At 67.1% G+C, this 111,569-nt stretch carries 103 protein-coding genes and 3 tRNA genes (2 of these 106 running past the window's edge); 38 read left to right on the plus strand and 68 right to left on the minus strand.

Translation table 11 applies throughout. The features are described 5' to 3' along the window. The 3 genes from AZOLI_RS00770 to ppdK form a co-directional block, all read left to right on the plus strand. Window positions 1-962 carry the final stretch of a vitamin B12-dependent ribonucleotide reductase gene (locus AZOLI_RS00770; RefSeq protein ID WP_014246658.1) on the plus strand. It extends 2,779 nt beyond the left edge of the window, so only the last 962 of its 3,741 coding nucleotides appear in the window; the start codon falls outside the window, past its left edge; the stop codon is at window positions 960-962. A 261-nt stretch (window positions 963-1,223) separates the two neighbouring features. Continuing rightward, window positions 1,224-3,485: a putative bifunctional diguanylate cyclase/phosphodiesterase gene (locus tag AZOLI_RS00775; RefSeq protein ID WP_014246659.1), complete on the plus strand. Its 2,262-nt coding sequence runs from the start codon at window positions 1,224-1,226 to the stop codon at window positions 3,483-3,485. A 355-nt stretch (window positions 3,486-3,840) separates the two neighbouring features. Further along, window positions 3,841-6,534 carry a pyruvate, phosphate dikinase gene (ppdK, locus tag AZOLI_RS00780; protein WP_014246660.1) on the plus strand — a complete coding sequence of 898 codons (2,694 nt, stop codon included), beginning with the start codon at window positions 3,841-3,843 and terminating at the stop codon, window positions 6,532-6,534. 148 nt (window positions 6,535-6,682) lie between these two features. On the opposite strand, the gene AZOLI_RS00785 is transcribed toward ppdK, so the two are convergent. From AZOLI_RS00785 to AZOLI_RS30890, 3 genes are all read right to left on the minus strand, one after another. Continuing rightward, window positions 6,683-7,003: an XRE family transcriptional regulator gene (locus tag AZOLI_RS00785; RefSeq protein ID WP_014246661.1), complete on the minus strand. Its 321-nt coding sequence runs from the start codon at window positions 7,001-7,003 to the stop codon at window positions 6,683-6,685. A gap of 360 nt (window positions 7,004-7,363) precedes the next feature. Then, the gene (locus tag AZOLI_RS33090; RefSeq protein ID WP_343206307.1) at window positions 7,364-7,459 is read right to left on the minus strand and encodes a type II toxin-antitoxin system RelE/ParE family toxin; all 96 of its coding nucleotides are present in this window, start codon (window positions 7,457-7,459) and stop codon (window positions 7,364-7,366) included. Window positions 7,460-7,624: 165 nt separating this feature from the next. Continuing rightward, window positions 7,625-7,798, minus strand: coding sequence for an antitoxin (locus tag AZOLI_RS30890; RefSeq protein WP_085938465.1), 174 nt, complete (start codon window positions 7,796-7,798; stop codon window positions 7,625-7,627). 560 nt (window positions 7,799-8,358) lie between these two features. On the opposite strand from AZOLI_RS30890, the gene AZOLI_RS30895 reads away from it, so the two are divergent. Next, a complete protein-coding gene (locus AZOLI_RS30895) occupies window positions 8,359-10,113 on the plus strand; it encodes a GIY-YIG nuclease family protein (RefSeq protein WP_081505945.1) in 1,755 nt (584 codons plus the stop codon). 180 nt (window positions 10,114-10,293) lie between these two features. Here AZOLI_RS30895 and AZOLI_RS33790 read toward each other — a convergent pair whose 3' ends face one another. The 3 genes from AZOLI_RS33790 to hrpB form a co-directional block, all read right to left on the minus strand. Continuing rightward, complete coding sequence (locus AZOLI_RS33790; RefSeq protein WP_162487933.1) at window positions 10,294-10,386, minus strand: ATP-dependent helicase C-terminal domain-containing protein; 93 nt, start codon at window positions 10,384-10,386, stop codon at window positions 10,294-10,296. A 62-nt stretch (window positions 10,387-10,448) separates the two neighbouring features. After that, window positions 10,449-10,814: an HVO_A0114 family putative DNA-binding protein gene (locus AZOLI_RS00790; RefSeq protein WP_014246666.1), complete on the minus strand. Its 366-nt coding sequence runs from the start codon at window positions 10,812-10,814 to the stop codon at window positions 10,449-10,451. Between the two features lie 638 nt (window positions 10,815-11,452). Further along, entirely contained in the window at window positions 11,453-14,017 is a 2,565-nt protein-coding gene (gene hrpB / locus AZOLI_RS00795; protein WP_014246667.1) for an ATP-dependent helicase HrpB, read from the minus strand. Between the two features lie 178 nt (window positions 14,018-14,195). Here hrpB and AZOLI_RS00800 point away from each other — a divergent pair, with 178 nt between their 5' ends. Next, a complete protein-coding gene (locus AZOLI_RS00800; protein WP_014246668.1) occupies window positions 14,196-14,669 on the plus strand; it encodes a ferritin-like domain-containing protein in 474 nt (157 codons plus the stop codon). A gap of 175 nt (window positions 14,670-14,844) precedes the next feature. Here the strand turns inward: AZOLI_RS00800 and AZOLI_RS00805 are convergent, their stop codons facing one another. The 4 genes from AZOLI_RS00805 to AZOLI_RS00820 form a co-directional block, all read right to left on the minus strand. After that, complete coding sequence (locus AZOLI_RS00805) at window positions 14,845-15,057, minus strand: hypothetical protein (RefSeq protein ID WP_014246669.1); 213 nt, start codon at window positions 15,055-15,057, stop codon at window positions 14,845-14,847. Between the two features lie 55 nt (window positions 15,058-15,112). Then, window positions 15,113-16,336: a PP2C family protein-serine/threonine phosphatase gene (locus tag AZOLI_RS00810; protein WP_014246670.1), complete on the minus strand. Its 1,224-nt coding sequence runs from the start codon at window positions 16,334-16,336 to the stop codon at window positions 15,113-15,115. A 22-nt stretch (window positions 16,337-16,358) separates the two neighbouring features. Then, a complete protein-coding gene (locus AZOLI_RS00815; RefSeq protein WP_014246671.1) occupies window positions 16,359-16,664 on the minus strand; it encodes an STAS domain-containing protein in 306 nt (101 codons plus the stop codon). Between the two features lie 187 nt (window positions 16,665-16,851). After that, window positions 16,852-17,898, minus strand: coding sequence for a hypothetical protein (locus AZOLI_RS00820; protein WP_014246672.1), 1,047 nt, complete (start codon window positions 17,896-17,898; stop codon window positions 16,852-16,854). A 298-nt stretch (window positions 17,899-18,196) separates the two neighbouring features. On the opposite strand from AZOLI_RS00820, the gene AZOLI_RS00825 reads away from it, so the two are divergent. Beyond that, window positions 18,197-18,616, plus strand: a complete 420-nt coding sequence (locus tag AZOLI_RS00825; RefSeq protein WP_014246674.1) for an HRDC domain-containing protein — start codon at window positions 18,197-18,199, stop codon at window positions 18,614-18,616. Between the two features lie 535 nt (window positions 18,617-19,151). On the opposite strand, the gene frc is transcribed toward AZOLI_RS00825, so the two are convergent. The 7 genes from frc to mdh all read right to left on the minus strand — a co-directional run bounded on the left by frc (window position 19,152) and on the right by mdh (window position 29,229). Next, window positions 19,152-20,402, minus strand: coding sequence for a formyl-CoA transferase (gene frc, locus AZOLI_RS00835; protein ID WP_014246676.1), 1,251 nt, complete (start codon window positions 20,400-20,402; stop codon window positions 19,152-19,154). Window positions 20,403-20,473: 71 nt separating this feature from the next. Then, on the minus strand, window positions 20,474-20,947 hold the full coding sequence (locus AZOLI_RS00840) for a PAS domain-containing protein (protein WP_014246677.1): 474 nt from the start codon (window positions 20,945-20,947) through the stop codon (window positions 20,474-20,476). Window positions 20,948-21,522: 575 nt separating this feature from the next. Then, complete coding sequence (gene odhB, locus AZOLI_RS00845) at window positions 21,523-22,767, minus strand: 2-oxoglutarate dehydrogenase complex dihydrolipoyllysine-residue succinyltransferase (RefSeq protein WP_014246678.1); 1,245 nt, start codon at window positions 22,765-22,767, stop codon at window positions 21,523-21,525. Between the two features lie 40 nt (window positions 22,768-22,807). Next, complete coding sequence (locus AZOLI_RS00850) at window positions 22,808-25,762, minus strand: 2-oxoglutarate dehydrogenase E1 component (RefSeq protein WP_014246679.1); 2,955 nt, start codon at window positions 25,760-25,762, stop codon at window positions 22,808-22,810. A gap of 291 nt (window positions 25,763-26,053) precedes the next feature. Beyond that, window positions 26,054-26,929 carry a succinate--CoA ligase subunit alpha gene (gene sucD / locus AZOLI_RS00855; protein WP_014246680.1) on the minus strand — a complete coding sequence of 292 codons (876 nt, stop codon included), beginning with the start codon at window positions 26,927-26,929 and terminating at the stop codon, window positions 26,054-26,056. Window position 26,930: 1 nt separating this feature from the next. Then, entirely contained in the window at window positions 26,931-28,127 is a 1,197-nt protein-coding gene (gene sucC / locus AZOLI_RS00860; protein ID WP_014246681.1) for an ADP-forming succinate--CoA ligase subunit beta, read from the minus strand. Window positions 28,128-28,260: 133 nt separating this feature from the next. Continuing rightward, entirely contained in the window at window positions 28,261-29,229 is a 969-nt protein-coding gene (gene mdh / locus AZOLI_RS00865; RefSeq protein WP_012975134.1) for a malate dehydrogenase, read from the minus strand. A 270-nt stretch (window positions 29,230-29,499) separates the two neighbouring features. Between mdh and AZOLI_RS00870 the strand changes: the two genes are divergently transcribed. Beyond that, window positions 29,500-29,994: a hypothetical protein gene (locus AZOLI_RS00870; RefSeq protein WP_014246682.1), complete on the plus strand. Its 495-nt coding sequence runs from the start codon at window positions 29,500-29,502 to the stop codon at window positions 29,992-29,994. A 161-nt stretch (window positions 29,995-30,155) separates the two neighbouring features. On the opposite strand, the gene AZOLI_RS00875 is transcribed toward AZOLI_RS00870, so the two are convergent. The 3 genes from AZOLI_RS00875 to AZOLI_RS00885 form a co-directional block, all read right to left on the minus strand. Beyond that, window positions 30,156-31,310, minus strand: a complete 1,155-nt coding sequence (locus tag AZOLI_RS00875) for a DUF2336 domain-containing protein (protein WP_014246683.1) — start codon at window positions 31,308-31,310, stop codon at window positions 30,156-30,158. A 191-nt stretch (window positions 31,311-31,501) separates the two neighbouring features. After that, window positions 31,502-32,413 carry a hypothetical protein gene (locus tag AZOLI_RS00880; RefSeq protein ID WP_014246684.1) on the minus strand — a complete coding sequence of 304 codons (912 nt, stop codon included), beginning with the start codon at window positions 32,411-32,413 and terminating at the stop codon, window positions 31,502-31,504. 501 nt (window positions 32,414-32,914) lie between these two features. After that, window positions 32,915-34,483: a lysine--tRNA ligase gene (locus AZOLI_RS00885; protein WP_014246686.1), complete on the minus strand. Its 1,569-nt coding sequence runs from the start codon at window positions 34,481-34,483 to the stop codon at window positions 32,915-32,917. A gap of 197 nt (window positions 34,484-34,680) precedes the next feature. Here AZOLI_RS00885 and AZOLI_RS00890 point away from each other — a divergent pair, with 197 nt between their 5' ends. The 3 genes from AZOLI_RS00890 to AZOLI_RS00900 are packed head-to-tail and all read left to right on the plus strand — an operon-like array spanning window position 34,681 to window position 35,873. Beyond that, window positions 34,681-35,004, plus strand: a complete 324-nt coding sequence (locus tag AZOLI_RS00890) for a DMT family transporter (protein WP_014246687.1) — start codon at window positions 34,681-34,683, stop codon at window positions 35,002-35,004. Between the two features lie 51 nt (window positions 35,005-35,055). After that, window positions 35,056-35,394, plus strand: a complete 339-nt coding sequence (locus tag AZOLI_RS00895) for an ArsR/SmtB family transcription factor (RefSeq protein WP_014246688.1) — start codon at window positions 35,056-35,058, stop codon at window positions 35,392-35,394. Continuing rightward, window positions 35,391-35,873, plus strand: coding sequence for an SRPBCC family protein (locus tag AZOLI_RS00900; protein WP_014246689.1), 483 nt, complete (start codon window positions 35,391-35,393; stop codon window positions 35,871-35,873). The genes AZOLI_RS00895 and AZOLI_RS00900 overlap by 4 nt, the downstream gene beginning before the upstream one ends. Before the next feature lie 13 nt (window positions 35,874-35,886). Here AZOLI_RS00900 and AZOLI_RS00905 read toward each other — a convergent pair whose 3' ends face one another. The 3 genes from AZOLI_RS00905 to secA all read right to left on the minus strand — a co-directional run bounded on the left by AZOLI_RS00905 (window position 35,887) and on the right by secA (window position 42,284). Further along, the gene (locus AZOLI_RS00905; protein ID WP_014246690.1) at window positions 35,887-38,610 is read right to left on the minus strand and encodes an EAL domain-containing protein; all 2,724 of its coding nucleotides are present in this window, start codon (window positions 38,608-38,610) and stop codon (window positions 35,887-35,889) included. Between the two features lie 246 nt (window positions 38,611-38,856). Continuing rightward, window positions 38,857-39,309, minus strand: a complete 453-nt coding sequence (gene mscL / locus AZOLI_RS00910) for a large conductance mechanosensitive channel protein MscL (protein ID WP_014246691.1) — start codon at window positions 39,307-39,309, stop codon at window positions 38,857-38,859. 239 nt (window positions 39,310-39,548) lie between these two features. Further along, window positions 39,549-42,284, minus strand: coding sequence for a preprotein translocase subunit SecA (secA, locus tag AZOLI_RS00915; RefSeq protein ID WP_014246692.1), 2,736 nt, complete (start codon window positions 42,282-42,284; stop codon window positions 39,549-39,551). 498 nt (window positions 42,285-42,782) lie between these two features. Between secA and AZOLI_RS00920 the strand changes: the two genes are divergently transcribed. From AZOLI_RS00920 to AZOLI_RS32220, 7 genes are all read left to right on the plus strand, one after another. Next, a complete protein-coding gene (locus AZOLI_RS00920) occupies window positions 42,783-43,751 on the plus strand; it encodes a peptidylprolyl isomerase (RefSeq protein ID WP_014246693.1) in 969 nt (322 codons plus the stop codon). A 209-nt stretch (window positions 43,752-43,960) separates the two neighbouring features. Continuing rightward, complete coding sequence (gene argJ, locus AZOLI_RS00925; protein WP_014246694.1) at window positions 43,961-45,199, plus strand: bifunctional glutamate N-acetyltransferase/amino-acid acetyltransferase ArgJ; 1,239 nt, start codon at window positions 43,961-43,963, stop codon at window positions 45,197-45,199. A 6-nt stretch (window positions 45,200-45,205) separates the two neighbouring features. Further along, the gene (locus tag AZOLI_RS00930) at window positions 45,206-45,649 is read left to right on the plus strand and encodes a (deoxy)nucleoside triphosphate pyrophosphohydrolase (RefSeq protein ID WP_014246695.1); all 444 of its coding nucleotides are present in this window, start codon (window positions 45,206-45,208) and stop codon (window positions 45,647-45,649) included. A gap of 411 nt (window positions 45,650-46,060) precedes the next feature. Then, window positions 46,061-47,989, plus strand: a complete 1,929-nt coding sequence (recQ, locus tag AZOLI_RS00935; protein WP_014246696.1) for a DNA helicase RecQ — start codon at window positions 46,061-46,063, stop codon at window positions 47,987-47,989. A 103-nt stretch (window positions 47,990-48,092) separates the two neighbouring features. Further along, window positions 48,093-48,167 (plus strand) — tRNA-Thr (locus AZOLI_RS00940). A 295-nt stretch (window positions 48,168-48,462) separates the two neighbouring features. Then, a complete protein-coding gene (locus AZOLI_RS32215) occupies window positions 48,463-48,762 on the plus strand; it encodes a hypothetical protein (RefSeq protein WP_162487934.1) in 300 nt (99 codons plus the stop codon). 14 nt (window positions 48,763-48,776) lie between these two features. After that, window positions 48,777-50,165 carry a hypothetical protein gene (locus tag AZOLI_RS32220; RefSeq protein WP_162487935.1) on the plus strand — a complete coding sequence of 463 codons (1,389 nt, stop codon included), beginning with the start codon at window positions 48,777-48,779 and terminating at the stop codon, window positions 50,163-50,165. Here AZOLI_RS32220 and AZOLI_RS00945 read toward each other — a convergent pair. The 3 genes from AZOLI_RS00945 to sfsA form a co-directional block, all read right to left on the minus strand. Beyond that, window positions 50,139-50,645: a tyrosine-type recombinase/integrase gene (locus tag AZOLI_RS00945; RefSeq protein ID WP_081505892.1), complete on the minus strand. Its 507-nt coding sequence runs from the start codon at window positions 50,643-50,645 to the stop codon at window positions 50,139-50,141. The genes AZOLI_RS32220 and AZOLI_RS00945 overlap by 27 nt on opposite strands. 131 nt (window positions 50,646-50,776) lie before the next feature. Beyond that, entirely contained in the window at window positions 50,777-51,523 is a 747-nt protein-coding gene (gene map / locus AZOLI_RS00950; RefSeq protein WP_429725872.1) for a type I methionyl aminopeptidase, read from the minus strand. A 119-nt stretch (window positions 51,524-51,642) separates the two neighbouring features. Continuing rightward, window positions 51,643-52,380 carry a DNA/RNA nuclease SfsA gene (sfsA, locus tag AZOLI_RS00955; RefSeq protein ID WP_014246701.1) on the minus strand — a complete coding sequence of 246 codons (738 nt, stop codon included), beginning with the start codon at window positions 52,378-52,380 and terminating at the stop codon, window positions 51,643-51,645. Between the two features lie 65 nt (window positions 52,381-52,445). On the opposite strand from sfsA, the gene AZOLI_RS00960 reads away from it, so the two are divergent. Together AZOLI_RS00960 and AZOLI_RS00965 are read left to right on the plus strand one after the other, a co-directional pair. After that, entirely contained in the window at window positions 52,446-53,246 is an 801-nt protein-coding gene (locus tag AZOLI_RS00960) for a competence/damage-inducible protein A (protein ID WP_014246702.1), read from the plus strand. A gap of 106 nt (window positions 53,247-53,352) precedes the next feature. Beyond that, the gene (locus AZOLI_RS00965) at window positions 53,353-53,598 is read left to right on the plus strand and encodes a hypothetical protein (RefSeq protein ID WP_014246703.1); all 246 of its coding nucleotides are present in this window, start codon (window positions 53,353-53,355) and stop codon (window positions 53,596-53,598) included. A gap of 63 nt (window positions 53,599-53,661) precedes the next feature. Here the strand turns inward: AZOLI_RS00965 and AZOLI_RS00970 are convergent, their stop codons facing one another. Then, window positions 53,662-53,841 (minus strand): hypothetical protein, encoded by a 180-nt coding sequence (locus AZOLI_RS00970; protein WP_014246704.1) that lies wholly within the window; start codon window positions 53,839-53,841, stop codon window positions 53,662-53,664. A gap of 254 nt (window positions 53,842-54,095) precedes the next feature. On the opposite strand from AZOLI_RS00970, the gene AZOLI_RS00975 reads away from it, so the two are divergent. Beyond that, window positions 54,096-54,180, plus strand: a tRNA-Leu gene (locus tag AZOLI_RS00975). A gap of 49 nt (window positions 54,181-54,229) precedes the next feature. Here the strand turns inward: AZOLI_RS00975 and AZOLI_RS00980 are convergent. After that, window positions 54,230-54,613, minus strand: a complete 384-nt coding sequence (locus AZOLI_RS00980; protein ID WP_014246705.1) for a rhodanese-like domain-containing protein — start codon at window positions 54,611-54,613, stop codon at window positions 54,230-54,232. A gap of 94 nt (window positions 54,614-54,707) precedes the next feature. On the opposite strand from AZOLI_RS00980, the gene AZOLI_RS00985 reads away from it, so the two are divergent. Then, window positions 54,708-55,148 carry an ArsR/SmtB family transcription factor gene (locus AZOLI_RS00985; RefSeq protein WP_014246706.1) on the plus strand — a complete coding sequence of 147 codons (441 nt, stop codon included), beginning with the start codon at window positions 54,708-54,710 and terminating at the stop codon, window positions 55,146-55,148. 2 nt (window positions 55,149-55,150) lie between these two features. Here AZOLI_RS00985 and AZOLI_RS00990 read toward each other — a convergent pair. Next, a tRNA-Leu gene (locus tag AZOLI_RS00990) sits at window positions 55,151-55,235 on the minus strand. A gap of 236 nt (window positions 55,236-55,471) precedes the next feature. Here AZOLI_RS00990 and AZOLI_RS00995 point away from each other — a divergent pair. Both AZOLI_RS00995 and AZOLI_RS01000 read left to right on the plus strand, forming a co-directional pair. Continuing rightward, entirely contained in the window at window positions 55,472-55,990 is a 519-nt protein-coding gene (locus AZOLI_RS00995; RefSeq protein WP_014246707.1) for a disulfide bond formation protein B, read from the plus strand. Beyond that, a complete protein-coding gene (locus tag AZOLI_RS01000) occupies window positions 55,987-56,586 on the plus strand; it encodes a demethoxyubiquinone hydroxylase family protein (RefSeq protein ID WP_014246708.1) in 600 nt (199 codons plus the stop codon). The genes AZOLI_RS00995 and AZOLI_RS01000 overlap by 4 nt, the downstream gene beginning before the upstream one ends. A 50-nt stretch (window positions 56,587-56,636) precedes the next feature. Here the strand turns inward: AZOLI_RS01000 and aceB are convergent, their stop codons facing one another. After that, the gene (gene aceB, locus AZOLI_RS01005; protein WP_014246709.1) at window positions 56,637-58,241 is read right to left on the minus strand and encodes a malate synthase A; all 1,605 of its coding nucleotides are present in this window, start codon (window positions 58,239-58,241) and stop codon (window positions 56,637-56,639) included. A gap of 91 nt (window positions 58,242-58,332) precedes the next feature. Continuing rightward, window positions 58,333-59,370, minus strand: coding sequence for a phage shock protein operon transcriptional activator (gene pspF, locus AZOLI_RS01010; RefSeq protein ID WP_014246710.1), 1,038 nt, complete (start codon window positions 59,368-59,370; stop codon window positions 58,333-58,335). Window positions 59,371-59,549: 179 nt separating this feature from the next. On the opposite strand from pspF, the gene AZOLI_RS32835 reads away from it, so the two are divergent. From AZOLI_RS32835 to AZOLI_RS01030, 5 genes are all read left to right on the plus strand, one after another. Further along, window positions 59,550-59,714, plus strand: a complete 165-nt coding sequence (locus tag AZOLI_RS32835) for a hypothetical protein (protein WP_014246712.1) — start codon at window positions 59,550-59,552, stop codon at window positions 59,712-59,714. A 17-nt stretch (window positions 59,715-59,731) separates the two neighbouring features. Then, window positions 59,732-60,403, plus strand: a complete 672-nt coding sequence (gene pspA, locus AZOLI_RS01015; RefSeq protein WP_014246713.1) for a phage shock protein PspA — start codon at window positions 59,732-59,734, stop codon at window positions 60,401-60,403. 74 nt (window positions 60,404-60,477) lie between these two features. Beyond that, window positions 60,478-60,705: an envelope stress response membrane protein PspB gene (pspB, locus tag AZOLI_RS01020; RefSeq protein WP_014246714.1), complete on the plus strand. Its 228-nt coding sequence runs from the start codon at window positions 60,478-60,480 to the stop codon at window positions 60,703-60,705. Window positions 60,706-60,942: 237 nt separating this feature from the next. After that, on the plus strand, window positions 60,943-61,344 hold the full coding sequence (pspC, locus tag AZOLI_RS01025; protein ID WP_014246715.1) for an envelope stress response membrane protein PspC: 402 nt from the start codon (window positions 60,943-60,945) through the stop codon (window positions 61,342-61,344). Between the two features lie 54 nt (window positions 61,345-61,398). Further along, the gene (locus AZOLI_RS01030; RefSeq protein ID WP_014246716.1) at window positions 61,399-62,472 is read left to right on the plus strand and encodes an alpha/beta hydrolase family protein; all 1,074 of its coding nucleotides are present in this window, start codon (window positions 61,399-61,401) and stop codon (window positions 62,470-62,472) included. A gap of 42 nt (window positions 62,473-62,514) precedes the next feature. Here AZOLI_RS01030 and AZOLI_RS33565 read toward each other — a convergent pair whose 3' ends face one another. After that, the gene (locus tag AZOLI_RS33565) at window positions 62,515-62,643 is read right to left on the minus strand and encodes a hypothetical protein (protein ID WP_014246717.1); all 129 of its coding nucleotides are present in this window, start codon (window positions 62,641-62,643) and stop codon (window positions 62,515-62,517) included. 287 nt (window positions 62,644-62,930) lie between these two features. Here AZOLI_RS33565 and AZOLI_RS01035 point away from each other — a divergent pair, with 287 nt between their 5' ends. After that, a complete protein-coding gene (locus AZOLI_RS01035; RefSeq protein WP_014246718.1) occupies window positions 62,931-63,500 on the plus strand; it encodes an MAPEG family protein in 570 nt (189 codons plus the stop codon). Here the strand turns inward: AZOLI_RS01035 and AZOLI_RS01040 are convergent. Continuing rightward, window positions 63,436-64,404 (minus strand): glycosyltransferase family 2 protein, encoded by a 969-nt coding sequence (locus AZOLI_RS01040; protein ID WP_014246719.1) that lies wholly within the window; start codon window positions 64,402-64,404, stop codon window positions 63,436-63,438. The two genes, AZOLI_RS01035 and AZOLI_RS01040, sit on opposite strands and share 65 nt — an antisense overlap. Further along, window positions 64,401-65,810, minus strand: coding sequence for a membrane protein (locus AZOLI_RS01045; RefSeq protein ID WP_014246720.1), 1,410 nt, complete (start codon window positions 65,808-65,810; stop codon window positions 64,401-64,403). The genes AZOLI_RS01040 and AZOLI_RS01045 overlap by 4 nt, the downstream gene beginning before the upstream one ends. Before the next feature lie 946 nt (window positions 65,811-66,756). Between AZOLI_RS01045 and AZOLI_RS30900 the strand changes: the two genes are divergently transcribed. Together AZOLI_RS30900 and AZOLI_RS01050 are read left to right on the plus strand one after the other, a co-directional pair. Beyond that, window positions 66,757-67,182, plus strand: a complete 426-nt coding sequence (locus AZOLI_RS30900; protein WP_162487938.1) for a helix-turn-helix domain-containing protein — start codon at window positions 66,757-66,759, stop codon at window positions 67,180-67,182. Between the two features lie 348 nt (window positions 67,183-67,530). Continuing rightward, window positions 67,531-69,489, plus strand: coding sequence for a right-handed parallel beta-helix repeat-containing protein (locus AZOLI_RS01050; RefSeq protein ID WP_014246722.1), 1,959 nt, complete (start codon window positions 67,531-67,533; stop codon window positions 69,487-69,489). 167 nt (window positions 69,490-69,656) lie between these two features. Here AZOLI_RS01050 and AZOLI_RS01055 read toward each other — a convergent pair whose 3' ends face one another. The 4 genes from AZOLI_RS01055 to hemC all read right to left on the minus strand — a co-directional run bounded on the left by AZOLI_RS01055 (window position 69,657) and on the right by hemC (window position 74,632). Beyond that, entirely contained in the window at window positions 69,657-71,006 is a 1,350-nt protein-coding gene (locus tag AZOLI_RS01055; RefSeq protein ID WP_014246723.1) for a heme biosynthesis protein HemY, read from the minus strand. Then, window positions 71,003-72,760, minus strand: coding sequence for a COG4223 family protein (locus AZOLI_RS01060; protein WP_014246724.1), 1,758 nt, complete (start codon window positions 72,758-72,760; stop codon window positions 71,003-71,005). The genes AZOLI_RS01055 and AZOLI_RS01060 overlap by 4 nt, the downstream gene beginning before the upstream one ends. A gap of 136 nt (window positions 72,761-72,896) precedes the next feature. Further along, window positions 72,897-73,667 carry a uroporphyrinogen-III synthase gene (locus AZOLI_RS01065; protein WP_014246725.1) on the minus strand — a complete coding sequence of 257 codons (771 nt, stop codon included), beginning with the start codon at window positions 73,665-73,667 and terminating at the stop codon, window positions 72,897-72,899. Between the two features lie 26 nt (window positions 73,668-73,693). Further along, window positions 73,694-74,632: a hydroxymethylbilane synthase gene (hemC, locus tag AZOLI_RS01070; RefSeq protein WP_014246726.1), complete on the minus strand. Its 939-nt coding sequence runs from the start codon at window positions 74,630-74,632 to the stop codon at window positions 73,694-73,696. 158 nt (window positions 74,633-74,790) lie between these two features. Between hemC and tsaD the strand changes: the two genes are divergently transcribed. Both tsaD and AZOLI_RS01080 read left to right on the plus strand, forming a co-directional pair. Then, window positions 74,791-75,864: a tRNA (adenosine(37)-N6)-threonylcarbamoyltransferase complex transferase subunit TsaD gene (gene tsaD, locus AZOLI_RS01075; protein ID WP_014246727.1), complete on the plus strand. Its 1,074-nt coding sequence runs from the start codon at window positions 74,791-74,793 to the stop codon at window positions 75,862-75,864. A 56-nt stretch (window positions 75,865-75,920) separates the two neighbouring features. Beyond that, the gene (locus AZOLI_RS01080) at window positions 75,921-76,940 is read left to right on the plus strand and encodes an NAD(P)H-dependent glycerol-3-phosphate dehydrogenase (protein WP_014246728.1); all 1,020 of its coding nucleotides are present in this window, start codon (window positions 75,921-75,923) and stop codon (window positions 76,938-76,940) included. Here the strand turns inward: AZOLI_RS01080 and AZOLI_RS01085 are convergent. Further along, window positions 76,937-77,740, minus strand: coding sequence for a LytTR family DNA-binding domain-containing protein (locus AZOLI_RS01085; RefSeq protein WP_014246729.1), 804 nt, complete (start codon window positions 77,738-77,740; stop codon window positions 76,937-76,939). The genes AZOLI_RS01080 and AZOLI_RS01085 overlap by 4 nt on opposite strands. A gap of 53 nt (window positions 77,741-77,793) precedes the next feature. Here AZOLI_RS01085 and AZOLI_RS30660 point away from each other — a divergent pair, with 53 nt between their 5' ends. Continuing rightward, complete coding sequence (locus AZOLI_RS30660) at window positions 77,794-78,222, plus strand: DUF2141 domain-containing protein (RefSeq protein ID WP_044549413.1); 429 nt, start codon at window positions 77,794-77,796, stop codon at window positions 78,220-78,222. Between the two features lie 7 nt (window positions 78,223-78,229). On the opposite strand, the gene AZOLI_RS01095 is transcribed toward AZOLI_RS30660, so the two are convergent. From AZOLI_RS01095 to AZOLI_RS01120, 6 genes are all read right to left on the minus strand, one after another. Continuing rightward, a complete protein-coding gene (locus AZOLI_RS01095) occupies window positions 78,230-78,925 on the minus strand; it encodes a helix-turn-helix transcriptional regulator (RefSeq protein ID WP_014246731.1) in 696 nt (231 codons plus the stop codon). A 23-nt stretch (window positions 78,926-78,948) separates the two neighbouring features. Further along, complete coding sequence (locus tag AZOLI_RS01100) at window positions 78,949-79,326, minus strand: VOC family protein (RefSeq protein ID WP_014246732.1); 378 nt, start codon at window positions 79,324-79,326, stop codon at window positions 78,949-78,951. Between the two features lie 110 nt (window positions 79,327-79,436). Continuing rightward, the gene (locus AZOLI_RS01105; RefSeq protein WP_014246733.1) at window positions 79,437-82,712 is read right to left on the minus strand and encodes an error-prone DNA polymerase; all 3,276 of its coding nucleotides are present in this window, start codon (window positions 82,710-82,712) and stop codon (window positions 79,437-79,439) included. 247 nt (window positions 82,713-82,959) lie between these two features. Next, window positions 82,960-83,481 (minus strand): hypothetical protein, encoded by a 522-nt coding sequence (locus AZOLI_RS01110; RefSeq protein WP_014246734.1) that lies wholly within the window; start codon window positions 83,479-83,481, stop codon window positions 82,960-82,962. A gap of 25 nt (window positions 83,482-83,506) precedes the next feature. After that, window positions 83,507-84,073 (minus strand): hypothetical protein, encoded by a 567-nt coding sequence (locus tag AZOLI_RS01115; protein WP_014246735.1) that lies wholly within the window; start codon window positions 84,071-84,073, stop codon window positions 83,507-83,509. 136 nt (window positions 84,074-84,209) lie between these two features. Continuing rightward, complete coding sequence (locus AZOLI_RS01120) at window positions 84,210-85,271, minus strand: GGDEF domain-containing response regulator (RefSeq protein ID WP_014246736.1); 1,062 nt, start codon at window positions 85,269-85,271, stop codon at window positions 84,210-84,212. Between the two features lie 266 nt (window positions 85,272-85,537). Here AZOLI_RS01120 and AZOLI_RS01125 point away from each other — a divergent pair, with 266 nt between their 5' ends. Further along, window positions 85,538-87,430, plus strand: coding sequence for a potassium transporter Kup (locus AZOLI_RS01125; protein ID WP_044549416.1), 1,893 nt, complete (start codon window positions 85,538-85,540; stop codon window positions 87,428-87,430). A 120-nt stretch (window positions 87,431-87,550) separates the two neighbouring features. Here AZOLI_RS01125 and AZOLI_RS01130 read toward each other — a convergent pair whose 3' ends face one another. The 8 genes from AZOLI_RS01130 to AZOLI_RS01165 all read right to left on the minus strand — a co-directional run bounded on the left by AZOLI_RS01130 (window position 87,551) and on the right by AZOLI_RS01165 (window position 93,542). Next, window positions 87,551-87,805 (minus strand): hypothetical protein, encoded by a 255-nt coding sequence (locus AZOLI_RS01130; RefSeq protein ID WP_014246738.1) that lies wholly within the window; start codon window positions 87,803-87,805, stop codon window positions 87,551-87,553. 69 nt (window positions 87,806-87,874) lie between these two features. Then, window positions 87,875-88,471, minus strand: coding sequence for a hypothetical protein (locus AZOLI_RS01135; RefSeq protein ID WP_014246739.1), 597 nt, complete (start codon window positions 88,469-88,471; stop codon window positions 87,875-87,877). Window positions 88,472-88,577: 106 nt separating this feature from the next. Continuing rightward, on the minus strand, window positions 88,578-88,892 hold the full coding sequence (locus tag AZOLI_RS01140; RefSeq protein WP_014246740.1) for a type II toxin-antitoxin system RelE/ParE family toxin: 315 nt from the start codon (window positions 88,890-88,892) through the stop codon (window positions 88,578-88,580). Further along, complete coding sequence (locus AZOLI_RS01145; RefSeq protein ID WP_014246741.1) at window positions 88,889-89,164, minus strand: type II toxin-antitoxin system ParD family antitoxin; 276 nt, start codon at window positions 89,162-89,164, stop codon at window positions 88,889-88,891. The genes AZOLI_RS01140 and AZOLI_RS01145 overlap by 4 nt, the downstream gene beginning before the upstream one ends. A gap of 115 nt (window positions 89,165-89,279) precedes the next feature. Then, window positions 89,280-90,215 (minus strand): Hsp33 family molecular chaperone, encoded by a 936-nt coding sequence (locus AZOLI_RS01150; RefSeq protein WP_014246742.1) that lies wholly within the window; start codon window positions 90,213-90,215, stop codon window positions 89,280-89,282. A gap of 276 nt (window positions 90,216-90,491) precedes the next feature. After that, window positions 90,492-91,445 carry an ornithine carbamoyltransferase gene (gene argF, locus AZOLI_RS01155; protein ID WP_014246743.1) on the minus strand — a complete coding sequence of 318 codons (954 nt, stop codon included), beginning with the start codon at window positions 91,443-91,445 and terminating at the stop codon, window positions 90,492-90,494. Continuing rightward, complete coding sequence (locus tag AZOLI_RS01160; RefSeq protein ID WP_081505894.1) at window positions 91,442-92,614, minus strand: aspartate aminotransferase family protein; 1,173 nt, start codon at window positions 92,612-92,614, stop codon at window positions 91,442-91,444. Before AZOLI_RS01160 ends, argF begins: the two co-directional genes overlap by 4 nt. A 124-nt stretch (window positions 92,615-92,738) precedes the next feature. Next, a complete protein-coding gene (locus tag AZOLI_RS01165) occupies window positions 92,739-93,542 on the minus strand; it encodes an ABC transporter permease (protein WP_014246745.1) in 804 nt (267 codons plus the stop codon). Window positions 93,543-93,659: 117 nt separating this feature from the next. On the opposite strand from AZOLI_RS01165, the gene AZOLI_RS01170 reads away from it, so the two are divergent. Next, window positions 93,660-94,238 carry a regulatory protein RecX gene (locus AZOLI_RS01170; protein ID WP_014246746.1) on the plus strand — a complete coding sequence of 193 codons (579 nt, stop codon included), beginning with the start codon at window positions 93,660-93,662 and terminating at the stop codon, window positions 94,236-94,238. A gap of 359 nt (window positions 94,239-94,597) precedes the next feature. Here the strand turns inward: AZOLI_RS01170 and rpmB are convergent, their stop codons facing one another. The 10 genes from rpmB to hisN all read right to left on the minus strand — a co-directional run bounded on the left by rpmB (window position 94,598) and on the right by hisN (window position 106,255). Next, window positions 94,598-94,897 carry a 50S ribosomal protein L28 gene (gene rpmB / locus AZOLI_RS01175; RefSeq protein ID WP_012973047.1) on the minus strand — a complete coding sequence of 100 codons (300 nt, stop codon included), beginning with the start codon at window positions 94,895-94,897 and terminating at the stop codon, window positions 94,598-94,600. A 234-nt stretch (window positions 94,898-95,131) separates the two neighbouring features. After that, on the minus strand, window positions 95,132-95,812 hold the full coding sequence (locus tag AZOLI_RS01180; protein WP_014246748.1) for a hypothetical protein: 681 nt from the start codon (window positions 95,810-95,812) through the stop codon (window positions 95,132-95,134). 212 nt (window positions 95,813-96,024) lie between these two features. After that, the gene (gene meaB, locus AZOLI_RS01185; protein ID WP_014246749.1) at window positions 96,025-97,023 is read right to left on the minus strand and encodes a methylmalonyl Co-A mutase-associated GTPase MeaB; all 999 of its coding nucleotides are present in this window, start codon (window positions 97,021-97,023) and stop codon (window positions 96,025-96,027) included. Between the two features lie 85 nt (window positions 97,024-97,108). Then, complete coding sequence (locus tag AZOLI_RS01190) at window positions 97,109-98,749, minus strand: ABC transporter ATP-binding protein (RefSeq protein ID WP_014246750.1); 1,641 nt, start codon at window positions 98,747-98,749, stop codon at window positions 97,109-97,111. A 25-nt stretch (window positions 98,750-98,774) separates the two neighbouring features. Continuing rightward, window positions 98,775-99,860 carry an ABC transporter permease gene (locus AZOLI_RS01195; protein ID WP_014246751.1) on the minus strand — a complete coding sequence of 362 codons (1,086 nt, stop codon included), beginning with the start codon at window positions 99,858-99,860 and terminating at the stop codon, window positions 98,775-98,777. Next, complete coding sequence (locus AZOLI_RS01200; protein ID WP_014246752.1) at window positions 99,860-100,969, minus strand: microcin C ABC transporter permease YejB; 1,110 nt, start codon at window positions 100,967-100,969, stop codon at window positions 99,860-99,862. Before AZOLI_RS01200 ends, AZOLI_RS01195 begins: the two co-directional genes overlap by 1 nt. Window positions 100,970-101,054: 85 nt before the next feature. Next, a complete protein-coding gene (locus AZOLI_RS01205; protein WP_014246753.1) occupies window positions 101,055-102,917 on the minus strand; it encodes an extracellular solute-binding protein in 1,863 nt (620 codons plus the stop codon). A 74-nt stretch (window positions 102,918-102,991) separates the two neighbouring features. After that, window positions 102,992-104,857 (minus strand): extracellular solute-binding protein, encoded by a 1,866-nt coding sequence (locus AZOLI_RS01210; RefSeq protein ID WP_014246754.1) that lies wholly within the window; start codon window positions 104,855-104,857, stop codon window positions 102,992-102,994. Between the two features lie 74 nt (window positions 104,858-104,931). Further along, window positions 104,932-105,438 carry a hypothetical protein gene (locus AZOLI_RS01215; protein ID WP_014246755.1) on the minus strand — a complete coding sequence of 169 codons (507 nt, stop codon included), beginning with the start codon at window positions 105,436-105,438 and terminating at the stop codon, window positions 104,932-104,934. 34 nt (window positions 105,439-105,472) lie between these two features. Further along, a complete protein-coding gene (gene hisN, locus AZOLI_RS01220; RefSeq protein ID WP_014246756.1) occupies window positions 105,473-106,255 on the minus strand; it encodes a histidinol-phosphatase in 783 nt (260 codons plus the stop codon). A gap of 187 nt (window positions 106,256-106,442) precedes the next feature. Here hisN and nudC point away from each other — a divergent pair, with 187 nt between their 5' ends. After that, a complete protein-coding gene (gene nudC / locus AZOLI_RS01225; protein ID WP_014246757.1) occupies window positions 106,443-107,351 on the plus strand; it encodes an NAD(+) diphosphatase in 909 nt (302 codons plus the stop codon). 121 nt (window positions 107,352-107,472) lie between these two features. Here nudC and AZOLI_RS01230 read toward each other — a convergent pair whose 3' ends face one another. The 4 genes from AZOLI_RS01230 to AZOLI_RS01245 all read right to left on the minus strand — a co-directional run bounded on the left by AZOLI_RS01230 (window position 107,473) and on the right by AZOLI_RS01245 (window position 110,390). Further along, window positions 107,473-108,009 (minus strand): DUF29 domain-containing protein, encoded by a 537-nt coding sequence (locus tag AZOLI_RS01230; protein ID WP_014246758.1) that lies wholly within the window; start codon window positions 108,007-108,009, stop codon window positions 107,473-107,475. A gap of 99 nt (window positions 108,010-108,108) precedes the next feature. Continuing rightward, complete coding sequence (locus AZOLI_RS01235; protein WP_014246759.1) at window positions 108,109-108,417, minus strand: hypothetical protein; 309 nt, start codon at window positions 108,415-108,417, stop codon at window positions 108,109-108,111. Window positions 108,418-108,671: 254 nt separating this feature from the next. Continuing rightward, the gene (locus AZOLI_RS01240) at window positions 108,672-109,538 is read right to left on the minus strand and encodes a prephenate dehydratase (RefSeq protein ID WP_014246760.1); all 867 of its coding nucleotides are present in this window, start codon (window positions 109,536-109,538) and stop codon (window positions 108,672-108,674) included. A 78-nt stretch (window positions 109,539-109,616) separates the two neighbouring features. Next, window positions 109,617-110,390 (minus strand): 3-deoxy-manno-octulosonate cytidylyltransferase, encoded by a 774-nt coding sequence (locus AZOLI_RS01245; protein WP_014246761.1) that lies wholly within the window; start codon window positions 110,388-110,390, stop codon window positions 109,617-109,619. A 313-nt stretch (window positions 110,391-110,703) separates the two neighbouring features. Here AZOLI_RS01245 and AZOLI_RS01250 point away from each other — a divergent pair, with 313 nt between their 5' ends. Next, a complete protein-coding gene (locus AZOLI_RS01250) occupies window positions 110,704-111,243 on the plus strand; it encodes a c-type cytochrome (protein ID WP_014246762.1) in 540 nt (179 codons plus the stop codon). A gap of 79 nt (window positions 111,244-111,322) precedes the next feature. On the opposite strand, the gene AZOLI_RS01255 is transcribed toward AZOLI_RS01250, so the two are convergent. After that, window positions 111,323-111,569, minus strand: the final stretch of a protein-coding gene (locus tag AZOLI_RS01255) for an NUDIX hydrolase (RefSeq protein WP_044550286.1). Its footprint extends 620 nt past the window's final position; the window shows 247 of its 867 coding nt (coding positions 621-867); its start codon lies off the right edge, out of view; its stop codon occupies window positions 111,323-111,325.

Raw genomic sequence — 111,569 nt, forward strand, 5'->3', positions numbered from 1 at the left:
AGGCGGTCGAGGCGATGATCGAGGCCCCGGCCGCGGTCCGCGCCCAGATGGTCACCGAGCGCATCGTCGAGAAGGTGATCGAGCGGGTGGTCGAGCGGAAGAGCAGCTCGCGCGAGCGTCTGCCGCACCGCCGCAAGGGCTACACCCAGAAGGCCAATGTCGGCGGCCACAAGGTGTACCTGCGCACCGGCGAGTATGAGGACGGCCGCCTGGGCGAGATCTTCATCGACATGCACAAGGAAGGCGCCGCCTTCCGCTCGCTGATGAACAACTTCGCCATCGCGGTGTCGATCGGCCTGCAATACGGCGTTCCGCTGGAGGAGTTCGTGGAGGCCTTCACCTTCACGCGCTTCGAGCCGTCGGGCATGGTGACCGGCAACGACACCATCAAGATGGCGACCTCGGTCATCGACTACATCTTCCGCGAGATCGCCATCTCCTACCTGAACCGCACCGATCTGGCGCACGCCACGCCGGAGGATCTGGTGCCCTTCACGGTGGGCAGCGGCGACAAGCAGGGCGACCTGCCGGACACCCAGGTGCAGCCGTCCGACATCGTCCGCCGCATCGCGTCGACCGGCTATGTCCGCAACAACCTGCGCGTCCTGCATGGCGGGCAGACCCAGCGGGCCAGCGCCGCGGCGGCCTTCGCCGCCACCGGCACCGACACCGCCGCCGTCAGCGCCACCGCGTCGGCCGGCACGCATGGGGCGGCCCAGGCTGCCATGGCGGCCAGCCCGGCGGTTGCCGCCGCCACTGCCCAGGGCCATGTCGCCGCCACCGCGGCCACCGGCACGGCCTATGGCGGCAGCACCAGCGACCAGCGCTTCGACCGCATCCGCGAGGCCCGCGCCCGCGGTTACGAGGGCGATCCCTGCGGCGAGTGCGGCAACATGACCCTGGTCCGCAACGGCACCTGCCTGAAGTGCGACAGCTGCGGGTCGACCACCGGCTGCAGCTGAGCCTTCTCCCTGGCGGCGCTCCATCGGAGTGCCATGGGGCGATGGACGATGAAAGGGGAGGGAGCGGGAGACCGCTTCCTCCCTTTTGCTTGTGCACAAACGGATCCGCGCGTCACTGCTTGGACTCATTCCGGTGTGCTTGTGCCAGCAGGGTCCGAAAGCGACGAGCGCTTGACCGCGCCGCGTGTGTTCATGTTAGCTGACTCTCCCGGGAGCGCCGGCGCGGCGTTCCCCGATGGATGTCCGGGGGGATCAGGGGTCATGGATTCGGCCGGGGCAGTGCTGGACGACCGTCTGCCGTCCGATCGCCTGTTGCGGGTGACCGCTGCGCAATGGAGCGCGGCACTGGTCTGGACCGTGGCCGACGGAACCATCGTCGGTGCCAATCCGGCATTCGCCTGCCTTGCCGGCTGTCCGCTCGACAGCATGATCGGCCGGTCGCTGCCCGCCCTGCTCGACATTGGCGGACGCGACTGGCGGACGGTGTGGGACGGGGCGCAGGGCGACCATCCGCCGCCCGGCAGCGGCGCGCTCTGCCTGCCGCGCCGCGATCCGGTGCCGGTCGACCTGCACTGGCAGCATCTGGCCGACGGCGCGGACACCCTGATTCTGTGCGAGATGCGCGGTTTCGACGAACGCGAGCGGGCGGAGGCGGTGGCCCGCCTGCAGCAGGACGTGCTGGAACTGGTGGCCGCCGGCCGGTCGCTGAAACAGGTTCTGGACTTCCTGTGCCGGCAGGTGGAGGCCTGCGCGCCGGAGGTCACCTGTTCGGTGATGCTGCGCGACGACGAGAACCGCATGCGGGTCGCCGCCGCCCCGTCGCTGCCCGGCGCCTATGCCGCCGCCATCGACGGGCTGCCCATCGGGCCGGATGTCGGCTGCTGCGGCAGCGCGATGAGCCGGGGCGAGGCGGTGATGTCCGCCGACATCGCCGAAGATCCGCGCTGGGCCCCCTATCGCGAGGTGCCGCTGGCCCATGGGCTGGCCGCCTGCTGGTCCAACCCGATCAAGGGGCGCAATGCCCGGATGCTGGGCAGTTTCGCGCTCTATTACCGGGAACCGCGTCCAGCCGCCCCCTTCCACCGGCGGCTGGTGGAAGCCTGCGTGCATCTGTGCGCGCTGGCCATCGAGCATGACCGGGCGCGGGCGGAGATCAACCGGCTGGCCTATTTCGACACGCTCACCGGACTGCCCAACCGCCAGCTTCTGGCCGACCGCGCCACTGCGGCGCTGGCGCTGGCCGGACGCACGCGCCAGCCGGTGACGCTGGTGTTCCTGGACGTCGACCGCTTCAAGACCATCAACGATTCGCTGGGCCATGCGGTCGGCGACCAGCTGCTGGTGGAGGTGGCGAACCGCCTGCGCCGCCTGTTCATCGAAGGCGACACGCTGGCCCGGCTGGGCGGGGACGAGTTCGTGGCGCTGCTGCCGGGCTGCGACGCCGCCCATGCCTCGCTGCTGGCCGAGCGGGTGCTCGCCAGCCTGTCGGTGCCGCTGACGGTGGCCGACCTGACGCTGACCCCGACCGCCAGCATCGGCATCGCCGTGCATCCCGACGATGGCATGGATTTCGACACGCTGCTGCGCCAGGCCGATGCGGCGATGTACCGGGCCAAGCAGGCCGGCCGCAACCGCTGCCACTTCTTCCGCCGCGATATGAATGAACAGGCGGTGCGCCGGCTGGAGATGGAGGCGGCACTGCGCGAGGCGCTGGACCGGCAGGAGGGCGGCGGCGCAAGCGAGGCGGCGGGCGAATCGGGGTTCGAGTTGCATTACCAGCCGCAGGTGCGGCTGAAGCCGCACTGCCTGTACCGGGTGGAGGCGCTGATCCGCTGGACCCACCCGCGCTGGGGAGCGGTGCCGCCGATGGAGTTCGTGCCGCTGGCCGAGGAATGCGGGCTGATCGACCGGCTGGACGGCTGGGTGCTGGAGACGGCGGTGGCGCAGCTCGGCCGCTGGCGTGCCGCCGGGGTGCCGGTGCCGGGGCTGGCGGTCAACGTCTCCGCCGTCCGCTTCGCCCGCGGCGACCTGCCGGACCAGGTCCGCTCGGTGCTGGCCGCCAACGGCATCCCGGCCAATGACCTGACGCTGGAGATCACCGAAAGGCTGATGATGTCGGAGGAGGCCGGAGCCCACGACGCGCTGGATGCCCTGCATGCGCTGGGTGTCACCCTGTCGATCGACGATTTCGGCACCGGCTATTCCTCCTTGAGCTACCTGAAGCGCTTCCCCGTCGGCGAACTGAAGATCGACCGCAGCTTCGTCAAGGAGCTGGACATCGACGCCGCCAACCGGCCGCTGGTGCGCGCCATCATCCAGATCGGCGAGGCGCTGGGCCTGACCGTCGTGGCCGAAGGGGTGGAGCGCGAGGCCCAGCACCGCATGCTGGAGGCGGAAGGCTGCGCCATCGGCCAGGGATACCGCTTCGCCCGGCCGATGCCGGCGGCGGCGCTGGCGGACTGGCTGGCGGGGGAGGGTAAGCACTGGGTGGAGTGTCCGGCCAACGCCTGCTTCAGCATCTGAAACATTTGCGGAGGAAATGATCCCGTTTTTCTTTGGATTAACGGGGTACTTCGTCCGCATTTCACCATTCGAATCGGTACTTATGCGGATCCGCCGGAGTAATGGGGATCCGGCCAATACGATATAGTCGCAACGCTCCTTTGCCGGCGAAGCGCAGGTCATCCCGGTCCAGACCACGCGACTGTCTTGTGTCCCAACGTTTGGGGCGATAGAAGGTCCACTCAGCGGCATGTGCGGTCAAGCAAACTGACCACGGTGTCCCGCTGAGCGGATCGGACCCGCCCGGCGGATCGCCCGTGGAGCACAAGGGGAGCACCCGCATGCCGGACGACCATGGGGCGAGAGGAATTCCGCGATGGCGAGCCAGGGTGAATCCAAGTGGGTCTACAGCTTCGGGGCCGGTGCCACCGAAGGACGGGCCGATATGAAGAACCTGCTGGGCGGCAAGGGCGCCAATCTGGCCGAGATGGCCAATCTTGGCCTGCCCGTTCCGCCGGGCTTCACGATCACCACCGAGCTGTGCACCTATTTCTACGCCAACGGCCGTTCCTATCCGCCGGAGCTGACGGCGCAGGTGAACGCCGCCATCGCGCGGCTGGAACAGGCGATGGACGCCAAGTTCGGCGACCCGGTCAACCCGCTGCTGGTGTCGGTCCGCTCCGGCGCCCGCGCCTCGATGCCGGGCATGATGGACACCGTCCTGAACCTGGGCCTGAACGACGCAACCGCCGCCGGCCTCGCCAAGCGGTCGGGCGACGGCCGATTCGCCTATGACAGCTATCGCCGCTTCATCCAGATGTATTCCAACGTCGTCCTCGACGTTGAGCATCACCATTTCGAGGACATCCTCGACAACCACAAGCGCGACAAGTCCTACACCCTCGACACCGACCTGTCGGCCGAGGATTGGCAGGCGGTGATCGAGGACTACAAGAAGGCGGTCGAGCGCGAGCTGGGCAAGCCCTTCCCGCAGGATGTGCAGGAGCAGCTGTGGGGCGCCATCGGCGCCGTCTTCGGCTCGTGGATGAACGCCCGCGCCATCACCTACCGCAAGCTGCACGACATCCCGGCCGACTGGGGCACCGCGGTCAACGTGCAGTGCATGGTCTTCGGCAACATGGGCAACGACTGCGCCACCGGCGTGGCCTTCACCCGCAACCCGTCGACCGGCGAGAACGCCTTCTACGGCGAATATCTGGTCAACGCCCAGGGTGAGGACGTCGTCGCCGGCATCCGCACGCCGCAGCACCTGACCGTCGCCGGCAAGATCGCCAACAAGTCCGACCTCCCCGCCATGGAAGAGGTGATGCCGGAGGTGTTCAACCAGCTGAACGAGGTCCGCCTCAAGCTGGAAAAGCACTACCGCGACATGCAGGACATCGAGTTCACCGTCCAGCAGAACAAGCTGTTCATGCTGCAGACCCGCAACGGCAAGCGCACCGCCCCGGCCGCGCTGAAGATCGCCGTCGATCTGGCGAACGAAGGCGTCATCGACCAGAACGAGGCGGTCCGCCGCATCGATCCGGCCTCGCTCGACCAGCTGCTGCACCCGACGCTCGACCCCAAGGCCGACCGCAAGGTGATCGCCAAGGGCCTGCCGGCTTCCCCCGGCGCCGCCTCCGGCAAGGTGGTGTTCACCGCCGACGAGGCCGAGCAGATGGCCGGCAAGGGCGAGTCGGTGATCCTCTGCCGCATCGAGACCTCGCCCGAGGACATCCACGGCATGCACGCCGCCCGCGGCATCCTGACCAGCCGCGGCGGCATGACCAGCCACGCGGCGGTGGTTGCCCGCGGCATGGGCCGTGCCTGCGTGTCGGGCGCCGGCGACCTGCGCATCGACTACAAGACCAAGCAGATGTCGGTGCGCGGCGTCGCCGTGAAGGAAGGCGACATCCTGACCATCGACGGCTCCACCGGCGAGGTGATGCTGGGCGAGGTGCCGACGATCCAGCCGGAGCTGTCGGGCGACTTCGCCACCCTGATGGGCTGGGCCGACGGCATCCGCCGGATGAAGGTCCGCGCCAACGCCGAAACCCCGCTGGACGCCCGCACCGCGCGGAAGTTCGGCGCCGAGGGCATCGGCCTGTCGCGCACCGAGCACATGTTCTTCGACCCGGAGCGCATCCTGGCCGTCCGCGAGATGATCCTGGCGGAGGACGAGGCCGGCCGCCGCAAGGCGCTCGCCAAGCTGGAGCCCTTCCAGAAGAAGGACTTCGTCGATCTGTTCACGATCATGGCCGGCCTGCCGGTGACGATCCGCCTGCTCGACCCGCCGCTGCACGAGTTCCTGCCGAACACCGACGAGGACATGGCGGAGGTCGCCAAGGCCACCGGCACCGACCCGCTGCGGGTGCGCCACCGCACCATCCAGCTGCATGAAGCGAACCCGATGCTGGGCCATCGCGGCTGCCGTCTGGGCATCTCGTACCCCGAGATCTACGAGATGCAGGCCCGCGCCATCTTCGCCGCCGCTGCCGAGGTCGCCAAGACCACCGGCGAGGCCGTCATTCCCGAAGTGATGATCCCGCTGATCATCACGAAGAAGGAGTTCGACATCCTCAAGGCGGTGATCGACCGCGCCGCCGAGCAGGTGAAGGCCGAGACCGGCGTGACGGTGGAGTATCTGACCGGCACGATGATCGAGATCCCGCGCGCGGCCCTGAAGGCCGGCGAGATCGCCGAGTCGGCGGAGTTCTTCAGCTACGGCACCAACGACCTGACCCAGACCACGCTGGGCCTGTCGCGCGACGACGCCGGCAGCTTCCTGCCGGAGTACCAGCGCCAGGGCATCCTGGAGCAGGACCCGTTCCAGTCGCTGGACGTCACCGGCGTCGGCGAACTGGTGGAGATCGCCACCGAGCGCGGCCGCAAGGTTCGCCCGGACATCAAGCTGGGCATCTGCGGCGAGCATGGCGGCGACCCGGCCTCGATCTCCTTCTGCGAGAAGGTCGGGCTGACCTATGTCTCCTGCTCGCCCTACCGCGTGCCGATCGCCCGCCTCGCCGCCGCCCAGGCCGCGCTGCACAGCGACACGGTCAAGCGCGACTGAGCCGGTTCGGGTAGCTGAAACGATTTCGGCCCTCTTCCCGCAAGGGAAGGGGGCCGTTTCGTTTTGGGGGCGGGGTTGGGTGGGTGGAACAGCGTGGAACAGATTTCGGGGGAGTGTTCACTGTTCCATCCGGGGCGCCGTAGACGGCTCAGCGCTGGGAACCGGCGGTCAACTCCCCGATGCCCGTCAGCTTGAACGCCCCTTTTCCCGGCAGGGAAACCCGCAATTCCAACTCCCCGCCCGCGGCTTCCACGAAGCGCCGCAGGGTGGACAGATACAGGTCGGTCCGCTTCTCGATCTGGTGGACGGTCGGCTGCTTCACGTTCAGGGTTTCGGCAACCTGACCCTGGGTCAGTTCCGCCAATCCGTCGATCTCGGCCAGCATCCCGGCGGCCCGTGCGTCCACGGCGGCGCGCTCGTCGTCGGTCATCTCGGAGAGGATCTGGTCGAACGGGACCGTCGCGGTCATGGCCTGGCTCCTTTCAGGTCGGAGAGATGGTCGTCATAGCGGCTGTTTCGTTTATGGGGCGGAGTTGGGCGGGTGGAACAGCGTGGAACAGGGTTCGGCGGGCTGTTCACTGTTCCATCCGGGGCGCCCGACCCGGCCTGCGGTGGTCGGATGGAACGTTTGGAACAGATTGGAACGGTTTTCCGGGGGCTGTTCACTGTTCCATCCGGCGGGGCAGGGGAGGGCGCAAGGGGGCGTGGCACCGTTGGCGATGCATGCAGGACATTCCTCGGGCGGTTGAGGCTTATAGTCCTATCATGGATGGCGGTTGGCGGTAAGGGAGGCGTGGAAAAGACGTGGCGGCTTGCCGGTGGGGCTGCGTCAGGGGCGGTTCTGTGCCCCGTGCCAGACACGCAGAATGGTGACGCGGGGCGGCGTCACGTCATAGACGATCACATAGGGATGGACCGCCACCAGTTCCCGCGCACCGTCTCGCCGAAGGTGGCCACGGTCAGGGAATTCGGCGAGGCTTTGCGCAGGGCTTCTGAGTCAGAGCGCAAAGCCGCCGGGTTGCTGCGGGATTGAAATGGCCGATATAGCTTCGGATCGCGATCAGATCGGCAATGGCGGCCGGAGCGAAGATTACTTCCACGACGGCGCAGGACACTCGTCTGCCGTGCCCCAACTGTCGAGCCAGTCGGCAACGTCGCGCAGAGGAATAATCTGACCGGCGGCAACCAATGCGCGCGCCTCGGCAACAGCGCGTGTAAGCGCATCGTCATCGGTCGGTTCGAATGCTGTTGCGGGCTCGGCCATGGGGCACCTTAAGTGCTGGATATATGTGGCGAACGTAGGTAGACCGCGGATCAAAATCTCACCTCTGCGGGTTCAAGCCGTTGATTTCGCCCTGCCTATGAGAGGCTTTGATTGACACTCTTATTCCAGGCAAAGAAAATGTCGGGCGGCTGAGGGTAGGAGATTGCGACGCCAGGAGTTATGCAGGTGGCGGGTCGCCACTGTCGGGGGCATTTGGTTCCCTCCGCTGGTGAGGAATGGGCGCAGTGCAGCATAGCATAGCATAGCTGGAGGTATTAAAATGTGGGTCGATGTTTCGGTCCAGTGTATCAGAGAAATCGTATTCTCCATCTAAGAAGATTTTGGCTGAGGCGCCATGGTATGATTTTATTATTTAATAGAAATATATGCATCAATTTGGCGAAGAACAAATTTTCAGAATTGCCAAACGTTGAGTGGGGAAAACAGTGTTGCGAATTTTTTGGTGTGAGAGAAGTAAATGAACCTTACATACTAACCGCATTTTAACTACTAAATTTCATAATGCAACAGGCTTCCTATAGGAATTGAGGGTTGCGAATATGGGCTCAGAAAAGCAGATTAACCGAATCAAAGATTTGTTAAAGGTGCCTTCTCATGCCGCTGTTGATCATAGGTTTTACCTGGACGAAAATGGAAAAGATAGGCGTATAGAAAGCCTATCAAGGAAGAAGAGAAGAAAAATAAAAGCTGGGGGGAGAAAAATTGCAGAATTTTACATGAGAGTCTTAGTTGATTTATCCAGCTCTGGGGCTGGATATACAGTTGATCAATTTCTTAGGCAGCTTGCTATTGAATATAATAATAGGTACGCCTCATCCGGAATATACACGCAACCGGTCAGTTTTAACTATTTCGAGCCTTTTTGTAAAATCAGCCTTATAGAAAAGAGCTTTGCTCCTTACGTTAAGCCTGCCCATGAGATTGACCATCTCTTCAATGTAACTGACTATATGGATTACATAACTTCATTAGATGCGGGGGAGTTTGAACTCACTGAGTTAAAAAAAATTCCAGAGGGAAGAGTTTTTCACTACACTCCGAATGGTGATATTTTTGATTTCACTTTTCTAAATTCAGATGGTCGAGAATTTGTATTTGCAGGATTTTCTATAGTAAGGCATGGAAACTCGCTGTATTGGTACATGGTTGGAGGAGAAGTTTTTTCTGCAAAAGAGTGGGATGATTTTGCAAAAGATCGTGATGAGGTCGAGATTGAATGCATTCCATATCATAAAGAAAAATTCCTCTCTGATATGATCAAGCAGAGCGGTCCTGTGGAAAGTTCTCCTGTTGCTTTGGAGGGCACACAGACCGCAGCCAAAACAATTATTGCTGGAGAGACTAATCTCGAAACAGGAAGACACCTTGCAAGGTGCTACATGTCAGAAACCAAGAGTAGCTTTGCCATAACTTGTGACGATCCGGATGTTCTCTTTCATATGAGTGATCGTAATAAAAAAGAGAAGATTATTCAGGGGATGCATGATCGTATAGAGTCTGCCTCAGTGATGTGGGGCTTAGTCGAAGCGATGTTTCAAATCCCATGTTATTTCTCCTTTAGAATTAATGTAAATGCTTCTGTAGGTTTTTGCGATAGAACAAAATTTTCGTTGAAAAGTCCAAAAGGAGGTAGAGGAATTACAAAGAGCTTTCGGTATGTTCCATCTTTAGAGGTGTCTGATTCTAATGATCCCGTAATCCGATCCTACATAACACCACATTATCAAATAGAAACAGAAGGATACTGGCGTCGTCTGCCGCACGATAGTATTGGTCATGATGAAAACGGAAATTCTGTTCGCGGAAAAACTTGGATCAAAGCGTCGAATAAGTGGCGTGAGCGACCTGAGAGTGACAGGGCAATCTATGTAAAGTCGTCTGTAGCATCCGCTCGACTAAAACTGAAGCAATATTTAGATGCAACACAAATTATCGATATTAATAATATGGGAGCTTCTCAAGATGGTGGCGAAGAAGATCGTGGTGTTTTGTATGTCCTTCGCTGTACTCTTATGCAGGAACAAATATACAAAGTAGGTTGGACATCCGGAACCGCAAAGCAAAGAGCAAAAGAACTATCGTCGGCGACAGGAGTTCCTGTCTCGTTTGTTGTTGTTTCGTACTGGAAGCATGAGGATCCAGAAGCGCTTGAGAAAAATGTCCATGCAATGCTGTCTCCATACCGTGTAAATGATGCCCGCGAATTTTTTTTAGTAGACTATAGAAAGATAAAGAAAATCATTGAGTCAGAAATAGAGAGGGCTGCGCTACTGCGTTTAGAAAATGAGCAATAGGCTTTTCGAAGAATCCTATGTTGCCTCTTGTCTTGAACCCTTCTCCGGGTGGGGAGGGGAGGAAAACCAGTTGGGGAAGGGATGGATGGTGGAGAAGTGGAGTGGAAATAGATGGGGATAGAGCTAACGCCCCCTCAGATTCGCCCTTGCGGTGGGTTCCGCTTCCAGCGAGTTGTTGGGTCAGTATTGTTTCGGGTACTTGCCCTTCAAATCAGCTTTCACCGCCATGTAGGCGTTGGCCCCGAAGCTCGCGAGTTCGCGGGTAACCTGCATCGAGCGGCGAGCAATTGGTGCAATGGCAACTCACCTCGGCACTGGCGATGCAGAGCCGGTCCTTACTCCGCCGCCACCGCCACCGCCCGGCAAGTCCCCCGCACCAGATCGATATCGATTCCCGCCGCGACCAGTTCCGGCCGGATGCTTATGCCGTCGCGGACCAGTCGCACCAGACCGTGCTTCGCCAAGTCTTGCAGAGCGCGGGAGACGTTGGGCTGGGCGCGGTTGGCGAGTTGGGCGAGGCGGGAGACCGTCTCCGGGCGTTCGGTGGCGATCAGGTGCATCAACGCCCGGTTCGCCGGGGTCAGCACGCCGAGAAGGCCGGAGACCGACTCCCCATCCGTCACGGGCTGCACCGGGGGAACCGGGCGGGTGCCCTGGGCGACCGCCAGCATCTCGTCGCGCAAATCATGCAAGCTTCGCATGGTCGGGCTCCCTGGTGTCTTCGGCGTGGTGGTCGGTGAGGCGCATCTAATATGCGCTTGGCGAGGGGATGCGGCCATCGCATTTGCGCCCGGCTTTGGCTGGAGGTGCAGGGGCCATGCGGTTCGGGAGTCTTGGGGTGCCCCTCACCCTCCCCACGCCTGTGGCTACGGCATGCACACATTTCCAATCATTGTTAAATCTCTGGAATGAAAGGAACTTCCCGTCATCCCCGCGAAGGCGGGAATCCAGAGTTTCCAGTGCAAAGGCTTGCCAAGTCTGGATTCCCGCCTTCGCGGGAATGACGGCCGAAGAAGTAATTTTATTCCAATACCTTACATGACGCTGAGATCTGTGCATGCCGTAGACGCCTGCGGCGTGGGTCCAAAGTCGCTTGCAAGTCTCGCGACTGCGCTCCGCCTACGATCACCTTCGGTGCTCGTCCGGCCTGCGGCCGTCGGCTCCGCGCCCTCTCCCGGGGCGGGAGAGGGTGGACGGGCGCGCCATAGCGCGCCGCCAAGGGGCATGCTGCCCCTTCGCAATCCCCTGGCAAAGGCTGGCGCCTTTGCTGCCCCCTCACCCTGACCCTCTCCCCAGGGGGAGAGGGGAAGTTTGCGGAGGGGAGGGGAGGGGCGGGCCGTTACCTCCCCCTCGGCTTCGCCCTGGCGGTCGCCTCGGCTTCCAGCGGGTTGTCGGGCCAGTGGTGTTTCGGGTACTGGCCCTTCAAATCCGCCTTCACCGCCTTGTAGGCATTCGCCCAGAAGCTCGCGAGGTCGCGGGTGACCTGCACCGGGCGGCGGGCGGGGGACAGCAGGTGCAGCAGCAACGGAACCCGGCCGCCGGCGATGCGCGGGGTCTCGGCAAGGCCGAACATCTCCTGCAGGCGAACCGCCAGCACCGGCTCCTCGCCGTCATAGTCGATGGGGATGCGGGAGCCGCTCGGCACCTCGACATGGGTCGGGGCCTCGGCGTCCAGGCGGGTCCGCAACTCCCAGGGCAGCAGGGCGCGCAAGGCGCTCGACAGGTCGATGCGCTCCAGATGGGCGCGGCGCGACACGCCGTCGAGGAAGGGGGCCAGCCACTCCTCCAGCCCGTCCATCAGGGCCGCGTCGGACAGGTCGGGCCAGTCATAGGCATCGCCCTCCCGCGCGCGCAGGAACATCACGCGGGTGCGCCATTTGCGCAGTTCGTCGGTCCAGGGCAGGCAGGTGGGGCCCAGCGCGCGGATGCCCTCGATCATCGCGGCGGTCATCGCGTCGGCCGGGGGCTTGGCCAGCTTCTCGTCCTTCAGGATCAGGGCGAACAGCATGCGGCGGCGCCGCGCCAGAACCGCCTGCTCGCGGGCGTCCCAGGCGACGATGGTCTCCGTGCGGATGTCGTCGGCGAAGCTCTCCTCCAGATCGGCCAGCGTGACCGGGGCGGCCAGGAAGATGCGCGATTCGCGGGCGGCGCCGTCGAGGTCGGCGATGGCGAGCCACTCCTCGGCCGACAGCGGCTCGGCCTGCTGGAAATAGGCGCCGCGTCCGCCCGACAGGCGGTACTGCGCCGCCACCCCGCCCGGTTGGCCGCCGGGGCGGCGCTGGCCGATGCGGTCGGGATAGGCCAGCGCCAGCAGGATGCCGACGGCGTTCGAGTCCATCGCGTCGTCGTCGCGCACGCCGAGCTGGCGGCGCCACTGCCGCGCCTGCTTCACCGCTTGCTGCGCCCCGCCGCGGTCGACGCTGAGGCCGCGCGCCGCGCCCTGGCCGCCGCGCTCCTCGCCGCGCAGCAGATCGACGCGCAGGCGCAGGTCGGCGTCGCGGAACCCAGGCTGGCTGCGGACGATGTCGCGCTCGCCCAGCAGGGCGGCGACCAGACAGGCGAGCGCGCCCTGGCCCATCGCCTTGCCGGCCAGCATCATGTGGGCCAGACGCGGATGCACGCCGAAACCGGCCATGCGGCGGCCATGCGGGGTGATGGATCCCGCCCGGTCGAGCGCGCCGAGGCCGGTCAGCAGCTCGCGCGCCTGGGCCATCGCCGCGGCAGGCGGCTGGTCGAGCCAGGACAGGCTGGCGGGGTCGGACACTCCCCACACCGCAAGCTCCAGCGCCAGCGGGGCGAGGTCGGCGTCGGCGATCTCCGGCGTGGTGAAGGGGGCCAGCGCCTTGTGCGTCGCCTCCGGCCACAGGCGGTAGCAGACGCCCGGCTCCAGACGGCCGGCGCGGCCGCGGCGCTGCTCGGCAGAGGCCTGGCTGACCTTCACCGTCGCCAGACGGGTCATGCCGCCGCGCGGGTCGAAACGCGGAACCCGCATCAGCCCGCTGTCGACCACGATGCGGATGCCCTCGATGGTCAGGCTGGTCTCGGCGATGGAGGTTGCCAGCACGATCTTGCGCTGGCCGGGCGGGGTGGGGGAGATGGCGCGGTCCTGCGCCTCGGCCGACAGGTCGCCATAGAGCGGGGCGATGACGGTGTCCGGGCCGAGGTCGGACTGGTCGAGAAGGGACTGGACACGGCGGATCTCGCCGACGCCGGGCAGGAAGACCAGGGCGTTGCCGGGCTCCTCGCGCAGCGCGCGGCGGACGGCGGCGGCAACGGCGTCCTCGATGCGAGTGCCTTGGCTGGGTGCGTCGAGGTGGCGGGTCTCGACCGGATAGGCGCGGCCCTCGCTGGTCACCATCTGGGCCGGGCCTTGCCCATCGGCCAGCAGGGCGGCGACCGGGGCGGCGTCCAGCGTCGCCGACATCACGACGAGGCGCAGATCGTCGCGCAGAGCGCCGCGCGCCTCCTGCACCAGGGCAAGCGCGAGGTCGCTGTCGATGCCGCGCTCGTGGAACTCGTCGAACAGGACGGCGCCGACGGCGGGAAGCTCCGGGTCCTCTTGCAGTTGGCGCAGGAACAGGCCGTCGGTCACCACCTCGATCCGCGTCTTCGGGCCGATCTTGGTGTCGAGCCGCACGCGGTAGCCGACGGTCTCGCCCACCGCCTCCCCCAGCATCGACGCCATCCGGCGGGCGGCGGCGCGGGCGGCGAGGCGCCGCGGCTCCAGCACCAGGATCTTGCGGCCCTTTGCCCAAGCCGCCTCCAGCAGGGCCAGCGGCACGCGGGTGGTCTTGCCGGCGCCGGGCGGGGCCTGCAGCACGGCGGTGCCGCGGCGGTCCAGCGCCTCCAACAGGGCGGGGAGAACGGGATCGATTGGCAGGGCGGGGAAGGCGGGCTTGCTCATGAGGGGGAGTCTGCTGCCGCGAACCGGGGCGAAAGGCAATGGATTTCGCGAGATTGGCGGGGCGGCACGCGCCAAAAGGTCGCAAGGGGCGGGGCAGAGGGCGAGGGTGCGCGACCGATGACCGCAAAAACTGTATGGTTTTGGGGTCGTCGGGTTTATTCGCTCATCAAAGGGATCCATGACCGATATCCACGATGCCGCCCTGTTCCTCGCCCACGCCTGCGCGCTGGAGGAGGACGCCGCCAACCGCTTCGCCGATTTGTCGGAGACGATGAAGACCTATGGCAACCAGGAGGTCGCGGCCTTCTTCGGCCAGATGGCGAAATTCTCGCGCATGCATCTGGCCGAGGCGCGGGAACGGTCGGGCTTCCGCCAGATCCCGGACCTGAAGCCGGAAGACTTCCAATGGCCGGACGGCGACAGCCCGGAAGCGGCCTCCATGGAAGGCTCGCACTATCTGATGACGGTGGAATACGCGCTGGAACTGGCGCTGGAGAGCGAAAAGCGCGGACTGGCCTTCTACGCCGAGGTGGCGAAGACCACCACCGATTCGGAAGTCCGCATGATGGCCGAGGAGTTCGCCGCCGAAGAGGCCGAGCATGTCGCCCAGCTGGAGGTGTGGGCCAAGCGCTATCCGGCGCTGCAGGGGTAGGGGTGCTCTTGAAAGCCCTTCTCCCCTTGCGGGGCGGGATCGGCCAAACGCCAACGGCGTTTTGCCGACCCGCGGGTTGGGATGAGGGGGACGGCCAGAGGCCGGTGGAAATCCCGAGCTTGCGCCCCCTCCACCCCAACCCCTCTCCCGCAAGGGGAGAGGGGCTTCTTTTCCATCACTTCGCCAGGGCGGACCAGTCGATCTCGTACACCTTGTCGGCCGGCTTGAAGGTCTTGAAGGCGGCGATCACGTCGTCGACGGTCACATCGCCCGGCACATTCTGGATTTCATAGACGACCGAGCTGCCGCTGGTCGGGCCGAGGTCGGCGTTGCGGTGGGCCTGCGAGACCAGCCCTTCGCCGGCCTTCTTGATCATGATGGAAGCCATGCATCCGTCTCCTGTTGCGACTCGCCCGACCGCAAAACCATAAACAAAAAGTGGTTTAATCGGAAGGCGGAAAGAAGCGGTCCGGCGTCTCCTGCCGGGCGATCCACAGGGCGGTCAAATCGTCGCACAGCCGGGTGCCGAACCGCTCGGTGAAGCGGGTCATCACCCACAGAAGCGGCCAACCCGGCGCTTCCGCCAGCGCCTGCGCCACCAGATCGGCGAGCCCGTCGTCGCCCAGCATGGCGCCGGCGGCGTCCTGCGCCTCCGTCATGGCGTCGGAATAGAGGAACAGGGCGTCGCCGTCGCGGAAGGGGGCGGAGCGGGCGGCGTAGTCGGCCTCCTCCAGGATCCCGAGGGGCAGGCCGGAGGAATCGAGCGCGCTCAGCCCGCCGGACCGCGCCAGCAACGGCGGCGGCGCGCCGGCACCCGCATAGTGCAGGCGGTCGCTGCCGCGGTCGATCACGCCGTAGAAGGCGGTGGCGAACTGGCCGGGCGCCAGGATGGCGGACAGGCGCTGGTTCAGGTTGGTCAGAAGCCGTGCCGGTTCCGCCAACTCCTCCACCGGCTGGCGGGTCAGCAGGGTGTGGAGCCGGAAGGCGTTTATCGCCGCGGCGATGCCATGTCCCGACAGGTCGGCGATGAAGACGCCGATCCGTTGGGCATCGATTTCGAAGGCGGTCCAGAAATCGCCGCCGACCTCGTCGGAGGTTTCGAACACCGGAGCGATGGCCAGGCGATGGCGGTCCGCCAGCGCTTCCAGCCACAGCGGCTCCGGCGCCAGCGAAAGCTGCATCGCCCGCGCCTGTCCCAAATCCTGGCCGACCCGCTCGCGGAAGGCGCGCAGTTCCTGCACCATCGACCGGCGTTCCAGATGATAGCGGACGCGGGCGATGCATTCGCCGGGATTGACCGGCTTGCCCAGCAGGTCGGTCGCGCCGGCCTGAAAGCACAGGGTCCGCATCTGGTCGGTCATCTGGGCGCCCTGCACCAGGATGGGCAGGTCATGCCAGCGCGGGTTGCTCCGCAACTCCCGGCACAGGGCGAGAAGGTCGTCGGCACCGGCAAGGTCGGCGTCCAACACCAGCAGGTCGGGGTCGAAGGCGCCGATGCAGGACAGCAACTCCGGCCCGTTGGAGACGCAGGCGATCCGCGTGATGCCGGCCCAATGCAGGAACCGGCTGAGGATGCGCTGGTCATACAGGCTGTCGTCGGCGATCAGCACCTTCCGATCGCCCAGCGGCTGGCCGAGATCCAGCGCGTAGAGCTGTCCCGAAGCCATCGGATCCGCCCCGTCGTGCCGGTCAGGCCGAAACCGCGATGATCCCGTGCAGGTTGGCCGCACGGAAGACGCGGTGGACCTGATCGCGCACACCCTGCATCGCCAGCCGCAGATCCTTGCGGCGGGCGGTGTCGTGCGCGATGAAGAAGACGCCCAACCCGGTGGAATCGACGAACTCAAGGTCCGACAGGTCGAAGACCACCCGGTGTCCGGCCGGCCGGTCCATCGCCGCGATCACCGACCGGAAGGCATTGTGGTCGGTGAAGGTCATGCGGCCGCTCAGACGGATCTCGGTAAGGTCGTGGACATCGCTGACGGTGAAATCCATCACTGCTTTCCCCTTTGCTCCTGGTCCGCAGCAACGTTGCGGCATTCACCGGCACGTGCTGCGCTGCGGAATGTTAGGGGGAGGGGATGTCATTTTGATGATGGATCGGCCAAAAAGCTGCACTCGACATGAAATCACTCAACTTATTTGTGTTCTATACATTGAGTTTTCCGAGGGGAACTTTCCATCAGGGCAGGGACGCGGACTCGCTGACGGCCTTCCGGTGGGACGCCGTCCGCTGCCGGTCCGAGGCGGGGATCGCCCGGCCGGGCATGCGGTCGGGCTGGGCGCCGGCGACCGCCCCGGCGATGCCGCCGGTCAGCCAGGCCGAGAAGGCGCTGCGGCCATCGGCGCCGGCCTCGCGGTCGGGGCAGGCCGGGGCGAGGGAGGCCTCCATCCCGTCATCGTCCTGCCCGGCGGCATAGTTCCACAGCGGCAGGGGTGTGGCGGGCTTGGCGGCCGACTCGGCGGCCGATGCGGCGGCGACCGGGCCGGTGGAATGCGGGGCGGGGCGGCTGTGCACCTCGATCAGGGCGACGCGGATGCCGGTGGCCCAGGCGCGGTCGATGAAGGCGCGCACCTGCCGGGCCGTGGCGGAGCTGCCGGTGACGGCGCCGGGCGTGCCGCCGGTCAGCCATGCCGACGGGGTGGGTCCGCAGCCGCGCCGGTACTGCAGCGCCACCTGATCCTGCACATGGGTCTGTCCGCGATAGAGCCTCATCAGGCCGTGGCCGTAACGCTCCAGCTCGTCCATCGGGCTGCGGCTGGCGGTCAGCAGGCTGCGGTCGATCAGGATCAGCGTCGGCTTCACCGCAACCAGCCGGTCGAGCAGCGGCTCGAAATCGGCGAACTGGGCCTGAGGGTGGACGATGCGCAGGAATTCCAGGTTCGCCACGCCGCGCCTGGCGGCAAGCTCCGCCATGCCGCGCTCGTCCAGGGTGGCGTCGCGCAGCGCGGTGTCGCCCAGCGCCACCACCGACACCGAGTCGGGGCTCCGCGCCGCCCGGTCGGCCAGCGCACCGATGCGGTTCAGGTTGTACCAGGCGAAGGGCCGGTCATAGAGCAGGGTGCCGCTCCACAGAACCGCCAGCACCGCCAATCCCCCCAAGGCCAGCGGCGCCAGCAGCAGCCCGGCGCCCAGCGTCCGCCAGCGGCTCCGGCCGCGGTTGGGTTCCGCGGCGATCCGCTCGGACGTGGGGTGTTCGGCAGCGGTTTGCGGTTCCGGATCGGACATCGGTGGACTCCACGGCGGTCATGGTGCGGCAGTCATGACACGGTGTTCGGGGCAGGGCGTTCGGGGCACTGCGTTCGGGGCAGGGCGACCATGCGGCGGGCGCCGCCGTCGGACGCCCGGCGCGTCGGAAGAGCGCCCGGCTTCTCCCACAACGCGCGGGGGAGGAAAATCGGCATGGGGGAATTGGGGGTATCCCCAAGGGGCCGGAACACCCCTGCGGCAGGGTCGCAGTTTGCCGAACGCGCCAATCCTGTGTAGGATCCGAGCCCGACAGGACGGCCTCACAGCAGGATTGGCGATGAGCACCGAAATCCGCACCTTCACCATTCCCGACGCCACCGCCGAGGAGGCGCAGACGCAGCTCTCCGCCTTCCTGCGGACGGTCGAGGTCCAGCGCATCGAGACAGCCTACGCCGACGGCGCGTGGCGCGTGCTGGTGCTGTTCACCGATCTCCGCCGCAAGGAGGAATCGCAGCAGATCGAGGCGGCCATCGCCGCCGCCCTGAACGGCTGGCGCGACAAGGCCGCGGTCCAGGCCGGGGTGACGCGCGACGCCGTGCTGTCGGACGATCTGGTGTCGGAGATCGCACGCTTCGCCCCGACGACCGAGCACGAGTTGTCGATCATCATGAACGCCCGCGGCCTGGGCGCCGCGCCCCATGGCGGCGAGATCGTGCAGGTGGTGCGCTCCACGCTGGATTTGCTGATCGACGACTGATCGGCGGATCGATCGGTGGCTGCCTATCCGCTTCGGTCGGGTGGGCCACACCCAAAGGCTGCATCCGCCCTGCCGTAAGCGTCGGTTGGAGCCCGAACCCCGCCGTGCCAGGATCGCATCTTCGCGATGCAATCAGCGGGTGGGGTGGTTGTGGCCTCGAAGGAACCTCCGAAGGCTGGTGCCGTAGCCGATGCGGCGTGGAACGGGAGTCCGGACTGTGGGTCCCCCCATTACCGGAAGCCCGATTACCGGAAGATCGCGCATGAGCTGGCACAGCTGGGTGCGGAAGCGGCCAGCCGGGCCCGCGTGACGGGCGACGGTCATTACGCCCGGCTGGCCCGCACCCTGACCAACCGCGCCGACCAGATCCTGGACGACCTCGACGGTGGCGGGAAGGCGTGAGGGGCGGAAGGTTCGGGAAAAGGAAACGGCGCCCGGATGGGGCGCCGTTTTTGTTTGTGGGGAGTGGTTGTGTCGCTTGCCCCCCGACCCTCCCCTGCGAAGCGGGGGAGGGCTAGGGTGGAGGCAAAGTGCCTCAGACCACCTTGGCCTGGTGCATGGCGGCGATCTGGTCCTTGCTGTAGCCGAGCTGGGCCAGCACCTCGTCGGTGTGCTCGCCGAGCAGCGGGGAGCCGGTGACCTCGACCGTCATGTCGGAGAACTTGATCGGGCTGCCGACGGTCAGGTACTTGCCGCGCACCTTGTGGTCGACCTCCACCACCGTGCCGCTGGCGCGCAGCGACGGGTCGTTGGCGATCTCCTTCATCGACAGCACCGGCGCGCAGGGAATGTCGTACTTGCGCAGGATGTCGACGGCCTCGAACTTGGTCTTGTCCTTCAGCCAATCCTCGATGATCGCGAAGATGTCGAAGATCTTGTCCTGGCGCGCCTCGGCGGTGTTGTAGGCCGGGTCGTCGATCCACTCCTCACGGCCCAGCGCCTTGCAGATCGGCGCCCAGGCATGGCCCTGGATGGTGAAGTAGATGTAGGCGTTGGGATCGGTCTCCCAGCCCTTGCACTTCAGCACCCAGCCCGGCTGGCCGCCGCCGCCGGCATTGCCGCCGCGCGGAACCACGTCGGTGAACTTGCCGTGCGGGTATTGCGGGTATTCCTCCAGATAGCCGACGCGGTCCAGGCGCTGCTGGTCGCGCAGCTTGACGCGGCAGAGGTTCAGCACGCTGTCCTGCATCGACACGGCGACCTTCTGGCCCTTGCCGGTCTTGGTGCGGGCCATCAGCGCGGTCAGGATGCCGATGGCGAGATGCATGCCGGTGTTGCTGTCGCCGAGAGCGGCGGCCGACACCGTCGGCGGGCCGTCCCAGAAGCCGGTGGTCGAGGCGGCGCCACCGGCGCACTGGGCCACATTCTCATAGACCTTCAGATCCTGGTAATGGTGGCCGTCGCTGAAGCCCTTGACCGAGGCGACGATCATGCCGGGGTTCAGTTCCTTGATGCGGTCCCAGCTGAAGCCCATGCGGTCGAGCGCGCCGGGGCCGAAATTCTCCACCAGGACGTCGGATTCCTTGATCAGACGCTCCAGGACTTCCTTGCCCTCGGCGGTCTTGGTGTCCAGGGTGAGGGAGCGCTTGTTGCTGTTCAGCATGGTGAAATAGAGCGCATCGGCGCCCGGGATGTCGCGCAGCTGGCTGCGGGTGACGTCGCCGGCGCCCGGACGTTCGACCTTGATCACGTCCGCGCCGTACCAGGCCAGAAGCTGGGTGCAGGCGGGGCCGGCCTGCACATGGGTGAAGTCGATGATCTTGATGCCTTCGAGCGGCTTGGTCATGACTGCAACACTCCCTTTATTCGCGTTGTTTCCGTTTGTCTCTTGGATCTGCCCTATGGTCCGCGCGGCACTCATCCGGCCGATGCCGCACCGGCTTGGGCGGCGGCTTCCAGTTCGCTGAGGCGGCGGCGCAATTTCCGTTCTTCGGTCCAGCGGGCGGTTTCGTCGCGCACGATGGCGACGATCCCGGTCACCGCACCGTCGGTCCCGCGCAAAAGCGCGACGGTGAAGGCGATCGACAGGCTGTGCCCGTCCTTGTGGACCGCCGGAACCCGAAGCAGGTCATGGCCGTAGCGGGTCTCGCCGGTGGCCATGGTCTTTTCGTAGCCATCCCAGTGACGCTGGCGCTGGCGTTCCGGAATGATGATGTCGAGCGACTTGCCCATCGCCTCGTCGGCGGTGAAGCCGAACATCCGTTCCGCCGCCGCATTCCACAGGATGATGGCGCCGGTCGGGTCGGACACGATGACGGCATCGCCGATCACCGCCACCAGCTGCTGGCAATCCACAACCGCAGGCGAACCCGCTGCCGTTTTCTCGTTCATGTCGATCTCCTTGGCGCCCGCCCCCTCTTGGATTGGGCACCGGGGGAGCCGGTGCGGCGATGGCCCGTAAGTCGCCGTCGCACTGACATTATCGATACGGTATACCAGATACCATGTCTCCGGCAAGAGGATTCGCGCGCTCTGCGGACTGTTGTTCCGGCGAACCTTTCGGGGGAGGGAGCGCGCGCCTTGCCATACCCGAGGGATCCCCTCTCCCCGGGGGGCTATGGCATTCACACATCTCAGCGTCACTTAAGACGTTGAAATAATGCAATTTTGTCGGCCGTCATTCCCGCGAAGGCGGGAATCCAGCCACATCCGCCGCTGATCTGCGGAGTTTCCTGGATCCCCGCCTTCGCGGGGATGACGCAAAGTTCCTTTTGTCTCAGAAGCTTAGCGATGCCCGGAATTGTGTGAATGCCATAGCCCCGGGGAGAGGGGGATTTCCTGAGATTGGAGCGGGGGAGTGCAAAAAGAAAAAGGGCGCCTCGCGGCGCCCCTTCAGGGTTCCAAGGGCAATGCCCCTGGACGGGTGGGTCAAGGGAGGGGCGGAGCCCTCCCTTGCCTCGTTGGTCTCAGACGTCCAGCAGCAGGCGGCGCGGATCCTCGATCAGCTCCTTGATGCGGACGAGGAAGGTGACCGCTTCCTTGCCGTCGATGATGCGGTGGTCATAGGACAGCGCCAGGTACATCATCGGGCGGACCTCGATCTTGCCGCCGACGACGACCGCGCGGTCCATCGTCTTGTGCATGCCGAGGATGGCCGACTGCGGCGGGTTGATGATCGGGGTCGACATCAGCGAGCCGTAGACACCACCGTTGGAGATGGTGAAGGTGCCCCCCGTCAGCTCGTCCATCGACAGCTTGCCGTCGCGGCCCTTCTTGCCCAGCGCGGCGATGGTGCCCTCGACGCCGGCGAAGTCCAGCTTGTCGGCGTCGCGGACGACCGGAACCACCAGACCCTGCGGCGTGCCGACGGCGACGCCGATGTCATAGTAGTTCTTGTAGACGATGTCGGTGCCGTCGATCTCGGCGTTGACGGCCGGGATCTCCTTTAGGGCCTGGACGGCGGCCTTGACGAAGAAGGACATGAAGCCGAGCCGCACCTTGTGGCGCTTCTCGAAATAGTCCTTGTACTCGGCGCGCAGAGCGATGGCCGCCGACATGTCCACCTCGTTGAAGGTGGTCAGCATGGCGGCGGAGTTCTGGGCCTCCTTCAGGCGCTCGGCGATGCGCTGGCGCAGGCGGGTCATGCGGACGCGCTCTTCCTGAGCGGCGCGCGGACGGTCGCCCTGGGTGCCGGCGGCCCACACCATCTTCGGCGCCGGAGCCGGGGCCGGAGCGGCCGGCTTGGCGGCCGGGGCGGCGAGCACGTCGCCCTTGGTCACGCGGCCGTCCTTGCCCGAACCGGCGATGGACGAGCCGTCGATGCCCTTCTCATCCGCCAGCTTGCGGGCGGCCGGGCCGGAAGCGGCCAGGTTGCCCGGAGTGGCGGCGGCGGGGGCAGCGGCCGGGGCCGGGGCGGCAGCCGGGGCCGGGGCAGCGGCCGGAGCGGCGGCGGCCGGGGCAGCACCGGCGCTGGCGCCCTCGTTGATGACGCCCAGCAGGGCGCCGACCTCGACGTTCGCACCGTCCGGAGCGACGATTTCCGCCAGCACGCCGGCGGCCGGGGCGTTCACCTCAAGCGTGACCTTGTCGGTCTCCAGCTCGACCAGCGCCTCGTCCATGGCGACGGCCTCGCCGGCCTTCTTCAGCCAGCGGGCGACCGTCGCCTCGGAGACGGACTCACCCAGCGTGGGGACCTTGATGTCGGTAGCCATTTTTTATCCTCGTTCGTCTTCTTGTTCGCTTGGGTGATGGTCAGCGGACCGTCAGGGCTTCGTCCAGAAGCTTGGCCTGCTCCTGGTTGTGACGCTTCAGCAGGCCGGTGGCCGGCGAGGCGGTGGCCGGGCGGCCGACATAGGACGGGCGGCCGGCCTTGTGGCCGACGTCCTTCAGCACGGCTTCCAGGCGGCGGTCGGCGAAATGCCAGGCGCCCTGGTTCTCCGGCTCTTCCTGGCACCAGACCAGCTCGGCGTTCGGATACTTGGCGAACTCGGCCGCCAGAGCATCCTTCGGGAACGGGTAGAGCTGTTCCAGGCGCAGGATGACCACGTCCTTGATGCCGCGGCTCATACGCTCCTGCAGCAGGTCGTAATAGACCTTGCCGGAGCACACCACGATGCGGCGGATCTTGTCGTTGGCGGCCAGATCGTTGGCGGTCTCGCCCAGCACGCGGTGGAAGGTGCTGCCCGGACCCATCTCCGACAGGTCGGAGATGCACAGCTTGTGGCGCAGCAGCGACTTCGGCGTGAACAGGACCAGCGGCTTGCGGAAGCTGCGGCGGATCTGGCGGCGGAAGACGTGGAACAGGTTGGCCGGCGTCGTCACGTTGCAGATCTGCCAGTTGTCCTCGGCGCACATCTGCAGGAAGCGTTCCGGACGGGCGGACGAGTGTTCCGGACCCTGGCCTTCGTAGCCGTGCGGCAGCAGCAGCACCAGGCCGGACATGCGCAGCCACTTGGACTCGCCCGACGAGATGAACTGGTCGATGATGGTCTGCGCGGTGTTGGCGAAGTCGCCGAACTGCGCTTCCCACAGGACCAGATTGTGCGGCTCGGCCAGCGAATAGCCGTATTCGTAGCCGACGACCGCGGCTTCCGACAGCGGGCTGTCATGGACCTCGAAGGTCGCCTGATCCGGGCTGACGTGGCAGAGCGGGATGTACTTCTCTTCGGTGTTCTGGTCGTACATCACCGCATGGCGGTGCGAGAAGGTGCCGCGGCCGGAATCCTGGCCCGACAGGCGGACGCCGGTGCCCTCGGCGACGAGAGTGCCGTAGGCAAGCGCCTCGGCGGTCGCCCAGTCGATGCCTTCGCCCGATTCGAGCGTCTTCTTCTTGGCTTCCAGCTGGCGCGCGATCTTGGAGTTGATCGCGAAGTCCTTCGGGTACTCGCAGAGCTTGAAGCCGATCTGCTTCAGCGTGTCGATGTCCACGCCGGTCTCGCCGCGGTGGGGCGAATCGGCGCCCTGCGCCTGCAGGCCGGCCCACTTGCCTTCCAGCCAGTCGGCCTTGTTCGGCTTGTAGGTGCTGGACGCCTCGAACTCACCCTCCAGCTTCTTCATGAAGTCCTGGGTGATCTGGTCGCCCTCGGCCTGGGTGATGACGTTCTCGCTCACCAGCTGCCTGGCATACAGCTCGCGCGTCGTCGCGTGGGCGCGGATGTTCTTGTACATGATGGGCTGGGTGAAGCCCGGCTCGTCGCCCTCGTTGTGGCCGTGGCGGCGGTAGCAGACCATGTCGATCACGACGTCCCGCTTGAACTTCTGGCGGAACTCGATGGCGATGCGGCTGACATGGACGACGGCTTCGGGATCGTCGCCGTTCACGTGGAAGATCGGCGCCTGCACCATCTTGGCCATGTCGGAGCAGTACACGCCCGACCGCGAATAGGTCGGGTTGGTGGTGAAGCCGATCTGGTTGTTGATGATGAAGTGCATGGTGCCGCCGGTGCGGTAGCCGCGCAGCTCCGACAGGCCCAGCGTCTCGGCCACGATGCCCTGGCCGGCGAAGGCGGCGTCGCCGTGGATCAGCACGCCCATCACCTGCTCGCGCTCCAGGTCGCGGCGCTGCTGCTGCTTGGCGCGCACCTTGCCCAGCACGACCGGGTTGACCCATTCCAGGTGGGACGGGTTGGCGGTCAGCGACAGGTGGACGATGTTGCCGTTGAAATCGCGGTCCGACGAGGTGCCGAGATGGTACTTCACGTCGCCCGAACCCTGGACGTCCTGCGGGCTCGACGGGTTGCCCTGGAACTCCGAGAAGACGGCGGAGAAGGGCTTGCCCATGAAGTTGGTCAGCACGTTCAGACGGCCGCGGTGGGCCATGCCGACGACGACTTCCTTGAGGCCGAGCTGGCCGCCGCGCTTCAGGATCTGCTCCAGCGCGGGGATCATCGACTCGCCGCCCTCAAGGCCGAAGCGCTTGGTGCCGGTGTATTTCAGCTGCAGGAACTTCTCGAAACCCTCGGCCGCGGTCAGGCGCTCCAGGATGGCGCGCTTGCCGTTCACCGTGAAGTCGGTGTGGTTGCGGCCGCCCTCGATGCGCTCCTGGATCCAGGCCTTCTCTTCCGGATCCTGGATGTGCATGAACTCGACGCCGATGGTCCCGCAATAGGTCTTGTGCAGGATGTCGAGGATCTGGCGCAGCGTCGCCGTTTCCAGGCCGAGCGAATAGTTCAGGAAGATCGGACGGTCGAGGTCGTCCGGGCCGAAGCCGTAGGTCGCCGGATCCAGTTCCGGGTGCGGCTCGCGCTTTTCCAGGCCCAGCGGGTCGAAATGCGCGTTCATATGGCCGCGGACGCGGAAGACGCGGATCAGCATCAGGGCGCGGATGCTGTCCAGCGTGGCGGCGCGCAGCTGCTGCGGGCTGATGCCGCCATAGACCTGCTGGGCGTGGGACAGCATGGCGCCGTTGCCCGGACCGTTCATCGCGGCGGCGGCGCCATTGGCGGCGGCACCGTTGGGAGCGCCGACGATGAAGCTCTCGGCGACCGGGTCGCGCTTGGCCTTGGGGTCCTCCAGATCGGACACGGTCCAGGACGCGCCGCGCAGCTCGTCCAGGACGGCGCGCGAATCCTCGTCCAGATCCTGGAAGAAGCTGTTCCAGCTGGGATCGACGGCGGCCGGGTTGGACAGATAGCTGGCGTAGAGCTCGGCGACGTAACCGGCGTTCGAGCCGAAGAGGAACGAGGTCTGTTCCAGATTTGCCGACATGGTTTCACCTCGGGCGTGGACCCGGGTCCCTGTGGGAGAATTTCGTGTGGATGAAGGGGACGGGGTTGGATCCCCATGTGCAAACGCCGACGGGTGAGCGCCGCCGACAAAGCCGTCGACGCACAGCCGCGCCGTCGGCGTTTGCATATGGGTCCCCAGGACCGTCCGTCCAAGAGGGCCGCCCGGAGGTGCGAGGGGCGGCGGGCGGGGCGCCGCGGCGTCCCGCCCGTCTTCCTCTCCTTCAAAGGCGCAAGGCCGCGGACGCCGCGGTGAGGCGGCGTCCGCAGGCGATCAGCCCTTGAACACCTTCAGCATGGTGGAGCCCAGGCTGGCGGGGCTGTCGGCGACGGCGATGCCGACCGACTTCATGAAGTCGATCTTGAAGTCGGCGGTGTCGTTGCCGCCGGAGATCACCGCGCCGGCATGGCCCATGCGGCGGCCCGGAGGAGCCGTGCGGCCGGCGATGAAGCCGACGACCGGCTTCTTCGTGCCCGACGCCTTGATGAACTCGGCGCCGCGGACTTCGGCGTCGCCGCCGATCTCGCCGATCATGATGATGCCCTCGGTCTCCGGGTCCTTCACGAACAGCTCCAGGCTGTCGACGAAGTTGGTGCCGTTGACCGGGTCGCCGCCGATGCCGATGCAGGTGGTCTGGCCCAGGCCGGCCGCCGTGGTCTGCGCGACGGCCTCATAGGTCAGCGTGCCGGAGCGCGACACGATGCCGATCTTGCCGCGCTTGTGGATGTGGCCCGGCATGATGCCGATCTTGCACTCGTCCGGCGTGATGATGCCGGGGCAGTTCGGGCCGATCAGGCGGGTCTTGGAACCGTCGAGCGCGCGCTTGACGCGGACCATGTCCAGCACCGGGATGCCTTCGGTGATGCAGACCACCAGCGGGATCTCGGCGTCGATGGCTTCCAGGATCGCGTCCGCGGCGAAGGGCGGCGGCACGTAGATCACGCTGGCGTTGGCACCGGTCTTCTCCACCGCTTCCGACACGGTGTCGAAGATCGGCAGGTCGAGGTGCTTGGCGCCGCCCTTACCGGGCGTGACGCCGCCGACCATCTTGGTGCCGTAGGCGATGGCCTGTTCGGAGTGGAAGGTGCCCTGGGCTCCGGTGAAGCCCTGGCAGATCACCTTCGTGTTCTTATCGACGAGAACAGCCATGTTACGCGGCCTCCTTCACGGCCTTGACCACCTTTTCGGCGGCATCGGCGAGGTTGTCGGCCGAGAGGATCGGCAGGCCGGATTCGGCCAGGATCTTCTTGCCCAGATCGACGTTGGTGCCTTCCAGGCGGACCACCAGCGGAACATGCAGGTGCACTTCGCGGGCCGCGGCGACCACGCCCTCGGCGATCACGTCGCAGCGCATGATGCCGCCGAAGATGTTGACCAGGATGCCTTCGACGTTGCTGTCGGACAGGATCAGCTTGAAGGCCGCGGTGACGCGCTCCTTCGTGGCGCCGCCGCCGACGTCGAGGAAGTTGGCCGGCTCGCCGCCATACAGCTTGATGATGTCCATGGTGGCCATCGCCAGACCGGCGCCGTTCACCATGCAGCCGATGTTGCCGTCGAGCTTGACGTAGTTGAGGCTGTGCTTGGCCGCCTCGATCTCCGCCGGATCCTCTTCGGCCTCGTCGCGCAGCTCTTCCACGTCCTTGTGACGGAACAGCGCGTTGTCGTCGAAGTTCATCTTGGCGTCGAGCGCCAGGATGTCGCCCGAGCCGGTGACGATCAGCGGGTTGATCTCGACGATGGCGCAATCCAGGTCCACGAAGGCCTGATAGGCGGCCTGGATGAACTTGGCGGCGGATCCCACCTGCTTGCCTTCCAGGCCCAGCGCGAAGGCGACCTTGCGGGTGTGGTAGCCCTGGATGCCGGTGGCCGGGTCGACGGCGACCTTGACGATCTTCTCCGGCGTGTTGTGGGCGACCTCTTCGATCTCCATGCCGCCTTCGGTCGAGGCCATGATCGTCACGCGGCCGGTGGCGCGGTCGATCAGCATGCCGAGATACAGCTCGCGCTTGATGTCGGCGCCTTCCTCGACATAGAGGCGCTTGACCTCGCGGCCTTCCGCGCCGGTCTGCTTGGTCACGAGAACGTGGTTCAGCATCTCGGCGGCGTTCTTGCCGACCTCCTCGATGGACTTGACGACGCGGACGCCGCCCTTGCCCTCGGGGTTGTCCTTGAAGCGCCCGGCGCCGCGGCCGCCGGCATGGATCTGGGACTTCACCACCCAGACCGGACCGCCCAGCTCGCGGGCGACCGTCTCGGCCTCCTGCGGGGTGTAGGCAACGCCGCCGCGGGGAACCGCGACGCCGTACTTCTTCAGCAGGCTTTTCGCCTGGTACTCATGGATGTTCATCGGGCGTCCATCTGTTTTTTGGTTCGGCTGACGAGAACGGGTCGACTGAAGGACAAGACGGGCGCACCACCGGCGCCGTCCCGGACCCGGAATACGGGCCGGGACGGCGCCGGAGACCGCGCAAGTCCGTTCCTTAGGAAGCGGCCTTTTCGGCGTCCAGCTTCTTCACGACGTCGACCAGCGTCTTCACCGCGTCGACGGAGTTCTGGAACATCGCCTTCTCTTCGTCGTTCAGCTCGATCTCGATGATCTTCTCGACGCCGCCGGCGCCGATGATCGTCGGGACGCCGACGTAGAGGTCGTCCTGGCCATACTGGCCGCTCAGGTGGGCGGCGACCGGCAGGACGCGCTTCTGGTCCTTCAGGTAGGACTCGGCCATCTGGATGGCGGAAGCGGCCGGGGCGTAGAAGGCCGAGCCGGTCTTCAGCAGCTTGACGATCTCGGCGCCACCGTCACGGGTGCGCTGAACGATGGCGTCAAGCTTCTCCTGCGTGGTCCAGCCCATCTTGACCAGATCGGGCAGCGGGATGCCGGCGACGGTGGAGTAGCGCACCAGCGGGACCATGGTGTCGCCGTGGCCGCCCAGCACGAAGGCGGTGACGTCCTCGACCGAGACGTTGAACTCTTCGGCCAGGAAGTAGCGGAAGCGGGCCGAGTCGAGCACGCCGGCCATGCCGACCACGCGCTCCGGCGGCAGGCCGGACGCCTGCTGCAGCACCCACACCATCACGTCGAGCGGGTTGGTGATGACGATGACGAAGGCGTTCGGGGCGTATTTGCCGATGGCCTCGCCGACGGTCTTGCAGACGCCGCTGTTGATGCCGATCAGGTCGTCGCGGCTCATGCCCGGCTTGCGCGGGATGCCGGCGGTGACGATCACGACGTCGGCACCCTCGATGATCGAATAGTCGTTGCCGCCGGTCAGGCTGGCGTTGAAGCCCTCGACCGGGGAGGTTTCGGCGAGATCCAGCGCCTTGCCGGCCGGCATGCCTTCGGCGATGTCGAACAGGACGACGTCGCCCAGTTCCTTCTGAGCAGCGAGCAGAGCCAGCGTGCCGCCAATCTGGCCGGCACCGACGAGCGCAATCTTCTTGCGAGCCATGGAGCGTTCCCTAAAACGTTTGAGCGTCCCCCATTCAGCGGGAGACTAGAACCGTTGGTCATTCTAACGTCTTAGGGATCCAGCGCCCCGAGATTTCGGAAGCGTAGGTAGCGCGTTTTGTCGCGGAGGGCAAGCGTGACCGCAAGCGGGGCATTGCAGCTTTGCGTCGCACCCCCGATGATCCTTTCCAACACAGGGACCGTTCCGCTTTATACGTATGGTTCGCGTCCGGTCCTCACCTTGTTCGAATATGGTCGAAGGAGAGCGTTTATGGCCAAACTTGCGGCCCGTATCATTCCCGGTCCGGCCATGTCGCTGGCGCTCGGCGCCGGCATCGCCGTTGCCGTGGTTGCCGGTGGCGCCCAGGCGCAGACCGTTGGCGACTACACCGCCGCCATCGCCGCCGCCCCCATCGTGGACGCCGCTGCGGAAGCCAGCGCCGCCTATTGCCGGCCGCTGGCCAACTATGTCTACACCTCCATTCCGGCCGACCAGCGGGCGGACTGGGTGCTGCCGCTGGTGACGCTCGACGGGTCGCAGTCGGCCGAGATGGCGGCCAAGCGCGAAGCCTGTCTGAAGGTGCGCCAGCAGGCGCTGATCGCCTTCGACGCCGGCACCGGCGAGCAGATCGTCACGCCTGCCGAGGCGATGGAAGGGCCGACCGACCGCGGCCCCTATTACAAGGAGGTCTCGCCCGACACCCCGGTTCCGCACACCGGCCGCGCCACGCCGCGCCAGCCGATGCCGCGCGGGGGCGTGCAGTAAGGGCGTACTCGTTGCCCCCTCCCTCCCACGCTTGCGCGTGGGTCCCTCCCTCCCCCGCCTTCAGCGGTGGAGGGTAAGATTGCGGCAGTCCCCTCTCCCACGATCAGACCGGCTTTCAGCCGGCCGAGGGCGGGGGAGGGTCAGGGAGGGGCATAACGCCCCTACGGCCCGATGCCGTAGCGTTCCAGGTGTCGGGCCATCTCGGCGGGGGACAGCGGGAAGCCGCTGCCCTGCCGGGCGTTCAGCATGGCGCGCGGGTGGATGCCGGCGGCGCGGGCCTGGATCTGCATGGCGCAGCGCATCGACAGGCCGGCACGCCAGACCAGCGCGGTGACCGCCTGCGGATCGTGGGCGTCCAGGATCAGATCCACCACCTCCGGCGCCACGCGGGCGCGCAAGGTCAGAGCCGCCCGCACGAATCCGGCCTCGTTCCACGACATCGCGTCGCCCAGAGCGGTCTCGTCCAGCTTGCCCAGTCGGTGCAGGCGGACGGCGCGGCGTTCCGGCGACTCGGAGGCTTCCGGGGCTTCGGCCCAGTCGATGCGGCGGCGGGTGGTGGCGGCGATCTCCGCCACCGTCGCATCGTCGAAGTCGGGGCGACGGCGCAGATGCTCCACCACCGCCAGATCGACGAAATCGGCCAGCCGCATCGCCAGCCGGCGGGGCAGGGCGGGGCGGCGGGACAGCTTCTCCCGCCAGTCGGGATGGTGGGCGGACTGTTCCACCAGCGATTCCAGCGTCGGTTCGGCGATCACCGCGCCGCTGTTGTCCAGCAGGATGCCGGTCGCCTCGGCATGACCGCTGCCGGCGATGGCGTCGGACAGGGCGGCGCCGATGCTGTGGCGCCGGGCGATGGCCGACAATGCCCAGCCGGCGGGCGCGGCGGCGACGATGTCCAGCAGATCCTCGTCGCTGAGCGCGGCGCAGCAGCGCAGCACCGGCTCGGCCACCGATCGCTCGACATCGCGCGCCAGCGTCGCAACCACCGCAGGCGGCGCGCAGGCGATGTCCTTGATCGCCGTCGCCAACGCCTCGCGCACGCGGACGACGTGGTCGCGGGCCAGCTGTTCCAGCGCCCGTACGGCGACGGTGCTGACGGTGTCGGCCCCGCCCGGCGGCAGGTCGGGCAACAGGCGGCAGAGCTTGCGGGCCAGCGTGGAGCGGACGTCGGCATCGCCCATGCCCGCCAGCCGCGACTCGACCAGCACGTCGCCGACCTGGCGGGCGACGCTGCGGCCGGGTTGGGCCGGTGACGCTGGTGAAGCTGGTGACGCTGGCGCTGTGGTGTCCGGCGACTCGGCGAACAGATAGTCCATCAGTTCGGGCGCGACCCCGCAGTCCGTCTCCGGCGGGAGACGGGGGGAGGGGGGGGAAGGGGAGCGCCGGGCGGTCACCGGACCTTGAGCCTTTTGGTTGTGCCGCGGCGGGGCCGTGGCGGCAGCGGTGGGATCATAGGCTTCATCGAAACGCCCCCCTGGTTAACGCCCCCCTAATTCGCCATCGGGGATCAGCGCCGCTTGGCCGCCGGGGTGGCGCCCAGCATGCTGCGCTGGGCCAGCATCGGGCGCGGCATCTGCCGGCCGCCCAGCACGCGGACGGGAACCGACTGCTCCTGCTTGTGCTTGTCGAACTGGTCGAAGATGCGCAGAAGCGCCTCCGCCGTTCCCTCGCCGTAATGGATATCGGTGCGGGCGCGGTCCAGTTCCGTGCGCAGACCGTCGCGAAGATGGCCGAACATGGCGTCGAACAGCGTCTGGAAATGCTCATCGGCGAAGATGAATTGCCGGTCGCGCAGCCGTTCGGTCATCCGCCGCATGAAGGTCTGCCGCTGCTGGTGGAACTGGCGGAAGCGCAGCATCACCCGGACGAAGGGCGTGCCGGCCAGCACCGCCAGCGTTTCCTCGCGCGCAAGCCTCTGCCAGACATCCGCATCGCGGTCGGTCCCCAGCCGGTTGAACAGCGAAATGGCGCTGGCATTCAGCGCCTCCCATTCCTTCTCGTAGAACAGGGCGGTCAGCGTCGATTGCAGGCCGGGGAGGATCACCTGGGGAAAGCTGGCGCCGGTGATCGGGTCCATGCTGTCGGGCAGGCGGGTGCGCAGGGCGGAGACCATCAGGCGGGTGACGAAATCGCGGCGGCGTCCATCGTGATGGAGAGGCTGTTGCCCGTCCCCCGGCGTCGTGCAGCCGCCGCAACCGGACGCGGTGCAGGAACCTGCGGTGCAGGATTGGCAGATCGATGCGAACAGCGGCAGCACCGATGGCCAATGCGCCATCATCAGCCCCATCGCGCGGGTGAACTCCTCGCGCGACAGGGCGCCCTTGGCGGTGAATTGAGGCTCCAGCGCTTCCTGAAAGGTGCTGACCAGGGCCTGCGCCGTGCGATGGTGGCGTTCGAACGGCGGCGGATCGGCGGTCATCCCACGCCCTCCCTTCCGATGGGGTCCGGCTTGCCGCCCGTCCCGGGCGGTCGCGATTGCCGGAACAATTTATCCGGTATTTTATCGATCTTGCTGTGACGGCCATCACAGGGGCTGTCGGGACGACGGTCGAAGAAGGGGCGAGGCTGGCGGTTCAGGCAAAAAAAAGGCCGCAGCCCAATTGGGCGCGGCCTTTAGTCTAGGGAGGAAACGCACTGCAAAATGCAGTAACGCGGCGGAGTGTACGGCCACGGCCGTGTTAGCGGTACCACGGATTTCGAATTGGTGCGGTGCGACATCCGCATAGCGTGGTATGAGATAGCATTTGGTTTGCACACAAGATGGGCTGAGAGGCAGCTTTCTGCATATTGTCTGAGCAAAATAGGAATCGGACGTCAGACGAACGATTGTTTGCGAAAACGATCGCGTTCACAAGGGTTCGCAAACGAAAAAGGGAGCGCCTTTCGACGCTCCCTTTTCATCCAAATGGAAAGGACGCGATCAGGCCGCCAGCTTCTCGCGGATCAGCGCCTTGGTCTCGTCGATGCCGTAGAGCTGGATGAAGGAGCCCATGCGCGGACCGGTGGTCTGGCCCAGCAGCACCTCGTACAGCGCCTGGAACCACGCCCGCAGTTCGGTGAAGCCATGCTCCTTGCCCACCGCGAACACCTCGTTCTGGATGGTGTCGGCGCGGGCGTCGGCCGGCAGGCTGTCCAGCTTGGCCAGCAGGTCCTGCAGGGCGGCGCGCTCGGCATCGGTGGGGGCGCGGAACTGCTTGGTCGGCTTCACCTGATCCTGGTAGTAGCGCACGGCATAGCCGACCATGCTGTCCAGGAAGGGGCTGTTCTCCGGCGTGGCGTCGGGCGCGTAGCGGCGGATGAAGCCCCACATGGTGTCCTTGGTCTCGGCGTTGGCGGCGCCGGCCAGGTTGAGCAGCAGGTTGAACGACACGTCGGAGCGCACCGCCGGCGGCTTGCCGTTGTGGATGTGCCAGGCCGGGTTCTCCAGCGTCTTCGCCGGCTCCTCGCCATGGACCTTGTCGACGAAGGTCAGATATTCGTCGACGGCGCGCGGGATGACGTCGAAATAGAGGCGCTTGGCCGACTTCGGCTTCTGGAACATGTAGAGGGCGAGGCTTTCCTGCGGCGCATAGGCCAGCCATTCCTCCATGGTCAGGCCGTTGCCCTTCGACTTGGAGATCTTCTGGCCCTTGTCGTCGAGGAACAACTCGTAATTGAAGCCTTCCGGCGGGGTACCGCCGAGGATTTTGCAGATCTTGCCGGCGAGGTCGGCCGACGGGATCAGATCCTTGCCGTACATCTCGTAATCGACGCCCAACCCGAACCAGCGCATGCCCCAGTCGGGCTTCCACTGCAGCTTCACATGGCCGCCGGTGACCGGAAGCTCCACCTTCTTGCCGTCCTCGTCCTGGAAGACGATGGTGCCGGCATCGACGTTGCGCTCCAGCATCGGCACCTGCAGGACCCGCCCGGTCGAGGGCGAGATGGGCAGGAAGGGGCTGTAGGTCGCCTGACGCTCGGCGCCGAGGGTGGGCAGCATCACCGCCATCACCTCGTCGTAATGGCGCAGGATGCCGAGCAGCGCCTCGTCGAAGCGGCCGGACTTGTACCAGTCGGTGGAGGACTGGAACTCGTACTCGAAGCCGAAGCTGTCGAGGAAGGCGCGCAGCCGGGCGTTGTTGTGGGCGCCGAAGCTGTCATGGGTGCCGAAGGGATCGGGCACCTGGGTCAGCGGCTTGCCCAAATTGGCCGCCACCATCTCCTTGTTGGGGATGTTGTCGGGGACCTTGCGCAGCCCGTCCATGTCGTCCGAGAAGCAGAACAGCCGGGTCGGAATGTCGCTCATGGTCTGGAAGGCGTGGCGCACCATGCTGGTGCGCGCCACCTCGCCGAAGGTGCCGAGATGCGGCAGGCCCGACGGACCATAGCCGGTCTCGAACAGGACATAGCCTTTGGCGGGCGGCGCTTTCGCGAAGCGCGCGACCAGTTTGCGCGCCTCCTCGAACGGCCATGCCTTCGCCTGCAACGCCAGATCCCGTTCGCCGGTCATCGTCGGACCCTTTCGAAACCACAAAGATAAAGTTGGGAATGAGGGCAAAGACCCTAGGGCCGGGCGGGCGTGGCGTCAACCGTGGGTGTCCGGCGTGGGCCGTGTTCGGCCGCTCTTGCGGCGCTCCCCCGTCCGGTTCATCCTGCGCGCCGCCCGCGGGATCGGCTTTGCGGGACCTGTCGGGGCGTTGCACGTCGATGAGCTGGCTGTATCTGGTGGTGGCGATCCTGTTCGAGATCGTCGGCACCTCTGCGATGAAGATGTCGGACGGCATGACGCGGCTCGGCCCCGCGGCAGTGGTGGTGGTCTGCTATGGCGTCGCCTTCGTGCTGCTGGCCAAGGCGCTGCGGACCATCGAGGTCGGCATCGCCTATGCCATCTGGTCGGCGGCGGGAACGGCGGCCATCGCCGCCATCGGCGTGTTCGTGTTCGGGGAATCGCTGACGGTGATGAAGGTGGTGGGCATCGCCCTGATCGTTGCCGGGGTGATCAGCCTGCATATGGCGAACGGGGCGGCGTGACCGCAATAGTTAGGTGTTGACCTAAGTGTTGGTTGCCGGTAGGGTGCCGTCATGGATGTGGCACTCGACATGACTTTTCGCGCGCTGGCGGACCCCACGCGCAGGGCGGTTATTCAGGCGCTTGGACGCGGTCCGGCGTCGGTCGGCGACCTTGCGAAACCTTTCCACATGGCTCTGCCCAGCTTTCTCCAGCATCTGAAGATGCTGGAGGACAGCGGACTCGTCGAAACGCGGAAGGTCGGTCGGGTGCGCACCTGCACGCTGAAGCCGGAGGCGCTGGCGGCGGCGGAAAGCTGGCTTGAAGCCCAGCGGAATCTCTGGACGAAGCGGCTCGACCAACTGGACAGCTTGGTGCTGGATCTGAACAAACGGGAGGAAGAGACCCCATGACCGCTTACAGCGCAGCGTCTTTCAATCCGCAGCTCGATCTTGAACTGAAGCGCGAGGTCGCGGTTCCGCCGAGCCTGATGTGGCGGGCCTGGACCGAACCGGAACTTCTGATGAAGTGGTTCACTCCCGCACCCTGGCGGACCACCGCCTGTGAGATCGACCTGCGGCCCGGCGGCAAGTTCCGCACGGTGATGGAAGGGCCGAACGGCGAGAGGAACGACAGTACCGGCTGCTTCCTGGCGGTGGAGCCGGAGAGGCTTCTCGTCTTTACCGACGCGCTCGGGCCGGGATTTCGTCCCACCGGCGGCGGATTCATGACCGCGTCGGTCACCATAGAGCCGACGGCCGGCGGCACGCTCTATACCGCCATCGCCTTCCACAAGGACGAAGCGGCCAAGACGCAGCATGAGGAGATGGGCTTCCACCAGGGGTGGAGGACCGCGCTCGACCAGCTCGTCGCCCTGGTGAAGGGGATGTGAGGGGACTGCCCGTTCAGACCCCGACCTTGAACGGGTTCACCTGCCGGGCGGCGCGTTCCACCGCCTCGGCCGGGCCGGGGCGGCCGAGGAAATAGCCCTGGGCGACGTCGCAGTTCAGCTGGCGCAGGGCCTCCAGCGTCTCGGCATCCTCCACACCCTCCGCCACGGCGGTCAGGTTCAGGCTGTGGGCCATCTGGATCACGGCGGCGGTGATCTTGGCGCTGTCGTGGTTGCTGGTGAGGTCGGCGACGAAACTGCGGTCGATCTTCAGCTTGTCCACCGCCAGCCGGCCGATATAGGACAGGTTGGAATAGCCGGTGCCGAAATCGTCGATCGACACCTGCACGCCCATCGCCTTGATCCGGCGCAGGTTGTCCATCACCAGGTCGGTGTTCCGGATCAGCATCGATTCGGTCAGTTCCAGCTCCAGCAGCAGCGGGTCCAGCCCGCTGTCGGCCAGCGCACCGGTGACGGTGCGGACGAGGTCGCTGCGCTGGACCTGCAGGGCCGACAGGTTGACCGCCACCGACAGCGACAGGCCGCGGGCGTGCCATTCCGCCGCCTGACGGCAGGCCTCCGCCAGGACCCAGGCGCCGATGGGGACGATCAGGCCGCTGTCCTCGGCGATGGGGATGAAGGCGCCGGGCGGGACCATGCCCTTGTCGGGATGGTTCCAGCGCAGGAGGGCTTCCGCCCCGATCACCGCACCGGTCTCCAGGCTGACCTGCGGCTGGTAATGGATCAGGAACTCGCCCCGTTCCAGCGCGCGGCGCAGGCCGCTGCGGGTGGAGAGATGGGCGACCGCCTCGGCGTTCATCGCCTCGGCATAGAAGCGGTGGGTGTCGCGGCCGGCGGCCTTGGCGTGGTGCAGGGCGGTGTCGGCGTTCTTCAGCAGGGTGGCGAAATCCTTGCCGTCGGCCGGAGCCAGCGCGACGCCGGAGGACAGGGTGACGGTCAGCTCGTGCCCGGCGATCTGGAAGGGAGCCGCGATCCTCTCATGCAGGGACGCGACCGTTTCCACCACCGCGTCGACGTCGGGCAGGCCGGACAGCAGCAGGATGAACTCGTCGCCCCCGCTGCGGCTGACCGTGTCGGTGTCGCGCACCGCGGCCTTCAGCCGGCCCGCCGTCGCACGCAGCAGGGCGTCGCCCACGGCGTGGCCGAGGCTGTCGTTCACTGTCTTGAAGCGGTCGAGCCCGCAGGCGACCAGCGCCACCAGACGGCCGTTGCGCTCCGCCCGCGCCAGCGCCTGTTCGGTGCGGTCCTGCAGCAGCAGCCGGTTGGGCAGCAGGGTCAGCACGTCGTGGCGCGCCAGATACTCCACCCGCTCCTGCGCCGCCTTGCGTTCGGTGATGTCGCGCACGACGACCAGCAGGCGGCGGTCGTTGCCGTCCACGGTGGCGCGCCGCATGCTGACCTCCACCCAGAACAGGGTGCCGTCCAGCCGGCGGGCATGCCATTCGAACAGCTGCAGCTCGCCGCCGGACGCCTTGCGGATCCAGGCCGCCGCCTCGTCCTGGGTATAGGGCGGCAGGCCGGAGCTGAGCATTCCGACATGGATGTCCGCCAGCGGCGTGTCGCCGATGCGGTACATCTCCGCCATCCGCCGGTTGACCTCCAGGATGGCGCCGGTGTCGAGGTCGTGGATGAAGATGGCGTCGGTGACGCTGTCGAAGATGGTGCGGACGCGCTCCTCGCTGGCGGTCAGGGCGGCGACCGCGGTGCGCAGGCTTTCCGTCTTGCTTTCCACCTGCCGGCGCAGCAGCAGCACCCAGACCAGCGCGCCGATGCCCAGCACCACGAGGCCGGCCAGCAGCTTGAGCAGCAGGTCGATCAGACCGGGGCTGACCCCGCCCAGGCTGCGGCCGACCCAGCGCTGCTCGATCGCCTTGCGTTCCTCCGGCGTGATGCGGGCGAAGCCGTCGGAGATCAGGCGGTGCAGCGCGGCATCGCCCTTGCGCACCGCCCAGTGCAGTTCGCCGGTATAGAGCGGATCGGTGTAGCGGAAGCGCCCCTGCACCCCGCGCTTGGTCATGTAATAGGTGGCCGACGGGTCGTCCATGCAGAAGACCCGCGTCTCCTGCCGGGAGGCGGCATCGACCATCACCTCGAAGCCCGAATAGCGCTGGAAGGCGGTGATGCCCTGATCGGTCAGCCATTCGATGCAGAAATCGCCGTCCTTGACGCCGACGGTGAAGGCGCGCAGCGACTCCACCCCGGTGATCCCGCTGAGGTCGCTGCTGAACCAGATCGGCACATCGACACGGGCGTAGGGGGTGGAGAAGTCGTAGATCGCATCGCGCGCTTCGTTGCGGAAGATGGTCTCGATCACGTTGGCGGCGCCGGTGTCCATCGCCTGCCGCGCCAGATTCCAGTCGCTCGGCATCATCCGCACCGGGACGCCGGTCTTCTGCGACCACAGCGCCCACAGGTCCTTCACGATCCCGACATGGGTGCCGTCGGCGTTGCGGAAGCTGTAGGGCGGGTAATTGTCATCCAGAGCAACCCGGAGTTCGGCCGGCAGCAGTCCCGCATCGGACGCCGGCTGCGCCGTCTGCGCCGGCCGTGGCGAGCCGATCGCCTGGACCGGCCCGACGGCGAGCATCGGCAGCAGCAGCACGGCAAGCAGGCACAGCGCGACCAGCCCGCCGGCAAGACACCGGCCCCCCAGGTCCCGGCTCCCGAAGGGCCGGCCCGCAGATCGTCCATGACGGGCGGTCCGCGGATCGAGGTTCATCCTCGGGTTCCGGCGCGGATGGCGGGTGGGAAGCGGCGGACGGACATTGGCATCGCTCTGGCCGGGGGCTCTTGCCGGGGGCGCACATGACGGCTGCGAAACCGGGCGCCGTCATCCGGCCGCCACCGCCCCGCTCCCGCCACCTCGCCAGAGAGGGTAGCCCGTTCGCCCCCAGTCGGCAATGGGGGGTCTCCCAACCCCGCGACAAACACCCGTTTTGGGGGAATGCGGCCTCAGGCGACGACCTCAGGCCGGACGCTCGGGGGGCGGAATTGCGTCAGTGGCGTCCCGCGGCCGGGCGCGCAGGGCGTCGCGGATTTCCTCCAGCAGCTGTTCCTGCCGCGGCGGGGTCTTCGGCGCTTCCTTGTGCAGGATGTGCAGCCGGTTGACCTGCCGCACGATCAGGAACAGGGCGCCCGACACGATCAGGAAATTGATGCAGGCGTTGATGAAGCGGCCGTAGTTGATGGTGGCGACGCCTGCCGCCTCGGCCGCCTGCAGGGAGTCGTAGCGTCCGCCCGACAGGTTGAAGAAATAGTTGGAGAAATCGATGCCGCCCATGACCCAGCCGATCGGCGGCATCAGGATGTCCTTGACCAGGGAATTGACGATCCCGGTGAAGGCGGCACCGATGATGATGCCGACGGCCAGCTCCACGACATTGCCGCGGCTGATGAATTTCTTGAACTCTTCCAACATGGCATCCCGTCCCCCTGTGGTTACGGGAGGGAAACGGGGTGGGGAGGGGTTGGTTTCAAGGGGACTCTTGCCCCCTCCCTATCCCTCCCCCGCCCTCGGCCGGCCGAAGGCCGGTCCGATCGCGGGAGAGGGGACTGCCGCCGCATTGCGAACTTTCCCCTCTCCCGCAAAGCGGGGGAGGGAGGGACCCGCTCGCAAGAGCGGGAGGGAGGGGGCGCCCGGCTGAGGCTCCCCGACCCTTACGCCATGCGCCCGTGGCAGTGCTTGAACTTCTTGCCGGAACCGCAGGGGCAGGCGGCGTTGCGCGGCGTGTTCTCCATCACCGAGGCCGGCAGCGGCTGGTCTTCCGGCGTGCCGGCGAGGGACGAGGCGCGGACCATGCCGGCCGGCAGGGCTTCATCTTCGCCGGCACCCAGGCCCGCCATCGCCAGCGCCGGGTCCATGCGGCCCTCGTGCATCTCCTGCATCTGGCGGGCGAACAGCTCCTCCTGCGACGGGGCCATGCGGATTTCGACATGCATCAGGATGGTGGTGACCTGCTCGCGCAGCGCCATCAGCATGCTGTCGAACAGCTCGAAGGCCTCGCGCTTGTACTCGTTCAGCGGATCCTTCTGGGCATAGGCGCGCAGGTTGATGCCCTGGCGCAGATGGTCGAGCTGGAGCAGGTGGTCCTTCCATTCCTGGTCCAGGATCTGGAGCAGGATGCTCTTTTCCACATGCCGCATCGTCTCGGCGCCATAGGCCTCCTCCTTCTCCGCATATTTGCGGTCGGCGGCCTCGCGCACGCGCTCCTCGATCTCCGGCTCGGCGATGCCCTCTTCCTTGGCCCAGTCGTGGACCGGCAGGTCCATGCCCAGCACGCGGTTCACGCCTTCGTGCAGGCCGTCGATGTCCCACTGTTCGGAGTAGCTGTTGGCCGGGATGGCGGTCGACACCATGTTGGCGATGATCTGGTGGCGCATCTCGCGGATTTCATCCGCGATGTCGGCGCTCTCCATCACCTCGTGGCGCTGCTCGTAGACGACCTTGCGCTGGTCGTTCATGACGTTGTCGAACTTCAGCAGGTTCTTGCGGACCTCGAAGTGGTGCGCCTCGACCTTCTGCTGCGCCTTTTCCAGCGCCTTGTTGATCCAGGGATGGATGATCGCCTCGCCTTCCTTCAGGCCGAGACGCTGCAGCATGCTGTCCATCCGCTCCGACCCGAAGATGCGCATCAGGTCGTCTTCCAGCGACAGGAAGAATTTCGAGGTGCCGGGGTCGCCCTGGCGGCCGGAGCGGCCGCGCAGCTGGTTGTCGATGCGGCGGCTTTCGTGCCGCTCGGTGCCGACGACATAGAGGCCGCCGGCCTGCTTGACCGCCTCGCGCGCCTCGGCGATCTCGGCCTCGATCTGCTTGATGCGGGCCTCGCGCTCCGGGCCTTCCGGCACGTTGGCCAGTTCGACCTCGATGCGCATCTGGAGGTTGCCGCCCAGCTGGATGTCGGTGCCGCGGCCGGCCATGTTGGTGGCGACCGTCACCGCGCCGGCGCGGCCGGCCTGGGCCACGATGTAGGCTTCCTGTTCGTGGTGGCGGGCGTTCAGGACGTTGTGCGGGATGCCGCGCTTGGTCAGCAGATCCGCCAGCAGCTCCGACTTCTCGATCGAGGTGGTGCCGACCAGCACCGGCTGGCCGCGCTTGCGCGCGTCCTCGATCAGGTCGATCATCGCATGGTATTTCTCGGTCGCGGTGCGATAGACCTCGTCGTCATGGTCGATGCGCTTGACCGGGACGTTGGTCGGGATGTCGACCACCTCCAGCCCGTAGATCTCGCCGAACTCCGCCGCTTCGGTCAGCGCGGTGCCGGTCATGCCGGCCAGCTTCGGGTAGATGCGGAAATAGTTCTGGAAGGTGATGGAGGCCAGCGTCTGGTTCTCGCGCTGGATCGTCACCTTTTCCTTGGCTTCCAGCGCCTGGTGCAGGCCTTCGGAGAAGCGGCGGCCTTCCATCATGCGGCCGGTGAACTCGTCGATGATGACGACCTTGTCGTCCTTGACGATGTAGTCCTTGTCGCGCTGGAACAGCATGTGGGCGCGCAGCGCCTGCTGCGAATGGTGGACCAGCGCCACATTCTGGATGTCGTAGAGCCCGCCCGACTTCAGCAGCCCGGCCTGGCCCAGCAGCTGTTCCATATGCTCCTGGCCGGCTTCGGTGAAGCTGACTGTGCGGTGCTTCTCGTCCTTCTCGTAGTCTTCGGCCACCAGCATCGGGATCAGCCGGTCGACCTGGACATACATCTCGGACGAATCGGTCGAGGGGCCGGAGATGATCAGCGGGGTGCGCGCCTCGTCGATCAGGATCGAGTCGACCTCGTCGACGATGGCGAAGTTGAAGGGCCGCTGGACCAGTTCCTCCAGCCGGAACTTCATGTTGTCGCGCAGATAGTCGAAGCCGAACTCGTTGTTCGTGCCATAGGTGATGTCGGCGGCATAGGCGGCGCGGCGCTCGTCGTCGTCCAGGCCGTGGACGATGCAGCCGGTGGTCAGGCCGAGGAAGCCGTAGACCCGCGCCATCCAGCCGCTGTCGCGCGAGGCGAGATAGTCGTTCACGGTGACGACGTGGACGCCCTTGCCTTCCAGCGCGTTGAGGTAGACGGCCAGCGTGGCGACCAGGGTCTTGCCTTCGCCGGTGCGCATCTCCGCGATCTTGCCGCTGTGCAGCACCATGCCGCCCATCAGCTGCACGTCGAAATGGCGCTGGCCCAGCACGCGCTTGGCCGCCTCGCGCACGGTGGCGAAGGCGTCGGGCAGGATGTCGTCCAGCGTCTCGCCCTTGGCCAGCCGGTCGCGCAGCCAGTCGGTGCGACCCTTCAGCTGGTCGTCGGTCAGCGCCGCGACCGACGGCTCCAGCGCGTTGATCTGAGCCACGGTCTTGTGCAGCGCCTTGACCGCGCGCGTGTTGGCGGTGCCGAAAATCTTGCGGGCGAGAGCGCCGAACATGAAAACCTCGGGAGTGAAGCGGAATGCGGGCCAGTCTATCGACGGGTCTCACATAGGACTATGGCAAGGCCCTGTCAACGAGACCGGGCAGGCGGAGCCTCCCTGCGGCATCGTCGATGGCGCCGCAATGGCACCGCAACGGCGCCACAATGGCGCCACCCGGGCCGTTGCGGGCATGACGGAACGATGAAATCGCGTCCAGAATGCGGGAAGGCGGCTGACGGACGGGTTCGGGGCTGGTATTGCCGGGTGCAGGGCACAGATCGTTGGAGAGGCTCATGGCCGCCGGAACCCCGGTGTGGGATCCAGGCGGGGATCATCCCGGCGGGGGTCCCAAGCGCACCCCTTGCCCCGCGGGGGCCAGCCATGCTTAATCCCTTGCGGAATCGGGCGCGGAGCGGCGGATGGCTCCGATGCCGCAGGCCATGCGAACCGGGGCTCCGATCCATCGGCCGCCCTCTTGTCGCGAAGCATCCGCCGGAAGGAAACAGACACGCCATGGTTCAACGAGTGTTCCGCACCGCGCTCCTGTCGGTTGCCGCCTGTGGCATCGCGCTGGCCGCCAATGCCCAGACGCCGGCTCCCGCCACCCCCGCGCCGGCCACGCCGGCCCCGGCCGCCTCGGCTCCGGCCACGCCTGCCGCTCCGGCCGATCCGGTGGTCGCCCGCGTCAACGGCGAGGAGCTGCACAAGTCGGACGTCTCCCGCATGGTCTCGCAGCTGCCGCCCCAGGTGCAGCAGATGCCGATCGAGATGATCTATCCGGCGGTGATCGACCAGCTGGTCAGCGGCAAGCTGGTCGCCTCGGCCGGCTACAAGGCCGGTCTGGCCGATTCGGCCGAGGTCAAGGACGAGATCAAGCGCGCCGAGGAGCGCGCGGTGCAGCGCGCCTTCATCCAGAAGGAGATCAAGGCCCGCATCACCCCCGACGCGATGCAGAAGGCCTATCAGGACTTCCTGAAGGAGAACCCGGCGCAGGAGGAGGTCAAGGCCGCCCACATCCTGGTCGAGAAGGAAGACGAGGCCAAGGCCATCATCGCCCAGCTGAAGAAGGGCGGCGATTTCGCCAAGCTGGCCAAGGAGAAGTCCAAGGACGCCGCCGCGGCGGCCCAGGGCGGCGACCTCGGCTACTTCACCAAGGACGCGATGGTCGAGCCCTTCGCCAACGCCGCCTTCGCCATGAAGCCGGGCGAGATCAGCAAGGAGCCGGTCAAGACCCAGTTCGGCTATCACATCATCAAGGTCGAGGATAAGCGGACCCAGCCGCAGCCGACGCTGGACGAGGTGAAGCCGCAGCTGGAGCAGACGCTGTCGAAGGACATCGTCACCGCTCTGGTCGAGGAGCTGCGCGGCAAGGCGAAGATCGAGACCTTCCAGCTCGACGGCTCGCCGATGCCGAAGGAAGAGCCGGCCGCCGCCCCGGCCCCGGCCGCTCCCGCCGCTCCGGCGGAGCCGGCGAAGAAGTAAGGTCAGGCGTACAAGCCCCCCCTTGCCCCCTCCCCAACCCTCCCCCGCTTCGCGGGAGAGGGTGCCTTATGGCAGAGCGGCGGCAGTTCCCTCTCCCGCGATCGGACCGGCCTTCGGCCGGCCGAGGGCGGGGGAGGGCTGGGGAGGGGGCCTGAGGCTTTCTCATTCCCACCACGCCACCACCACTCCCCACCACGGGAAACCCCTCCATGGCCACGACCCTTTCTCCCCTGGCTCCCGCAAGCTTCCCGACGTTGCCGCCCATCGCGGGCGTGCGCATCGCCACGGCGAACAGCGGCATCCGATACAAGGGCCGCGACGATCTGCTGCTGGCCGTGCTGGATCCCGGCACCAGCGTGGCGGGCGTGCTGACCCGGTCGCTGACCTGCTCGGCCCCGGTGATCTGGTGCCGCGACAGCCTGCCCAAGGGCTCGGCCCGCGCCGTGGTGGTGAATGCCGGCAACGCCAACGCCTTCACCGGCAAGGCGGGCGACGCCACCGTGCAGGCCACCGTCAGCGCCGCCGCCGATCTGGCGGGCTGCGCCCCGGACGAGGTCTATATCGCCTCGACCGGCGTGATCGGCATCCCGCTGGCCGCCGACGCCATCGGCAAGTGCCTGGCGCCGATGGCCCCGAACCTCGCTGCCGACTCCGCCGCGTGGGAGAAGGCTGCCCGCGCCATCATGACCACCGACACCTTCCCGAAGGGCGCCGTGCGCACCGCCACCATCGGCGGGACGACGGTGACCATCGCCGGCTTCGCCAAGGGCTCCGGCATGATCGCGCCGGACATGGCGACGATGCTGGGCTTCGTCTTCACCGACGCCGCCATCGCCGCCTCCGCTCTGCAGGACATGCTGTCGGAATTCACCGAGCGTACCTTCAACGCCATCACGGTGGACGGCGACACCTCGACCAGCGACACGCTGCTGCTGTTCGCGACGGGCAAAGCCGGCAACGCCCCGGTGTCGAGCGCCGATGCCGCCGAACTGGCGGAGTTCCGCGCCGCGCTGGAGGATCTGCTGCTCGATCTGGCGCTGCAGGTGGTGCGTGACGGCGAGGGGGCGACCAAGTTCATCGCCATCACCGTGCGCGGCGCCGACAGCGACGCCGCCGCCAAGCGGATCGGCATGACGGTGGCGAACTCGCCGCTGGTCAAGACCGCGGTGGCCGGCGAGGACGCCAACTGGGGCCGCATCGTCGCCGCCATCGGCCGCGCCGGCGAGCGCGCCGACCGCGATCTCATCAAGATCACCGTCGGCGGCACCCTGATCTGCGCCGACGGGATGGAGGTTCCCGGCTATGACGAGACGCCGGTCGCCGCCCACATGAAGGGCAAGGAGATCGACATCGACGTCGACCTCGGCCTGGGCAAGGGCACGGCGAAGGTGTGGACCTGCGACCTGACGCACGGCTACATCGACATCAACGGCAGCTATCGGAGCTGACCAGCCGTGACCGCCTGTTTCGATCCCAGCTCCACCCCCGCCCCCGGTTCGCTGCCGGTGCTGCTGGTCGTCGCGGTTGCGCTCGTCGATGCCGACGGGCGCGTGCTGCTGGCCCAGCGCCCGCCCGGCAAATCGCTGGCCGGCCTGTGGGAGTTCCCCGGCGGCAAGGTGCATGCCGACGAGACGCCGGAGGCCGCGCTGGTGCGCGAGCTGAAGGAGGAGCTGGGCATCGACACGGCGGCAAGCTGCCTCGCCCCCTTCACCTTCGCCTCGCACAGCTATGAGAGCTTCCACCTGCTGATGCCGCTCTATGTCTGCCGGGTGTGGGAGGGCGACGTGATGCCGCAGGAGGGGCAGAAGCTCGCCTGGGTCTACCCGAACCGGATGGGCGATTACCCGATGCCGCCGGCCGACGTGCCGCTGGTGGCGATGCTGCGGGATCTGCTGTAGCGGCCGATACCGCGCGTTGAAAATCGGGCCGCGCGGCTGTATATTTTTCGGAGGTGGCCGACGGGTGATCCCGCACCCGCCGGCGCGCTCCCGATGCCTAGCGGTGGATCAAGCGGATTTCGATCCGCCATCTCCGCCACCGGAGCACCAGGAAGAACGGCATCTTATTCATGCCACCTTCCTCCTTCTGAAACGGCGGATGGACCACCCATCCGCCGTTTTCAGTTTACACGCGGACGATGAACGGGCGCCACTGTTTCACACCAATGTGTGGTGGTGGCGGTAAGGGTCCGACCTTTGTTCCCGGGCGTGACCCTTTGCGGCTTTGCCCCGGGGACGATCTGTGCCACATGATGGGGCGTTGAGACGACAAGCCGGATCTCCGGCACCACTTTCCTGAACCGCATCGGCGTGGATTCGTTGTTTTCCTACAGCAACCGGGATGCGTCCGACGATGCCCCCGGTCAACGGCCGGCCACGGCGCTCGAGGCGCTGCGGACGGTGTTCGGCTACGACTCCTTCCGCGGCCAGCAGGCCGACATCATCGACCATGTGGTGCGCGGCGGCGACGCGCTGGTTCTGATGCCGACCGGCGGCGGCAAGTCGCTGTGCTACCAGATCCCGGCGCTGGTGCGCGACGGCGTGACGGTCGTGGTCTCCCCCCTGATCGCCCTGATGCGCGACCAGGTGACGGCGTTGCGGGAGCTTGGCGTGCGCGCCGCATTCCTCAACTCCTCCCTCGGCCCGGCGGAGGCGCGGGAGGTGGAGCGGGCGATGGTGCAGGGCGAGATCGACCTCGTCTATGTCGCGCCGGAACGGCTGGTGACGCCGCGTTTCCTCGACCTGCTCGACCGCACCCGGCTGGCGCTGTTCGCGCTGGACGAGGCGCATTGCGTGTCGCAGTGGGGCCATGATTTCCGCCCCGAATATCTGCAGCTGTCGATCCTGCACGAACGCCACCCGATGGTGCCGCGCATCGCGCTGACCGCCACCGCCGACGTGCAGACCCGCGCCGAGATCAAGGACAAGCTGGGGCTGACCGACGCCCGCGTCTTCCTGTCCAGTTTCGACCGGCCCAACATCACCTACCGCGTGGTGCCGAAGAAGAGCGAGCGCCAGCAGATGCTGGCCTTCCTGCGTGAGAACCACCCGGAAGACGCCGGCATCGTCTATTGCATGTCGCGCAACAAGGTGGAGGATGTCGCCGCCTGGCTGAACCAACAGGGCCGCGAGGCTCTGCCCTACCATGCCGGGCTGCCTGCCGACGTGCGCGAGGCCAACCAGGACCGCTTCATCAAGAGCGAGGGTCTGGTGATGGTCGCCACCGTCGCCTTCGGCATGGGCATCGACAAGCCGAATGTCCGCTTCGTCTGCCACCTCGACCCGCCCAAGAGCCTGGAAGCCTATTACCAGGAGACCGGCCGCGCCGGCCGCGACGGCCTGCCCGCCAACGCCTGGATGGCCTACGGCATGGCCGACGTGGTGATGCTGCGCCAGATGCTGGAACAGTCGGAGGCCGGCGACAGCCACCGCCGGGTGGAGCGCGGCAAGCTGGAGGCTCTGCTCGGCTTCTGCGAGACGCCGGACTGCCGCCGGCAGGTGCTGCTGAACTATTTCAACGAGACGCTGCCGGAGCCCTGCGGCAACTGCGACACCTGCCTGGACCCGGTCGAGACCTGGGACGGCACCGTCGCGGCGCAGAAGGCGCTGTCGGCGGTCTACCGCACCGGTCAGCGCTATGGCGCCGGGCACCTGATCGACGTGCTGGTCGGCAACGCCACCGAGAAGGTGGTGCAGCAGCAGCATGACCGGCTGAAGACCTTCGGCGTCGGCACGGATTTGACCAAGGTCGAATGGCAGTCGGTCTACCGCCAGCTGGTGGCGACCGGCCTGCTGACCGTCGACCTGGAGGGCTATGGCGGCTTCCGCCTGACCGATGCCGGGGTGTCGGTCATCAAGGGGCAGCGGGTGGTAAAGCTGCGCAAGGATCCGGTGCTGGAGCGCCGCCGCGGCGTCCACGACGCGCTGCGCCGCCACACCGCGCGGGGCGGGTCGGCCGGCGGCGGATCGAGCGGGGAGGGCGTGTCGCGCTCCGGCGCCCGCGGCGCCCTGTCTGCGGCCGACGACGCGCTGTGGCATGCGCTGAAGGATTGCCGCACCGCGCTGGCGAAGGCGCAGAGCGTGCCGCCCTATGTGATCTTCCACGACAGCACGCTGCTGGAGATGGTGGCCCAGCGCCCCCGCGACCACACCGCCTTCGCCCATCTGCCGGGGGTGGGCGGACGCAAGCTGGAACGCTACGCCGACGCCTTCCTGGAGGTGATCCGGCAGCACGGGTGAGGCTTTCGGGTGCATGGCAGGGATGAGTGCGGGCGGTTGATTTTTCCGAAATTCACCGCTTGCATCCCACGAAGCACCTCGCTATGTTCCGCGCCACAACGACGCCGCAGTAGCTCAGGGGTAGAGCAACTGATTCGTAATCAGTAGGTCCGGGGTTCAAATCCCTGTTGCGGCACCAGTTTTCCCACCGGCGGATTTGCCGGTTTCCCACACAGGGCTCGGCAACGAGCCCTGTGTTTGTTTATGCGCCAGATCAAACAGCAACGTCGAGTCGACAGAAATTTGCGAGCTATGGCCAACTTTCCCGTCACAATTCGATTCCTTTCGGAATCCAGGACTCCGGGGAGTGGGTCATTTCGTTGCGTTTATGGCGCGCTAGTGGATTATCGCAGAATAATACGTGTCAACCCGTGCTTATCCATGCCATATGGCGTTAAGAGCTTCGGTCGACCGAGCCGTATCGGGGGGATGCTATGCTGCCCAATCTGATCCAAGCCGTGGTGCTCTTGGCCCTCGGCTCGTTTGCTGTATCGTGCTTTATGTTCGCAGCCAAGCTGTTCCGAGCTGATGGGCATGAGTACGCACGCAATCGGGATCGCACTGGCGGCTTTCGTAAAGCTCTGCGTGGCGAGATCGAGACGGTATTCGATGGTGCTCGTGATTACCGGGTTTCAGCTGGTATTGCGATCGACCGCAATACCAATAGCTGGGTAGAGCAAGGGCGACTGTCTGAAGAGGCGATTTCGGCCTCCCTTCGGCCGGCTCGGCAGTAACAGTAGCAAAACTGTTGAGCACTCAAGGTGATTTATCGAAGGCTTCGCTTCCCTCAAAAAGCGAAGCTTTTAAGGCGGATACTGCCAAGCATCCCTACCACTTCCGTGGTTGGGTTCCGGCGGTCAGTGGTCGTCTGTCTTTTCGAGCCTTTGGGCAATCATCCTTTCCCACTAAGGCGGTTAGTGCAAATCGTTCAGATGGCAAGACAAGTTATATTGTCTGCTATCAGAGACGAGATGCGTCTGATGTCGTTCTTCCATTCAAATCAGCGCTAGCTCCCTTGATGCTAAAACTTAAGGGAGATTTCTATTTTGTCTGCATAGCCAAGACTGTCCATCACGAGGGCCGCAAGCAGGAATTTCTAGATGGCTGGTTAATTTTATTTGAGAATACTGAGGTTTGGAAAAATCATGTAGCCCCTATACTAAAGGAGCTTCAGGATCATATTAGGCAATATCGAGCGTATTCTCTCTCGTGTTCGCTAGATGAACATGTGGCGGCGAAATATCAGGCAACTATTAATGGAGCTAAGACGCTCTCAAGTTTCAATGCGCAATTCTCACTGTCTCGGTCGGGAACCGTATCTATTGCGGTTCCTCTCAAGCCCGTTGTTTCAAGCAAGGCCCCTGCTTTTCCAAAGGATGCCCCTAACAGAGGGCACATGATGCATTTGCTTTCAGCCCAGTTATTTTTCTTCTTGAGGGATATTGGGCATCGGCATCAGCACCATGATCCTAAGACAGATACAATTTCAGATCTTCACAGGATTGATAAGATCGATGATGACTTCAACTGGAGGCTCGGTACCCTCTATTCAATGTATCGGAAGGTCATTGATCTAAAGCGTGCGCCGCATAGCGATACCCTTGCGAATGCTATGGGTGTAATTGCCTATGCTGAGACTTTTGAAAATATATGCAAAGACGAACTGGATAAAAATTCAGCTGAGAACCTGCCAACATACTATAATGAACAAACTAAAGAAAGTATTTCTGCGGCAAAGTCAGCTTTAGAGCTTAGGTATGCGGAGAATGTCAGGAAGAGGGATGGTCTTCGGTCTCTGCTCCTGAGCATTCTTGGTGCTGTATTCGCGTTTGTGGCTCTGCTTAGTTTGGCAGATGGCGCGGGTAGTATCAAGGCGCACCCAGCTCTCTTGGGTGCGGCGAGGATGATGCTTGTTCATCCATTTGAGTGTTTGTTTTTGGTAATCTTTCTGTATGTGATTTATGCAAAAATTGCAACTTTTGGTGAGCCGAAGGCCTTTCCGTTGTTCAGAAAGACGCTAAGGCTTTTCCATTTTCTGGATCGTCCTGTCCAAGTGATAGCTTGGATATTTCTTGGCTTGGCGACCATTGCGTTGATGTACTTCGTATTTTTAGTGGATTTTTCCAAGATATTGTAGAGTTATCCTGCGGACTATTCTTTTCTCATTGTTCTCTTTATCTGCGCGGCATGCCGCCATGCGGTCATCCGGCCGGACATAAACGGCGACCACGCCGCGGGACCGGTGCCCCGTGACCGACCGGATCTCGTCATCGGTCGCGCCGGCCGTGCCCAACTCGGTGGCGGCGGTGCGGCGCAGATCGCGGAACTGAAGCTCCGCCGGCAGCTGGGCGAGCGCACGGATCCGGGCGAACTCATGGCCGAAGTGGAATTTCTGGTACGGCCGGCCGGTCGCCTCACTGACGATCACCTGCACGGCGTCGCGCTTCAACTTCCCCAGCAGTGCCTGCATGGCCGGCGTCACCGGCACCCGCAGGGCGTGCTTGGTCTTGCCCTGCACCAGGCTGAAGGCCGTGCCGTCATAGTCCGACCATTTCAGCGCCAGGATGTCTCCCTGTCGCTGGCCGATATCGAGCGCCAGCCGAACTGCGAGCGCCAGTGACCCCCCGGCCGGCCTTGATGGCGGCGGCGCAGAGGGTGTTCATCTGGTCCGGCTGGCCGCCAAAAACAACTCGGGCGCCGCATCCCCCGACACGGCGCCCGCCACTCTCCCCACAATACCCGTCAGCCTCACTCCACCGCGTAAGGCGGCTTCGTATACCCCGCCGGCGACAGGGTGAAGATCTCCGCGCCGTCCGCGGTCACGCCGATGGAATGCTCGAACTGGGCGGACAGCGACTTGTCCTTGGTCACGGCGGTCCAGCCGTCGCCCAGGATCTTCACGTCGGGGCGGCCGGTGTTGATCATCGGCTCGATGGTGAAGATCATACCTTCCTTCAACACCAGACCCTCGCCCGGCTTGCCGTAATGCAGGACCGACGGCGGCTCGTGGAAGACGCGGCCGACGCCGTGGCCGCAGAAATCGCGCACCACCGAGAAGCGGTGGGACTCGGCGAAGGTCTGGATGGCGTGGCCGATGTCGCCCAGCGTGGCGCCCGGCTTCACCGCGGCGATGCCGATCATCAGCGCGTCATAGGTGACGTCGACCAGCTTGCGCGCCTTCACGCCCACCTCGCCGCACAGATACATGCGGCTGCTGTCGCCGTACCAGCCGTCGACGATCGGCGTGACGTCGATGTTCAGGATGTCGCCGTCGACCAGCCGCTTGTCGCCGGGGATGCCGTGGCAGACGACATGGTTGACCGAGATGCAGTTGGCGCGCGGGAAACCGCGATAGCCCAGCGGGGCGGGGATGCCGCCATGGTCGCGGATGAACTGCTCCAGCAGGCGGTCCAGCTCGCCCGTGGTGACGCCCGGCTGCACATAGGGGACGATGTAGTCCAGAGCCAGCGCGGCCAGCCGGCCGGCCTTGCGCATGCCTTCGAATCCCTCCGGACCATGAAGACGGACGCGGTTGGATTCGACGTGATCCTGTTCCAAGACGAAAGCCCCTATGCCAAGTAACCGAAAGCCCGATGCCCGAACCTGCCGCGGCGTTACAGCCGGATCGGCAGCGGCCGGTCCAATTCAATCGATTCGGGCGTGATCGCGCAAGACCAACACAGCGCCTCCACCCCCGAATCCAGCGCGCGGCGCAGACCGTCGTGATAGGCCGGGTCGAGATCGGCCGCCGTGCGGAAATGGGTGCAGTCGCCGCGCTGGACAAGATAGAGCATGACCGCGCGGCAGCCCTGGGCCACCATCGCCGCCATCTCCTCCAGATGCTTGGCGCCGCGGGCGGTGACGCAGTCCGGAAACTCGGCGGCGTCACCGTGCGGGCCATCGGGGCGGCGGAGATGGACGTTCTTCACCTCGACATAGGCGGGAGGCCGGGGGGCGGGTTTGGCCGGGTCGTCCTCCAGCAGCACGTCGATTCGGCTGTTGCGGCCGTATTTCACCTCGCGCCGCAGCCGGTCGTAGCCGGCCAGCTCCGGGATGGTGCCGGCGGCAATCGCGGTGGCGACCAGCGCGTTGGGATGGCCGGTGTTGACGCCGACCAGCCCCTCGCCCCAGGGGGCGGCGGCCTCCACCAGCTCCAGCGTATAGGCCAGCTTGCGGTTGGGGTTGTCGGAGCGCGACACCCAGACGGCGGAGCCGGGGATGTCCAGCCCGATCATGCTGCCGGAATTGGGGACATGCGCCGTCACCTCCACCCCGTCCAGCAGGACATCGGCAAGGAACCGCTTGTAGCGGCGGATCAGGCGGCCTTGAAGAAGGGGGGTCGGAAAGCGCATCTTGGCGGCGACGCTACCCCTGGCCTTCCCGCTCGACAAGAGCGTTCCACGGAGACCCGCAAGCCATGACGTCCGAGACCGCAGAAAACCCGGTTGCCGCAAACCCGACCGCCGCAAATCCCACTGCCGCCGTCCTGGTGATCGGCAACGAGATCCTGTCGGGCCGCACCAAGGACGCCAACCTCGGCCACATCGCCGAGAAGCTGACGGAGATCGGCGTGCGGCTGCGCGAGGCCCGCGTGGTGCCGGATGTGGAGGAGGAGGTCGTCGCTGCGGTCAACGCTCTGCGCGCCCGCTACACCTATGTCTTCACCACCGGCGGCATCGGCCCGACCCACGACGACATCACCGCAGCCTGCGTCGCCAAGGCCTTCGGCGTGGCGCTGGAGCGCAATCCGGAGGCGGTCGCCCGGCTGGAGCGCCATTATGCCGCCGGCCAGTTGAACGAGGCGCGGCTGCGCATGGCCAATGTCCCGGCCGGCGGCATCCTGATCGACAACCCGGTCAGCCAGGCGCCGGGGTTCCAGATCGGCAACGTCTTCGTCATGGCCGGGGTGCCCAACATCATGCGGGCGATGCTGGACGGCCTCCTGCCGCGGCTGGCCGGCGGGCCGGCGCTGCATGCCCGCACGGTGGCCTGCGAGTTGGGGGAGGGGGTGATCGCCGCCGATCTGTCGGACTTGCAGGATCGCCATCCGGCCCTGGAGATCGGCAGCTATCCTTACTTCCGCAACGGCTTCTTCGGCGTCAGCCTGGTCCTGCGCGGCACCGACGAGGTGGAGGTGGCGGCGGCAGCCGATGAATTGGCAAGCATTATTGGCCGTCTGGGGGGCACGCCGACCGTCACGGTTGGTACGAAGGGGTAATGCGGCGCTATGACCGGAGCTATGTCGGCGGATCGATTGTCCCGACCCGATTCGGGCCTACATTGGTTCCCTATGATCCAGATCGCGTGTGCCGGGAGGCTCCGCCATGAAGAGCTTTGAGAAAGCGGCGTTGTTGTTCCTTCTGCGCCATTTGGCCGCAGGGATTGCCGGTGCGGTGGTGCTGGCCACCGGCCTTTTGTGGTTCGACGTCGCCAAGCTGGCGACGCTGATCGGCAACAGCGAATACGGGATCACCGCGACCGTCATGCTCTATGCCGGCCTGATGCTGACCTTCGGCAGCGTGTCGATGGGAATCGGCATCATGGCGATGAACGAAGACACCCGTCCCTGAAGCATTCTGGCCCCTGAAGCTCTGCGAAGCATCCTGCGGGCTGGACGTTCGGACCGGCTGCGTTCAGAAATTGGCGCCGAACGGCCCGAAGCGGTCATAAATCCACACCAGCGCGACAATTGCCGCCAGCCAGAGTGCTGCGTTGCGCAGCACGACTCCGCGGTTCCGCCGAAGGGCCGCCGGCACCACCAGAACGGCCACCATCAGAAGCGCCACCAGCGACAGCCAGTTCGTCTCGCTCACGCCGCGTCCTCCCTTTCCCCGGCCCCGGTCGGGGCATTTCCCACAGTTGCGCTTCCTTCGATATGGGAATGCCTGCGGTTTTGCGAAGCCCCCTTGACCCGCAGCCCCGCGATTGTCTAAGTCATGACCACGGAACGGTGCGTTGCATAACAAGGTATGCAATCTGCGCGGGCAGCGCGGGGCCGTTCCGTCGACATGAGCTTTGCCGTCATGTTCCGGTCGCCTGACCGGTCTATGATGGCAGAGTCCGGGGCGCGGGCGTGGCGAAACCGGTAGACGCAAGGGACTTAAAATCCCTCACCCTAAGGTATGCGGGTTCGAGTCCCGCCGCCCGCACCAACTTCATTGCAGTAACGTCTTTACAGTCCGGCCTGCCTCCATACCGACATCAGCGTTCCACGGAACCGCCGGCATTGACCCAGGCGGCGAAGCCGCCGCGCAGGCGGTTGATGGGGCCGGTGTGGCCGGCGGCCACCATGCGTTCGGCGGCGGGGCCGCAGCGCATGCCACCCTGGCAATGGAAAACCAGATGCTTGGCCGGATCGGCCGGGACCCGCGACGGGTCGAAGGAGGAGAGTGGGTTCAGGATGGCGCCGGGAATATGGCCGGCGGCATGTTCGTGGGCTTCGCGAACATCGACGATCACCGCTTGGCCGCTGGCCTGCCACTCGATGGCGGTCGCCGCGTCGATCTGGCGGATGGGAGCGGCGCCGCCCCGGTCGGTCGACGGGGCGGCGGGGATCAGGCGGCGGAACAGCGTGCACAGGGACATGGTCGGGATGCCTTGAATTGGGACGGTCGGACGGGCCGGGCGGATGCCGGGAAAACCCTTGACCATAAAATTAGTAATTTCTAATTTAGTGTCAATGAGTGCGTCCATCCTGACCCCGGGGCTGCGGCCCGCCGCCAAGCTGATGAAGGCGCTGTCCAACGAGGCGCGCCTGCTGATCCTGTGCGAATTGGGGCAGGGGGAGCGCAGCGTCGGCCAGCTGGGCGAGATCGTCGGTCTCAGCCAGTCGGCCCTGTCGCAGCATCTGGCGCGCTTGCGCGCCGACGGGCTGGTCCGCACGCGGCGACGGTCGCAGACCATCTTCTATTCGATCGCCAGCCGGGAAGTGACGGCTGTCATAGAGGTGCTGGCCGACCTGTTCTGCCACACGCCGGACTCGTCCGGCGCGAGCGCACCGTCCTGCGGTGCCGCAGTGGGCGGTGCTGTGGGCGGAGCCGTGGCCGATGCTGCGACCGATTCGGTGTCGGAGGAAGGGACGGCAAGTTGCCGGTCCGGACCGGGAGACCGGTCGGAATAAGGTGGTGCGGGCGGTCGGACTCGAACCGACACTCCTTGCGGAACCGGATTTTGAGTCCGGCGCGTCTACCAATTTCACCACGCCCGCAGCGACGCCTCTTCTAACGCAACCGTCCGGAAACGGAAAGTGCAAAAGATGCAGGGTTTCTCTCCGGCCCGATCCCCCCGCCGGCCGGCGCCGGGGGACGCAGCCATAGCCACGCTTATTCCCCGGCGGCAGCACCGTCCCTGCCATGCCGTCGCAGGGGCCATGCGCGCGTCGCGGACGGCTGGTCGAACGGTCGCGCACGCGCTACCTTGTCGGCCATGACGACCGAGCCCCTCATGTCCCGCATCTTCGACGATCCCCGCATTGCCGCGCTTCTGCTGGCCTTGGCCAGTGCCGGCGTGCTGCTGTCGGCCCTGTTCTTCCAGTTCGTGCTGGATTACCAGCCCTGCGTCCTCTGCATCATGCAGCGCTGGCCCTATGTGGCGGTGATGGTGTTCGGGCTGGTGACCTGGCTGTTCCGCCGCTGGAAGGGGCTGGGCGACGCGCTGCTGGTGGCGAGCGGGCTTGCCCTGCTGGCCGGCGCCGGCATCGCCGCCTATCACGTCGGGGTGGAGCAGCATTGGTGGGCCGGCACCTCGTCCTGCGGCGGCTCGGCCCCGGCGAACTCGCTGGAGGCGCTGCGGGCGCAGGTGATGGCGGCGCCGGTCACCCGCTGTGACGAAGTGGCCTGGTCGCTGTTCGGCATTTCCATGGCGGGCTACAACGTGGCGATCTCGCTGGCGCTGGCGGCCTACGCCTTCGTCGCGGCACGCGCCGCCTACATCCGCACCCCGGTGTCGAGGACTGCACTGTGAGCGAAACGAACACTCCGACCACCGCCCGCGCCTCCGCCCGCGCCTCTGCCGGCGCGACGAAGGGCGCGCTGCCCGGCGACCTGCCGCGGCGCCAGCGGCTGGCCCGCATCGTCCGCGTCGACCATGCCGGCGAATATGGCGCCAAGCGCATCTATGAGGGCCAGATCGCCGTCATCGGCAAGGGCCGGCACGGCAAGACCCTGCGCCACATGGCGGAGCAGGAGCTGGTCCATCTGCAATATTTCGAGAAGCAGCTGAACCGGCGCCGCGTGCGGCCGACCCTGTTGCAGCCGCTGTGGCATGTCACCGGCTTCCTGCTGGGTGCCGGCACCGCGATTCTCGGCGAGCGCGCGGCGATGGCCTGCACCGTCGCCGTCGAAGAGGTGATCGAGGAGCATTACGAGGCGCAGCTGAAGCAGCTCGGCCCCGACGAGCAGGAGCTTGCCGACAGCATCCGCAAGTTCCAGGCGGAAGAGGTCGAGCACCGCGACATCGGCCTCGTCAACGAGGCGGAGCTTGCGGCCGGCTATCCGGTGCTGTCGGCGGCGATCAAGGCCGGCACGCGCGCGGTGATCTGGGTGGCGGAACGGGTCTGAGGGACAGTTTTGGGGGGAGGGGGCTTCACGCCCCCGCCTTCGTATGAGCTTTACGCCCCTTCCGCCACCACGCGTTGGTAGGCCGGCAGGGTCAGGAACTCCGTGAAGTCCTCGCGCGCGACCAGATCGCGGAACAGGGCGGCGGCATCGGCATAACGGCCCCCGGCGTAGGCCTCGGCGCCGACACGGTCCTTCCAGGCGGACAGCTCTTCCGCGACGATGCGGTCGACGAGGTCGAGGGTGACGAGCTGACCGTCGTCCAGCATTGTGCCGGTGTGGACCCACTGCCAGACCTGGGTGCGGCTGATCTCCGCGGTGGCGGCGTCCTCCATCAGGTTGAACAGCGGGACGCAGCCCTGGCCGCGCAGCCATGCCTCGATATAGCCGATGCCGACCGCCACGTTGTTGCGCAAGGCCCCTTCGGTCTTCGGCCCGGCGGGGACCGCCAGCAGGTCGGCGGCGGTGACGGTCACGTCGGTGCGCTTGCGGGCGATCTGGTTGGGCGTGGTCATGTAGGCGTCGAACACCTCGCGCGCCACCGGCACCAGACCGGGATGGGCGACCCAGGTGCCGTCATGGCCGTTGGACGCCTCGCGCTCCTTGTCGGCGCGCACGCGGGAGAAGGCGACCTCGTTCGCTTCCAGATTGTCCTTGACCGGAATGAAGGCGGCCATGCCGCCAATGGCCGGCGCGCCGCGGCGGTGGCAGGTCTTGATCGCCAGCTGGCTGTAGGCCGACAGGAAGGGGGCGGCCATCGTCACCTCGGCCCGGTCGGGCATGACGGCGGCGGGATCCTTCCGGAACTTCTTGATGAAGCTGAAGATGTAATCCCAGCGCCCGCAATTCAGGCCGGCGGAATGCTCGCGCAGCTCATACAGGATCTCGTCCATCTCGAAGGCGGCGAGGATGGTCTCGATCAGCACCGTCGCCTTGATCGAGCCGTGGGGCAGGTGGAGATACTCCTCCGCCACCAGGAAGACCTCGCGCCACAGCCGAGCCTCGAAATGGCTTTCCAGCTTGGGCAGGTAGAAATAGGGGCCGCTGCCGCGGGCCAGAAGCTCCTTGGCGTTGTGGAAGACATGCAGGCCGAAGTCGAACAGCGCGCCCGACATCGGCTCGCCTTCCATCAGCACATGGCTCTCGTCCAGATGCCAGCCGCGCGGGCGGATTTTCAGGACGGCGGTCTTGTCGCTGAGGCGGTATTTCTTGCCGCTGGCCGGATCCTCGTGGGAAATGGTCCGGCGCACGGCGTCGCGGATGTTGATCTGCCCCTCGACCAGATTGGTCCAGGTCGGGCAGGTGGCATCCTCGTAATCGGCCATGAAGACCTTGGCGCCGCTGTTCAGCGCGTTGATGACCATCTTGCGGTCGACCGGCCCGGTGATCTCCACCCGGCGGTCGAGCAGGTCGACGGGCAGCGGGCTGATGGTCCAGTCGGCTTCGCGGATGGCGCGGGTTTCCGGCAGGAAGTCCGGCTTGTGGCCCTGGTCGAGCAGCGCCTGCCGCTTGGTCCGCACGTCCAGCAGCCGCAGCCGCTCAGGCCCGAAGCGACCCTCCAGCTCCGCCAGGAAGGCCATCGCCTCCGGCGTCAGGATCTCCTCGAAACCGGGCTTCATCGGACCGCGGATCTCAAGGCTGGGCATGCTGGTGGCCATCGTGCTGCTCCCCTTCCCGTATCGTGACGAACCGCTCTCTCGACGGTTGAGCGACCGGTATAGCACGGTACAGGCGCAAGCCGGGGACGGCCTATGGTCGCAGAGGGGGTGGCGGGATCAGCCCGTGCTTCTTCAGCATGCCGCGAAGCTGGTGGTAGCCGAGCCCCAGCGCCTCGGCGGTCTGGCGCTGGTTGAAACGGTTCCGCTCCAGCGCTTCGCGCAGCTTGGCGCCCTCGAAGGCGCGGACCTGATCGAGGATACCGCCGTCGAAGGTCGGGATGGCGGGCGAAGGCTTGTCCGTGACGGGCGCCGGGGGGTGAGTTGGATCGGGGCGGGCGGTCGGCGCCGCGAACGGGCGCCAGGGCGAATCGAAGGGGTCGAGGATGATGCGGTCCAGCGGCTCGTCGGTCTCGGCGGCGGCGACCGAGCGCTCCACCGCGTTGCGCAGTTCGCGCACGTTGCCGGGCCAGTCATGGGCGCGCAGCCGGTCGAGCGCGGCGGCGGTGAAGCCGGAAAACAGCGGGCGTTGCAGCTCGCGCACCATGCCCAGGGCGAAATGCTCGGCCAGCGGCGGGATGTCCTCGGGCCGGGCGCGCAAGGGCGGCAGCGTCACCACGTCGAAGGCCAGCCGGTCCAGCAGGTCGGCGCGGAAGCGGCCGGCGGCGGCCAGCGCCGGCAGGTCGGCGTTGGTGGCCCCCACCACCCGCACGTCGACGGTGGCGGTCCGTCCGCCGACCCGCTCGATCTCGCCATACTCGACGGCGCGCAGCAGCTTCTCCTGAACGGCGGGGGAGGCGGTGGCGATCTCGTCCAGGAACAGGGTGCCGCCGTCGGCCTGCTCGATCCGGCCGATCTGCCGGCGGGTGGCGCCGGTGAAGGCCCCGGCCTCATGGCCGAACAGCTCCGAATCGAGCAGCGATTCCGGCAGCGCGGCGCAGTTCACCTTGACGAAGGGGCGGTCCCAGCGTTGCGACAGGTAATGCAGGCGGGCGGCGATCAGCTCCTTGCCGGTCCCGCGCTCCCCGATCACCAGCACCGGCCGCTCCAGCGGCGCCACCCGCGAGACATGGGACAGCGTCGCCAGAAAGGCCGGCGATTCGCCGAGCAGGGAGGGGGGAGCGGCTTGCATCGCGTAAGTCTTCACATATTCGCCGATATGGCGATGGTATCGTTGAAATGGCGATATGGCAACCTGGGTGCCGTCATGCTGTTCGGAGCGGAAAATCAAGGCAAGGCAACGGCTTAAGACCATTCCGCCGGAATTGGCACGCCGGTTGCGATAGTGGCGGCATGGCAAGGAGGTCAAGCATGAGCGACTTCAGCGATTTCCGCCGCCGCTACGGTGGCGACCGCTTCAACAGCGCGCAGAGCCGCCCGACGATGCGGCGCGTGCGCAACTATCTCGCCACCCGGCCGGTCGAAAGCTGGCTGTTCTTCTTCGCCGGCATCGTCGCCGGCGCCATCCTCGGCTGATACACGGGACATCCATCATGAGCATCTTTTCGCGCCTGACCGACATCGTGCAGTCGAACCTGAACTCCCTGCTCGACCGCGCCGAGGAGCCGGAGAAGCTGATCCGCCTGATCATCCAGGAAATGGAAGACACGCTGGTCGAGGTCCGCTCCTCCACCGTCAAGATCATCGCGGAGAAGAAGGAGATCGAACGCCGCGTCGCCGACCTCCACCGCGAGCGCGACGAATGGGACCGCAAGGCCGAGGTGGCGCTGACCCGCGACCGCGAGGATCTGGCCAAGGGCGCCCTGATGGCCAAGTCGAAGGTCGCCGAGCAGGCCGACGCGCTGGCCGAACAGCTGGTGCAGGTCGAAGCCGCGCTGTCCAAGGCCAACGAGGACATCGGCCGCCTGCAGGCCAAGCTGACCGACGCCAAGACCCGCGAGAAGGCGCTGGTCGCCCGCACCCAGACGGCCAGCAACCGGGTCAAGGTCCGCACCGTCCTGCATGACGAGCGCATCAACGACGCCCTGTCGCGCTTCGAGCAGGTCGAGCGTAACCTCGACGAGATGGAAGGCCGGGTCGAGGCCTATGACGTCGGCCGCACCAAGAGCCTGACCGAAGAGATCGCGGAACTCGAAGCCTCCCACAAGGTCGAGGAGGATCTGGCCGCGCTGAAGGCCCGCATCGCGGCGCGGCGCAACGGCTGACCGCGATTTGGTGCCGGGGTGGGGCGGTGACGCCCCGCCCACTCCCCTCACGACAATAAGAAGGCCCGACGACCATGGGGTTCCTGGGTTTCGTCCTCGCGGTGCTGTTCATGGTGGTGGTGGCGCCGGTGTGGATCGTCTTCCACTACATCACCAAATGGCGGGCGCAGCGCGGACTCACCGCGCAGGACGAACGGCTGCTGGCCGAGTTGTGGGAGATCTCCAACCGGCTGGAGACCCGCGTCCATGCGCTGGAGCGTGTGCTGGATGCCGAGGCGCCGAACTGGCGCAACAAGGTGTGAGGGGGTGAGTGGGTTAGGTGTCGGCTGGCGATTGCCCCCTCCCTAACCCTCCCCCTCTTCGAGGGAGAGGGGACTGCCGCCGCTTCGGCAGCTACGGTCCGCCGCCAAGCATCCTACCCCCTCCACCGCGATCGGACCGGCCTTTGGCCGGCCGAGGGCGGGGGAGGGATGGGGAGGGGGCAACCGCCGCAGCACCTCCCGCCCAACCCGAAACTCAACGAAAGGAACGAGGCCGCCATGGACCGCAAGTCCTTCTACGACTCGCCGAATCCGCATCGGCTGTATCGCGATCCGCAGCGCGGGGTGCTGGGCGGGGTGTGCACGGGCGTCGCCGATTATTTCGGCGTGCAGCCGATGGTCGTCCGGCTGGCGATGCTGTTCGCCCTGTTCTTCTTCTCGGTGCCGCTGGTGATCGCCTATGTGATCGCGCTGATCGTGCTGCCGGTGCGCCCGGCGCAGCTGTATCGCGATGCCGAGGAGGAGGCGTTCTGGCGCACGGTGTCGACCAAGCCCGACCGGACGCTTGCCGGCCTGACCCAGCGCTTCCGCGACATGGAGAAGCGCATCGTCGGGATGGAGGCCTATGTCGCTTCCAAGGAGTTCGAACTGAACCGCGCGATCCGCGACCTGGACCGCTGATCCTTCCGGGCCATCGCAAGCCGGCCCGAAGCCGGCGCCTGACGGAGCATCGACATGAATCGCTTTTCCCTTTCGGTGCTCCTCGCGCTGGCCATCGCGGCGGTGGGGCAGGCGGGCCTTGCCCATGCCGAAGAACCGGCCATCGGCTTTCAAAGGCTGTCCCTGCCGGCGACGGACCGGCACCGGGCGCTGGAGGTCGCGGTCTGGTATCCGGCGGAGGCGGTGGGTGAGACCACGCCGGTCGGCGACAATCCGGTATTCGCGGGCACGGCGGTCAGGGTCGGCGCGCCGCCGCAGCCGGGCCGGCATGGGCTGGTGGTGGTGTCGCACGGCTATGGCGGCAACTGGACCAACCAGCAATGGCTGGCCGCCGATCTGGTGGCGCAAGGCTATGTCGTCGCCGCACCCAACCATCCCGGTTCGACCAGCCGGGACATGGCGCCGCCGGATGCCGTCATGCTGTGGAAGCGTCCCGGCGACATCAGCCGCGTCATCGACTGGCTGAACAGCGAGCCCCGCTGGTCGGGACTGCTCGTCGCTGGACAGGCAGCGGTGGTCGGGCATTCGCTCGGCGGATGGACCGCCGTAGCCCTGGCCGGTGGGCGTTTCGAACCATCGCGTCTCAAGGCCGCCTGCGATGCCCATCCGCTGATGGCGGCTTGCGGACCGGAAATCGGTGTATTGGGCGACGATGGCCGGCCGTCGCAGGCTTGGGCAAGCCAGCCTCCGGCCGCCCGGACTTGGGACGATGGGCGGATCAAGGCCGTCGTCACGCTCGATCTCGGCTTGTCGCAGGGATTCGATCCGGAAAGCCTGTCCAGGAGCGAAGCCGCGTTCCTGGTCGTCGGGGCCGGCGCCGGCAATCCGAAAATGCCGGTCGAACTGGAATCACGCCATCTGGCCGGCGGTCTGCCGAGCGACCGGACGCGCTATGTCGAAATCGACGATGCCGGTCATTTCAGTTTTCTGGGCGTCTGCAAGGCCGACGCCATCCCGCGGCTGGAGGCCGAGCGGCCGGGCGACGGGGCGATATGCCGGGATCGTGACGGCCGAAACCGTGAGGCCATCCACCGTCAGGTGTCGGCCCTGGTCGTCGGCTTCCTCACGTCAACGATGCCGCCACGGTAGCCGGCGGCCGCGGCCCGGAAGAACACGAACTCGGTGCGCGGATCAGCGACGCTGACGGCGCCGGTCGCGGATGCGGATCGGAATCGGTTTGGGGGTGGGCATCGTGGCGATCAGACCGGCCAACGCCGCAGCCGTCGCCACCGCACCACCGAGCAGAACGAGATCCATCATAGGCCCTCCACCGTCGAGATCCCCGCGTTCACCCACATGGTGAAGCAGATGGGTAGAACATGGTAGCGAAAAGAGATGCTTGCAACATCTCTCCCATTGGGGCGGACCCCAGTAGACATCGTCATCGAACACCTGTCGGCCTGTTCGGGCCTTGATCCAAATCACGGGCTGGGCCGTTATTGGTCGAAGGGACAGGGTGCGGTCTTTTCCAGATCGGCCAGCTGGGCCAGATTGGAAGAACCGGCGCCCTTGTCGACTCACCCGCCCTTTGACGGAGCCCCGCCCCGATGTCCGACAGCAGCCTTCGCCAAGGCGCCCCCCGCAGGCGCAAATCCCTGATCCGCGGCGCCCTGATGCTGAACGGAGCGTCGATGGTGGTGACGGCGCTGCTGTTCGTCCTGCTGCTGTCGCTGGTGGCGCCGCCGCTGGGCGTCAACGCGCCGGGCGCGCGGATGGCGCTGTGGGCGCGGTTGGCGGTCTGGCCGGCGCTGCTGCTGTTCGGCATGGTCGTCGGCGTCATGGCGATGCGCGGGCGCAGCCAGGCCTTCAATCCGGTCGAGGACCCCGAATCGCGCGGCCAGCGCGTCGCCCAGCGGGTGCTGGCCAACAGCGTGGAACAATCCGCCATCTTCCTGCCGGCGCTGGCCGCCCTGGTCGCCACCCTGCCGCAGCCCTCGCTGGCGGCGGCGGTCGTGGCGACCGGGCTGTTCGTGCTGGGGCGGCTGCTGTTCTGGGTGGGCTATCTGGTGCATCCCTTTGCGCGGGCGCCGGGCATGGCGATGACGCTGACCGTCAATCTGATCGTGCTGGGCTGGGCCGTTCTGCTGCAGCTGGGCGGGATGCAGCCGGGCGGTTGACGGCTTTCTCGGCAGGCCTTCTTTCAGGCGGGGGCGCGCTGGCCGGCGCCGCGGTCTTCGCCAGATGCAGCCAGCGGCGGTAGGCCTCGACGCCCACCGGCGCCCGGTGCTTCAGCCCGATGCGGAGGATCTGCGGCAGGGCCAGCAGCACCTTCAGGTCGGTCATCCGCGGTCCGTGGCGCAGGTTCTTCCAGCTGTTGCCGGCCCAGGCGCGCGCCAGCCGCCACGCCAGCAGCGGGGACGGGCAGCGCGCCACCTCGCGGATCAGGTCGTTGCGGTGGTTGTAGAAGCGCTCCATCCCCGGCTTGCGGCCCTTCTCGCTCTTGTCGTGGTAGACCATCACATCCGGCAGGGCGACGACGCGGTAGCCGGCGCCGACCAGCCGCAGGCAGCGGTCCTTCTCCTCCCCCTGGCGGTAGAGTTCCGGCATGTAGAGGCCGACCCGCTCGACAGCGCTGCGCCGCAGCAGATGGCCGCAGCCGACATACCAGGGCACATCGAAGGGCGCCGCCCCCTTGGGGAAATAGACCAGCCCGTCGCGCGTCTCGATGTTGCAGGCGACGGCGGCGACCTCGGGGTTCTGTTCCAGATAGGCGACGCAGCGGGCCAGCCCGTCGGGATCCTCGAACCAGCTGTCGTCGTCGACCGACAGGATGCAGTCGCCGGCGGTGTTCACGAAGCCGAAGTTGCGGGCCAGGATCAACCCGCCATTGTGCGGCTGGCGGACGTAGCGGACGGTGGGAAACTCCGCCCGCATCATCGCGCCGGTGCCGTCGCTGGAACCGTCGTCGATGACGATGATCTCCATCGGCGGGGTGGTCTGGGTCATCAGCCGGGTCAGCGCGATGCGCAGCTCCGGCCCGCGGTTGTAGGTGGCGATGACGGCGCTGACGGTCAGCGTCATGACGGCTCCCTTCGGACAAGATTGGGCGGCGCCACCACCGGACGCAGCGGATCGTCCTCCAGGATTCCCCAGGCCCGCAGCACGCGGGTCAGCGCGATCCACAGCAGGATCGGCAGCAGCGAGAAGAAACCGAACTTCACGATGGTGATGTTGCCGTCGCGGAACCATTGCAGGCACAGCGGCAGGAAGGCGCAGTAGAACAGCACAGCATAGCGGTTGCGGAACCCGTCGGTCCAGAACCAGCGGTGCAGCCGCCCCAGGATCAGCCCGACCACCACCATGGTGACGATCATGCCGATCCAGCCGGCGCTCATCCAGCCGTCGCCCGGCAGCGAGGTGGTCAGGTTGTAGAAGACGCCGTAGTCGTTCAGGTCCACCCATTTCACCGGCGCGCCCACCGGCTTGCCCGGCCACAATATGCGGGGGATCGGTTCGGTGAACAGCTGCAGATACTGGGTGAACCAAGTGTAGGTCGCCGACTGTTTCGGCACCACCCACAGGATGTAGGCGAGGAAGTCGAAGTTCGCCAGATCCTGGCCGGCCAGCGCGTCGATCGCCCGGCCGCCGCCGCTGCCGCCGTTGAACCTCAGCAGGACCGAGGGCGGCGCGTCGCCGGCCAGCACGTCGCGGAAGGCGTCGCGGTTGTTGCCGAGCAGCGTGAACAGCCCCAGCACCGGAACCGCGGCCAGCGCATGCCACAGACGGAACCATTTGGTGCGGGTGCGGTACAGCATCAGCAGCACCAGACCCAGGATGCCCATGATGATCGCCCAGCGGCCCCAGCCCAGATAGGCGCGGTAGGCGACGAAGCCGGCGAAGGGCAGGAAGGACAGCGGGTGGAAGCGGCAGATCCAGATCAGCCCCAGCGTCAGCGGCAGGCCCATCGAATGGGCTTCGGCGATATAGCCGGTGGTGTTGGTGTAGATCGGCTGTCCGGTCAGCGGATCGCGCTCCATCTGCACGTCGCCGGTGCCGTCGAAGCTGGCGCCGCCCTGGCGCTGGATCGCCGAATAGATGGCGAGCGGACCCAGCAGCGCCGCGGTGGTCAGGAAGGCCACGATGTCGACGCGGTCGAAGGCGAAGGACGGCGCCGGTTCCCCGTTCGGGGTCCAGTCGGGGCGGATCATCCCGGCCCAGGCGCAGGCGGCGGCGAAGGCGACCAGCCCGACCGAGCTGACCATCAGGGTCATGACGAATTGCTGTTCGCTGGGCCAGAAGCCCATGAACAGCCACACGTCGTCGAAATTCTGCGTATGGACCAGGATCGGCCGCATGACGAAGACCAGAGCATGGAAGATCAGGTACAGCGTCAGCGGATGGAACATCGATGCGCTGCCGGTGCTGTGGAACACCGCGGTCACCAGCACCAGCACCAGGACCTGCGCGATCAGCGCCATTTCGATCATTGTGGCTTCATTCCAGTGTCTAAGCGTTGGAGAAATTGACATAGCTTGTGACGATCAATAACCGCCAATTTATGCGAACGGAAAAGCGCTCAGGTGGATAGGGTGTGCGTCGATTTAATTAATGCCATAATGACCAATACCACTTTGGTTGTTCTCTGGCGGTGTTGCGCATAAATATTATGATGTTAATGGATTATTTTGACAAATAGGCGGTCTGGAAGTGGAGTTGTTGTTTTTGATCGCTATAGATTTGGATTGGAGAAATGCATGCATGCGAAAGATTTTCTTGAAACCTAAACTTTTCCCTAGCGCCGCTTTTCCTATCTTGACGGCTCCTAGAGGTATGGGTTATAGCAAAAATGCTATATCGCATTCATAAGTTTGGATGCGGCGCACGCACAGAAGGGAGGTGAAAATGCCCACCCCGGCAAAACCATCAATCAATCGCCAGTTTGATATCCGGTTTCTTCCCGGCGATGAGCAAGATGGGTCCGGTCGGGAACTTCTTAATCTCCTTAAATCGTTATCGAGATTTGAGAGGGTCGATGTGTCGTCTCGTGTTGAGGCTCTTTTTTTGAATCTTTCTGCCAAAGGGCCTTACGGCGATCCGTACATGGAGAAGGATGAGACCCGATATTACAAGTACTATTACCAGGGAATTATTATATTTTATTCTGTTTTTGAAAATGTAATTACCGTCTTGCATTCTCGTCGTGTCAGGTGCTCTAGTGAAGAGCGAGAGGGTCAGCGCATTGTTGATCGGAGGCTTATGGGTATCTATTTAGTTAAGTAAATAAAAAACTTCCAATGTCTCACCATGCTAAGAGGAGGTTACCAATGCGCGCTGAATATCTAGGGGAACTCGAAATCAGAATCATTTCCGTTAATATAAACTTAAATTATCAAGCAAAAAAGTGTCCCTTTGCTTAAGAAGGTGGAGGGAGCGATGGCTAAAATAACTAAAATTCAGGGTGGTGGCAATGCGGGTTATGTTGACGAAACTCTCGATAACTTTATATCAGATTTAAGAGAAATATCAGGTATTAATTATGTAAAACACGACCATCATGCAGCTATTGATGCGGCGCGTTTCTGTTATGAAACACGCAAAAAGGCCGGTCTAACTCAGGCGAGGCTTGCTAAAAACATTAGGGTATCTCAATCTGTTATTGCGAGAATAGAAAGTGGTTCGTCAAAAAAAGGGCCAACTCTTGATATGCTTCAGCGCATAGCACGCGGCTGTGGCATGACGTTGGTTCTTAATACTGCTATTTCGCACGAAGCTGCGGCGGAAAAAAGCAGAAAAAGTGACGCGAGGACTTCAGGCGACGGGAATATTGTTTTTCCTACAATATTTTCTCCTAGAAAATAATCGCTTCGCAGAAAAGCCGCGATCCAGTTTTGCGCTGGAAGCGGCTTTTCTGATTCGCAAACATAGGCTCTTGCTGCGATGGCTGCTGCAGCCATACCTAAATAGACACGATGATATCTTGGCCACCTCAACCTTTACGGGGGGACGTTCCGCGGGCAAGCGGGTACGACCGGCCGGTCAGGCTAGGATGAAAAGCCAGCCTATACGTCCCGTCCCGGCCCGGCAGGGGTGCAGAGGGCGTGGCCCCTTCGCACCCGCACACCCCCTTCGCGCTTTTGCCGGTTGCCATGGGCCTGGGTCAGTCTCCCCCTTCGGCGGAAGATCCGTCGCAACGGAGGAGCTTTCTTCATGCCCCGTTCCCACCCTGAGTTCTGGAGCGATCACCGGAGCCACCTCTGGAGCCGCGCAGTCCGCATCCTGGCGATGTGCGCGCTCCTGCTGCCTGCCGCCGGATGGGGACCGGCTGTCGCCGCGGAGACAACGTTCTATGTGTCGCCAACCGGAAACGACCGCTGGTCGGGCCGGCTGCCCCAGCCGTCGGCGGATGGGCGCGACGGCCCCTTCGCCACCCCGGCCCGCGCGTTGGCCGCCGCCAAGGGGGGCGGTCCGGCGACGGTGCGGCTGGGTGGCGGCACCTATCGGCTGACCGCGCCGCTGGTGGTGGACGGCTCGCTGTCGGGGCTGCGGCTGACGGCGGTGGAGGGCGAGCAGCCAGTTCTGTCGGGCGGCGAGGCGGTGGACGGCGCGCGCATGGCGAACGGTCTGCTGTCGGCGCCGCTGGCGCGCGATCCGGGGCTGGACGTCTCCATCGGGGGGCAACGGCTTGATGCCGCGCGCAGCGGCGATTTCGATCCCGGCGATCCGCGCAGCGGTTGGTTCCCGGCCAAGGCGGTGCAGCCCAACGCCAAGAATGCCGGTTCCAAGAGTCCGGGGAGCAAGCGGCAGATGCGGGTTCCGCCGGGCGTGCTGAAGGCCGCTTGGGCCGGGCCGGGGGTGCGGGCGCAGGCGCTGGACCGCGAACGGCTGTCCGACGATCTGCTGGGCGTCGTCTCCGCCGATCCCAACGGGCTGCTGAGCTTCGGCGCCGACGGGCAGTATCCGTACCGCGACGGCTCCACCGTGCGGCTGCTCGGCCATCCCGATTTCCTGACCCGGCCGGGCGAGTTCGCCTGGGACGCCAAAGCCAAACGGTTGCTGGTGAAGCCGCCGACCGGGCTCGACGGCGGGCGGGCGGAGCTGGTGGTGGCGAGGACGGCCACCCTGCTGCGGCTGGACAACGCCCGCAACGTGACGGTCGAGGGGCTGACCTTCACCGACGTGCCCTGGGACGGCAGCGCCGTGCTGGCGAAGGGCGGCAGCGGCCTGCGCATTGCCGGCAACCGCTTCGCCCTGGTCGGCACCGCGGTCACGCTGGACGGCGCCACGCGCAGCGAGGTGTCGGGCAACCGGATGGAGCATCTCGGCCGCTCCGGTATCTTCCTGGCGCCGGGCAGCAGCGACAACCGTGTCCTCGCCAACCGCATCAGCGACGTGGGCGAGGTGCGATTCTTCGGCGGCGGGGTGATGGCGGCGGGCATCCGCAACACGCTGATCGCCCACAACGACATCCGGCGGGCGGCGCGCTACGGCATCTCGGTGAAGAACTGGAACCCGCAGACGGTGAACAGCGACAACGTCATCGAATTCAACCGCATCCGCGACACCGCCCGCCAGACCGCCGATGCGGGCGCCATCGAGATGCTGGGCCGCAGCGGCAACGACACCCGCAGCATCGTCCGCTTCAACGACATCCGCGACACCGGCGGCCTCGCCACCGATGCGCAGGGGCGCTGGCTGGTCCGCTACAAGGGCTTCGGCATCTATCTGGACGACATGACCAGCGGCGTGACGGTGCAGGGCAATTTGCTGGAGAACACCGGCATGGCGGCGATCTTCGTGCATGGCGGCGACAACAACCGGGTGTCGGACAACATCACGATGATGAACGACATGAAGGACCGCTTCCTGCGGCTGGAATGGGTGCCCAGCGCCGGCAGGAACGGCCTGATGCACGGCAACGTCGCCAACGGCAACGTGGTGGCCGCCCCGGCGCCGAAGGAGCAGGTCGTCGTCAGCCTGACCGGCGGCGAATACAAGGTTGAGAACACGCAATTGGAAGCGTCGGTGCCAAGCGCGGGCACGGCCAGCCTCGCCAGGGCTGCCGCCCCACCGGCCCCGAACTCCCCGACCGGGGGGCGCCTGCTGGACCGGTTGCTGGCGATGAAGGAACTGCCGCTCGACCGCGTCGGGCCGGAGGGGATGCGGTAGTAAAAAACCCTCTCCCGCCCCGGGAGAGGGGAGGGGCCCAAGCGAAGCTTGGGAGGGGTGAGGGGTGGGACAAGGATCAGAAATCCATGTCCCACCCCTCACCCTCCCGCCTTCGGCGGGCCCCTCCCTCTCCCGAGGCGGGAGAGGGGATTTTCAGCGTCCAGTCTTTACACCGTCGCCGGACGGGCCAGTGCCGGGGGGATGTCGGTCGGTTCCATCACCGGGACCGCGACCGTCGGGGCCTTCCAGGTCAGGCTGTCGAAGGCGCCGCAATGGCCGCACAGCCCGCCCCAGTTGTGGCTGACCGCCCCGCAGGAGTTGCAGGTCCACACCGGGTCTTCCGGCGCGTTGGCGGCCTTGGCCAGCCAGTCCTTCGCCGCGTCCTCGTCATGGCGCTCGCTGCGGTCCAGCTCAGCCATCAGGCGGAAGGCGCGGCGGGTCGGGCCGATCTCCATGGCGCGGTTCAGGTGCTGGCGCGCCTCGCCCCACAGCTGGGCCTCGATGGCGGCCTGGGCGACAGCGAGATGCGATTCGGCCGAATCCGGGGCCTGACGCACCAGCTTCTGGAACAGGCGGACGCGGGCCAGCGGGTCGTAGCTGGACACCAGGCTGCGGTAGATCTCGGCCAGTTCCGGATGCGGCGACTGGCGCCACGCCCGCTCCACCACCTTGGCGGCCGGCTTCAGACGGTCGGCGGCGATTTGCAGACGAGCCAGACGCACCGCGGCGGGGACGAAGCCCGGCATCATGTCGTGCGCCGCCTGGGCATGCGACAGGGCGGAGTCGGCTCGGCCGCGGCGCTCCGCCTCGAAGCTGCGCTCCAGCAGCAGGACGGCGCGGTGGCGGCGGCCCTCCTCGGTCGGGATGGCCCCGGCCTGGATCGCCTGCTGCAGCGTGCCTTCGGCGGCAGCCCAGTCGCCGGACTGCGCCTCCAGGTCATAGAGCGTGCCGAGCAGCCAGGGCGTGTTGGGCTGCAGTCCGCGCGCCTTGCGGGCGAGGGTCAGAGCCTCCACCCGGTCGCCCGACTTGATCGCCTGGGTCAGCAGCCCGCGCATGCCGAGGAAGGCCGTTTCCGGCCGCTCCAGCATCGCTTGGAAATATTGCTTGGCGGCGCGCTCGTCGCCCTGCAGCTGGGCGGCCTGGGCCGACAGCAGCATGGTCAGCGGCGGCTCGTTCAGCAGCCCGTCGGCCTTGCGCGCCATCTTGCGCGCGGTCGGCGCGTCGCCGGCGGCGATGGCGACCATGCCCTGGGTCAGGGCGCGGTAGCCGCGTTCGCGGCGGCGGGCGCGGCTGTGGCGGCGGATGCGCTGCGGCGTGCGGATCAGCCCGCGGATCAGGCGGTAGCCCAGCGCCGCGATGCCCAGCGCCGCCAGCGTGACCAGCAGGGCGACCCAGAAGGGAGCCTCGATGGCATAGCCCAGCCAATGGACGCTGACGGTGCCGGGACGGTCGGCGAGCCAGATCGCGGCGGCGATGACGACCGCGACCTTCAGAAGGAACCAGAGGGCGCGGATCATTGGGCCGTCCCCTTCCCGCCGGCGGCGGTGGTCATCAGGGCGATGGCGCGGTCGTTCAGCTGGCGGGCGGCCTGATCGGCGGCCAGACGCGCCTTGGCGTCGGTCAGCCACGGGCCGGCGGTCTGCGCAGCCGGACCCTGCAGGGTCGACAGCTCCTCCACCGCCTTGGCCAGATTGCCGGCGGCGAGAGCGGCTTCGGCACGGGCGACGACGGCGTCGGTGGTTGTGCCGACGACCCCGCCGCCTTCACGGCGCACGGTGACCAGGGTGGACAGCTTGCCCACCGCGGAGTCGATCCAGCTGCTGCCCTCGCCGCGGATGTCGGCGCGGACGATCTCGCCGGCCAGCGGCTCGAACCGGTCGGTCAGCTGGGCGCGGGTCGGGATGCCCTTGGCGGCATAGGGCGCAACGGCGTCGAGCGGCTGGGTCACGCCGGCATCGGCGATGTTGAGCGCGCGGACCGCCTGGAGATCCTGCTGGAACGGCTGGCCGCCCGACAGGGAGGAGCGCAGCTGGCCGGCTGCGAGCACCAGCGCCTGGGCGGCGGTGGCGGCGTCCTGGCGCTGAGTCACCGCCTGATTGACGCTGGTGACCTGCTGCTTCAGCGAATCGACCTCGCCGCGCAGCTCCTGCGCCGCCTGGGCGTTGCCGGCGGCGGCGGAGACCTTCTGCTCCAGCGCGGAGATGCGGTCGGCCAGCTCCTTGCGGGCATCGCCGGCATCGGCGCTGGCGGTCGGGCGCTTCTCCAGCGCGTCGATCCGCTGCGTCAGGGCCGCGAGGCCGGCGGTGTCGCCGCCATTGGCGGGTGCGGCGGCCGGGCGCTGCTCCAGCTTGCCGACGCGGTCGACCAGCTGCTGGATCTGGGCGCGGAGCGCCGGGTCGGCCGGGGCGGCGGCGGAAGAGGCGGCGGGGGCGGCCGGCGACGGCCAGCCGGGCAGGGCCGGACCCCACCAGGGCGCCGACAGGGCGGCGGCGCCGACCAGCAGGGCGACCACCGACAGCGCGGTGGCGAAGCCGCTGCCGGAGCGCGGCTCGTCGATATAGGATGGCGTCGGGGCGATGGTCGGACGGGCCGGCTCGGAGTCGCTGCGGGTGTAGCCGGCGCTGCCGGTGGTGCCGGACGGCGTCCAGGTGGAGGCCGTCGTCTTCGGCTCGTCGGAGGCGGTGCCCGGCTTGGTGGTGTCCGACTTCAACGGATCGGCCTTCGCGTCTTCCGCCTTCTCCGTTTCGGACTTCTCAGTTTCCGACTTCGGCGTGTCGGACAGGCTGTCCGTGGCGCCGATGGGCGTGGCCGGCGGAATCAGGGCGTCGGAGGACTGCAGCTCGTTCACCGGGCCGGCGGTGCTTCCCGCGGCCGGCGTGTCGGCGCCGGGGATGGTGTCGGCGGGGGAGGCGGACGGTACCGGATCGACAACCGGATCCACCACCGGAACCGGGTCGGCGGGGGGGATGACGGCGGCCGCAGCCGCGTCGGTCGGCCGGTCTTCGCTGGGGGTGGCGGCGTCCAGGTCGGCGTCGTCCAGCTTGATGCGGTGCTTGGCGGCGGCGGTGCGCAGGTCGGCATGGCGGGCCAGCGGGATCGCGCCGCGCTTCTTCCAGCCCTGCACCGTCGTCACCGGGGTGTCCAGCTTGTGGGCCATGGGGCGGATGCCGCCGAAACGTTCGACGATGCGGTCGACCGCCGCATTGCCGGTGCTGGCGCCGTCGCCGTCACGGTCGGTGCCGGGGCGTTCGGAGCCTGGACGAGAGGTCATGGGCTGTACCTTCGGTTCGCTGTTGTTCGTCTTAACGTCACAGCCCCCTGACCGGTCCCCCTCGTCCCCCGTACGGCTGACGTACCCACCCGGAAGGAAGCCGGGGTGTAAGCCGTACGGCCGGACCGCGCCGGGATTATCCGGCGACCGGCAACAGATCGAGCAGGGCGTCCTGCTCCGGCCTGGCCGCCACCCGTACGCTTCGCCACGGCACCACTCCCCTGTCGCCGTACGCACGGGCAGCCTCCGCGACCGCGGGGCTGAGGCAGAACGAATCGACCGTACGACAACAGTCGACCAACCCCGCCTCGGCCAGCAGCCTAACAAAGGAAACAGCGGTACGGGGAGAGAAAAACAACACGCCGCCGAGTGCCGACGTACGCAAAAATGTCGCGGTATCGTCCGACAGGGTTAGTGCGGGTACAGCATCGTACATCACGCTGCGGCGCAGCGTGAAGCCGGAGCCCCCGAGCAGACCGGCGAGGTCGCCCGCCACCTTGCTTCCCGCCACATGCAGCAGCGTACCGGCGGACGGATCGCGCAAGGCGCGGACCCGGTCGGCCAGCGCGTACACGTCGCCCGACGCGCTGTCGACCTGCCCGAAGCCGGCCGCCCGCGCCGCCCGCGCCGTGGCGTCGCCGACGGCATGTACCGGACGGTCGCGCCGGCTCGTACGTTTGGCGTAGGCGCGTACGCCGTTCGCGCTGGTGAACAGCAGGGCCTGTACGTCGGACAGGTCCGGCTCCGGCCCGTCGAGCCAGACCATCGACAGCATGGGCTCGACCGCGGCGTCGAAGCCGAGCGCCTCCAGCCGCCGGACCAACGGCTCGGCATCCTCCGCCGGACGCGTCACCAGAAGACGCGTACGGCGGGGCGGGGAAGCGGGGTCGGGCTGCTTTCCCGTCATGCGGAAAACTCGGCCGAAGGGAGGGGTCAGTGCGGCGCGGCGGCGAAGAAATCGGGCGGCAGCTGCGCCCGGATCTCGGCCCCGGCATCGGCGCCCAGCGACTCGGCGTCGGCCGCCTTGCCGCGGCGCTCCGCCCGGAAGATGATGCGTCCGTCGGTCGACAGCACCTTGGCGCGCAGATGCAGATCCTCGCCGTCCAGCATCGCCAGCGCGGCGATGGGCGTGCGGCAGGAACCGTCGAGGGCGGACAGCAGCGCGCGTTCCGCCGTGACGCGGACCATGGTCTCCGCACAGTTCAGCGGGGCCAGCAGGGCGCGGGTGGCGTCGTCGGCGCTGCGGATTTCGATGCCGATGGCGCCCTGGGCCACCGCCGGCAGCATGGTTTCCGGTTCCAGCACCGCGGTGATGCGGTCGGTCAGGCCGAGGCGGCGCAGGCCCGCCAGCGCCAGCAGGGTGGCGTCGACCTCGCCGGCGTCCAGCTTGGACAGGCGGGTCTGCACATTGCCGCGCAGCGGGATGACCGTCAGGTCGGGACGCAATTCCAGCACCTGGGCCTGACGGCGCAGCCCGGCGGTGCCGACCACGGCGCCGGCCGGCAGATCGGCCAGTCCGCCGCCGGAGCGGGCGAAGAAGGCGTCGCGCGGGTCCTCGCGCGGCAGCAGGGTGGCGATCTCCAGCCCGTCGGGAAGCTGGGTCGGCACGTCCTTCATCGAATGGACGGCAAGATCGGCGCGGCCGTCGAACAGCGCCTCCTCCAGCTCCTTGGTGAACAGGCCCTTGCCGCCCGCTTCCGCCAGGGTGCGGTCGAGGATGCGGTCGCCGGTGGTCTTGAAGACGACGATCTCGATGGCGCCGGGGGCGGCCAGTTGCGGATGGGCGGCGATCAGGCGGTCGCGGGTTTCGTGGGCCTGCGCCAGCGCCAGCGGGCTGCCGCGCGTCCCGATACGGAGCGGGTGGGTCGTCATAGGGCGTGTTCTAGGGGATCCGCGCAGCTTTGCAAGGATTCGTCTGCCCCTCATACATAAGATTGAGACGGATCAAATTTCACGCGCCCGCCTTTTCGCGCCCGCTTGCGCGCAACTCCATCCTGTACCCGGACGGCCAAGGCGGCTAGTTTGGCGCCATGATCGTTCTTGGAATTGAAACGAGCTGCGACGAGACGGCCGCCGCAATCGTCACCGACGCGCGCGAAATCCGCGCCGACGTCGTGCTGTCGCAGCTGGACGACCACACGCCCTATGGCGGCGTCGTCCCGGAAATCGCCGCCCGCGCCCATCTGGAACATCTGGACGGGCTGATCCGCCGCGCCATGGCGGAGGCCGGGATCGGCTTCGGCGACCTCGATGCGGTGGCGGCCACCGGCGGGCCGGGGCTGATCGGCGGCGTCATCGTCGGCGTGATGACGGCCAAGGCCATCGCCGCGGCGCGCAACCTGCCCTTCGTCGCCGTCAACCATCTGGAAGGCCACGCGCTGACCGCGCGGCTGACCGACGACGTCGCCTTTCCCTATCTGCTGCTGCTGGTGTCCGGTGGCCATTGCCAGCTTCTGGCGGTGGAGGGGGTGGGGCGCTACCGCCGGCTCGGCACCACCATCGACGATGCGGTGGGCGAGGCGTTCGACAAGACCGCCAAGCTGCTGGGGCTGGGCTATCCCGGCGGGCCGCTGGTGGAGAAGGCGGCGGCGCGCGCCACCAACCCGGCGCGCTTCGAACTGCCGCGGCCGATGTTGGGGCGTCCGGGCTGCGACTTTTCCTTCTCCGGGCTGAAGACCGCGGTGCGGCGGCATGTGGAGGAGTTGGGCGGTGTGCTGTCGGAGGCCGACCGCGACGACCTCGCCGCCGCCTTCCAGGCGACGGTGGCGGAGGTGCTGGCCGACCGCTGCGCCCGCGCCATCCGCCGCTTCAAGGAGGACCATCCGCAGGGCGGTGCCCTGGTGGTGGCCGGCGGCGTCGCCGCCAACAAGGCGATCCGCAGCCGGCTGGCGACCCTGGCGGAGAAGCAGCGCATGCCGTTCGTCGCCCCGCCGCTGCGCCTGTGCACCGACAACGCGGCGATGATCGCCTGGGCCGGGATCGAGCGTTTCCGCCTGGGCGAGAGCGACCCGCTGAACTTCGCCCCCCGCCCGCGCTGGCCGCTGGACCCCACCGCGGCGCCGGTGATCGGGCGCGCGGGAGTGGGTGCGGGGGTGAAGGCGTGACAATCTCCCTCTCCCGCCCCGGGAGAGGGCTTTGACCGGAATGGATACGTGGTGAGATGAAGACGATGCCCCCCTCTCCCCTCAACCGCATCGGCGTTGTCGGCGGCGGCGCCTGGGGAACGGCGCTGGCGCTGGCGGCTCTGCGGGCCGGGCGGGAGACGCTGCTGTGGGCGCGCGAGCCGGCGGTGGTGGAGGCGATGAGCCTCCGCCGCGAGAACCGCGATTACCTGCCCGGCGTGCCGCTGCCCGACGCGCTGCGGGTCACCGGCGACCTCGCCGATCTCGGCGGTTGCGACGCGGTGCTGCTGGTGTCGCCGGCCCAGCATGCGCGCAGCGTCACCGCGCGGATGGCGCCGCTGCTGAAGCCGGGCGCGCCGGTGGTCGTCTGCGCCAAGGGGATCGAGTTGGACAGCCACGCGCTGATGAGCGAGGCGGTTGGCGCCGTGCTGCCGGGCGGCAATCCGGTGGCGATCCTGTCCGGCCCGACCTTCGCGGCGGAGGTGGCGCGCGGGCTGCCGACGGCGGTGACGCTGGCCTGCGCCGACGAGGCGCTGGGCACGGCGCTGGTCGCCGCGCTGGGCAGCCGCACCTTCCGGCCTTACCGCTCGGACGACGTCGTCGGCTCGCAGATCGGTGGGGCGGTGAAGAATGTGCTGGCCATCGCCTGCGGCGTGGTCGAGGGGCGGCGGCTGGGCGACAATGCCCGCGCCGCGCTGATCACCCGCGGGTTGGCCGAGATCACCCGGCTGGCGCTGGCGCTCGGCGGCCGGGCGGAGACGCTGATGGGCCTGTCCGGCCTGGGCGACCTGACGCTGACCTGCTCCAGCCTGCAGTCGCGCAACATGTCGCTGGGGGCGGCGCTGGGCGAGGGCAAGGCGCTGGCCGAGATCCTGGCGGTGCGCCGGTCGGTGGCGGAAGGCGTCTATACCGCCGCCGCGGTGGTCGGGCTGGCGGCGAAGCTGGGCGTCGACATGCCGATCTGCAGCGCGGTCGACGCCATCCTGAACCGCGGCGCCGGGCTGGACGAGACCATCGACGGGCTGCTGTCGCGCCCCTTCCGCGGAGAGGGTGTCTAGGAGACGGCTTTCTCCACCCAGCCGGCGGCGCGCACCGAGGGCGCGTGGGTGCGGCTGACCGGCACCAGCAGGCCGTTGGTCAGCCGCAGCGACAGCTTGCCGTCCGGCTTGCGCTCCACCGCCGTCACCGCCGAGGCGGCGACCCAGTAGGAGCGGTGGACCTGCCGGCCGTCGATGCCCGCCAGCTCCGCCACGGCGTCGCGCATCCGCATCAGGATCAGGTCGCTGCCGAGCGCGGTATGGACGCGGACGTAATGGTCCTCCATCTCCAGCGCCAGCAGGTCACGGCCCAGCCTGGGCGGGATGCGGTCGAGGAACGGGGCGGGACGAGGCGTGGCCGGTTCGCCGTCGATGGGAGACGCGGGCGGGGCGGGCGGCCGGTGGCCGACGATGCCATGCTCCCGCAGTTCCAGCCACACCGGCAGGGCCGACACCAGGGTGGTGACGACCAGCACATAGCCGAACAGCTCGGCCAGACCGGCGGGGGTGAAATAATCCTGGCCGCGCAGCATGTTTTCCAGCAGGGCGACCGCCAGGGTCTGCAGGACGCCGACGGTCAGGAAGGCCGCGGCCAGCATCAGCGGCCATGTGCGTTCCAGGTTCGGCAGGACGCGGCGGGCGACCAGCACCACCAGTTCGAACATCGTCCAGCCGGTGGCGATCAGCCCGCCCCAATAGGCGAGCCGCGGCAAAAACCCCATCTCGCGAAATGTGCCGAACGGTCCCAGCAGAGCCAATGCTAGAATGGAGCCCGCCAGCAGCAGCAGGCGCCGGCCATGGCGGGTTGACCGCAACGGCAAGGGGGGAGTGGTGGATGACGCTTCTATGTCGGGTCGCGCGTTGGTCTGCAAGGATGATCGCCCCAGGAACGGTGACAGTGACGCTGCTGGCGCTGGCCGCCGCGGGAACGGCCGCCGCGGGGGAGCTTCGCGCAACCGTCCGCAACGTCAAGCCCAATCAGGGCAAGGTGATGATCGCGCTGTTCGACAGTGCCGAGGCGCAGGCGGCCAAGGCGCCGCGCGCCGGCTATTTCGCCGCGGCGGTGGGGACGGATCTGGTCGCGGTCTTCCCCGATCTGCCGGCCGGGCGCTATGGGCTGATCGCCTTCCAGGATCTGGACAACAACGGGGAACTCGCCACCGGAATGTTCGGCATCCCGGCCGAACCGCACGGTTTCAGCCGCTCCGCCCGCGGCAGCTTCGGCCCGCCGGGATTCGACGATTATGCGGTGCCGGTCGGCGCCTCGGGCGTGGCGACGACGGAGATCAGGCTGGTGGAGTGAGGGAGCCTCACCCCCGCGGACAGCCCTCCTCGCGCCAGAGGGCGAGATAGTCCTCCAGGCCGCGGCCGGGGATTTCGTCGAATCGGCGCTCCAGCGCCATCAGGGTCTCCATGCGGTCGATGCGGAAGCTGCGGAACTCCTCGCGCAGCTCGCACCAGGCGCCCAGCGTCCAGACGCGGCCCCAGAAGAACAGCCCCAACGGCTGGACCGCGCGGGCGGAATGGGTGCCGTCCTCGCGCCGATAGTCGAACAGCACCACGCGCCGGGCGTTGATGGCGCAGCGCAGCACGTCCATCCGCTCGCGCAAGGGCGCGGGGAAGGAGAAGTCGGGAACGAAGACGCGGCTGTCGGCCAACTCGCGCCGCCGCCCCTCCGGCACCACTGCCTCCACCTTCTCCAGCGCGCGGGCGGCGGCATCGGCGAGCGCGCCGCCGACCCAGGCGCGGGCAAGGCGGGCGCCGACCACCAGCGCCTCCACCTCGTCCCGGGTGAACATCAGCGGCGGCAGGTCATAGCCGTCGCGCAGCAGATAGCCGACGCCGGCCTCGCCCTCCACCGGCACGCCGGAGGAGGCGAGGTCGCGCATGTCGCGGTAGACGGTGCGCTCCGACACCTCCAGGCAGCGCGCCAACTCGGCAGCCGTCACCAGCCGCCCCTTGCGGAGATGCTGGACGATCTGGAACAGGCGGTCGGCGCGGCGCATGGAGGCGGCTCAGCTTGGCTGGGTCAGTGCATCGAATAGAGGCCGACCCGGTTGCCCTCGCTGTCGATGAACTGGGCGAAATAGCCGATCTCCGGCGTGATCAGCGTCTTCGGCACGACGATGGTGGCGCCGGCCTGCTCGGCACGGGCCAGCGGGGCGGACAGGTCGTCGCCGCCGTTCAGGTAGACGATGCTGCCGTCAGCGCTGGGCTTGTAGGACTCGTGCTGGATCAGGCAGCCCTTCACCGCTTCGCCGTCGGCCGGGAAGACGGCCATCTTCATGCCGCTGGGGCAGGGCTCCTGATTGAGGGTGACGGCGAAGACGGCCTCGTAGAAGCGGACGGCGCGGGGGAGGTCGGCGGCGGGGATTTCGAACCAGGTGACGACATGCGGGTTGTTCATGGAACCTGCTCCTGACATGTGGGGAGTGGGATGTTCGTGGTTCGTGCCGGCACGCCCCCTTGATAGCACACCCCCTCCTGACAGCGTGATGTCAGGAGCAATCGGCGACCTCAATGAAAATTGCGCCCCCTGGGAAAGGGCGTTGCCGCCGGGGGGGCCTCGCCGGTCAGCTCGGCCAGCCGGTGGGTCAGGTCGATCAGCGATTCCACGCGCAGATGCACCACGCCCTCGTGGTTCTGCACCCGGCCGGTGGCGGCCATCATCCGCGCGGTCATGATCGGGCGGCGGAAGGTCTCGAAGGCGTCGGGCATGACGACGAGGTTGGCGACCCCGGTCTCGTCCTCCAGCGTGATGAAGACGACGCCCTCGGCGCTGCCCGGCCGCTGGCGCACCAGGACGAGGCCGGCGGTGGTCAGGCGTCGGCCGTCGCGCGTCCGGGTCAGCCGCTCCGCCGGGGTGACGCCGGGCAGGCCGTCGCGCAGCAGGGCCAGCGGGTGGGCCTTCAGCGACAGCGACAGGCTGGTGTAGTCCATCGCCACATGCTCCCCCAGCGCCATGGCGGGCAGCGGGGCTTCCGGTTCCTCGGCTATCGGGCCGTCGAGCCGCGCGAACAGCGGCAGCGGCGCATCGCCCAGCGCCCGCACCGCCCACAGCGCCGCCCGCCGGTCGAGCCCGACCGAGCGGAAGGCGTCGGCCTTCGCGAGCTTTTCCAATGCGGCGACCGGCAGGCGGGCGCGCCGCCACAAATCGTAGGGGTCGCGATAGCCGCCGGCGCGGGACAGGACGATGGCGTCGGCGTGCGACTCGGCGAAGCCCTTGATGAGGCGGAGGCCGAGGCGGAGATGGGGTGTGCCCTCTCCCGTCCCGGGAGAGGGAGGGGACCCACGAAGTGGGGAGGGTGAGGGGTGGGGCAAGGAACAGGAACTCCGATTCTCGGATACCCCCTCACCCTTCCCGCCGCTTTGCGGCGGGCCCCTTCCCTCTCCCGGGGCGGGAGAGGGAGCAACCTCCACCGCGCAATCCCAGCCCGACAGGTTCACATCGGGCGGCAGCACCTCCACGCCATGCTCGCGCGCGTCGCGGACGATCTGGGCCGGGGCGTAGAAGCCCATCGGCTGGCTGTTCAGCAGGGCGGCGGCGAAGATGGCGGGGTGGTGGCGCTTGATCCAGGCGGAGACATAGACCAGCAGCGCGAAGCTGGCGGCGTGGCTCTCGGGGAAGCCGTATTCGCCGAAGCCCTCGATCTGCTGGAAACAGCGCTCGGCGAAGGCGGGGTCGCAGCCCCTGGCGGTCATGCCGGCGATGAACTTGTCGTGGAACAGGTGGACCTGTCCCGTCTTGCGGAAGGCGGCCATGGCGCGGCGCAGCCGGTCGGCCTCCTCGGCGCTGAAGCCGGCGCCGACCATGGCGATCTTCATCGCCTGCTCCTGGAACAGCGGCACGCCCAGCGTCTTGCGCAGCACCGGTTCCAGCGCCGGCATCGGATAGGTGATGTCCTCCGCCCCGTTGCGGCGGCGCAGGTAAGGATGGACCATGCCGCCCTGGATCGGGCCGGGGCGGACGATGGCGACCTCGATCACCAGATCGTAGAACTCCCGCGGGCGCAGCCGGGGCAGCATGCTCATCTGCGCGCGGCTTTCGACCTGGAAGACGCCCAGGCTGTCGGCGCGGCAGAGCATCTCGTAGACCGCCGGGTCCTCCTTGGGCAGGCTGTCGAGCGTCCAGCGTTGCCCGTGCACCTGCTCGATCAGGTCGAAGGCCTTGCGCACGCAGGTCAGCATACCCAGCGCCAGGATATCGACCTTCAGGATGCCGAGCGCGTCGATGTCGTCCTTGTCCCACTCGATGGTGGTGCGGTCCTCCATTGCCGCGTTGGCGACCGGGCAGAGGTCGGACAGCGGGCCGCGGGTGATGACGAAGCCGCCGACATGTTGCGACAGGTGGCGGGGGAAGCCCATCAACTCTTGCGCCAGTTCCAGCGTGCGGCGCAGGCGCGGGTCGTCGGGATCGACACCGAGCGAGCGGGCGCGCTCCTCATCCACGCCCTGGCTGCTCCAGCCCCAGATCGAGCCGGTCAGCCGCGCCACCAGATCGGCCGAGAGCCCCATCGCCTTGCCGACCTCGCGCAGCGCGCCGCGGGCGCGGTAACGGATGACGGTGGCGGTCAGGCCGGCGCGGGCGCGGCCGTACTTCTTGTAGATGTATTGGATGACCTCCTCGCGCCGTTCATGCTCGAAATCGACGTCGATGTCCGGCGGCTCGTTGCGGGCGGCGGAGATGAAGCGTTCGAACAGCAGGTCGAAGCGGGCGGGATCGACCGCGGTGATGCCCAGGCAATAGCAGACGGCGGAGTTGGCGGCACTGCCGCGCCCCTGGCAGAGGATGCCCTGGCCCCGCGCGAATCGGACGATGTCGTGGACGGTCAGGAAATAGGGGGCGTAGCGCAGCTCGCCGATCAGGGCCAGTTCATGCTCCAGGGCGGCGCGGACCTTGTCGGGGATGCCGCCGGGGAAGCGGTCGGGCGGATACTTCTCCGCCGCACCCTCCCAGGTCAGCGTCACCAGCGTGTCCTGCGGGTCGCGGCCCTCCGCCACCTCGTCGGGATACTCGTAGCGCAGCTCGTCCAGCGAGAAGCGGCAGGCGTCGGCGATCTCCAGGCTGCGGGCGACGGCGTCGGGGTGGTCGCGGAACAGGCGGACCATCTCGACGGCCGGCTTCAGGTGGCGCTCGGCATTGGCGGACAGCCGCCAGCCGGCCTCGTCGATGGTGGTGTGGTGACGGATGCAGGTCATCACGTCGGCCAGCGCCCGCCGCCCGGCGCCGTGATAGAGCACGTCGTTGGTGGCGACCAGCGGCACCCCCTCCGCCTCGGCCAGCCCGGCCAGCCAGCGCAGCCGCCGGCCGTCGTCGCCCTGGTAGCGGTGGCTCGCCGCCAGATAAAGCTGTCCGCGCGCCAGCCCGCCGCGCCAGGCGCGCAGTTCGCGCAGGAACGACTCGTCGCGCCGGTCGGGCGACAGCAGCAGGAACAGCATGCCCTCGGCATGGGCCAGCACGTCGGCGCGGGCGATGAAGCACTCCCCCTTGGGCGCCCGCATCTTGCCCAGGGTCAGCAGCCGCGACAGCCGGGCATAGGCGGCGCGGTCGGTCGGGTAGGCCAGCAGGCTGTCGGCGTCGGTCAGGTCGAGCCGGCAGCCGATCAGCGCCCGGATGCCCGCCTTCTTCGCCGCCGCATGCATCTGCACCACGCCGGCCAGCGAATTGCGGTCCGTCACCCCCACCGCCACCAGCCCCAGCGCCGCCGCGGTCAGCGCCAGCTCGTCAGGGTGCGACGCCCCCTCCAGAAAGCTGAAGCTGGTGGCGACCTGCAGTTCGGCATAGCGGATCATGGCAAGGCTCCCCGGCGCTGGCGGATGGGTACGCGCGGGGATGATAGTCGGAAAATGGGATTGATGTCATTATTGTGGCGGGGGGGAGGATAGGTGTCGGCTGCGGGTGCCCCCTCCCTAACCCTCCCCCGCTCACGCGGGAGAGGGGACTGCCGCCGCTTCAGCAGTTAGGTCACGTCGGCAAGCGTTCTGCCCCCTCTCCCGCGAAGCGGGGGAGGGATGGGGAGGGGGCACAAGCGCCGACGCCTCACCCCAGATAGGACTCCACGCCCATGACCGTGAAGCCCTTGTTCTCGGGGAGGCGGGAGTGGACCTTCTCGCGGGCCTTCTTCTCGTCCAGCGCCCAGACCAGGAAGCGGCGGCCGCGCTTCCAGCTGTCCAGCGCGGTGGGGGTGAGGTTGGCGTTGACGCGGGCGCCATATTCGATGTTGACCACCCGCAGAAGCCAGCCCTGGTCCTTCTGGGTGCGGCGGTCGTCCAGCACATAGATGCGGCGGTCGGTGGCACCGGCGGACTTCAGGCGCTGTTCCAGATCCTCGCAGGCCATCTCGGCCATCGCCTTGCGGCGGCGGGCGTCGCGCAGGTCGCGGGCCTGCCGCAGCGTGGCGCGGGCGGCCTTCTTGATCCGCTCCACCTGCGCCTGCTTGCGCGAAACGGCGTTGGCGATCCGCTCCTCCGAGGTCTTCAGCCGGCGCATGGCCAGCAGAAGCGATACCGACAGGGAAGCGAGGCCGACCAGACCGGCGAAGATGTAGGGCATGCTGTCCATGGCGGGTCCTTCTCCGGCCGGGGGCTCAGCCGGCCTTGGCGACGGGGGTGTCGGCGGACAGGAACTCCTGCATCCGCGTCACCGCATACCCGAAGGCGGGCGGGTAGCGCCGTTCGATCTCCGTCCGCGCTTCCGCCATCGACCGCGCCCACACCTCGATCGTCTGCGGCTGGGCCCAGGAGGGGTCGATCAGCGCATGCTGGCTCTGCTGGGCGGCGCCGGTGCCGACATATTTGTTCACGACCATCGCGACATAGCAGGGGCTGCCCTGGACCTCCTCGCCGATCAGGCGGACCAGCCGTTCGCCCGATTGCCGCGACTCCTCGATCTGGCGTTCCAGCACCTTGCGGCGGCGCAGAATGTCCTCGACCGCGCCGTCCAGCTCCTTCAGCTCCTGGATGCGGTCGGCACGGCGGGCTTCGAGCTTCGTCTCCAGCTTGGCGCGGCGGGCGATGACGTTGCGCACCCCCTCCGTTCCGTGGCGGCGTTCGATCGCGCGTTCGCCGAGCACGATGACGAGCTTGCCGATGCCGAACCCCAGGCCCGCCAGTCCGAAGGCGGAGATGAGCGCGTTGCCGTAGTCCTGCCACATGTGCTGAACCCCTGATCGGGAGCACCATCCGGATGGATGTCTCCAACGATAGGAGTAACGCCTAGTTTCCTGCCGTTCAATCATTGCGCTGTAACGATATTTCACATGAAACACGCCGTCGCCGGGATCGTAGCGGCTACCCCGTCGCGCGCTCCACCCGGTTGCGGCCGGCCTGCTTGGCGGTGTGGAGCGCTCCCTCGGCGCGGTGCAGGGTCTGTTCGACGCCGGGCTCGCCGGGCAGCCAGTGGGCGATCCCGATGCTGGCGGTGACGGATATGGCGCGGCCGTCCACGACGATCGGGCTGCCGGCCAGGGCGGCGCGCACCCGCTCCGCCACCACGGCGGCACCGGCGGCGTCGGTCTCCGGCAGCAGGACGACGAACTCCGCCCCGCCGGACCGGGCGACATGGTCGGAGATGCGCAGCGCCGCCCGCATCCGCTTCACCACCGCGCGCAGCACCGCGTCGCCGGCGGAGTCGCCATGGGCGTCGTTGACCGCCTTGAACCGGTCGAGGTCGAGCAGGAAGACCGTCAGCGGCCGGCCATAGCGCCGCGCCCGCGCCAGTTCCGCCGCCGCCAGTTCCAGGAAGCGGCGGCGGTTCCACACGCCGGTCAGCGGGTCCAGCACCGCCAGCCGGTTCAGGCGGACGGTCGCCTCCTCCAGCGCGCGGCTGCGTTCGGCAAGCTGCAGTTCCAGCGTCTCGATGGCGGCATAGGCGCGCAGCGCCGTCACCACGCTGGTGAACAGCCGGCGGGCGGTCAGCTCCGTCTTCGCGGTATAGCCGTCGATCTCATAGGCGAGGACGAGTTCCTCCTCCGGGACCTGGGCGGGCTGGCCGGTGCGCAGGACGATGCGGACGGCCCGGTTGCCCAAATCCTCCCGGATGGTGCGGACCAGCTGTAGCCCCGCATCCTCCGTCTCCATCACCACGTCGAGCAGGATGACCGCGATGCCGGGCGTGTCGCGCAGGATCCGCTCCGCCTCCGCGGCGCTGGTGCAGTCCAGCAGGCGAACGGGACGGTCGCGGAAGCGCAGGCGGGCCAGCGCCAGCCGGGTGACGGCATGCACCTCCGGCTCGTCATCGGCGACCAGCACCAGCCAGGGCGGGGACTGAGGGTCCGGGGCATCGGAGTCGGGTCGTCCCGGAAGCGGTGCTGCGGGGGAGTCGTCCGAGGCGAACAGGAAATCGTTGGACATGGCTGCCGGCTCGGAGCTCCGCGCGGTACACGTATGAATTGAAGCACGTCGGCGCGGGGGATGCAACGGCGCCGAGTGCCGCGTTCCGCCGCATGGGAGCGGGCTGCCGAAAGGGCGAAAATGGCGGAGGATCGGACTGGCCGGTGGCGTGTTTCGCCATTCGGTGCTTGCGCGGCCACCGCAAGCCACCTTAGGCATGGCAGTGCGTATGCCAACGATCGTCGGACGGGCGGACGCGGTGAAACGGGACAGGAGCGGACCGGGTTATGGAAGCAGGCATGGACGGGCGGGAGCATGCGGCGAAGCTGCGCGCGCTCGCGCTGGGGGCGCTGGGTGTCGTCTATGGCGACATCGGCACCAGCCCGCTCTACACGCTGCGCGAATGCCTGACCGAGGGCGGCGGCTTTCCGCTGGTGCCGGAGGTCATCCTGGGCGTGCTGTCGCTGATCTTCTGGGCGCTGATCATTACGGTGACGGTGAAGTACGTCGTCTTCGTCATGCGCGCCGACAACCAGGGGGAGGGCGGCATCCTGGCGCTGACCGCGCTGGCGCTGCGCGGCATGCGGCCGGGGCACCGGCGCACCGGCGTCGTCATGGCCATCGGCGTGATGGGCGCCTCGCTGTTCTACGGCGACAGCCTGATCACTCCCGCCATCTCGGTGCTGAGCGCGGTGGAGGGGCTGCATGTCGTCGCCCCCGCCCTGGACGACTACGTCATCCCCATCACCCTGACCATCCTGGTCGGGCTGTTCGTGCTGCAGCGATTCGGGACGGAGAAGGTCGGCCGGCTGTTCGGGCCGGTGATGCTGGTCTGGTTCATCACGCTGGCGGCGCTGGGGCTGTGGCAGATCGTCCGCAATCCCGTCGTGCTGGGGGCGGTATGGCCGGGGCATGCCGTGGAGATGCTGTTCAACCACGGCTGGCACGGCTTTCTGCTGCTGGGTGCCGTGGTTCTGGCGGTGACGGGGGCCGAGGCGCTCTATGCCGACATGGGCCATTTCGGCCGCAAGCCGATCCGCGGCGCCTGGTACACCATCGTGCTGCCGTCGCTTCTGCTGTGCTATTTCGGCCAGGGCGCCCTGTTGCTGCACGAACCGGACGCCATCGAGAATCCCTTCTTCCATCTGGCGCCGGACTGGGCGCAGGTGCCGCTGCTGCTGCTGGCGACCGCGGCGACCATCATCGCCGGTCAGGCGGTGATCTCCGGCGCCTATTCGGTGACGCTGCAGGCGATGCATCTGCGCTATCTGCCGCGGATGGAGGTGATGCACACCTCGGAGCATGAGAAGGGCCAGATCTACATGCCGCAGCTGAACTGGCTGCTGCTGGCCGGCGTTCTCCTGCTGGTGCTGACCTTCCAGACCTCCAGCAACCTCGCCGCCGCCTATGGCATCGCGGTGACCGGCACGATGGTGGCGACCACGCTGCTGGCCTACAAGGTCGCGCGCTCGCTCGGCCGCTGGAAGCTGTGGCAGGCGGTGCTGGCGCTGGCGGTGTTCCTGACCGTCGACATGGCGCTGTTCCTGGCCAACCTGGTCAAGGTGGAGGAGGGCGGCTGGTTCCCGCTGGTGGTCGGCGCGGCCGTCTTCCTGCTGATGGCGACCTGGCGGCGCGGGCGCGAGGTGGTGCGCAAGCGGCTGGCCGAGGATGCGCTGCCCTTCGACCTGCTGGTGGAGCGGCTGAAGGGCGGCTCGGTGCAGCGGGTTCCGGGCACCGCCGTGTTCCTGACCGGCAACCCGCGCGGCCTGCCGCCGGGGCTGCTGCACAGCCTGAAGCACTACAAGGTGCTGCACCAGCGGGTCGTGCTGCTGACCGTCGACATCGAGGACGTGCCCCATGTGCCGGACGAGCAGCGCTTCGAGTTGAAGGCCCTGTCCGCCGGATTCTTCCGCCTGATCGTCCATTTCGGCTTCAAGGACGAGCCGGACATCCCGCAGGCGCTGGAGACCAAGCGGATTCCAGGATTGCCGTTCGAGCCGATGGAAACCACCTATTTCGTCAGCCGCGAGACGCTGATCCGCAGCCACGGCAAGCTCGGCCTGCCGCGCTGGCAGGAACCGCTGTTCATCTTCCTGTCCAAGCTGTCGACCAGCGCGTCGGAATATTTCTGCATCCCGCCCAACCGGGTGGTCGAGCTGGGCATGCAGCTGGAGATTTAGGGCGGATTCAGCCCGGCAGAGTCTGCCGCGCCATGCCGCCGGGACGGCGGGCGGGGGCAGTTTCTGCCGCCCCCGCCCGAAGGCCGTTCACCTTACCGAACGCCCATCACCAGACGCCCATCACCAGACGATGGACACCGGCGGCTTGTAGGCGGACGCGGCGAACATCTGCCGCACCGCCAGCTCCAGCTTGATCTGTGCCTCCGACTTCTTGACGAAGGACAGGTCGATGTCGCCCAAGGGCTTCACCACGCAGCCGGAGCGGCTGAGACTGCGCAGCGCCGCCTGGGACGCCTGCTGTTTTGCCTCGGGAATGGCGGTGACGGTGGCCGATCCCTCCGGCGGCCGGACGACGTAGAGGTCGAATTTCGGCATGGGCACTCTCCGTTCTGACGAAACGTCGGGTGCCCCATCGCAAGCGCCGGGCCAACTTCTACGATGAGGTCAGCGCCGCACCATCGGCGCCAGATCCTTGCGGATGCCGGCGTCGAGCCGGGCGTTCAGGTCGTCCATCATCCGGCGGGTGATCTCCAGGAAGGTCGCCTCGCGGTCGGCCAGCGAGATGTTCTCCGCCACGGTGGTGGAATGGGTAACGGTGGAGCGGGTCACGCCGCGGAAGCCGCCATTGCCGGTGTCCGGCACCTCGCCGGCGATCTCCACCTCGATCCGGCCGTCATAGCGCTGGGCCTGATCGTTGCTGAAATAGCCGGTGATGCCCTTCTTGGTGGGCAGCGCCACCTCGACGATGCTGGCGTCGCGGATGGTGACGCGCACGCGTCCAGTCCCGCCGGCGGCTTGCAGCCGCTCCGCCGCCCAGCGCCGCACCGCCTCGGCCGGCGGCACCGCGGAGCGTCCCTCCACATGCTTGGCCCCCATCGGGCGGTAGGCGTCGACCACGTCGATGCTGCCGGCATTCAGCACGATCGGCCCGAAATTGGAGAAATCGACGGGCCGCGGCGCCGGCCGCGGCGGCGTGCTCTGGCAGGCGGCAAGCAGGAGGGTGGCCGTTCCGGCGGCAAGGACAAGGCGGCGCGACAGCATGGGGGCTCCGGGTGAGGGAGGGTGGTTGGACGATTGCGGCGGCACTATAGCCGGCAAGGCGGAGGGGTGCATCACGCCCATTCCGGTGAAGGCCTTCCGGACTGCTTCAGCCGTCCGGGAGGTCGCCGAGCATAACCGGCAGGTCGCGGGCACCGTGAAGGATGCGGACGATCAACGGCGGCCGGCGCTCGGCATTGTAGACGACGATATAGGGGAAGCCGGTCAGGCTGATGAAGCGGTAGGGCGGGGCGGCCAAGTCCGGGCGCTGCGTTCCGACCAGGGTATGGGTGCCGATGCGCTGTGCCGTCCGGGCGAGGGTATCGCGCAAGGCGCGGGCGGCGCCGGGATTGTCCTGGGCGATCCAGCGGATTGCCGACAGCAAATCGCGCCGCGCCGCCGGCGACAGCAGTGCTGTGGTCATCGGCTGCGGGAGTCGGTGTGGGATGCGATGCTGGAGTCGATGATCGCGTCGGCTTCGGCCAGGACATCGTCGATGGCCACGCTGCCGTCACGGTCGGCTTCGGCCTCGGCCTGGAGCAGCATGGCGTTGAAGGTCCGCCGCCGCTCCTCGGCCTCCTGCAGCAGACGCAGGCCGGAGCGGACCACTTCGCTCACATTGTTGTAACGCCCGCCTTCGACACAGTCGCGGGCGAACCGCTCCAACTCCGGGGTGAGATGCACGTTGGTCGCCATCGCCGCCGTCCCCATCAAGATCGTATGTCAAGCTTTGACATAGAGTATGGGTGAGGCCGGCGGGGAGCGCAAGCGGACGGCCGGCGCCCTTCGGCACCGGCCGCCAACACACTGCTTACGCGCCATACACGCGGTCGAGATCCGCGTCGGTGAAGTGGTAGTCGGTCGAGCAGAACTGGCAGGTCACCTCGACCCGGCCGTCGTCGATCTTCAATTCCTGCACCTCTTCGCGGGGCAGGCTGCGCAGCATGGTCTCCACCCGCTCGCGCGAGCAGCGGCAGCCGAAGCGCAGCGCATGGCCCTCATAGATCCGCACGCCGTCCTCGTGGAACAGGCGGTAGAGCAGGTCGGACGCGGCGAGATCGGTCGACAGCAGCTCGTCGCCGGTGACGCTGGCCATCAGCACCATGGCGCGGCGCCAATCGTCTTCCTTGTCGGACGCGACCAGACCCTGTTCCTGCGGCAGGCGCTGGATCATGATGCCGCCGGTGCGCCACTGGCCGGGCGTGCCGTCCGGCTTCACCTCGCGGTCGACCGAGACGGTCAGGCCGGTGTCGATCTGCTCGGACTGGCGGAAGTAATGCTGGACGCAGTCGGTCAGCGTCTTGCCGTACAGCTCGACGATGCCCTGGTAGCGGTCGGTGTCCTGACCCTGGTCCACCGTGAAGGCGATGTAGCCCTTGCCGAGCAGCGCCGCGGCCGGGGCGATCTCGACGTCCCGCTCGGCCTTGGCCAGCGCTTCCGGATCGAACTGGGCATAGGCGCGCACGTCGCCGACCGAGGTGACGTCGGCCACCATCAGGCGGATCGGCCCGTCGCCCTTGGTCTGCAGGGTGAAGATGCCCTCGTATTTCAGCATGCTGGCGAGCAGCACGGCCAGCGTCGCCGTCTCCGCCAGGAAGCGGGCGACGGTGGGCGGATAGTCGTGGCGGGTCAGGATCTCGTCGATTGCCGGCCCCAGCTTGATGGTGCGGCCGCGCAGGCGCGACGCCTCGATCTGGAACGGCAGGACGAAATCATCGGTGAGCGGGCGGACGGACGGATCGTCCATAGGGCGGATTCCTTAAGACAGAGACCGGCAATACAGGCGTAGGGCGCAAGATCGGGGCGGGCGGGGGCCGAATCAAGGCCGGCAGGGCACCCATGCATGGGGTGGCCTGTGGGCGTAGCGGTGCTTTGCCCCCTCCCCGACCCTCCCCCGCTTTGCGGGAGAGGGAGTGAGCGTCAGAGCGGCGGAGTTCCCTCTCCCGCGATCGGACCGGCCTTTGGCCGGCCGAGGGCGGGGGAGGGTTAGGGAGGGGGCATTGGCGAGCGAGCAAAAGCTCCCTCAGTCCAGCACGCCCATGCACCAGCCGAGGATGGCCTTCTGGGCGTGCAGGCGGTTTTCCGCCTCGTCCCAGACCACCGAATGGCGGCCGTCGATCACGCCGTCGGTCACTTCCTCGTTCCGGTGGGCCGGCAGGCAGTGCATGAACAGCGCATCCGGGTGGGCGTGCGCCATCAGCGCCTCGTTCACCTGATAGGGGGCGAGGATCGCCGCGCGCTCGTCCACGTCGGTGTTGTGCATGGAGGCCCAGGCGTCGGTGATGACGCACTCCACCCCGCGCACCGCCTCTTCCGGCGATTCGGTGACGACCAGACGGCCGGTGCCCTCGCGCTCCGCCCAGGCCAGCAGCTCCGGCGACGGGCCGTAGACGGTGGGGCAGGCCAGACGCATCTCGAAGCCGAAGCGGACGGCGGCATGCGCCCAGCTGACCGCGACGTTGTTGCAGTCGCCGATCCAGGCGACGGTCCGGCCGTTGATCGGACCGCGATGCTCCTCGAAGGTCATCAGGTCGGCCATGATCTGGCAGGGGTGGGTCTGGTCGGTCAGGCCGTTGATGATCGGGATGCTGGCATGGGTGGCCAGTTCATGCACCCGTTCCTCGCCGGTGGTGCGGACCATCACCGCGTCGACGAAGCGCGACAGCACGCGGGCGGTGTCGCCGATGGTCTCGCCGCGGCCAAGCTGCATGTCGTCGGGCTTCAGCACCACGACGTTGCCGCCGAACTGCTGCATGCCGACCTCGAACGACACGCGGGTGCGGGTCGAGGGCTTCTCGAAGATCAGGGCCAGCGAGCGGCCGGCCAGCAGGGTGGAATGGGCCAGCCGGTCCTTCTTCAGGTCGGCCTTGATGCGCACGGCATGGTCGAGCAGGCGGCGCAGCGTGGCGCCGTCCAGCCGGTCGATGTCGAGAAAATGCCGAACGCCAGTATTGGCGCTGTTGTTGTCGCCGCTCATCCCACGCACTCCTGCGCCGTCCGGTCGAGAATCCCGACGGCCTCATTCACTTCGGCTTCGCCGATGTTCAGGGGCGGCAGCAGCCGCACCACATTGTCGCCGGCCGGGACCGACAGCAGGCCGTTGGCGCGCAGCTTCGCCACCACATCGCCCACCGGCTGGCCAAGCTTCAGGCCCAGCATCAGGCCCTGGCCGCGCAGTTCCAGGAACAGCGACGGATGCTTGGCGATCAGCTCTTCCAGGCGGCCGCGCATATAGGCCGAGGTCTTCTGAACCTCGTCCAGGAAGCCCGGTGCCAGCATGACGTCCAGCACGGCGTTGCCGACGGCGGTCGCCAGCGGGTTGCCGCCATAGGTGGAGCCATGGGTGCCGGCGGTCATGCCCGACGCCGCACGCTCCGTCGCCAGACAGGCGCCGAGCGGGAAGCCGCCGCCGATGCCCTTGGCGACGCACATGACGTCCGGCGTGATGCCGGCCCATTCATGGGCGAACAGCTTGCCGGTACGGCCCATGCCGCACTGGATCTCGTCCAGGAACAGCAGCAGGCCATGCTCGTCGCACAGCGCGCGCAAGCCGCGCAGGAACTCCACCGAACCGGCGCGGATGCCGCCCTCGCCCTGGATCGGCTCGACGCAGATGCCGCCGGTGGCGGGCGTGATCGCGGCGCGCACGGCGTCAAGGTCGCCGAAGGGCACCTGGTCGAAGCCGTCCAGCAGCGGGTCGAAGCCGTGGATCAGCTTCTCCTGCTTGGCGGCCGAGATGGCGCCCAGCGTGCGGCCGTGGAAGGCCTGCTCGAAGGTGATGATGCGGTTCTTCTGCGGGTTGCCGGAATCATAATGGTACTTGCGGACGGTCTTGGCGCCGCATTCCCACGCTTCCGCGCCGGAATTCGTGAAGAAAACCGTGTCGGCGAAGGTCGCCTCGGTCAGGCGCTTGCCAAGGCTCTCCTGCCCGGCGACCCGGAACAGGTTGGAGGTGTGCCACAGCTTGTTCGCCTGCTCGGTCAGCTTTTCCACCAGATAGGGATGCGCGTGACCCAGGGCGTTCACCGCGACGCCGGCGGCGAAGTCGAGGAATCGTCGCCCGTCGGTCGCGTAGAGATACGGACCTTGACCACGCTCGAACACGATGTCGGCGCGGGCGTATGTGGGCATAACGACGGGGATCACGGCCTTGGTCTCCCAAAATGGAAAATCCGGCGGCCAAGGCTGGCCGCCGGGAACGGCAAATATCCGGAGATCGATGGGTTCTGTCAACGGACAGGTCGGAAAAGGCGCAAGGGTCGCGGAAACTTCACGCCTTCAGCTTGTAACCGGTCTTGAACATGCGCCAGGCAAGCCACCACAGCCCGGCATTCACCCCCAGCATCACGATCACGCCCAGCCAGCGCGACCCGTCCGACGTGCCGATGAAGCCATAGCGGAAGCCGTCGATCATGTAGAAGAACGGGTCGAAATGGGCGATCCACCAGAAGAAGGGCGGCAGGGTTTCGACCGAATAAAAGGTGCCGGACAGGAAGGACAGCGGCGTCACCACGAAATTGGTCACCGCCGCGATGTTGTCGAACTTTTCCGACCAGACGCCGCCGACCAGACCCAGCAGCGACAGCAGCATCGACGCCATCACCGCATGGAACAGCACGAAGCCCGGATGCGGCATCTGCATCGGGATCACCGCCCAGATGGCGAGGCCCGTCACCAGACCGACCACGATGCCGCGGGTGATGCCGCCGAAGACGAAGCCGCTGACCAGTTCCATCGGCGACAGCGGCGGCATCAGGATGTCGACGATGTTGCCCTGGACCTTGGCGATCACGATGGAGGAGGAGGTGTTGGCGAAGGCGTTCTGCACCATCGCCATCATGATCAGGCCGGGCGCCAGGAATTGCAGATAGGGCGTCTCGCCCACCATCCGCACGGCGGAACCGAGCGACAGGGCGAACACCGCATAAAAGAGCAGGGTCGTCACCACCGGCGCCCAGACGGTCTGCTGGTGCACCTTGACGAAGCGCCGTACCTCGCGTGCGTACAGCGTCCACAGGCCGATCCAGTTGACGGAACCGACATTGCGCGGCATGGGAGGAAGGGGAAGGGTCATCGCGTCACGATCTGCCTTTTGGGTAGCGGCGCCGGCAAGGCCACAGACTGCCGAGAAGGTCACGGACTGTACTGGCGGCCCGCCCATCCGGCAACCGCCGCCGCCGAAGGGACTGCCATGAACACCGACGACAAGCGCCCGTCTTCGCCGGCCCGCAAGCCGCCCAAGCGCGTCACGCCGCAGTATCTGGAGAACGCGGCGCTGCATTACCTGGAACGCTTCGCCAGCTCGACGGCCAACCTGCGCCGGGTGCTGATGCGCAAGGTCGACCTGTCGGCCAAGGCACACGGCACCGACCGCGAGGAGGGCGCCCGCTGGGTCGACGAGCTGCTCGCCCGCTATGTCCGCAGCGGCCTGCTGAACGACGAGACCTATGCCCGCATGCGGACCGAAAGCCTGCACCGCCGCGGCGCCTCCACCCGGCTGATCGCGCAGAAGCTGGCCGGCAAGGGCATCGGCCGCGACGAGGCCGACAAGGCGCTGGACAGCCTGCGCGAGGATGTCGGGCCGGATCTGGACCTGACGGCGGCGCTGGCGCTGGCGAAGCGGCGGCGGCTGGGTCCCTACCGGCGGCCGGAGCAGCGCGCGGCGCACCGAGAGAAGGACATGGCGGCGCTGGGACGGGCGGGCTTCGGGTATGAGATCGCCCGGCGGGTGGTGGATGCGGAGGATCCGGAGGAGCTGGTGGGGGAGTAAAAGTTAGACCCCCACCTATCCTCCCCCGCTCTCAGCGGACCTATGGTCCGCCTGCCGCGTCAGCACAAAGCGTAGCTTTGTGCGAGAGCTGGGCGGGGGAGGGACTACCGCCACTCTCCCGCACAAGCACTAGCTCCCTCTCCCGCCCAGCGGGGGAGGGTTGGGGTGGGGGTCTAACGCTGCACACCCTCAACCACCCAACCCCAGAAACGACGAAACGCGCGGCACCCTTTCGGATGTCGCGCGCCGCTCTCTTACCGGGAGTCGGAATCGTCCTGTACGCGTCCTAATTCTCGTTGGCGGAGCGGCAAGCGCCCCGCCTCAGCACACCAAACGCGCCCCAGAATCCGGGGAAGCGATCAGGCCGCGGCCTGCTGCTTCTCCTGCGCCTTGGAGATCCGGCGCTTGATGCGACGGGCATCCAGGCTCAGCACGGCGTCCTTCGCGTCGAGCAGGAAGGCGTCGAGGCCGCCCTTGTGCTCGATCGAGCGGATCGCGTTCACCGAGAGGCGCAGACGCACCAGCTGCCCCAGGCTGTCGCTGAGCAGCGACGTTTCCTGGAGGTTCGGCTGGAAGCGGCGGCGATTCTTGTTGTTGGCGTGGCTGACGTTGTTGCCAAACTGCGTGCCCTTGCCGGTCACGGAGCACCGACGTGCCATCGGACTGATCCTTTACTTTAGCAAATGAAACCCGGTAACGGACGGCCTGCCGCCCGAAGGAGGCCGCTATATAGTCGAACAAAAGCGCCGTCGTCAAGCCGGGATCCGCGATGAACCCATCAAAACCTGAGTCGTCGCGGGACTGTGGAGAGTCGAAGCGCGGCGGCCTCTTCGATCTGGCGAAGAGACGCGCCGCGCCCGGTGCTTACTCTAAATGCCTTGTCCTGACGGGTGTCAGTTCACGGCGGTGGAGGTCTTCGACGCCGGCTTGGCGGCGCGGCGCGGCGCCGGCTTGGCCGCGGCCTTCGTCTCGGCAACGACGGGGGAGGCAACGACGGGCGCGGCCGGGGCCGGAGCAGCCTTCTCGGCCTCCACCGTCTCGACCAGCGTCTCGACCGGAACCTCGACCGGCGCGGCGGCGGCGGTGGCGGCGACCGGGGCGGTTTCCGCGGCCTGCACCGGGGCGGGCGCCGGAGCTTCCACGACCGGGGCCGGAGCGGGCTCCTCGACCTTGGCCTCTACCTTCGCTTCAACCTTGGGAGCCTCGGCCTTCGGGGCCGGAGCTGCAACCGGGGCAGCCTCGGCGGCCGGCGCCGGCAGGGTGGTGATCTCGGCGGCGATCTTGGTGGAAACGTCCAGGAAGCCCTGAACGCTCTCGGTCACGCGGGCCTGGGTGGTGGACAGCCAATCACGCTGCAGCGCGGCCAGATCGGCCGGGGTGCGGGCCTTGCCCAGCCCGGCGGCCAGACGGCCGGCATCGTTGACCGAGGCGGTCACGCCGTCGAACCAGCGGCGGTAGCCGTCCTGGACCAGGGTGGCGACTCGCGCGGATTTGGCGGCAGTGGTGGCGGCAGCGGTCTGGGCGTTGGTCTTGAACAGGGTCAGGACGGCGGCGGGGGTCGGCTGAGCGGTCATGGCGTTGTCTCCCGTAGAAAAGGCACATTGGCGGAAACGGAAAGGCCGCTCCGGCGTAACCCCAGGAGACCGCGGGCACCCCGGCCCAAGCGACGGACGCAAATCGACACAGTCGAATCGGCGCATGTCGCCCCTTTCCCGCCCGACACAGAATAGCCCTACGGGTGGTGCGGCGCAACGGAATTGTTGCGGTGCAACATAAGCTGATCGGGTTATGCGCCGCCTGTTTGGTCGAGGAAGCGCCCCAGGAGAGTGTGGGCCGCCGCCGCCGGGATGGTCGTGCCGGCGGTCACCTCCGCTTCGAGTCGCGCCAGATCGGCCCGCACGGCGGGGTGGGCGCGGAAGCGGTCGATCAACGTCTCGCGGATCTCGCTCCACAGCCAGGCGCGCGCCTGTTCGGCCCGGCGGGTGGCGCGGGCGCCGTTGGCTTCGGTCAGGGCCTTGTGCTCGCCGATGGTGTCCCACACGGTGTCGATGCCGATTTTCTGTACGGCGGAGCAGCTGAGCACCGGCACCCGCCAGTCGCCATGGCGCAGCAGGGCCAGCGCGTGGCGGTAGTCGGCGACGGTGTGGCGTGCGGTGGCGGCGAGGTCGCCGTCGGCCTTGTTGACGACGACGAGGTCGGCCAGCTCGACAATGCCCTTCTTGATGCCCTGCAGCTCGTCGCCGCCGGCCGGCAGCAGCAGCAGCATGAACAGGTCGACCATGTCGGCGACCGCGGTCTCCGACTGGCCGACGCCGACCGTCTCCACCACGATCACGTCGAAGCCGGCGGCCTCGCAGATCAGCATCGCTTCGCGCGTGCGGCGGGCCACGCCGCCCAGCGTCGTCCCGGCGGGGGAGGGGCGGATGAAGGCATTGGCCTCGCGCGACAGGTCGACCATGCGGGTCTTGTCGCCCAGGATCGAGCCGCCGGTGCGCTGCGACGACGGATCGACCGCCAGCACCGCGACCTTGTGCCCCAGTCCGATGACATGCAGCCCGAACGCCTCGATGAAGGTCGATTTCCCCACTCCCGGCACGCCGGAGATGCCGAGTCGCACCGAGTTGCCGGTATAGGGAAGCAGCGCCGCCAGCAGCGCGTCGGCGGTGGCGCGATGGTCGGCGCGCGTCGATTCGATCAGCGTGATCGCCCGCGCCAGCGCCCGCCGGTCGCCCGACCGGACAGCTTCGGCGAGGCGGGCGGCGTCTTGCGGGAGGGAGTCGGTCATGGCGTCGGTGTCGGCTGCTGCGAGGGGAGGGCTACCCTACCCGAGGGAGCGGTTCGGGATAAAGCCTCAGCCTCACCTCAAGCCCTCACGTCCGCACCGCCGGCGACTCCACCGCCTCCAGGTTCAGCGCGGCGGCGAGCAGGGCGCGGGTGTATTCCTCGCGCGGCTCCTCGAAGATGCGCTGGGTCGGGCCCTGTTCGACCACCTTGCCGTCCTTCATCACCATGACGTGGCTGGACAGCGCCCGCACCACCCGCAAATCGTGGCTGATGAACAGGTAGGCGAGGTTGTGGCGGGCCTGGATGTCGCGCAGCAGGTCGACGATCTGCGCCTGCACCGACATGTCCAACGCCGAGGTCGGCTCGTCCAGCACGACGAATTTCGGCTTCAGCACCAGGGCGCGGGCGATGGCGATGCGCTGGCGCTGGCCGCCGGAGAACTCGTGCGGGTAGCGGTTGCGCGCCTCGGGCGGCAGACCGACCTCCTCCAGGGCGCGGGCGACCATCGCATCGCGCTCAGCCCGGTCGCCGATGCCGTGGATGCCCAGCCCCTCGCCGATGATCTGGCCGACCGACAGGCGGGGCGACAGGCTGCCATAGGGGTCCTGGAAGACGATCTGCATCTCGCGACGCAGGCCGCGCAGGCGCTTCGGCTGCCAGCCCTGGATGTCGGTGCCGTCGAAGCGGATGGCGCCCTCGCTGGCATGCAGCCTCAGCAGGGCGAGGCCCAGCGTCGTCTTGCCCGATCCCGATTCGCCGACGACGCCCACCGTGTGGCCGCGGCGAACCGCCACGTCGACGCCGTCCACCGCCTTGACATGGCCGACGGTGCGGCGCAGCAGGCCCTTCTTGATCGGGAAATGCACCTTCAGCTTGTCGGCGGCCATCACCTCCGCCGCATCCTCCGGCGGAGACAGCGGGTTACCGCGCGGCTCGGCCGACAGCAGTTTCTGCGTGTAGGGGTGGCGCGGCCGGATGAACAGGTCGTCGACCTTGGCCTGCTCGACGATCTCGCCCTGGTTCATCACGCAGACCCGGTCCGCCATCTTGCGCACCACGCCCAGATCGTGGGTGATCAGCAGCAGCGCCATGCCGAATCGGCTCTGCAGATCCTTCAGCAGCGCCAGGATCTGCGCCTGGATGGTGACGTCGAGCGCCGTGGTCGGTTCGTCGGCGATCAGCAGGTCGGGCTCGTTGGCCAGCGCCATGGCGATCATCACGCGCTGGCGCTGGCCGCCCGACAGCTCATGCGGGTAGGCGGTCAGCCGCTTTTCCGGGTCGGGCAGGCCAACGAGGCGCAGCAGCTCCAGCGTGCGGGCGCGGGCGGCGGCGGTCGACAGGCGCTTGTGCAGGAACAGGGTCTCGTTGATCTGCCGCTCGATGCTGTGGAGCGGGTTCAGCGAGGTCATCGGCTCCTGGAAGATCATGGCGATGCGGTTGCCGCGCACCTGCCGCAGGGTCTTCTCGTCGGCGCCCAGCAGTTCGGTGTCGCGGAAGCGGATCGAGCCGGCGGGGTGGTGCGCCATCGGATAGGGCAGCAGCTGCAGGATCGACAGGGCGGTGACCGACTTGCCGGAGCCCGATTCGCCGACGAGCGCCACCGTCTCGCCCTTCTGGATGTCGAAGGACACGCCCTTGACGGCCTGCGTCGCACCGGCGCCCGAGCGGAAATCGACACGCAGGCCCCGCACGGACAGCAGGTCGGGGTTGGGGGGCATGATGGTCATGTCGGGCTCTTCACGGTCGTCATCATCACTCCGCCGCCTCCTTGCGCGCAGCCGCTGCGGCGGCCTCGTCGCTCGGGGTGGCGGTGGACATCTGGGCGATGGTCTTGCGCGGGTCGAAGGCGTCGCGCACCGCCTCGCCGATGAAGATCAGCAGGCTCAGCATGATCGCCAGCACGAAGAAGGCGGTCAGGCCCAGCCAGGGCGCCTGCAGGTTGGCCTTGCCTTGAGCCAGCAGCTCGCCCAGCGACGGCGAGCCGGGCGGCAGGCCGAAGCCCAGGAAGTCCAGCGCGGTCAGCGTGGTGATCGAGCCGTTGAGGATGAAGGGCATGAAGGTCAGCGTCGCCACCATGGCGTTGGGCAGCACATGGCGCACCATGATGGTGACGTCGCCGGCGCCCAGCGCGCGGGCGGCGCGCACGTAATCGAGGTTGCGCGCCCGCAGGAACTCCGCCCGCACCACATGGACCAGCGCGGTCCACGAGAACAGCAGAAGCAGCCCCAGCAGCCACCAGAAGGTCGGCGTCACCACGCTGGCCAGGATGATCAGCAGGAACAGGGTGGGCAGCCCCTGCCAGATCTCGATGAAGCGCTGGAACAGCAGGTCGGTCAGCCCGCCGAAATAGCCCTGCACGGCACCGGCCGCCACGCCGACGACCGAGGAGAAGGCGGTCAGCACCAGGCCGAACAGCACCGAGATGCGGAAGCCGTAGATCAGCCGCGCCACCACGTCGCGCCCCTGGTCGTCGGTGCCCAGCCAGTTGTCGGCGGACGGCGGGGCGGGGGCGGGGACCGGCAGATTGTAGTTGATGGTTCGGTAGCTGTAGGGGATCGGCGGCCAGACCATCCAGCCCTTGGCCTGGATCAGGTCGCGGACATACGGGTCGCGGTAATCGGTCTCCGTCTCGAACTCGCCGCCGAAGGTGGTCTCGGGATAGGCCTGGAAGACCGGCCAGTAATACCGGTTCTCGTATTCGACCAGCAGCGGTTTGTCGTTGGCGATGAACTCCGCCCCCAGCGAGAGGACGAACAGCACCAGGAAGATCCAGAAGGACCAGAAACCGCGGCGGTTCGCCTTGAAATTGGCCAGCCGGCGCCGGGTCAGCGGAGTCATCACACCCTCCGCGATTCGAAATCGATGCGGGGATCGACCATCACATAGGTGATGTCGCCGACCAGATTCATGATCAGCCCCAGCAGCGTGAAGAAATAGAGCGTGCCGAACATCACGGGATAGTCGCGGTTGATCGCCGCCTCGAAGCCCAGCAGCCCCAGCCCGTCCAGCGAGAAGATCACCTCGATCAGCAGAGCGCCGGTGAACAGGATGCCGATGAAGGCGCCGGGGAAGCCGGCGATGACGATCAGCATGGCGTTGCGGAAGACATGGCCGTACAGCACGCGGTTCGACGACAGGCCCTTGGCCCGCGCGGTGGTGACGTACTGCTTGCCGATCTCCTCCATGAAGGAGTTCTTGGTCAGCATGGTCAGGCCGGCGAAGCCGCCGATCACCATGGAGATCACCGGCAGCGCCATGTGCCAGAAGTAATCGAGCACCTGTTTGTACCAGGGCAGGCTGCCCCAATTGTCCGAGACCAGCCCGCGCAAGGGGAACCAGTCGAGATAGCGCCCGCCGGCGAAGACCACGATCAGCAGCACCGCGAACAGGAAGCTGGGGATGGCATAGCCGACGATGACCACGCCGGAGGTCCAGACATCGAAGGGCTGGCCGTCGCGCACCGCCTTGGCGATGCCGAGCGGGATGGAGACCAGATAGACGATCAGCGTCGTCCAGATGCCGAGCGAGATCGACACCGGCATCTTTTCCAGCACCAGATCGACCACCCGGCGGTCCCGGAAGTAGCTGGTTCCGAAATCGAACACGATGTAGTTCGACATCATGTGGATGAAGCGTTCGTGGATCGGCTTGTCGAAGCCGAATTCCTTCTCCAGCTGCTTGATGAAGGCGGGATCCAGCCCCTGGGCGCCGCGGTACTTGCTGGCGCCGTCGCCGCCAGCCTGGGTCTGGCGCTGGGCGGTGTTGGCGTCGCCGCCGGCACTGCCGCCGATGCGCGACGTCGCCTCCACCGCGGTGCCCTGGACGCGGGCGATCATCTGCTCGATCGGGCCGCCGGGGGCGATCTGAACGATCAGGAAATTGATCACCATGATCCCGAACAGGGTGGGGATGATCAGCAACAGGCGGCGGATGATGTAGGCCAGCATCGCGGGTGTCCCGACCCTCCCCAATCCTCAAGGAAATGCAGTGTAGCCCGGTTTTATGTCCCGGCTATGTCGTCCTGGCTATATCTCAGGGGCCCGTCCGGCGCGCGCTGTCGGCAAGCTTGGCGTTCTTGTCCGCATCGACCCACCAGCTGTCCGAGAAGCCAAGGCCGTACTTCGGGGCAACCGCGGGATGGGAGAAACGGTTCCAATAGGCGACGCGATAGACGGTGTCGTGCCAGTGCGGGATGACATACCAGTTCCACAGCAGCACGCGGTCCAGCGCGCGGGTGGCGGTGATCAGCGCCTCGCGGTCGGGGGCGGCGATCAGCGTCTCCACCAGCTTGTCGATCGCCGGGTTCTTGATGCCGATGGCGTTGCGGCTGCCCGGCTGGTCGGCGCGCGAAGATTCCCAGTAGTCGCGCTGTTCGTTGCCGGGCGACAACGACTGCGGGAACCGCTCGATGATCATATCGTAGTCGAAATTATCGGTGCGGTTCTGGTACTGCGCGCTGTCGACCACGCGGATCTGCGCCTCGATCCCTGCGCGCTCCAGGTTGCGGACGAAGGGCTGGACGATCCGTTCCATGTCGGCCTGGACCAGCAGGATCTCGAAGCGGAATGGCTGGCCCTGCGCGTTGACCAGCTTGCCGTTCTTCAACTCCCAGCCGGCCTCCTTCAGCAGGCCCAGCGCCGTGCGCAGGTTGCCGCGGATGTTGCCGCTGGCGTCGCTCTTCGGCGGCTCATAGGGCTTGGTGAACACCTCGTCCGGGATCTGGCCGCGGAACGGCTCCAGCAGCTTCAGTTCGGCGGGGGAGGGCAGGCCGGTGGAAGCCAGTTCGGTGTTGGCGAAATAGCTCTTGGTGCGCTGGTAGAGGCCGTAGGACAGGTTGGCGCGCGTCCATTCATAGTCGAACAGGTAATTCAGCGCCTCGCGCACGCGGCGGTCCTCGAAGATCGGGCGGCGGATGTTGAAGACGAAGGCCTGCATGCCCTGCGGGTCTTCGTGCTTGATCTCCTCCTTGACGATCTGGCCGTTCTGCACCGCCGGGACATTGTAGCCGGTGACCCAGTTCTTCGACGAATTCTCCAGCCGGAAATCATAGGCACCGGCCTTGAACGCCTCGAACGCCACGTCGAGGTCGCGGTAATAGTCGTAGCGGATGCGGTCGAAATTGTAGCGGCCGCGGTTGATCGGCAGGTCCTTTGCCCACCAGTCCTGCACCCGCTCATAGGTGATGGAGCGGCCGGGCTGCACGTCCGCCACCTTGTAGGGACCGCTGCCGAGCAGAGGCTCCAGCGTCGTGGTGGCGAAATCCCGGTTGGCGAAGAAATGTTTCGGCAGCACCGGCAGCTGGCCCATGATGACCGGAAGCTCAGGGTTGTTGCCATTCCGGAACGAGAATCTGACCGTTCGCTCGCCGGTCTTCTCCGCCTTGACCACGTCGGCGTAATAGGTGCGGTAGAGCGGGTGGCCCTTTTCCTTCAGCGTGTCGAAGCTCCAGAGCACGTCGTCCGCGGTGACCGGCTTGCCGTCGTGGAAGCGCGCCTCCGGCCGCAGGGTGAAGGCGACCCAGCTGCGGTCGTCGGCGACCTGGATGGTTTCGGCCAGCAGGCCGTATTCGGTGATCGCCTCGTCGCCGTTGCTGGTGGTCAGCGTCTCGAACGGCAGCCCGGAGCCGGCGGCGGCCTGTCCGCGCAGGATGAAGGGGTTGAGGTTGTCGAAGCCGCCGAAGGCCATCAGCTTGACCTCGCCGCCCTTGGGGGCGTCGGGGTTGACATAGTCGAGATGCCGGAAGTCCGGCCCGTATTTCGGCTTGCCGTGCAGGGACAGGGCATGGCTGCCCTGGGGCTGGCCCTGGCTCTGGGCCGCAAGCGGGGACGCAAGCAGAAGCCCCGCCGCCATCGCTGCCGCCATACCGGTGCCCAGCAACCGCATCCGACCCGTCATGCCCGATCCCCTCCCTCGCTTGTTTTGTCGAAAACCGTTCAGCCCGATGGAGTTAGCCCCGCAATGGGGCGTCATCAAGGCTGCGCCGCCTTCCCTGCCGCATCGACCCACCAGGTCGCCGGGAAATTGGTGCTGCGATAGTCCTGGTCGTATTTCGGCCAGACCGTCGGATGCGCCAGCCAAGCCTTGTGGGCGATCCAGCTTTCGGCGTTGTACCATTGCGGCACCATGTAGAAGCCCCACAGCAGAACGCGGTCGAGCGCGCGGGTGGCGGCCTGGACGGTCTCCAGGTCCTTCGCCGCCAGTGCCTTTTCGATCAGCGCGTCGGCCACCGGGTCATGGATGCCGGAATAGTTGGCCGATCCCTTGATGCCGGCGGCGGCGGAGCCGAAATAGCCGCGCAACTCGGTGCCCGGCGGGGTGAAGAAGCTGAGATTGACGACGATGGCGTCGAAATCGAACTCGTCCAGCCGCGCCTGATACTGGGCGGTGTCGACGATGCGCATGGTGGCGTCGATGCCGACGCGGCGCAGGGTCTCGATATAGGGCTGGGTGACGCGGGTCAGCGCGCCGGTGCCGTCGAGGAACTCGATCGTCATCGCTTCGCCGGTCTTCACATTGGTCAGCTTGCCGTTGCGGGTCTCCCAGCCGGCCTCCTTGAACAGGCGCGTCGCCTCGCGCACCTGGGCGCGGTTGTTGCCGCTGCCGTCGGTGGTGGGCAGGGTGAAGGGCTGGGTCAGCAGCCGCTCCGACAGTTGCGGCTTGAACGGCTCCAGCAGCGCCAGCTCCGCCGGGCCGGGCGGACCCTTCGCCCCGAAGTCGGAGTTGGGGAAGTTGCTGAGCGTGCGGCTGTACTGGCCATACAGGATGTTCTTGCGGATCCAGTCGAAGTCGAACAGCAGGGCCAAGGCCTCGCGCACCCGCGGGTCGGCGAACTTGTCGCGGCGGGTGTTCAGGCGGTAGCCCTGGGCGCCCAGCGGCAGTTCGCTCGGCACCGCCAGCTTCTGGACGCGGCCGTCGCGCGCGGCGGGGAAATCATAGCCGGTGGTCCAGCGCTGCGCCCTGTATTCGCCGCGGAAATCATAGGCGCCGGCCTTGAACGCCTCGAACATCACGTCGTCGTCGCGGTAGAAGTCGTCCTTCACCGTGTCGAAATTGTAGAAGCCGCGGGCGGTCGGCAGATCCTTGGCCCACCAGTCGGCCACCCGCTCGTAAGTGATGGAGCGGCCGGGATCGACGGTCTTGATCCGGTAGGGCCCGCTGCCCAGCACCGGCTCCAGTGTCGTCTTGGAGATGTCGTGACCGTTCGAGGTCCACCAATGCTTGGGCTGCGGCGCGAAGGTGGTGGCGAAGTCGATGATCGGCTTGATCTCCCCGGTGCCGGTCAGGGTGATCTTGAAGCGGCGGTCGTCCAGAGCCTCCACCTTGGCGGTGTGGTCGAGGAAGGATTTGAGGAAGGGCGCGCCATGGGCCTGGATCGCATCCCAGGTGAACACCACGTCGGCGCTGGTGATCGGCGTGCCGTCATGCCAGCGGGCGCCCTGGCGCAGCGTGAAGACCGCCCAGCCGTAATCGTCGGGCACCTCCACGCTTTCCGCCATATGGGCATAGGCGGCGTCCAGTTCCCAGCCGGAACCGACCATCAGCGTGTCGGAGATCAGCCCCAGCGTGCGAGGCCGCACCCCGCGCAGGATCAGCGTGTTCAGGCTGTCGTAGGTTCCCGGCTGCGATTCGGCCAGCCCGACCGACCCGCCCTTGGGCGCGTCCGGGTTGACGTGGGGGAAATGGGTGAAGCCCGGCTTGAACTGCGGCTCCCCGAACTGCTTCAGCGCGGTGACGGTCCTGGTCGCAGCCTCGGCCGGTGTAAAGGCGGCCGACGTGAGGGCGGCCGGCACGGAGAGGGTCAGGATCGTGGCGGCAACGGCGAGAAAGCGGCGCATCGGCAATCCTGTGTCGGGAGCGGGCGTTCTGGTTAGATTGCCACGTCGGCGCCCCGGTCAAGCGCTATTCCGTCTCAAGCTCCGCCGTTTCGCGCAGCCTGCCAATGGTCGGCCATGCGGTCCATCAACTGGCGATAGCGGCGGTCGGTCCGCATCAGCTTGCGCACCGACTTCCCGTTGCGCGGATCGGCCAGCATCCAGCCCTCCGCCGCCGCCTGATGCTCGGGGTGGATGGACAGCAGATAGATGGCCGCTTGTTCCGGGGATGAAACCATCTTTTCCGCCAAACGCTCCAGGATCGCGCCGACATAGAGCGGGAGGACCTTGCGGAAATCCTCCGGCCCGCCGTCCGCGTCCGCAGGCTCCGCCGGGGAGGCGTCGTCGCTCATCAGGGCCTGCCGTTCGGCGGCCGGCAAGGCGAAGAAGGCGTCGAGACCCAGCAGCAGGTCGCAGACCGTCTTCTTGCGCACCAGCCAGTTCGACCCGCCCGACACCCGCGCCGCCAGCCCCTCCAGGAATGGCCGCAGCTTTTCGGGCGACGTTTCGAATACGGAACGGGTGGGCGGGGCGATGGTGGTCATTTCGGTTTCCAAACAGACGTTTAACGGCGAGGGATCAGCCAGCCAGAACCTTCATGGCGTCCTGGTGGGTCTGCGGGTCGCCGGCGGCGATCACCCGGCCGCTGGAGTTTGCGTCGAGCGGTTTGCCCTCCCAATCCGTCATCAGCCCGCCGGCCCCGGTCACCACCGGCACCAGTGCCGCGAAGTCGTAGAGCTTCAGCCCCGATTCGACGACGAGGTCGTAATAGCCCGACGCCAGCAGGCCGTAGGTGTAGCAGTCGCCGCCATAAGACGCGGTCTTCACCTTGGCCGCGATGCGGCGGTAAGCCTCGTAATCGCTGCCGGGGAACAGGTCGGGGGAGGTGGTGCCGAACATGGCCGCACGCAGACCGCCGGGGCAGGGGCGCACGCGCACCGGCTGGCCGTTGTGGGTGGTCGGCCGGCCTTCGACGCCGATCCAGCGGTCGCCGACGATGGGCTGGTCGATGATGCCCATCACCGGACGGCCACGGTGCAGCAGCGCGATCAGCGTGCCGAAGATCGGCCGGCCGGTGATGAAGGACTTGGTGCCGTCGATCGGGTCGATCACCCACACCCATTCGGCGTCCAGGTTCTTGGTGCCGTGCTCCTCGCCATAGATGCCGTCATCCGGGCGCTGGCTTTCGATGATGGTGCGGATGACATGCTCCGCCTCGCGGTCGGCGATGGTGACCGGCGAGGCGTCGGCCTTGTCGTCGATGGCGACGGGGGTGCGGAAATAGCGGCGGACCACGCTGCCGCTGGAGTCGGCCAACCGCTGGGCGAGCGCCACCATCGGGGCGGGGCAGGGTTCGGTCATGGTCGCTCCTTGAAGCTGCTGTCGATATGAGTGCCGCATCCTAACGGCGTGGGCCCGCCCCGGAAACCCGAAAGCGCCCTGCCCACGCTGCCGGAGGCGGAGCCGCCGCAGAACAACCGGTCTGGGGGCAACTGGCCTTAAGGCGGGGCTTTCCGCCCGTCACGGCTTGTGGCAGCCTCCATCGGCCATGACGAACCGACCCAACATCTACGCCGCCACGCCGATCGACCGCGCCTCCCTCCGCCGCAAGGACGAGGATTGGCTGACGGAGGCCTGGCTCGCCCCCGCATCCCGCGTCCTGCCGGTCTGGCAGACCAAGAGCTTCGTCGCCGGCCCGACCGATGCGCCGCGCGCCGTGCTGCTGCCCGCCGAGGGGGTGGAGGCGGTGCCGATCTTCCTCGGCCTGATGGAGGATGGCGCTCCGCTCTTCGCCGTCGACCTGTCGATGGTGGAGGAGCCGGACGCTCTGCCCACCCTGCAGGGCCACGGCCGCTTCGAGGATCTGCGCGCCGCCGGTCCGCTGATGCCGGAGGGGGAGGCGGCTCTGTGCGCCTACGCCCGCGGCATGGTCTGGTGGAACGCCCGCCACCGCTTCTGCGGGGTCTGCGGTTCTCCCGCCGCGTCGGCGGAGGGCGGCCATGTGCGGCTCTGCACCAACCCCGACTGCGCCACCCACCATTTCCCGCGCACCGACCCGGCGGTGATCATGCTGGTCCATGACGGCCGCGACCGGATCGTGCTGGGCCGCCAGAGCCGCTTCCCGCCCGGCATGCATTCGGTGCTGGCCGGCTTCGTCGAGCCGGGCGAAAGCCTGGAGGACACCGTCGCCCGCGAGGTGTTCGAGGAGGTCGGGCTGACCGTGACCGACATCCGCTACCGCTCGTCGCAGCCCTGGCCCTTCCCGTCGTCGCTGATGCTGGGCTTCACCGCGCGGGCCACCAGCTTCGACATCGACACCGGCAACGACGAGCTGGAAAGCGCCCGCTGGTTCGACCGCGACTTCCTGCGCAGTCACACCCCGGACGAGACCTTCCGCCTCGCCCGCACCGACTCGATCGCCCACCGCCTGATCCGGGAATGGATGGCGGAGGGGTGAGGCGGGTCAGTGGATGAACAGCTTCACGAAGATGCCGATCTGAAAGGCAAGAACGAAGCCGAGCATCCACTTCATCAGAATCATGTCGGACTTCGATCCGCGATCTTCGGAACTTGGCATGTCAGTCGAGGTCCGGATGCGGACCGGGGCCGGGCCAGAAGCGGTCTTCCAGTGCCCGCCCGCCGTAGGGATTGAGCAGCGGGAAGGTCCCGGCGGGAAGGCCGGTTTCCAGCGCCGCCTTCTGGACGGCCCGCTTGTAGATCTTGGCATCCTCCAGCAACTCGGCGAGCAGCGGACGCAGGCTGGGACTTTCCTCTACCAAGTCTTCAATGCGATTGCGCTGTTCGTCGATGGTTCCAAGCCAGCTGCCCGTGCGCATCGCCGGCTGGAACTGGTACTTGAGGAGATGGGTGAGCAGCACTTCAAGCCGGCTGCAAAGTGCTCGCCGTATAGCCTTTCCCATGTCCTCCAGCTCTTCGGCCAGGTTGGCGCGATCCAGCGCGGTAAGACTGCCCGACCGAAGCAGCGCCGTTTGGCGTTCAATCCAGGCGACGAAGTCCTCGTCGTAAAGTCCGTTGTCCGCCGTGTCGGAAGCGAGCTTGGCCGCCGGAGCCGGCGGCTCCGGACGCGGCGTGGACATGCCTCGGATGATGCGCATGGTCGGCCTGACGTATGGCGGGAATTGCGGGGTTCACCCAGCATAGCACAGGACGTCAGGCCGGACATACCGGGCATGAGTGGGCATCCGCCCCCCTCCTCAATGCCGCCGCTGCGGCCCCGCGGCGCGCGCCGGGGATGTGCGGCGGTCGAAGGGGTTGGGGTGGCGGGTGCAGGTGTCGTTGTACAGCGTCATCAGCGACGCCGCCTCCGCCGGATGGCGGCGGTCGGCGTTGCACAGATTGTCCCACACCATCTGGCGGACGGCCGCGTCGCCCCACGGCTCGTGCAGAAGCGAGGCGCCCTTTTCCAGGGCGGTCATGAAGGGGAGATGTTCGTGGGCGGCGATCTGCGCCACCTCCTCCGCTTCCAGATTTGCGAGGCCCAGACAATCGTCCATTGTGAGCATGGCAACCTCCATCCGTGGCGCCATGGCCGTCGGCGGGGTTTCACCCGTCAGCCGCCGTGGTGTTTTGTTGTATTTGTAAGCGTATGAAGCCGGTGCTTGCCGGTCTTCATTGTATAGCAACTTCCGCTAATCTTGCCCAGCACTCGCCGGGCGCGGCCAAGGCTAAGTCGCGTCGCTGCGGCGGAATGACGCGCGACTTGGCCGCAGCTGCGAAAAGACTTGCGGCGTTGCGGGAGAGTGCCGCCGGGAGTCCGTCAGTCCTCGCCGACGCGCTGGCTTTCCTGGTAGCGGAAGGGATTGGCCGGATAGACGCCGAGGATCTTCACCTCGCGGGCGAAGAAGTCCAGCTCCTCCAGGGCGAGGCGCAGCGGGCGCTCGTCCGGGTGCCCCTCGACGTCGGCGTAGAACTGGGTCTGGGTGAAATGGCCGCCGACCATGTAGCTTTCCAGCTTGGTCATGTTGATGCCGTTGGTGGCGAAGCCGCCCAGTGCCTTGTACAGCGCGGCCGGCACGCTGCGGACGCGGAAGACGAAGGTGGTGATCGTCTTGCAGGAGCCCAGCGCCGGCAGCTTCGGCTCGCGCGCCAGGATCAGGAAGCGGGTGGTGTTGTGGGCGGCGTCCTCGATCCCGCTCTTCAGGATGTCGAGACCGTAGATCTCCGCGGCCAGCGAGGAGGCGATGGCGGCATGGCGCGGGTCGTTCATCGCGGCGATCTCCTTCGCCGCGCCTGCCGTGTCCGCATGGTTGATCGGCTGCAGGCCCAGGCTACGGATGGCGGTCTGGCACTGGGACAGCGCCTGTATGTGGCTGCGCACCGTCTGGATGCTGTCCAGCGTGGCGCCCTTGGGCGCCAGCAGCTGGTGGTTCACCCGCTGGAAATGCTCGCCGATGATGTGCAGGCCGCCGTCCGGCAGCAGATAATGGTTGTCGGCGACGCGGCCGGCGATGGAGTTCTCCACCGGGATCATCGCCAGCGACGCCCGATCCTCGCGCACCGCGGCGAAGGCGTCCTCGAAGGTGGCGCAGGGCATCGTCGTCATGGTCGGCCGCGCGTTGCGGCAGGCCAGGTCGGAATAGGCGCCGGGGAAGCCCTGGAAGGCGATGATGTTGGTCGTGGGCATGGACGGAGTTCCCCCGGCGGATCTTGAAGGCGGGTCTGTAGGGCGTCAGCCGCCCTTGCGGGCGGACGGCATCGGGTTTCAGCCGCCCTTGCGGGCGGACAGGAGGGCGCAGGCACGCTCCAGGTCGCCGGGAGTATCGACACCCAGGGGAACCGCGTCAACGACCGCCGCGTCGATGCGCATGCCGTCCGCCAGCGCGCGCAGCTGCTCCAGCCGCTCGCGCTGCTCCAGCACCGACGGCGGCAGCGACACGAATCGCTCCAGCGCCGCCCGGCGATAGGCGTAGAGGCCGATGTGGTGGTAGAGCGGCCCGTCGCCGGTCGGCGCGGTGGCGCGGGTGAAGTAGAGTGCGCGGCCCTGCCGGGCACCGGCCGGCAGCTCCAGCACCGCCTTGACCACGTTGGGGTCGGTTCGCTCCTCCTCCCGCGCGATCTCCACCACCAGGGTGGCGATGTCGACCGCGGGGTCGGCCAGCGGCGCGAAGACGGTGCGCACGCTCTCCGGCTCGATGGTCGGCAGGTCGCCCTGCACGTTGACCACGGCGTCGTGCCGCCCCTCCGGGTCGATCAGCCGCAGCGCCTCGAAGATGCGGTCGGAGCCCGAGGGATGGTCGGGGCGCGTCAGCACCGCGGTGCCGCCGGCGGCCTCGACCGCGCGGGCGATCTCGGCTTCCGCGCAGGCGACCACCACCGGGCCGATGGCGGCCTCCATGGCGCGGCGCAGCACATGGACGATCATCGGCGCGCCCAGGATGTCGGCCAGCGGCTTGCCCGGCAGCCGGGTGGAGGCCATGCGCGCCGGGATCACCACGATCGGGTTGGCGGGACGGGTCGGGCTGGAGGCGGTCGGCATGGCGCGGAAGCTCCGGGGAAAAGGGCATCGGGTCCGCCAGGGCGGGCCGGAGGGGGGTGTCGCGGGTGAAACACGGGCGCCGGTGCGGCGTCAAGTGCCGCCATGATCCGAATGGGGGGTGTTTTGCGATGCAGCGTGCTGCGCAAGTAAATTAAGAGGTTGGTGACTGCGACAAATTTGTATGCGACCTTTTTTCGCGGTCCGCCGGGCTATGACAAGCTTCGGACCGCGGGCTATGGTAACCGCGGCGCGTTCAGCCGCGGGCGGGAGAAACGCCGAGTGCACTGAAATCAGGGAAAAAAGGGGCTCATCAATGAGCATGGAGTGGAACAAGGTTTTCGGCGCGGTGCTGCTGGCCGGGCTGATCGCGATGCTGGCCGGATTCGCGTCCAAGGTGCTGGTTCATTCAAAGCCGCTGGAAAAGAGTGTCTACGTCGTCGCGACTCCCGAGGGGGCCGCACCCGCCGCCGACAAGGGTGCCGCTCCCGCCGGCCCGGCGCCGATCGCCCCCCTGCTCGCCGCGGCCAGCCCGGAGACCGGCCAGAAGGTGGCCAAGGCCTGCGCCGCCTGCCACAGCTTCGACAAGGGCGGCGCGAACAAGGTCGGCCCGAACCTGTACGGCATCGTCGGCGGTCCGAAGGGCCACATCCAGGGCTTCAGCTATTCCGACGCGCTGGTGAAGACCGGCGGCAGCTGGACCTATGACGATCTGAACAAGTTCCTCTACGATCCCAAGGGCTATGCCCCCGGGACCAAGATGACCTTCGCCGGCCTGAAGAAGGACGAGGACCGCGCCGCCGTCATCGCCTATCTGCGCTCGCTGGCCGACAGCCCGCAGCCGCTGCCGCAGTAAGGGCAAAGGTACATGAAAAAGGCCCCGCTCTCGCAAGAGGGCGGGGCCTTTTGTTTGGCCGATCTGCAGGCGGTGCCGCCTATCGGCGCAGGCCGCAGACGATCTCCAGATAGTCGGGCTCGTTCTCCGGGGTCAGCCAGCCGTGGCGGATCAGGAAGTCGGTCACCACGAGGTTGACGTTGAACTTCCAGTCGCCGGTGCCGCGCACCGACTCCGCCACCTTGTCCAGCGGCCAGAGCTCGAAGACCTCCACCTCGCCGTCGGTGTTGACCGGGGTGAGGCCGGGCGGAAGCTCCAGGTCGTAGACGAACAGGCGGTCGCGTTTC

It is taken from the genome of Azospirillum lipoferum 4B (assembly GCF_000283655.1).
Taxonomy (GTDB): domain Bacteria; phylum Pseudomonadota; class Alphaproteobacteria; order Azospirillales; family Azospirillaceae; genus Azospirillum; species Azospirillum lipoferum_C.

Excerpts from the sequence above, each read along its gene's own strand:
- AZOLI_RS01190 (WP_014246750.1), bottom strand. The coding sequence starts at position 98,749 with ATGACCATCATGCCCCCCAACCCCGACCTGCTGTCCGTGCGGGGCCTG.
- AZOLI_RS00825 (WP_014246674.1), top strand. The coding sequence starts at position 18,197 with ATGAGCACCGAAATCCGCACCTTCACCATTCCCGACGCCACCGCCGAG.
- AZOLI_RS30900 (WP_162487938.1), top strand. The coding sequence starts at position 66,757 with ATGGCTAAAATAACTAAAATTCAGGGTGGTGGCAATGCGGGTTATGTT.
- AZOLI_RS01060 (WP_014246724.1), bottom strand. The coding sequence starts at position 72,760 with ATGACCTCTCGTCCAGGCTCCGAACGCCCCGGCACCGACCGTGACGGC.
- AZOLI_RS01240 (WP_014246760.1), bottom strand. The coding sequence starts at position 109,538 with ATGCCCACGACCAACATCATCGCCTTCCAGGGCTTCCCCGGCGCCTAT.
- rpmB (WP_012973047.1), bottom strand. The coding sequence starts at position 94,897 with ATGGCACGTCGGTGCTCCGTGACCGGCAAGGGCACGCAGTTTGGCAAC.
- AZOLI_RS01100 (WP_014246732.1), bottom strand. The coding sequence starts at position 79,326 with ATGAACAACCCGCATGTCGTCACCTGGTTCGAAATCCCCGCCGCCGAC.
- AZOLI_RS01080 (WP_014246728.1), top strand. The coding sequence starts at position 75,921 with ATGAAGACGATGCCCCCCTCTCCCCTCAACCGCATCGGCGTTGTCGGC.
- sfsA (WP_014246701.1), bottom strand. The coding sequence starts at position 52,380 with ATGCGCTTTCCGACCCCCCTTCTTCAAGGCCGCCTGATCCGCCGCTAC.
- AZOLI_RS01180 (WP_014246748.1), bottom strand. The coding sequence starts at position 95,812 with ATGACCGCTCAGCCGACCCCCGCCGCCGTCCTGACCCTGTTCAAGACC.
- AZOLI_RS01065 (WP_014246725.1), bottom strand. The coding sequence starts at position 73,667 with ATGACGGGAAAGCAGCCCGACCCCGCTTCCCCGCCCCGCCGTACGCGT.
- AZOLI_RS32835 (WP_014246712.1), top strand. The coding sequence starts at position 59,550 with ATGAGCGACTTCAGCGATTTCCGCCGCCGCTACGGTGGCGACCGCTTC.
- AZOLI_RS01040 (WP_014246719.1), bottom strand. The coding sequence starts at position 64,404 with ATGACGCTGACCGTCAGCGCCGTCATCGCCACCTACAACCGCGGGCCG.
- AZOLI_RS01130 (WP_014246738.1), bottom strand. The coding sequence starts at position 87,805 with ATGCCGAAATTCGACCTCTACGTCGTCCGGCCGCCGGAGGGATCGGCC.
- AZOLI_RS30890 (WP_085938465.1), bottom strand. The coding sequence starts at position 7,798 with ATGGCCGAGCCCGCAACAGCATTCGAACCGACCGATGACGATGCGCTT.
- secA (WP_014246692.1), bottom strand. The coding sequence starts at position 42,284 with ATGTTCGGCGCTCTCGCCCGCAAGATTTTCGGCACCGCCAACACGCGC.
- AZOLI_RS00800 (WP_014246668.1), top strand. The coding sequence starts at position 14,196 with ATGACCGATATCCACGATGCCGCCCTGTTCCTCGCCCACGCCTGCGCG.
- AZOLI_RS01125 (WP_044549416.1), top strand. The coding sequence starts at position 85,538 with ATGGAAGCAGGCATGGACGGGCGGGAGCATGCGGCGAAGCTGCGCGCG.
- AZOLI_RS00775 (WP_014246659.1), top strand. The coding sequence starts at position 1,224 with ATGGATTCGGCCGGGGCAGTGCTGGACGACCGTCTGCCGTCCGATCGC.
- AZOLI_RS00965 (WP_014246703.1), top strand. The coding sequence starts at position 53,353 with ATGAAGAGCTTTGAGAAAGCGGCGTTGTTGTTCCTTCTGCGCCATTTG.
- AZOLI_RS01210 (WP_014246754.1), bottom strand. The coding sequence starts at position 104,857 with ATGCGCCGCTTTCTCGCCGTTGCCGCCACGATCCTGACCCTCTCCGTG.
- meaB (WP_014246749.1), bottom strand. The coding sequence starts at position 97,023 with ATGACCGACTCCCTCCCGCAAGACGCCGCCCGCCTCGCCGAAGCTGTC.
- odhB (WP_014246678.1), bottom strand. The coding sequence starts at position 22,767 with ATGGCTACCGACATCAAGGTCCCCACGCTGGGTGAGTCCGTCTCCGAG.
- pspF (WP_014246710.1), bottom strand. The coding sequence starts at position 59,370 with ATGCAAGCCGCTCCCCCCTCCCTGCTCGGCGAATCGCCGGCCTTTCTG.
- AZOLI_RS00885 (WP_014246686.1), bottom strand. The coding sequence starts at position 34,483 with ATGACCGGCGAACGGGATCTGGCGTTGCAGGCGAAGGCATGGCCGTTC.
- AZOLI_RS01030 (WP_014246716.1), top strand. The coding sequence starts at position 61,399 with ATGAATCGCTTTTCCCTTTCGGTGCTCCTCGCGCTGGCCATCGCGGCG.
- hemC (WP_014246726.1), bottom strand. The coding sequence starts at position 74,632 with ATGACGACCCACCCGCTCCGTATCGGGACGCGCGGCAGCCCGCTGGCG.
- frc (WP_014246676.1), bottom strand. The coding sequence starts at position 20,402 with ATGACCAAGCCGCTCGAAGGCATCAAGATCATCGACTTCACCCATGTG.
- hisN (WP_014246756.1), bottom strand. The coding sequence starts at position 106,255 with ATGACCGAACCCTGCCCCGCCCCGATGGTGGCGCTCGCCCAGCGGTTG.
- AZOLI_RS01050 (WP_014246722.1), top strand. The coding sequence starts at position 67,531 with ATGCCCCGTTCCCACCCTGAGTTCTGGAGCGATCACCGGAGCCACCTC.
- AZOLI_RS00905 (WP_014246690.1), bottom strand. The coding sequence starts at position 38,610 with ATGAACCTCGATCCGCGGACCGCCCGTCATGGACGATCTGCGGGCCGG.
- AZOLI_RS00985 (WP_014246706.1), top strand. The coding sequence starts at position 54,708 with ATGAGTGCGTCCATCCTGACCCCGGGGCTGCGGCCCGCCGCCAAGCTG.
- mscL (WP_014246691.1), bottom strand. The coding sequence starts at position 39,309 with ATGTTGGAAGAGTTCAAGAAATTCATCAGCCGCGGCAATGTCGTGGAG.
- AZOLI_RS01140 (WP_014246740.1), bottom strand. The coding sequence starts at position 88,892 with ATGACCACAGCACTGCTGTCGCCGGCGGCGCGGCGCGATTTGCTGTCG.
- AZOLI_RS00785 (WP_014246661.1), bottom strand. The coding sequence starts at position 7,003 with ATGACCGCGACGGTCCCGTTCGACCAGATCCTCTCCGAGATGACCGAC.
- AZOLI_RS01150 (WP_014246742.1), bottom strand. The coding sequence starts at position 90,215 with ATGGACGATCCGTCCGTCCGCCCGCTCACCGATGATTTCGTCCTGCCG.
- mdh (WP_012975134.1), bottom strand. The coding sequence starts at position 29,229 with ATGGCTCGCAAGAAGATTGCGCTCGTCGGTGCCGGCCAGATTGGCGGC.
- AZOLI_RS01245 (WP_014246761.1), bottom strand. The coding sequence starts at position 110,390 with ATGCCGACCGCCTCCAGCCCGACCCGTCCCGCCAACCCGATCGTGGTG.
- AZOLI_RS00875 (WP_014246683.1), bottom strand. The coding sequence starts at position 31,310 with ATGGACTATCTGTTCGCCGAGTCGCCGGACACCACAGCGCCAGCGTCA.
- pspA (WP_014246713.1), top strand. The coding sequence starts at position 59,732 with ATGAGCATCTTTTCGCGCCTGACCGACATCGTGCAGTCGAACCTGAAC.
- AZOLI_RS00920 (WP_014246693.1), top strand. The coding sequence starts at position 42,783 with ATGGTTCAACGAGTGTTCCGCACCGCGCTCCTGTCGGTTGCCGCCTGT.
- pspB (WP_014246714.1), top strand. The coding sequence starts at position 60,478 with ATGGGGTTCCTGGGTTTCGTCCTCGCGGTGCTGTTCATGGTGGTGGTG.
- AZOLI_RS00815 (WP_014246671.1), bottom strand. The coding sequence starts at position 16,664 with ATGGATTTCACCGTCAGCGATGTCCACGACCTTACCGAGATCCGTCTG.
- AZOLI_RS01230 (WP_014246758.1), bottom strand. The coding sequence starts at position 108,009 with ATGCGCATCATCCGAGGCATGTCCACGCCGCGTCCGGAGCCGCCGGCT.
- AZOLI_RS00820 (WP_014246672.1), bottom strand. The coding sequence starts at position 17,898 with ATGTCCGATCCGGAACCGCAAACCGCTGCCGAACACCCCACGTCCGAG.
- AZOLI_RS01145 (WP_014246741.1), bottom strand. The coding sequence starts at position 89,164 with ATGGCGACCAACGTGCATCTCACCCCGGAGTTGGAGCGGTTCGCCCGC.
- sucC (WP_014246681.1), bottom strand. The coding sequence starts at position 28,127 with ATGAACATCCATGAGTACCAGGCGAAAAGCCTGCTGAAGAAGTACGGC.
- argJ (WP_014246694.1), top strand. The coding sequence starts at position 43,961 with ATGGCCACGACCCTTTCTCCCCTGGCTCCCGCAAGCTTCCCGACGTTG.
- AZOLI_RS01115 (WP_014246735.1), bottom strand. The coding sequence starts at position 84,073 with ATGTGGCAGGACTACGGCAACGCGCTCATCTCCGCCTTCGGACTGGCG.
- AZOLI_RS00805 (WP_014246669.1), bottom strand. The coding sequence starts at position 15,057 with ATGGCTTCCATCATGATCAAGAAGGCCGGCGAAGGGCTGGTCTCGCAG.
- AZOLI_RS00790 (WP_014246666.1), bottom strand. The coding sequence starts at position 10,814 with ATGCGAAGCTTGCATGATTTGCGCGACGAGATGCTGGCGGTCGCCCAG.
- AZOLI_RS00850 (WP_014246679.1), bottom strand. The coding sequence starts at position 25,762 with ATGTCGGCAAATCTGGAACAGACCTCGTTCCTCTTCGGCTCGAACGCC.
- map (WP_429725872.1), bottom strand. The coding sequence starts at position 51,523 with ATGCGCAAGGCCGGCCGGCTGGCCGCGCTGGCTCTGGACTACATCGTC.
- AZOLI_RS00870 (WP_014246682.1), top strand. The coding sequence starts at position 29,500 with ATGGCCAAACTTGCGGCCCGTATCATTCCCGGTCCGGCCATGTCGCTG.
- AZOLI_RS00900 (WP_014246689.1), top strand. The coding sequence starts at position 35,391 with ATGACCGCTTACAGCGCAGCGTCTTTCAATCCGCAGCTCGATCTTGAA.
- sucD (WP_014246680.1), bottom strand. The coding sequence starts at position 26,929 with ATGGCTGTTCTCGTCGATAAGAACACGAAGGTGATCTGCCAGGGCTTC.
- nudC (WP_014246757.1), top strand. The coding sequence starts at position 106,443 with ATGACGAACCGACCCAACATCTACGCCGCCACGCCGATCGACCGCGCC.
- AZOLI_RS00810 (WP_014246670.1), bottom strand. The coding sequence starts at position 16,336 with ATGGCTTCGGGACAGCTCTACGCGCTGGATCTCGGCCAGCCGCTGGGC.
- AZOLI_RS01165 (WP_014246745.1), bottom strand. The coding sequence starts at position 93,542 with ATGACCCTTCCCCTTCCTCCCATGCCGCGCAATGTCGGTTCCGTCAAC.
- AZOLI_RS00890 (WP_014246687.1), top strand. The coding sequence starts at position 34,681 with ATGAGCTGGCTGTATCTGGTGGTGGCGATCCTGTTCGAGATCGTCGGC.
- AZOLI_RS01170 (WP_014246746.1), top strand. The coding sequence starts at position 93,660 with ATGAACACCGACGACAAGCGCCCGTCTTCGCCGGCCCGCAAGCCGCCC.
- AZOLI_RS01250 (WP_014246762.1), top strand. The coding sequence starts at position 110,704 with ATGAGCATGGAGTGGAACAAGGTTTTCGGCGCGGTGCTGCTGGCCGGG.
- AZOLI_RS01105 (WP_014246733.1), bottom strand. The coding sequence starts at position 82,712 with ATGATCCGCTATGCCGAACTGCAGGTCGCCACCAGCTTCAGCTTTCTG.
- AZOLI_RS01095 (WP_014246731.1), bottom strand. The coding sequence starts at position 78,925 with ATGCGCCGCGCCGACCGCCTGTTCCAGATCGTCCAGCATCTCCGCAAG.
- AZOLI_RS00880 (WP_014246684.1), bottom strand. The coding sequence starts at position 32,413 with ATGACCGCCGATCCGCCGCCGTTCGAACGCCACCATCGCACGGCGCAG.
- AZOLI_RS01215 (WP_014246755.1), bottom strand. The coding sequence starts at position 105,438 with ATGACCACCATCGCCCCGCCCACCCGTTCCGTATTCGAAACGTCGCCC.
- AZOLI_RS01120 (WP_014246736.1), bottom strand. The coding sequence starts at position 85,271 with ATGTCCAACGATTTCCTGTTCGCCTCGGACGACTCCCCCGCAGCACCG.
- AZOLI_RS00995 (WP_014246707.1), top strand. The coding sequence starts at position 55,472 with ATGTCCCGCATCTTCGACGATCCCCGCATTGCCGCGCTTCTGCTGGCC.
- aceB (WP_014246709.1), bottom strand. The coding sequence starts at position 58,241 with ATGGCCACCAGCATGCCCAGCCTTGAGATCCGCGGTCCGATGAAGCCC.
- AZOLI_RS01135 (WP_014246739.1), bottom strand. The coding sequence starts at position 88,471 with ATGCTGTCGCGCCGCCTTGTCCTTGCCGCCGGAACGGCCACCCTCCTG.
- AZOLI_RS01045 (WP_014246720.1), bottom strand. The coding sequence starts at position 65,810 with ATGATCGAAATGGCGCTGATCGCGCAGGTCCTGGTGCTGGTGCTGGTG.
- AZOLI_RS33565 (WP_014246717.1), bottom strand. The coding sequence starts at position 62,643 with ATGATGGATCTCGTTCTGCTCGGTGGTGCGGTGGCGACGGCTGCGGCG.
- AZOLI_RS01195 (WP_014246751.1), bottom strand. The coding sequence starts at position 99,860 with ATGACTCCGCTGACCCGGCGCCGGCTGGCCAATTTCAAGGCGAACCGC.
- AZOLI_RS00960 (WP_014246702.1), top strand. The coding sequence starts at position 52,446 with ATGACGTCCGAGACCGCAGAAAACCCGGTTGCCGCAAACCCGACCGCC.
- AZOLI_RS01035 (WP_014246718.1), top strand. The coding sequence starts at position 62,931 with ATGTCCGACAGCAGCCTTCGCCAAGGCGCCCCCCGCAGGCGCAAATCC.
- AZOLI_RS01200 (WP_014246752.1), bottom strand. The coding sequence starts at position 100,969 with ATGCTGGCCTACATCATCCGCCGCCTGTTGCTGATCATCCCCACCCTG.
- AZOLI_RS00895 (WP_014246688.1), top strand. The coding sequence starts at position 35,056 with ATGGATGTGGCACTCGACATGACTTTTCGCGCGCTGGCGGACCCCACG.
- argF (WP_014246743.1), bottom strand. The coding sequence starts at position 91,445 with ATGAGCGGCGACAACAACAGCGCCAATACTGGCGTTCGGCATTTTCTC.
- AZOLI_RS01110 (WP_014246734.1), bottom strand. The coding sequence starts at position 83,481 with ATGGACAGCATGCCCTACATCTTCGCCGGTCTGGTCGGCCTCGCTTCC.
- tsaD (WP_014246727.1), top strand. The coding sequence starts at position 74,791 with ATGATCGTTCTTGGAATTGAAACGAGCTGCGACGAGACGGCCGCCGCA.
- hrpB (WP_014246667.1), bottom strand. The coding sequence starts at position 14,017 with ATGAGCAAGCCCGCCTTCCCCGCCCTGCCAATCGATCCCGTTCTCCCC.
- AZOLI_RS00840 (WP_014246677.1), bottom strand. The coding sequence starts at position 20,947 with ATGAACGAGAAAACGGCAGCGGGTTCGCCTGCGGTTGTGGATTGCCAG.
- AZOLI_RS30660 (WP_044549413.1), top strand. The coding sequence starts at position 77,794 with ATGATCGCCCCAGGAACGGTGACAGTGACGCTGCTGGCGCTGGCCGCC.
- AZOLI_RS01235 (WP_014246759.1), bottom strand. The coding sequence starts at position 108,417 with ATGCTCACAATGGACGATTGTCTGGGCCTCGCAAATCTGGAAGCGGAG.
- AZOLI_RS32215 (WP_162487934.1), top strand. The coding sequence starts at position 48,463 with ATGCTGCCCAATCTGATCCAAGCCGTGGTGCTCTTGGCCCTCGGCTCG.
- AZOLI_RS30895 (WP_081505945.1), top strand. The coding sequence starts at position 8,359 with ATGGGCTCAGAAAAGCAGATTAACCGAATCAAAGATTTGTTAAAGGTG.
- AZOLI_RS00980 (WP_014246705.1), bottom strand. The coding sequence starts at position 54,613 with ATGTCCCTGTGCACGCTGTTCCGCCGCCTGATCCCCGCCGCCCCGTCG.
- AZOLI_RS01205 (WP_014246753.1), bottom strand. The coding sequence starts at position 102,917 with ATGACGGGTCGGATGCGGTTGCTGGGCACCGGTATGGCGGCAGCGATG.
- pspC (WP_014246715.1), top strand. The coding sequence starts at position 60,943 with ATGGACCGCAAGTCCTTCTACGACTCGCCGAATCCGCATCGGCTGTAT.
- AZOLI_RS01055 (WP_014246723.1), bottom strand. The coding sequence starts at position 71,006 with ATGATCCGCGCCCTCTGGTTCCTTCTGAAGGTCGCGGTCGTCATCGCC.
- AZOLI_RS33790 (WP_162487933.1), bottom strand. The coding sequence starts at position 10,386 with ATGCAGGTTACCCGCGAACTCGCGAGCTTCGGGGCCAACGCCTACATG.
- ppdK (WP_014246660.1), top strand. The coding sequence starts at position 3,841 with ATGGCGAGCCAGGGTGAATCCAAGTGGGTCTACAGCTTCGGGGCCGGT.